The sequence below is a fragment of the Streptomyces purpurogeneiscleroticus genome, from assembly GCF_020024005.1.
GTDB classification, from domain to species: domain Bacteria; phylum Actinomycetota; class Actinomycetes; order Streptomycetales; family Streptomycetaceae; genus Streptomyces; species Streptomyces purpurogeneiscleroticus.
Window position 1 is genome coordinate 1 of record NZ_NHSG01000364.1, and the last position, 101643, is coordinate 101643.

79 protein-coding genes, 1 pseudogene and 1 riboswitch are annotated in these 101643 nt (G+C 71.3%); of the genes and pseudogenes, 53 read left to right on the forward strand and 27 right to left on the reverse strand.

Annotated elements, in window-relative coordinates:
- Positions 1 to 311, reverse strand: a 311-nt coding sequence (locus CCS38_RS25355; protein WP_223735627.1) for a YjbQ family protein, incomplete at its 3' end; no start/stop codon positions are given.
- 117 nt (positions 312 to 428) lie between these two features.
- Here CCS38_RS25355 and CCS38_RS35760 point away from each other — a divergent pair.
- The 5 genes from CCS38_RS35760 to CCS38_RS25375 all read left to right on the forward strand — a co-directional run bounded on the left by CCS38_RS35760 (position 429) and on the right by CCS38_RS25375 (position 4594).
- The gene (locus CCS38_RS35760) at positions 429 to 530 is read left to right on the forward strand and encodes a putative leader peptide (RefSeq protein WP_372457143.1); all 102 of its coding nucleotides are present in this window, start codon (positions 429 to 431) and stop codon (positions 528 to 530) included.
- Between the two features lie 126 nt (positions 531 to 656).
- Entirely contained in the window at positions 657 to 1538 is an 882-nt protein-coding gene (locus CCS38_RS25360) for an ABC transporter permease (protein WP_372457144.1), read from the forward strand.
- Positions 1511 to 2269, forward strand: a complete 759-nt coding sequence (locus CCS38_RS25365; RefSeq protein WP_223735628.1) for an ABC transporter ATP-binding protein — start codon at positions 1511 to 1513, stop codon at positions 2267 to 2269. Before CCS38_RS25360 ends, CCS38_RS25365 begins: the two co-directional genes overlap by 28 nt.
- 114 nt (positions 2270 to 2383) lie before the next feature.
- A complete protein-coding gene (locus CCS38_RS25370; RefSeq protein WP_223735629.1) occupies positions 2384 to 3445 on the forward strand; it encodes an ABC transporter substrate-binding protein in 1062 nt (353 codons plus the stop codon).
- Positions 3446 to 3499: 54 nt separating this feature from the next.
- Positions 3500 to 4594 carry an NAD(P)-binding domain-containing protein gene (locus CCS38_RS25375; RefSeq protein WP_223735630.1) on the forward strand — a complete coding sequence of 365 codons (1095 nt, stop codon included), beginning with the start codon at positions 3500 to 3502 and terminating at the stop codon, positions 4592 to 4594.
- 24 nt (positions 4595 to 4618) lie between these two features.
- Here CCS38_RS25375 and CCS38_RS25380 read toward each other — a convergent pair whose 3' ends face one another.
- Entirely contained in the window at positions 4619 to 5239 is a 621-nt protein-coding gene (locus tag CCS38_RS25380; RefSeq protein WP_223735631.1) for an L-threonylcarbamoyladenylate synthase, read from the reverse strand.
- Between the two features lie 168 nt (positions 5240 to 5407).
- Between CCS38_RS25380 and CCS38_RS25385 the strand changes: the two genes are divergently transcribed.
- Positions 5408 to 5650, forward strand: coding sequence for a DUF6411 family protein (locus CCS38_RS25385; RefSeq protein ID WP_223735632.1), 243 nt, complete (start codon positions 5408 to 5410; stop codon positions 5648 to 5650).
- Between the two features lie 92 nt (positions 5651 to 5742).
- Here CCS38_RS25385 and CCS38_RS25390 read toward each other — a convergent pair whose 3' ends face one another.
- The 4 genes from CCS38_RS25390 to CCS38_RS25405 are packed head-to-tail and all read right to left on the reverse strand — an operon-like array spanning position 5743 to position 10433.
- Complete coding sequence (locus CCS38_RS25390) at positions 5743 to 7374, reverse strand: beta-N-acetylhexosaminidase (RefSeq protein ID WP_223735633.1); 1632 nt, start codon at positions 7372 to 7374, stop codon at positions 5743 to 5745.
- 5 nt (positions 7375 to 7379) lie between these two features.
- Positions 7380 to 8228: a carbohydrate ABC transporter permease gene (locus tag CCS38_RS25395; protein ID WP_372457145.1), complete on the reverse strand. Its 849-nt coding sequence runs from the start codon at positions 8226 to 8228 to the stop codon at positions 7380 to 7382.
- Positions 8225 to 9118: a carbohydrate ABC transporter permease gene (locus tag CCS38_RS25400; RefSeq protein WP_223735634.1), complete on the reverse strand. Its 894-nt coding sequence runs from the start codon at positions 9116 to 9118 to the stop codon at positions 8225 to 8227. The genes CCS38_RS25395 and CCS38_RS25400 overlap by 4 nt, the downstream gene beginning before the upstream one ends.
- Positions 9119 to 9128: 10 nt before the next feature.
- Complete coding sequence (locus tag CCS38_RS25405) at positions 9129 to 10433, reverse strand: extracellular solute-binding protein (protein WP_223735635.1); 1305 nt, start codon at positions 10431 to 10433, stop codon at positions 9129 to 9131.
- A gap of 210 nt (positions 10434 to 10643) precedes the next feature.
- On the opposite strand from CCS38_RS25405, the gene CCS38_RS25410 reads away from it, so the two are divergent.
- Genes CCS38_RS25410 through CCS38_RS25420 form a run of 3 tightly spaced genes read left to right on the forward strand, consistent with a single transcriptional unit; the run spans position 10644 to position 12779 of the window.
- Positions 10644 to 11867, forward strand: a complete 1224-nt coding sequence (locus CCS38_RS25410) for a cytochrome P450 (RefSeq protein WP_223735636.1) — start codon at positions 10644 to 10646, stop codon at positions 11865 to 11867.
- 40 nt (positions 11868 to 11907) lie between these two features.
- Positions 11908 to 12102: a ferredoxin gene (locus tag CCS38_RS25415; protein WP_031054638.1), complete on the forward strand. Its 195-nt coding sequence runs from the start codon at positions 11908 to 11910 to the stop codon at positions 12100 to 12102.
- Positions 12099 to 12779 carry a TetR/AcrR family transcriptional regulator gene (locus CCS38_RS25420; protein WP_223735637.1) on the forward strand — a complete coding sequence of 227 codons (681 nt, stop codon included), beginning with the start codon at positions 12099 to 12101 and terminating at the stop codon, positions 12777 to 12779. The genes CCS38_RS25415 and CCS38_RS25420 overlap by 4 nt, the downstream gene beginning before the upstream one ends.
- A 31-nt stretch (positions 12780 to 12810) precedes the next feature.
- On the opposite strand, the gene CCS38_RS25425 is transcribed toward CCS38_RS25420, so the two are convergent.
- The 3 genes from CCS38_RS25425 to CCS38_RS25435 all read right to left on the reverse strand — a co-directional run bounded on the left by CCS38_RS25425 (position 12811) and on the right by CCS38_RS25435 (position 23262).
- Positions 12811 to 13305, reverse strand: a complete 495-nt coding sequence (locus CCS38_RS25425; RefSeq protein ID WP_223735638.1) for a DUF4188 domain-containing protein — start codon at positions 13303 to 13305, stop codon at positions 12811 to 12813.
- The gene (locus CCS38_RS25430) at positions 13302 to 22601 is read right to left on the reverse strand and encodes a non-ribosomal peptide synthetase/type I polyketide synthase (protein ID WP_223735639.1); all 9300 of its coding nucleotides are present in this window, start codon (positions 22599 to 22601) and stop codon (positions 13302 to 13304) included. The genes CCS38_RS25425 and CCS38_RS25430 overlap by 4 nt, the downstream gene beginning before the upstream one ends.
- A 118-nt stretch (positions 22602 to 22719) precedes the next feature.
- Positions 22720 to 23262 carry an enterochelin esterase domain-containing protein gene (locus tag CCS38_RS25435; RefSeq protein ID WP_223735640.1) on the reverse strand — a complete coding sequence of 181 codons (543 nt, stop codon included), beginning with the start codon at positions 23260 to 23262 and terminating at the stop codon, positions 22720 to 22722.
- A 120-nt stretch (positions 23263 to 23382) separates the two neighbouring features.
- Positions 23383 to 23599, forward strand: a riboswitch (cobalamin riboswitch).
- A gap of 155 nt (positions 23600 to 23754) precedes the next feature.
- On the opposite strand from CCS38_RS25435, the gene metE reads away from it, so the two are divergent.
- Together metE and CCS38_RS25445 are read left to right on the forward strand one after the other, a co-directional pair.
- Positions 23755 to 26085 carry a 5-methyltetrahydropteroyltriglutamate--homocysteine S-methyltransferase gene (metE, locus tag CCS38_RS25440; protein WP_223735641.1) on the forward strand — a complete coding sequence of 777 codons (2331 nt, stop codon included), beginning with the start codon at positions 23755 to 23757 and terminating at the stop codon, positions 26083 to 26085.
- Positions 26086 to 26291: 206 nt separating this feature from the next.
- A complete protein-coding gene (locus CCS38_RS25445; protein ID WP_223735697.1) occupies positions 26292 to 28481 on the forward strand; it encodes an FUSC family protein in 2190 nt (729 codons plus the stop codon).
- A 26-nt stretch (positions 28482 to 28507) separates the two neighbouring features.
- On the opposite strand, the gene CCS38_RS25450 is transcribed toward CCS38_RS25445, so the two are convergent.
- Positions 28508 to 29632, reverse strand: a complete 1125-nt coding sequence (locus CCS38_RS25450; protein WP_223735642.1) for an acyltransferase family protein — start codon at positions 29630 to 29632, stop codon at positions 28508 to 28510.
- A gap of 178 nt (positions 29633 to 29810) precedes the next feature.
- Between CCS38_RS25450 and CCS38_RS25455 the strand changes: the two genes are divergently transcribed.
- From CCS38_RS25455 to CCS38_RS25465, 3 genes are all read left to right on the forward strand, one after another.
- On the forward strand, positions 29811 to 30896 hold the full coding sequence (locus CCS38_RS25455) for a class I mannose-6-phosphate isomerase (RefSeq protein WP_223735643.1): 1086 nt from the start codon (positions 29811 to 29813) through the stop codon (positions 30894 to 30896).
- A gap of 532 nt (positions 30897 to 31428) precedes the next feature.
- The gene (locus tag CCS38_RS25460; protein ID WP_223735644.1) at positions 31429 to 32316 is read left to right on the forward strand and encodes a GAF and ANTAR domain-containing protein; all 888 of its coding nucleotides are present in this window, start codon (positions 31429 to 31431) and stop codon (positions 32314 to 32316) included.
- A 77-nt stretch (positions 32317 to 32393) separates the two neighbouring features.
- On the forward strand, positions 32394 to 32978 hold the full coding sequence (locus CCS38_RS25465; RefSeq protein WP_223735645.1) for an O-methyltransferase: 585 nt from the start codon (positions 32394 to 32396) through the stop codon (positions 32976 to 32978).
- Between the two features lie 39 nt (positions 32979 to 33017).
- On the opposite strand, the gene kdpB (CCS38_RS25470) is transcribed toward CCS38_RS25465, so the two are convergent.
- Positions 33018 to 35198: a potassium-transporting ATPase subunit KdpB gene (gene kdpB / locus CCS38_RS25470; protein WP_223735646.1), complete on the reverse strand. Its 2181-nt coding sequence runs from the start codon at positions 35196 to 35198 to the stop codon at positions 33018 to 33020.
- Positions 35199 to 35758: 560 nt separating this feature from the next.
- Between kdpB (CCS38_RS25470) and CCS38_RS25475 the strand changes: the two genes are divergently transcribed.
- From CCS38_RS25475 to CCS38_RS25515, 10 genes and pseudogenes are all read left to right on the forward strand, one after another.
- On the forward strand, positions 35759 to 36112 hold the full coding sequence (locus CCS38_RS25475) for an SAV_915 family protein (protein WP_223735647.1): 354 nt from the start codon (positions 35759 to 35761) through the stop codon (positions 36110 to 36112).
- A 4-nt stretch (positions 36113 to 36116) separates the two neighbouring features.
- Positions 36117 to 37451, forward strand: a complete 1335-nt coding sequence (gene lysA / locus CCS38_RS25480; RefSeq protein WP_223735648.1) for a diaminopimelate decarboxylase — start codon at positions 36117 to 36119, stop codon at positions 37449 to 37451.
- Between the two features lie 130 nt (positions 37452 to 37581).
- Entirely contained in the window at positions 37582 to 39438 is a 1857-nt protein-coding gene (locus CCS38_RS25485; protein WP_223735649.1) for an APC family permease, read from the forward strand.
- A gap of 198 nt (positions 39439 to 39636) precedes the next feature.
- Positions 39637 to 39768: a hypothetical protein gene (locus CCS38_RS35385; RefSeq protein ID WP_263302561.1), complete on the forward strand. Its 132-nt coding sequence runs from the start codon at positions 39637 to 39639 to the stop codon at positions 39766 to 39768.
- Complete coding sequence (gene kdpF, locus CCS38_RS25490) at positions 39765 to 39854, forward strand: K(+)-transporting ATPase subunit F (protein ID WP_065000124.1); 90 nt, start codon at positions 39765 to 39767, stop codon at positions 39852 to 39854. The genes CCS38_RS35385 and kdpF overlap by 4 nt, the downstream gene beginning before the upstream one ends.
- A gap of 7 nt (positions 39855 to 39861) precedes the next feature.
- Positions 39862 to 41526, forward strand: a complete 1665-nt coding sequence (gene kdpA, locus CCS38_RS25495; protein ID WP_223735650.1) for a potassium-transporting ATPase subunit KdpA — start codon at positions 39862 to 39864, stop codon at positions 41524 to 41526.
- Complete coding sequence (kdpB, locus tag CCS38_RS25500; RefSeq protein WP_223735651.1) at positions 41523 to 43670, forward strand: potassium-transporting ATPase subunit KdpB; 2148 nt, start codon at positions 41523 to 41525, stop codon at positions 43668 to 43670. The genes kdpA and kdpB (CCS38_RS25500) overlap by 4 nt, the downstream gene beginning before the upstream one ends.
- Before the next feature lie 14 nt (positions 43671 to 43684).
- A complete protein-coding gene (locus CCS38_RS25505; RefSeq protein ID WP_223735652.1) occupies positions 43685 to 44356 on the forward strand; it encodes a potassium-transporting ATPase subunit C in 672 nt (223 codons plus the stop codon).
- 91 nt (positions 44357 to 44447) lie between these two features.
- Entirely contained in the window at positions 44448 to 45131 is a 684-nt protein-coding gene (locus CCS38_RS25510; protein WP_223735653.1) for a response regulator, read from the forward strand.
- Positions 45132 to 45199: 68 nt separating this feature from the next.
- Positions 45200 to 45346, forward strand: a pseudogene (locus CCS38_RS25515) (sensor histidine kinase KdpD); the annotation flags it as partial.
- 78 nt (positions 45347 to 45424) lie between these two features.
- Here CCS38_RS25515 and CCS38_RS25520 read toward each other — a convergent pair.
- The 3 genes from CCS38_RS25520 to CCS38_RS25530 all read right to left on the reverse strand — a co-directional run bounded on the left by CCS38_RS25520 (position 45425) and on the right by CCS38_RS25530 (position 47923).
- Entirely contained in the window at positions 45425 to 45832 is a 408-nt protein-coding gene (locus CCS38_RS25520; RefSeq protein ID WP_223735654.1) for a hypothetical protein, read from the reverse strand.
- A gap of 37 nt (positions 45833 to 45869) precedes the next feature.
- A complete protein-coding gene (locus tag CCS38_RS25525) occupies positions 45870 to 46460 on the reverse strand; it encodes a hypothetical protein (RefSeq protein WP_223735655.1) in 591 nt (196 codons plus the stop codon).
- Between the two features lie 179 nt (positions 46461 to 46639).
- Positions 46640 to 47923: an MFS transporter gene (locus tag CCS38_RS25530; protein WP_223735698.1), complete on the reverse strand. Its 1284-nt coding sequence runs from the start codon at positions 47921 to 47923 to the stop codon at positions 46640 to 46642.
- 144 nt (positions 47924 to 48067) lie between these two features.
- On the opposite strand from CCS38_RS25530, the gene CCS38_RS25535 reads away from it, so the two are divergent.
- From CCS38_RS25535 to CCS38_RS25545, 3 genes are read left to right on the forward strand one after another with little or no spacing between them, the layout of a single operon-like run.
- Positions 48068 to 48820 carry a (Fe-S)-binding protein gene (locus tag CCS38_RS25535; protein WP_223735656.1) on the forward strand — a complete coding sequence of 251 codons (753 nt, stop codon included), beginning with the start codon at positions 48068 to 48070 and terminating at the stop codon, positions 48818 to 48820.
- Positions 48821 to 48872: 52 nt separating this feature from the next.
- A complete protein-coding gene (locus tag CCS38_RS25540; protein WP_223735657.1) occupies positions 48873 to 50390 on the forward strand; it encodes a lactate utilization protein B in 1518 nt (505 codons plus the stop codon).
- On the forward strand, positions 50387 to 51031 hold the full coding sequence (locus CCS38_RS25545; RefSeq protein WP_223735658.1) for a LutC/YkgG family protein: 645 nt from the start codon (positions 50387 to 50389) through the stop codon (positions 51029 to 51031). The genes CCS38_RS25540 and CCS38_RS25545 overlap by 4 nt, the downstream gene beginning before the upstream one ends.
- A gap of 29 nt (positions 51032 to 51060) precedes the next feature.
- On the opposite strand, the gene CCS38_RS25550 is transcribed toward CCS38_RS25545, so the two are convergent.
- A complete protein-coding gene (locus CCS38_RS25550; protein ID WP_223735659.1) occupies positions 51061 to 51693 on the reverse strand; it encodes an AAA family ATPase in 633 nt (210 codons plus the stop codon).
- Positions 51694 to 51703: 10 nt separating this feature from the next.
- Positions 51704 to 53551 (reverse strand): ABC transporter ATP-binding protein, encoded by a 1848-nt coding sequence (locus CCS38_RS25555; protein WP_223735660.1) that lies wholly within the window; start codon positions 53549 to 53551, stop codon positions 51704 to 51706.
- Between the two features lie 157 nt (positions 53552 to 53708).
- Between CCS38_RS25555 and CCS38_RS25560 the strand changes: the two genes are divergently transcribed.
- Both CCS38_RS25560 and CCS38_RS25565 read left to right on the forward strand, forming a co-directional pair.
- Positions 53709 to 54155, forward strand: a complete 447-nt coding sequence (locus CCS38_RS25560; protein ID WP_223735661.1) for a MarR family winged helix-turn-helix transcriptional regulator — start codon at positions 53709 to 53711, stop codon at positions 54153 to 54155.
- A gap of 52 nt (positions 54156 to 54207) precedes the next feature.
- On the forward strand, positions 54208 to 57150 hold the full coding sequence (locus CCS38_RS25565) for an FAD-binding and (Fe-S)-binding domain-containing protein (RefSeq protein WP_223735662.1): 2943 nt from the start codon (positions 54208 to 54210) through the stop codon (positions 57148 to 57150).
- 37 nt (positions 57151 to 57187) lie between these two features.
- On the opposite strand, the gene CCS38_RS25570 is transcribed toward CCS38_RS25565, so the two are convergent.
- Positions 57188 to 58567, reverse strand: a complete 1380-nt coding sequence (locus tag CCS38_RS25570) for an alpha-amylase (RefSeq protein WP_223735663.1) — start codon at positions 58565 to 58567, stop codon at positions 57188 to 57190.
- 274 nt (positions 58568 to 58841) lie between these two features.
- Here CCS38_RS25570 and CCS38_RS25575 point away from each other — a divergent pair, with 274 nt between their 5' ends.
- Entirely contained in the window at positions 58842 to 60443 is a 1602-nt protein-coding gene (locus CCS38_RS25575) for a Gfo/Idh/MocA family protein (RefSeq protein WP_223735664.1), read from the forward strand.
- Between the two features lie 59 nt (positions 60444 to 60502).
- Here CCS38_RS25575 and CCS38_RS25580 read toward each other — a convergent pair whose 3' ends face one another.
- Both CCS38_RS25580 and CCS38_RS25585 read right to left on the reverse strand, forming a co-directional pair.
- Positions 60503 to 61966, reverse strand: a complete 1464-nt coding sequence (locus CCS38_RS25580; RefSeq protein WP_372457146.1) for a cation:dicarboxylate symporter family transporter — start codon at positions 61964 to 61966, stop codon at positions 60503 to 60505.
- Positions 61967 to 62169: 203 nt separating this feature from the next.
- On the reverse strand, positions 62170 to 62949 hold the full coding sequence (locus tag CCS38_RS25585; protein ID WP_223735666.1) for a L,D-transpeptidase family protein: 780 nt from the start codon (positions 62947 to 62949) through the stop codon (positions 62170 to 62172).
- Between the two features lie 308 nt (positions 62950 to 63257).
- Here CCS38_RS25585 and CCS38_RS25590 point away from each other — a divergent pair, with 308 nt between their 5' ends.
- Together CCS38_RS25590 and CCS38_RS25595 are read left to right on the forward strand one after the other, a co-directional pair.
- Positions 63258 to 65411: an ABC transporter transmembrane domain-containing protein gene (locus CCS38_RS25590; protein ID WP_223735667.1), complete on the forward strand. Its 2154-nt coding sequence runs from the start codon at positions 63258 to 63260 to the stop codon at positions 65409 to 65411.
- Positions 65408 to 67189, forward strand: a complete 1782-nt coding sequence (locus CCS38_RS25595; protein WP_223735668.1) for an ABC transporter ATP-binding protein — start codon at positions 65408 to 65410, stop codon at positions 67187 to 67189. The genes CCS38_RS25590 and CCS38_RS25595 overlap by 4 nt, the downstream gene beginning before the upstream one ends.
- A 176-nt stretch (positions 67190 to 67365) precedes the next feature.
- Here the strand turns inward: CCS38_RS25595 and CCS38_RS25600 are convergent, their stop codons facing one another.
- Positions 67366 to 68157, reverse strand: a complete 792-nt coding sequence (locus tag CCS38_RS25600) for a metal-dependent hydrolase (protein ID WP_223735669.1) — start codon at positions 68155 to 68157, stop codon at positions 67366 to 67368.
- Between the two features lie 154 nt (positions 68158 to 68311).
- Here CCS38_RS25600 and CCS38_RS25605 point away from each other — a divergent pair, with 154 nt between their 5' ends.
- Together CCS38_RS25605 and CCS38_RS25610 are read left to right on the forward strand one after the other, a co-directional pair.
- Positions 68312 to 70825 (forward strand): DEAD/DEAH box helicase, encoded by a 2514-nt coding sequence (locus CCS38_RS25605; protein WP_223735670.1) that lies wholly within the window; start codon positions 68312 to 68314, stop codon positions 70823 to 70825.
- A 142-nt stretch (positions 70826 to 70967) separates the two neighbouring features.
- The gene (locus CCS38_RS25610; protein ID WP_223735671.1) at positions 70968 to 71837 is read left to right on the forward strand and encodes an acyl-CoA thioesterase; all 870 of its coding nucleotides are present in this window, start codon (positions 70968 to 70970) and stop codon (positions 71835 to 71837) included.
- Here CCS38_RS25610 and CCS38_RS25615 read toward each other — a convergent pair.
- From CCS38_RS25615 to CCS38_RS25635, 5 genes are all read right to left on the reverse strand, one after another.
- Positions 71768 to 73150: a DUF6397 family protein gene (locus CCS38_RS25615; protein WP_223735672.1), complete on the reverse strand. Its 1383-nt coding sequence runs from the start codon at positions 73148 to 73150 to the stop codon at positions 71768 to 71770. The genes CCS38_RS25610 and CCS38_RS25615 overlap by 70 nt on opposite strands.
- A gap of 79 nt (positions 73151 to 73229) precedes the next feature.
- Positions 73230 to 73637, reverse strand: a complete 408-nt coding sequence (locus CCS38_RS25620; protein ID WP_031054099.1) for a roadblock/LC7 domain-containing protein — start codon at positions 73635 to 73637, stop codon at positions 73230 to 73232.
- A 174-nt stretch (positions 73638 to 73811) separates the two neighbouring features.
- A complete protein-coding gene (locus tag CCS38_RS25625) occupies positions 73812 to 74429 on the reverse strand; it encodes a GTP-binding protein (protein ID WP_223735673.1) in 618 nt (205 codons plus the stop codon).
- A 269-nt stretch (positions 74430 to 74698) separates the two neighbouring features.
- On the reverse strand, positions 74699 to 75121 hold the full coding sequence (locus tag CCS38_RS25630; protein ID WP_223735674.1) for a roadblock/LC7 domain-containing protein: 423 nt from the start codon (positions 75119 to 75121) through the stop codon (positions 74699 to 74701).
- Positions 75121 to 77316 carry a sensor histidine kinase gene (locus CCS38_RS25635; RefSeq protein WP_223735675.1) on the reverse strand — a complete coding sequence of 732 codons (2196 nt, stop codon included), beginning with the start codon at positions 77314 to 77316 and terminating at the stop codon, positions 75121 to 75123. The genes CCS38_RS25630 and CCS38_RS25635 overlap by 1 nt, the downstream gene beginning before the upstream one ends.
- A gap of 292 nt (positions 77317 to 77608) precedes the next feature.
- On the opposite strand from CCS38_RS25635, the gene CCS38_RS25640 reads away from it, so the two are divergent.
- Entirely contained in the window at positions 77609 to 78262 is a 654-nt protein-coding gene (locus CCS38_RS25640; protein WP_223735676.1) for a class I SAM-dependent methyltransferase, read from the forward strand.
- Between the two features lie 7 nt (positions 78263 to 78269).
- Here the strand turns inward: CCS38_RS25640 and CCS38_RS25645 are convergent, their stop codons facing one another.
- Positions 78270 to 79172 (reverse strand): oxygenase MpaB family protein, encoded by a 903-nt coding sequence (locus CCS38_RS25645; RefSeq protein ID WP_223735677.1) that lies wholly within the window; start codon positions 79170 to 79172, stop codon positions 78270 to 78272.
- Between the two features lie 96 nt (positions 79173 to 79268).
- Here CCS38_RS25645 and CCS38_RS25650 point away from each other — a divergent pair, with 96 nt between their 5' ends.
- On the forward strand, positions 79269 to 79580 hold the full coding sequence (locus CCS38_RS25650) for a hypothetical protein (RefSeq protein WP_223735678.1): 312 nt from the start codon (positions 79269 to 79271) through the stop codon (positions 79578 to 79580).
- Positions 79581 to 79707: 127 nt separating this feature from the next.
- Positions 79708 to 80514: a hypothetical protein gene (locus CCS38_RS25655; RefSeq protein ID WP_223735679.1), complete on the forward strand. Its 807-nt coding sequence runs from the start codon at positions 79708 to 79710 to the stop codon at positions 80512 to 80514.
- A 104-nt stretch (positions 80515 to 80618) separates the two neighbouring features.
- Here the strand turns inward: CCS38_RS25655 and CCS38_RS25660 are convergent, their stop codons facing one another.
- On the reverse strand, positions 80619 to 80801 hold the full coding sequence (locus CCS38_RS25660; RefSeq protein WP_030612121.1) for a tail-anchor membrane protein: 183 nt from the start codon (positions 80799 to 80801) through the stop codon (positions 80619 to 80621).
- A 147-nt stretch (positions 80802 to 80948) separates the two neighbouring features.
- Here CCS38_RS25660 and CCS38_RS25665 point away from each other — a divergent pair, with 147 nt between their 5' ends.
- The 16 genes from CCS38_RS25665 to CCS38_RS25735 all read left to right on the forward strand — a co-directional run.
- Positions 80949 to 83915 (forward strand): SCO1167/SCO6262 family helicase, encoded by a 2967-nt coding sequence (locus tag CCS38_RS25665; RefSeq protein ID WP_223735680.1) that lies wholly within the window; start codon positions 80949 to 80951, stop codon positions 83913 to 83915.
- Positions 83912 to 85288, forward strand: coding sequence for an SWIM zinc finger family protein (locus tag CCS38_RS25670; protein WP_223735681.1), 1377 nt, complete (start codon positions 83912 to 83914; stop codon positions 85286 to 85288). The genes CCS38_RS25665 and CCS38_RS25670 overlap by 4 nt, the downstream gene beginning before the upstream one ends.
- Before the next feature lie 126 nt (positions 85289 to 85414).
- Entirely contained in the window at positions 85415 to 86383 is a 969-nt protein-coding gene (locus CCS38_RS25675) for an aminoglycoside phosphotransferase family protein (RefSeq protein ID WP_223735682.1), read from the forward strand.
- Positions 86384 to 86738: 355 nt separating this feature from the next.
- Positions 86739 to 86846, forward strand: coding sequence for a putative leader peptide (locus tag CCS38_RS35765; RefSeq protein WP_372457147.1), 108 nt, complete (start codon positions 86739 to 86741; stop codon positions 86844 to 86846).
- Positions 86847 to 87081: 235 nt separating this feature from the next.
- Entirely contained in the window at positions 87082 to 88221 is a 1140-nt protein-coding gene (gene sfnG / locus CCS38_RS25680) for a dimethylsulfone monooxygenase SfnG (RefSeq protein ID WP_223735683.1), read from the forward strand.
- Positions 88218 to 89456, forward strand: coding sequence for an acyl-CoA dehydrogenase family protein (locus CCS38_RS25685; RefSeq protein WP_223735684.1), 1239 nt, complete (start codon positions 88218 to 88220; stop codon positions 89454 to 89456). Before sfnG ends, CCS38_RS25685 begins: the two co-directional genes overlap by 4 nt.
- Before the next feature lie 110 nt (positions 89457 to 89566).
- Positions 89567 to 90118: an NADPH-dependent FMN reductase gene (gene ssuE / locus CCS38_RS25690; RefSeq protein WP_223735685.1), complete on the forward strand. Its 552-nt coding sequence runs from the start codon at positions 89567 to 89569 to the stop codon at positions 90116 to 90118.
- Positions 90115 to 91308 (forward strand): SfnB family sulfur acquisition oxidoreductase, encoded by a 1194-nt coding sequence (locus tag CCS38_RS25695; RefSeq protein ID WP_223735686.1) that lies wholly within the window; start codon positions 90115 to 90117, stop codon positions 91306 to 91308. The genes ssuE and CCS38_RS25695 overlap by 4 nt, the downstream gene beginning before the upstream one ends.
- Before the next feature lie 71 nt (positions 91309 to 91379).
- The gene (locus CCS38_RS25700) at positions 91380 to 94322 is read left to right on the forward strand and encodes a glycoside hydrolase family 2 TIM barrel-domain containing protein (protein ID WP_223735687.1); all 2943 of its coding nucleotides are present in this window, start codon (positions 91380 to 91382) and stop codon (positions 94320 to 94322) included.
- A gap of 13 nt (positions 94323 to 94335) precedes the next feature.
- Positions 94336 to 95256: a homocysteine S-methyltransferase gene (gene mmuM / locus CCS38_RS25705; RefSeq protein ID WP_223735688.1), complete on the forward strand. Its 921-nt coding sequence runs from the start codon at positions 94336 to 94338 to the stop codon at positions 95254 to 95256.
- Positions 95257 to 95441: 185 nt separating this feature from the next.
- The gene (locus tag CCS38_RS25710; protein WP_223735689.1) at positions 95442 to 96239 is read left to right on the forward strand and encodes a transporter substrate-binding domain-containing protein; all 798 of its coding nucleotides are present in this window, start codon (positions 95442 to 95444) and stop codon (positions 96237 to 96239) included.
- 34 nt (positions 96240 to 96273) lie between these two features.
- Entirely contained in the window at positions 96274 to 97059 is a 786-nt protein-coding gene (locus CCS38_RS25715; RefSeq protein ID WP_223735690.1) for an amino acid ABC transporter permease, read from the forward strand.
- A gap of 5 nt (positions 97060 to 97064) precedes the next feature.
- Positions 97065 to 97889, forward strand: a complete 825-nt coding sequence (locus CCS38_RS25720; RefSeq protein WP_223735691.1) for an amino acid ABC transporter ATP-binding protein — start codon at positions 97065 to 97067, stop codon at positions 97887 to 97889.
- Positions 97890 to 97978: 89 nt separating this feature from the next.
- Complete coding sequence (locus CCS38_RS25725; protein WP_223735692.1) at positions 97979 to 98944, forward strand: acetylxylan esterase; 966 nt, start codon at positions 97979 to 97981, stop codon at positions 98942 to 98944.
- 61 nt (positions 98945 to 99005) lie between these two features.
- Entirely contained in the window at positions 99006 to 100436 is a 1431-nt protein-coding gene (gene xylB / locus CCS38_RS25730) for a xylulokinase (protein WP_223735693.1), read from the forward strand.
- Between the two features lie 211 nt (positions 100437 to 100647).
- On the forward strand, positions 100648 to 101643 hold a 996-nt coding region (locus tag CCS38_RS25735), incomplete at its 3' end, for a family 2B encapsulin nanocompartment shell protein (protein ID WP_263302565.1).

A 101643-nucleotide genomic window follows, 5' to 3' on the forward strand; every position in this document is an offset into this window, starting at 1 on the left:
GTGGCGTGTGGGGGGATGAAGGCGGGGAGGACGTGGTCGCGGCCGTGGCCGGGGGTGCCGTGGCGGTGGCGCCAGCGGTCGTCGGCCGGGAGGAGGTCGCGGAGGGCGGTCAGGAGGTCGTCGTCGCTGCCGGCGCCGGTTTCGATCAGGGCGATGCCGGCGGTGGCGTGCGGGACGAAGATGTTCAGGAGGCCGTCGCGGCCGGCTGCCGCCTCGGCGAGGAAGGCTGTGCAGTCCCCGGTGAGGTCGTAGACGGTCTCGCTGGAGCCGGTGGTGACGTTCAGTACGCGTGTCGTGAATGCGTTTCCCATACCTCCATGATCGGGGATTCGCCGAGGGGCGCTGAACGTGACACACGGCCGCAACAATGGACCACTGGCCGAGACGGCGATTGACCCGGTTCCGGCCACACGGCTACGTTCAGCGGCATGTCTTCGTCAGCCCTGCTCACCACGCGCGGTCACATCGACCTGCTGCGGGTGGCTTCTGCCGCCTGTCGCCGCGGCTGCTACTGCTGCCACTGCTGCTGACGAGTTTCATTTCTGGCTTTCAGGCCAGGCTGCACCGTTTTGCTTTTTCTGTCGCGCCTTTTGCTGTGGCGCGTGATGTGCCGTGCTTGCGTGCGGTCCGGCCTTCTTCCCGTTTGCGGAGTCTTCATGACGCCTGATCAGGCTGTAATTGATCGATATTCGGAATCCCCTTCGCCACCGGATTCAGCCGATGCCTCTCGGGGGCCCGAGCTTGTCACTCTTGTGCCGGTCTCCGCTCGTCGGCGGTCCGTGCCGCGGTGGTTGCGGCGTACGACCGGGCCGGTGGGGCTGGTCGTGCTGTGGCAGGTGTTGAGTGCGTCGGGGGTGCTCCATCCCGACGTGCTTGCCTCGCCCGGCACCATCGCACGTACCGCCGCTGGGCTCGTCTCGGACGGGACGCTGCCGTCCGCGATGCTGGTGTCCGTCCAGCGTGTGCTTGTCGGGCTGGTACTGGGCGGCGTCGCCGGCATTGCGCTGGCGCTCGCCTCCGGGCTGTCGCGGCTGGGTGAGGATCTGGTGGACGCGACCGTGCAGATGCTGCGGTCCATTCCGTGGGTGGGCGTCATCCCGCTGTTCATCATCTGGCTGGGGATCGGTGAGGCACCGAAAATCGCGTTGATTGCGCTCGGGGTCGCTTTTCACCTGTACCTGAATGTGTACGCCGGAATCCGGGGTGTGGACGCCCAGTTGGTCGAGGCGGGGACCTCGCTCGGGCTCGGCCGGTGGGGGCTGATCCGGCACGTCGTACTGCCCGGTGCGCTGCCGGGTGCAATGACCGGGCTGCGTTACTCGCTGGCCACCGCGTGGCTGGCGCTGGTATTCGGTGAGTCGGTCAATGCCGATGACGGCATCGGATTCCTCATGAACCAGGCGCGGGAATTCTTCCGTACCGATGTGATCGTGGTCTGCCTCATCGTGTACGCACTGCTCGGTCTGCTCGCCGATTTCCTCGTCCGTACTCTCGAAAGGCTGTTGCTGCAATGGCGACCGACGTTCACGGGGCAGTGAGCCCCACGACTGACGGCAGTGCTTCCGCCGCCGTACGTGTGGCCGGGCTGACCCGCTCCTTTGGTGGGCGGGCCGTGATTGATGGTCTTGAACTGGCCGTGCAGCCCGGCGAGTTCGTGGCACTGCTCGGGCGCAGTGGGTGCGGGAAGTCGACGTTGCTGCGCGTGCTCGCCGGGCTCGACCGGGAGATCGAGGGTGAGGTGTCGGTACCGCGCCGCTCGGCCGTTGCCTTTCAGGCGCCGCGGCTGATGCCTTGGAAGAAGGTTTGGCGGAACGTTCTCCTCGGACTGCCCGGGCGGCCCGAACGGGCTGTTGCGGAACGGGCGTTGGGAGAGGTCGGGCTCTCGCACCGTACCGATGCCTGGCCCAAGACGCTCTCCGGTGGCGAGGCCCAGCGCGCCTCGTTGGCCCGGGCCCTGGTCCGCGAGCCGGATTTGCTGCTGCTCGACGAGCCGTTCGGCGCGCTGGACGCGCTGACCCGTATCAAGGCGCAGCGACTGGTCGCCGAGCTGTGGCGGCGGCGCGGCTGCGCAGTGCTGCTGGTGACCCACGATGTCGAGGAGGCGCTGCTGCTCGCGGACCGGGCGCTGGTCATGGATGAGGGCGTGATCGCGTACGAGACCACCATCGACCTGCCGCGCCCCAGGGACATCGCGTCCCCCCGCTTCGCGGCGCTGCGCGCCCAACTGCTGGACCGGCTGGGTGTGGATGCCCCCGCCGAGGCCACCTGATCGAGTTGACGCGTCGCCTCCCCCTCCTCCCCCTCCTCGCTTTACAAGCTTACGGATCAACGAACCAACGAACCCGATGAACCCAACGCGATGAATTCAACGAACGGAACTGTGATGAGATCACGCCGACCGGTCCGCGCCCTCGTACCGGGTGCCGCCCTGCTGCTCCCGCTCGCGCTGCTGCTGACGGCGTGCGGCGGTGCGTCCCGGGCGGACGGTTCCGCCGGCGGTACGGGCAGTGGCACCGACGGCAAGGGCTCCGTGACGCTGAACGTCGGTGACCAGAAGGGCGGCTCCGAGGCGCTGCTGCGGGCCGCCGGTGAGCTGGACGACCTGCCGTACCGCATCAAGTGGTCCACCTTCACCTCCGGGCCGCCGCTGCTGGAGGCACTCAACGCGGGCGCGGTCGACATCGGCGCGGTCGGCAACACACCGCCCGTCTTCGCCGCGGCCGCCCAGCAGAAGCTCAAGGTCATCGCCGCCTCGCACAGCTCCTCGGAGGGCGAGACGATCCTGGTGAAGAAGGACTCGCCACTGAAGCGGCCCGGCCAGCTCAAGGGCAAGACGATCGCGGTGGCGCAGGGCAGCTCGGCCAATTACCAGCTCGTCGCCTCGCTGAAGAAGGCCGGCCTGACGACGAAGGACGTCAAGCTCAGCTATCTGCAGCCGGCGGACGCGCTGGCCGCGTTCACCCGCGGTCGGGTGGACGCCTGGGCGGTGTGGGACCCGTACACCTCGCAGGCCCTGGACCAGGCCGACGCGCGCGTGCTGACCACCGGGCAGGGCGTCGTCAACGGCCTGAGCTTCCAGGTGGCCGCGCCCGCAGCACTGAAGGACAAGAAGAAGGCCGGGGTGCTCAAGGATTACAACGACCGGCTGCGGCGTGCCCAGGACTGGGTGTTCAAGCATCCGCAGAAGTGGGCCGAGGTGTGGGCGAAGGAGACCGGGCTGCCGGAGAAGGTGGCGCTGGACGCGGTCGAGCGGACGCGCGGTACGGCCGTGCCGGTCGCGGTCGACAAGGCCGCCATCGCCTCCGAGCAGCAGATCGTGAACACCTTCGCGGACATCGGGCTGATCCCCCGGAAGTACTCCTTCGCCGACTTCGTCGACACCCGGTTCAACGGTGACCTGCCGCCGTCGAGCACGCGACCGCGTACGTACGGAAAGACCGGCTGAGGGGGCAGCCACGACGCCGGGAAGACAGCGGCGCCCCGCATGGTTAGTAGAAACATGAACTACACCAGCGGGGCGCGTGACGTCGAGGTCGTGGTGATCGGTGCAGGTCAGGCCGGTCTTGCCGCCGCCTTCCACCTGCGGCGGCTGGGTTACACACCGGATCAGGACTTCGTCGTACTCGACCACGCGCCGCGCCCGGGCGGCGCGTGGCAGTTCCGCTGGCCGACGCTCACGTACGGCAGGGTCCACGGCATGCACGCGCTCCCCGGCATGGAGCTGACGGGCGCCGATCCGGGCCGTCCCTCCGCCGAGGTGATCGGGGACTATTTCACGACGTACGAGGAGACCTTCGGGCTGCGTGTGCATCGGCCGGTGCAGGTCACCGCGGTGCGTCCAGCCAGTCGCGAGCCTCGCGGCCGGCTGCTCGTCGAGTCCTCGGAGGGGACGTACGCGGCGCGGGCGCTGGTGAACGCGACCGGGACGTGGGACCGTCCGTTCTGGCCGCACTTCCCTGGTCAGGAGCGGTTTCGCGGGCGTCTGCTGCACACTGCCGGTTACCGCGGGCCGCAGGAGTTCGCCGGGCAGCGGGTCGTCGTGGTCGGCGGTGGCACCTCCGCCGTGCAGCATCTGATGGAGATCGCCGAGGTCGCCGCGGACACGGCGTGGGTGACCCGGCGGCCGCCGGCCTTCCGGGAGGGTCCCTTCGACGAGGAGCGCGGCCGCGCCGCCGTGGCCCTGGTCGAGGACCGCGTACGCCAGGGGCTGCCGCCCCGCAGTGTGGTCTCGGTCACCGGCCTGCCGATGACGGAGGAGATGCGGCGAGCCCGGGAGCGGGGCGTGCTCGTCCGGCGGCCGATGTTCGAGCGCATTACGGAGGACGGCGTCCGCTGGGCCGACGGGAGCACCTTCCCGGCCGACGCCATCCTGCTCGCCACCGGGTTCCGCCCGGTCATCGACCACCTCGCCCCGCTCCGCCTCCGCGATCCGGGCGGCGGAATCCGCATGGACGGCACGCGTGCCGTCCGGGACCCCCGCGTCCACCTCGTCGGCTACGGCCCCTCGGCCAGCACCATCGGCGCGAACCGGGCGGGACGCGCCGCCGCACGCGACATCCGGGAGCTGCTGGAACGCGAGCCGGTGGCCGCCTGAAAGCGCTTCACCGGAGAGCTGCGCTCACTCGAACCGCGTCCAGTCGCCCGCTCCCCGGCGGACGATCTCGGTCTCGCCGCCGGAGAAGTCGATGACCGTGGTCGGCTCGGTGCCGCAGTCGCCCGAGTCGACCACCGCGTCCACCACGTGATCGAGCCGTTCCTTGATCTCCCAGCCCTGCGTCAGCGGTTCGTCCTCGTCGGGCAGGAGCAGGGTGCTGGAGAGCAGCGGCTCGCCCAGTTCGGCGAGCAGCGCCTGCGCGACGACGTGGTCGGGGATGCGGACCCCGACCGTCTTCTTCTTCGCGTGCAGCAGCTTGCGCGGCACTTCCTTCGTCGCCGGGAGGATGAAGGTGTAGCTGCCGGGCGTCGCGGCCTTGATGGCCCGGAACACATCGTTGTCGATCTGCACGAACTGGCCGAGCTGCGCGAAGTTCTGGCACACCAGGGTGAAGTGGTGGCGGTCGTCGAGGTTCCGGATGGACTTGATCCGGTCGATGCCGTCCCGGCTGCCGAGCTGGCAGCCGAGGGCGAAACAGGAGTCCGTCGGGTAGGCGACGAGCGCGCCCGAGCGGATGCTGTCGGCCACACTGCGGATGGTGCGCGGCTGCGGGTTTTCGGGGTGCACGTCGAAGTACTTCGCCATCCGTCGAGCGTAGGCGATGTTCGACCGGATCATCGAAAGACGGAGCCGGTGGATCCGGTAGAGGCGGCCGGTGAGGGAAATCGGCCGCCGGTGCAGTAGTGGCCGTGAGGTCCGTTCTCGGGGGTAGTCGGAAGGGGTGGGGCAGCCCACAGCGGAGAGGAGAGCGTGATGGTGGTAGCGGTCATCGCTGTCGTGTGTGTGCTCATGCTGGTTCTGGGGTTCGTCGTGCCGAGGTTGTCCCGGGGCCCGCAGCGGGGCACGCAGAAGTCGCTCGGTGCGGGCGCGCGTGGGGCAGGCAAGGCTCCCGGCTTGGTGGGGCGACTGCTGAGCGCGCCGTTCCGCAGCAGCAACCGGGCGGTTCGGAAGAGCGGCCGCGCCGGCCGTAAGGGCCGCTCCCGTATGCCCTTCTGATGTGACGGTACGTCAGGCCGTACGGCAGTGTGCCGGTACGTCAGGTCATACCGCAGTGTGCTGATACGTCGGGTCGTAAGCGGTGCAGGGTGTCACACCTCCGGCGGCGCGCCCTCGATCGGCCGTCCGAGCACGCCCGGCCGGCGCTGCCGGGGCAGCGGGCCGCCGGGCGGGCGGTAGTCGACGCCCAGGGCATCGAGGCGGGCGTAGTGGGCGGTCATGCGCGCCTCGAAGGCCGGGTAGTCCCGTTCCGCCGGTGCCGGCAGCGGGGACCAGGCGACCTCGGCGAACGCGGCGAGCCGGGGAAAGACCTGGTAGTCGACGCGGGAGCGGTTCTGCATGACCTCGGTCCAGACGTTGGCCTGGGTACCGAGGATGTGCCGGGCGGCTTCCGGGGAAAGGCCGGCGGGGACGGGTTCGAACCGGTAGACGTCCTCCAGCGTGCGTACATAGCCGATGGGCATCGGCTCGTCGGGGCCGCCGTGCTGGCGGTGGTCCAAATACACCTGCTGCTCCGGGCACATCACGACGTCGTGTCCGGCCTCGGCGGCGGCGATGCCGCCCGCGTAGCCGCGCCAGGAAGAGACCGCGGCGCCTTCGGCGAGGCCGCCCTCCAGGATCTCGTCCCAGCCGATGAGGCGGCGGCCGCGCGCGGTCAGCCAGCGGTCGAAGTGGCGGATGAACCAGGACTGGAGGCCGTCCTCGTCGGCCAGCCCGAGTTCGGCGATCCGGGTCTGCGCGGCCGGGGACCGATGCCACTGGTCCTTGGGGCACTCGTCGCCGCCGATGTGCACGAACGGCGAGACGTGCGGCGGGAAGAGCTCCAGTACCTCGGTCAGGACGTCCTCGTAGAAGCGGAGGGTGGCGTCCGTGGGCGCGAGGATGTTCGGGCTGACGCCCCAGTTGTCCCACACTTCCAGCGCGGCGGTGTCGACGACGTCGGTGTTGCCGAGCCAGGGATAGGCGGCGATGGCGGCCTGGGAGTGGCCGGGGATGTCGATCTCCGGGACGACGCGGATGTGCCGCTCGGCGGCGTACGCGACGATCTCCCGGATGTCGTCCTGGGTGTAGTACCCGCCGTACGGCGTCTCGTCCCACAGCTCCGACGCGCGGTGGCCGTACTTGGTGCGGGCGCGCCAGGAGCCGACTTCGGTGAGGCGCGGGTGGCGCTTGATCTCGATGCGCCAGCCCTGGTCGTCGGTGAGGTGGAAGTGGAAGACGTTCAGCTTGTGTGCGGCGAGCAGGTCGAGGTAGCGCAGCACGTCGTCCTTGGGGAGGAAGTGCCGGGCCACGTCGAGCATCATGCCGCGCCAGGAGAAGCGGGGGCCGTCCTCGATGCGTACGGCGGGCAGGCTCCAGACCGTCTCGGGGTTGATCGGTGCGCGGCGGAAGGCGTCGGGGCCGAGGAGCTGGCGCAGGGTCTGGGCGGCCCAGAAGACGCCGGGCGGGCCGCCGCCGGTGATCCGTACGGCGCCTCCGGTGGTGTCGAGCCGGTAGTCCTCGGGCGGCATTTCGGGGGCGGTGGTGAGGGTGATGGTGCCGGGCGCGCCGGCCGGGCCCGGAGGGAGCGCCAGTCCCAGTGCGGCACCCAGTGTGCCGCGCAGCCACCGCTCGGTGGTCCCGGTGCCGGGACCGGCCGCGAGCGTGGTGGACGCGTTCAGGACGCACTGGACATTGTCACCGACACTCAAGTGCCGTGGCGTCGGGACCAGTTGGGCGTTCATTGGCATCAGTCCTTGACCGCGCCGCCGAGTCCGGAGACCAGGCGGCGCTGTACGAGTACGAAGAAGACCAGGACGGGGACGGTCATCACGGTGGAAGCGGCCATGATCCCTCCCCAGTCGTTCTCATCAGGCTTGAAGAAGACCAGCAGTGCCATGGGCAGAGTGGACTGCGAGGTGTCGCTGATGAGGAAGGACTTGGCGAACAGGAAGTCGTTCCAGGTGGAGATGAAGGAGAAGACGCTGGTCGCGGCCAGACCGGGGAAGACCAGCGGGAAGAGGATCTGCCACAGGAAGCGGGTGCGGCTCGCGCCGTCGATCGCGGCCTGCTCCTCCAGCGCCTCCGGTACCGCCCTGACGAAGCCGCGCAGCATCCAGATGGCGAACGGCAGCGAGAAGGCGAGGTGCGGCAGGATCAGCGAGCCGAGCGTGTTGAGCTGCCCGAAGTCCCGCATGAGGAAGAACAGCGGGATGGTGAGCGCCTCGACCGGCACCATCTGCGCGACCAGGAACATGATCAGCAGAGTAGTGCGGAACCGGAAGCGGAAGCGGGTGACCGCGGTGGCGGCCAGGAAGGCGATCAGCGCGGAGGCGAGGACGACGGTGCCCGCCACGATCAGGCTGTTGAGGAAGTACCGGCCGAAGTCCTGCTGCTCGAAGACGCGGCGGAAGGCGTCGAGGGAGGGGGCGAGGGTCCAGGGGCGAGGCTCGGTGGACTGGATCTCGGCCGTGGGTTTGAGGGCGGAGAGGACCATCCAGTACAGGGGGAAGGCGACGAGGGCGGCGATGACGAGGGCGCCGGTCTCCGCGGCCAGCCGGCCGGGCCGCCGGACCCCGATCGTACGGAGCAGGCTCACAGTTCCTCCCCCTGGCGCCGCACGATGCGCAGGTATACCAGCGTCACGGCCAGCAGGATCAGCAGCATGACGACGCCGATGGCCGAGCCGAGGCTGTACTGCGAGGAGGCGAACGCCTTCTGGTACGCGTACACATTGAGTACGAGGTTCTGTCCGGCGATGCCGCCGCCGCCCGTCATCACATAGATCTGGGTGAAGACCTTGAAGTCCCAGATGACCGACTGGATGGTGACGACGACGAGGATCGGCCGGAGGATCGGCGCGAGGACCGAGCGCCAGGTGCGCCACTGCGAGGCGCCGTCGAGCGCGGCCGCCTCCAGCACTTCGGCGGGGACCGCGCGGATGCCCGCGTACACGGTCACCATCACGAACGGGAACGAGCACCACACGACTTCGAGGAGGACCAGGGCGAACGCGCTGTACTGGCCGTAGGTCCAGGAGAAGTCGCCGAGTCCGAGCACCTTGTTGACGGGCCCGAAGTCGGGGTCGAAGAGGAAGACCCAGACGGTGGAGCCGGTGATGGCGGGGGTGGCCCAGGCGCCGAGCGCGGCCAGCATCAGCACGAGCCGGGGCAGCGCGCGGACGCGGGTCAGCAGGACGGCGAGCGCGCAGCCGACCAGGAGGGTGGCGAGCACGCAGGCGGCGGCGAAGAGGACCGTGGCGAGGAGGACCCGCCAGAACTCACCGTCGCCGAAGAGCGCCGCGTAGTTGCCGAACCCCTGGAAGGAGGTCGGCCGGCCGCCGCTGACCTGGGCCTGGGTGTACTCCAGGAAGGAGATCAGGCCGAGCTGGTAGATCGGATAGACGAGCAGTCCGGCGAGCAGGACGAGCGCGGGCAGCAGGTAGAGCCAGGGCGTCCAGCGGGGGCGGCGCAGGGCGGTCGAGGTCAAGGGGCGGCCCTCACCGGGCGGCGGAGAACGCGGCGTCCATCTTCTTCGCCGCGTCGTCGGACGCCCGGTCCACGCTCTTACGGCCGCTGACGATCTCCTGGTACATGGTCGGGAGGATCAGCGAGGCGTCGATCTGACCCCAGGCCGGTGAGGCGGGGACGAACTTGGCGCCGGAGTGCAGGGTCCTGACGAACGGCGCGACGTACGGCTGCTTCTTCGCGGCCTCGTCCAGCACGTCGGTGTAGGTCGGCAGGAAGCCCATCGCGTCGAAGAGTCTGCGTTGGGATTCCTTGCCGGTCAGCGACTTCATGAGGTCCACCGCGAGGGTGCGGTGCGAGGTGCTCTTCAGGACGCCGATGTTGTTGCCGCCCGCGAAGGCGGGGGCGATCGATCCCTTTTTCACGCCGGGCAGCGGGACGACCGCGTACTTGTCCTTGGCCTTGCTCGCCTCGACGGCGGCGTGGCTGAAGTCGCCGCCGATGGCCATGGCCGCCTTGCCGGAGGTGAAGGCGGTGACGGTGGCGTTGCCGCCCATGGAGGCGCACTTGTCCGCCGGGCAGTTGGCGTCGCCGAAGAGGGAGGCGTACGTCTCGATGCCCTTGCGGGCCTTCGGGGTGTTGACGGTGGCCTTGTAGGTGTCGCCGCGCTTTTCGGCGAGTTCGCCGCCGTGGGCCCAGAGGAAGGGCAGGGCGCCGTAGGTGTACGCGCCGCCGACCGCGAGGCCGTAGAGGCCCGGCCGGGCCTTGTGGATCTTCTTCGACGCGGCGATCAGCTCGGCTTGGGACCGGGGCGGGGCGATGCCCAGGTCCTTGAGGACGTCGGTGCGGTAGTACAGCGCGCGGACGCCGACGAAGAGCGGTGCGCCGTAGACCTTGCCGCCGACGGTCACGGACTGCTTGGCGGTGGGGTCGGTGTCCTTCGCCTCGTCCCAGGCGGTGTACTCCGCGGTGACGTCGGCGAGGCCGCCGTCCTTGACGTAGCCGGCGGTGTCGGTGTTGCCGTACTCGATGAGGTCCGGCGCGCTCGCGGGGTCGTTGAAGGCGGCCTTGATGCGCTGGGCGCGGGTGTCGACCGGGATGTACTCGACCTGCACGTCGGTGCCCTTGTGCCGCTTCTCGAACGCGGCGACGGCCGCGTCGACGACCTTCTCCTTGGGCTTGTTGCCGACCTCCCGGAACAGCCACACGCGCAGCGTCCCGCTCTTCTCGTCCTTGGTCCCGCCGCTCGCCGAGGTCTGCGGAGCGCAGCCGGTGACGGCGAGGCCGGCGAGGACAAGTCCCGCCAGTGGAGCGGCTATTCGGGCATACGCGGTCATCGGCACCCCTACAGATCGAGCGTTGCAACATACGCAATGAACGTTCCGCTCTGCACAACTGGCGGGATCATATGGGCGGCGAAGAACGCCGACAAGTGGTCTGTACCACTCAACTGGCGTTCAGTATCGGCCAATCGAATTTAAGACGATTGCCTTAGTAAGACGCGCGTCTTACGGTGATCGGGACGCCGAAGCCCGGAGGAGCCCCCCATGACCGACGAGGCCACACCGATCCCCGACTACCCGTTCACCCAGCCCCACGTGCTGGAGCCGCCGCAGGAGTGGGCCGAGAACCGCGCGAAGTGCCCGGTGGCGCACGTGCGGATGCCCAGCGGCGACGTCGTCGGACTGCTGACCGGATACGACGAGGTCCGCACCCTGCTGGCCGACCCGCGGTTCAGCCGCAACCTCGCGCGGGAAGGCGGGGCGCGCCTGTCGAACACCGAGGACGGCGGCATGTTCAGCCGGCGCAACCCCGGCGCCACGGACATCCAGGAGGGCCCCGGTCACCAGCGCTGGCGCCGGCTGCTCAGCCGCGCCTTCACGGTGAAGAAGATGGAGGCGTGGCGGCCGCGCATCCAGGGCATGGCCGACGAGCTGGTGGACGCCATGATGGCCGGGGGCTCCCCCGCCGACCTCCGGACGGCCGTCGCACTGCCGCTGCCGGTGCAGGTCATCTGTGCCCTGCTGGGCGCGCCGAGCGAGGACCAGGAGAAGTTCGCGTACTGGTCGGAGGTGGCGCTGACGCTGACCAAGTACACGCAGGAGGAGGTCGACGCGGCGCAGCAGGCGTTCCTGGACTACGCCTCGGACCTGGTCGAGCAGAAGCGCGCGCACCCGGGTGACGATCTGCTCAGCGAGCTGACCCTGATCTCGGACAGCGAGGACGGCCGGCTGAGCCACGACGAGCTGGTCTCCACGGCGCGGGGTCTGCTGCTGGCCGGGCACGAGACCACCTCGAACATGATCATGAAGATGACCGCGCTGCTGCTGGCCGAGCGGGAGCGCTACGAGGCGGTGGTCGCCGACCCGGAGCTGATCAGGGGCACGGTGGAGGAGTCCCTGCGGATGGACCCCCTCGCGGGCGTGGGCATTCCCCGGTTCATCACGGAGGACACCGAGGTCGGCGGGGTACCGGTCGGCGCGGGCAGCAACCTGCTGGTCAACATGGCGGCGGCCAACCGGGACGCGCGCAAGTTCCCCGAGCCCGACCGGTTCGACCCGCGCCGCGAGAACAACAGCCAGCACGTCACCTTCGGCGCGGGCCCGCACTTCTGCGTCGGCCAGACGCTGGCCCGGGTGGAGCTGCAGGTCGTACTGGGCACGTTCGCCAGGCGGCTGCCCGGCCTGCGGCTGCGGGACAAGCCCGAGGAGCTGCGCCCCCGGGACGGCGTCGCGGCCGGCGGCCTGGAGGAACTGTGGGTCATCTGGTGAGGTTTCGGAGCACCGGGGCGGCGGGGAACGAGGAGGTAGCATGAAGATCACCGTGGACCAGGAAGCGTGCTGCGGCAGCGGATTGTGTGTGCTCAGAGCCGATCAGGTCTTTGACCAGCGGGAGGAGGACGGTGTCGTGATGCTGCTGGAGGAGGCGCCGTCGCCGGAGGACTTCGAAGAGGTGCGCGCCGCGGCTGCGGGGTGCCCGACCGGAGCCATCCGACTCGCGGAATGATGACCCCAGCGCCGGCCGCCCCGCCGTCCCCCCGCTCCGTGGTCGCGCGGACCAAGCTCATGCGCACCGCGGAGCGGCTCTATGCCGAAAAGGGCTTCGCGAACGTCTCGGTCCGGCAGATCAGCGAGGCGGCCGGCCAGCGCAACAACTCCGCGGTGCAGTACCACTTCAACGGCCGCGACGAGCTCATCAAGGCGATCCTGTCGAGCTACACGGACGTCATCGAGGGGCGCCGCATCGCCATGGTGGAGACGCTGCTCGGCACGGACCGGGCGGTGACGCGGGAGGAGCACTTCGCGTGCCTCATCCTGCCGGGCGTCGAGTACCACATCGAAGCGGCCGCGCCGACCTGGGGCGCGCGCTTCTTCGCCCAGGCGATCGTCGAGCCGGCGCTGCGGGAGTACGTGATCCAGGAGCAGCTGAACACGCCGTCGCTCCGGATGCTCAACACCCACGGCGCGGTGCGGCGGAAGGACTTCCCGCGCGGGCTGTTCCAGCGGTACAGCGCGATGGTGCGGCAGCTCAGCGTGCACGCCTTCGCGGAGCTGGAGTACGACCTGGCGAACGGCCGGATCGAGCAGCGGGAGGCGGAGGCGCGCTGGCGGCTGCTGGGGCAGGACCTCATCACGTCGCTGTGCGGGCTCTCCACCGCGCTGCTCGGCGAGGCCGGGCGATAGGGGCCCGCGTTCAAGGCTTACCGTGCAGGGCTCACCGCAGGCCCAGCCGGGCGGCCGCCGTGTCGCCGCGCTCGCCGACCGGGCGGACGCCGGTGGCGGCAGCCAGCCCGTACAGCGGCATGTCGACATAGATCGTCTCGTACCCGCCCGCCGACACGGTGTAGTTCTCGTGGAAGATGCCCACGGCGCCGCGGCTCTCCCGGACCCGCCGGTTGAACTCCGCCCACGCGGGCCGGTGCTGCCGCCGCGTGTCCGAGGCGTACGCGAGCAGCTTCTCCTGCGACTCCCAGTACTGGATCACCTCGATCACCCGGGGCGGGCCCAGCCGGGTCCGGGAACCCAGCAGGCCACTCCCCCGGGCGGTCATCAGCTCTCTGATCACCGGCCCCGTCGCCCGGCCCACCGGCACCCAGCCCCGCGGCGAGCGAAACCTGTTGATGCGCATGCCGACGACGAAGACGACCAGGTCACCGGTGGCTGCCGCGGTGTTACGGCCGAGCTCCGGCGGCGGTGTGCGGGGCGTCATGCCGGTACCCCGCACTCCGCGCCCGCCAGGGCCTCGCGCGCGAGCCGGGCGTTGTGGCCGAGGTGCGCGGGGTCGAGCAGCTCGTCGTGCGTGCCGGAGCCGTCGAGCCGGACCGCTCCGGTACGGGAACTCTCCTGCCAGCCGGCCCGTTTCCCGAATACGTACGACAGTCCGCTCCGCTCGGCGGCGATCACCGTGATCGGTGCGGCGACCGTGCCGAGGTTCGGCGTGCGGCAGCAGTAGGCCAGGTAGTCCCGGGCCTGGCCGATGGTCTCCTCGGCGAGCGGGCCGGTGCCGGCCCGCTCCCCCAGCCGGTCGCGCAGCCCTTCCTCGAAGCGGGCCAGCTGCTCGGCGCCCAGCGGCCCGGCCTCGGTGAAGCGATAGGAGTCCAGCAGGACCAGCCGGGACACCTCCCTCCCCCGGCGTTCGAGCTCCTTGGCCACTTCGAAGGCGAGGTTGCCGCCGAGCGAATAGCCGAGGAGGGCGCACGGCCCGTCCGGCCGGAGCGAGGTGATCAGGTCGGCATAGCGGGCGGCCTTGTCCTCATCGGGGAGGGAGGGGAGGTAGTCGAACGCGATGACGTGGAAGTCCGGAAGGTGGCCGGCAAGTTCGCGGTAGGCGGCGCCGTGGCCGCCCGCCGGCGGGAAGCAGAAGACCGTCCGGTCCGGTGCCGGGTCTTCGGGGCCGAAGCGGATGCAGGGCGGGGCCTCGCCGGCGTCGCCTGCCACCACCTGCTCGACGGTGCGGGCCATGCCGCGCAGCGTGGTGTCCTTGAACAGCGGGCCGACGGGGATCTCGGTTCCGTACTCGGTGCGCAGGTGGTGGATCAGCTCGATGAGGGTGAGCGAGCTGCCGCCCGCCTCGAAGAACTCATGCCCCGGGCCGAGGAGTTCGCCGCCGAGCAGGGCCTGCCAGTGCGCGGCCATCCGTGCCTCGTAGGGCGTGGCCGGCGCTTCGGGGGTCCGGTCCTCCGGCTCGTACGCGGGAGCGGGGAGCGCGGCGGTGTCGACCTTGCCGTTCGCCGTCAGCGGCAGTGCGGGCAGCGCCACGAAGTGGGAGGGGATCATGTACGCGGGGAGGTGGTCGGCGAGCCGCCGGCGCAGCTCGCCCCGGTCCACCCGGGTCCCTTCGTCCGGTACGTAGTAGGCGCACAGGGCGTTGTCGCCGCCGTCGGTCCGGCGGGTCGTCACATGGACCTGGCGCAGCGCGGCACAGCGAGACAGCTGGGTCTCGACCTCGCCGGTCTCCACGCGGTGGCCGCGCACCTTGACCTGGCGGTCCGCGCGCCCCAGCAGCTGGACCGTGCCGTCCGCCGACCAGCGGGCCAGGTCGCCGGTGCGGCAGAGCCGGCGCGGTGCTCCGTCCAGCGTGCGGGTGGGGAAACGGCGCGCGTTCTCCTCCGGGTCGCCGAGGTAGCCGGTCGCGACGGCGGCGCCGCCGATGAAGAGCTCGCCGGTCACACCGGGCGGCACCGGCTCGCCGTACCGGTCGAGGATGTACAGCTCGCTGTTGGGCAGCGGGCGGCCGATCGGGACGGTCGCGCCCGGTGCGAGGCCGTCCACCGGGCCTTCGAAGTACGCGCTGTCGATGGTGGCCTCGGTCAGCCCGTACGAGTTGACCAGGCGGGTCCGCGGTCCGCACAGGGCGTGCAGCCGCCGGTGTTCGCCCGCCCGCCAGGTGTCCGAGCCGACGATGAGCAGGCGCAGGAAGTCCAGCCGCAGCCCGGCCGTTTCGCAGTGGCTGATCAGGCCGCGGGCGACCGCCGGGACGAATTCGGCGCAGTCGACCCGCTCCTCGGCCATGGTCCGGTAGAGCCGGTGGGTGTCGAAGAGCAGGTCGCGGTCGGCGAGGAGCAGGGTGCCCCCGGAGCACAGCGCGCGCACCAGATCGCCGGTGAAGACGTCGAAGGACGGGGCGGCCATCTGGAGGTGAACGCCGGCCTCGTCGTCGAGACCGTACTCGGCGCGCCAGGCGGCGTGCACGGCGGCGAGGTTGCGGTGGCTGACCCGGACGGCCTTGGGGCGACCGGTCGAGCCGGAGGTGTGGAGGATGTAGGCGGGCGCGTCCAGGGCGATGGGCGGCTCGGTGTCTTCCGAGGTACCGCTGTCCTCCGGCTCCGGCGCGTCCAGGTCGTCCGGGGTGACCACCTCGCAACCGTCCCGGCGGGGCTCGGCCCGGTCCGCCACGAGCAGGACGGCGCCCGCGTCCGCGACCAGGCGGGCCGTCCGGTCGGCCGGATGGCCCGGATCCAGCGGCAGGTAGCAGCCGCCCGCCCGCAGCACCGCGAGGAGCGTGACGATCAGCTCCGGGGACTTGGCCATGCGGACGGCCACCACGGCGCCGTCGCGCACGCCCAGCGCGCGCAGCCGGCGGGCCGCCCTGCGGGACCGTTCGTCCAGCTCGGCGTAGGTGAGCCGGTGGGTTTCGCCGGCTGCCGCGGGGGCCACGACGGCGACGGCTCCGGGCCGTTCGGCGGCGCGCCGCCGGATGAGGTCGGGTACCGGCACATCGTGGTCGGCGGTCCGGCCGGTCCCGCTCCACCGGACGAGGATGCGGTCGCGCTCCTCGGGGCCGAGCAGGGGCAGCCGGGCGGCCGGTGCCTCGGCGGGGGCGCGGGTCAGCGCGTCCAGCAGGTTCAGGTAGTGCCCGGCCATCCGGCGGGCCGTCGCCGCGTGGAACAGGTCGGTGTTGTACTTCAACGCGCAGGTGAAGCGCCCGTCCGCGGGCTCCTCGCACGCCACCAGCGTCAGGTCGAACTGCCCTTCCTGTTCCGGCAGTTGGATGTTCTCCGCCCGGTATCCCGACAGCTCCTCGCCGAGCTGGTGGGTGAGCAGGGCGAACATCGACTGGAACACGGCCGAGCGGCTGGCGTCGTGCGGCAGCCCCAGCTGCTCGACCAGGAGGACGAACGGGTACTCCTGGTTGTCCAGGCCGCCCAGCACCGTGTCGCGGGTACGGGCCAGCAGATCGGCCACCGAAGGGTCCCCGGCCAGGCTGACGTGGAGCGGCAGCGGGTTGACGAAGTAGCCGTACACCGGGGCGAATTCCGGGCGGGTACGTCCGCTGACGGGGCTGCCGATGATGAGGTCGTCCTGGCCCGAGTAGCGGTGCAGTAGCAGGTAGTACGCGCTCAGCAGCACCATGAAGGGCGTGACGCCGTGGTGGAGCGACAGCGCGTGCACCCGGGCGCCGAGTGCGGCGTCGATCTCGAAGAACTCGGAGGCGCCGCGGTGGGTGGCCACCACGGGGCGGGGCTTGTCCGTGGGCAGCTCCAGGTAGGGGATGCGCGCCGGCAGGTGCGCCCGCCAGTAGTCGAGCATGCGCTGTGCCTCGGGGCCGGCGAGCAGGCTGTTCTGCTGGTTGAGGAAGTCGAGGTACCGGGCGGGCAGCGGCGGGAGTTCGGTCGGCCTGCCGTGCCGCAGCGCGTCGTAGAGCGCGAACACCTCCTCGACGAAGGTGAAGACGGAGTGGGCGTCGGAGATGATGTGGTGGACGCCGTTGAGGGTCACCCAGCGGCCCGGGGCGAGCTTGTAGAGGCGGAGCCGGACCAGCGGGCCGCGCGTCAGGTCGTACGGCCTGCGGTACTCCTGGATCATCCGTTCGCGTACGGCGTCCCAGTCCTCGCCCTGCACATCGAACACGGCCACGTCGACCCGCGCCTCCGGGGAGACGCGCTGCACGGGCCGTCCCTCCTCCGCGACGAAGGTGGTCCGCAGGCACGGGTGACGTTCCACCAGGAGGCGGAAGGCGGTGACGAACAGGTCCGGGTCGAGTTCGCTGTGCACCAGCGTCGCGCCGCCGATGTTGTAGGCGTGCGCGTCCGGGTCGAGTTCCCGGAGGAACCACAGCGCCTTCTGGTTGTACGTGAGGGGGTATCGCTCCTCGTCGATGTGCTGCTCCGCCGCGGGCGTGGCCTCGGGCCCGCCGGCCGCCAGCAGCCCCTCGTACAGCCGGGTGGTCAGCGCGTCGACCGGCTCGCCGCTGAGCAGCGCCACCACCGGGAGCGTGACGCCCAGCTCCGTACCGACCCTGGCGCGCAGCTCCATCGCCAGCAGGGAGTCCAGGCCCAGCGCGAGCAGCCCGGCCGCCGGATCGACGCTTTCGCACGGTACGCCCAGCACGGCGGCGACCAGCTCACCGAAGCGTTCCATGGTCAGGTGGCGGCGGGCCTCCTCGCCCTCCGTCGCGTGGAAGGTCTCCAGGAAGGTGCCGCGCGCCTCGGTCGCCGGGGTGTCGGCGGCGGCCGCTGCCAGGTCGGCGACGAGCGGGGGCGGCGCGGTGTACCAGGCAGTGGCGGTCCGCCAGTCGGTCACGGGGGCGACGGCGAGCTGCGCCCACTCCTGGCCGATGGTGCGCTGCAGTACGGCCATGCCGGCGGCGGGCGAGAGCGGGCTCATGCCGCGCGCCGTGCGGTAGTGCTCAGCGAGGCCGCGCTCCTCGATCATTCCGGCGTCCCAGGGACCCCAGCCCAGGCTGAGCGCGGGCAGGCCACGGGCCCTGCGGTGGTGGGCGAGCGCGTCCAGGAAGGCGTTGCCGGCCGCGTAGTTGGTCTGCCCGGCGGTGGTCATCAGGGCCGCGATGGAGCCGAAGAGGACGAAGTGGTCGAGCGGTTCGTCGCGCAGGTGGTGGTGGAGCAGCCAGCCGCCGGCCACCTTGGGCGCGTACGCGGCGTCGAACGCCGCGCGGTCCATCTCCGGCACCAGGGCGTCCCTGACCTCACCGGCGAGGTGGAACACCCCGCGGATGGGCGGGAGTTGGCGGCTTCTGCGGTCCGCCAGCCAGTCGGTCAGCGCCGCCTCGTCGGTGATGTCCAGCGGGGCCGGGACCGGTTGGGCGCCGAGCGCCTCCAGCTCCTTGAGGAAGGCGATCCGCTGCCCGGTGGGGGTGCCGGGGTCGGTGCGGTGCCACTCCGTGCGGTCGGGCACCGGGGTGCGGCCCACCAGGATCAGCCGGCGGGCGCCGCGCTCGACGAGGGTGCGGCAGAGCACCTGGCCGAGCGCGCCGAACGCGCCGGTCACGAGGTAGTCACCGTCGCGCCGGAGCCGCAGCGGCAGCGGGCGGGTGAGGCCGGTCGGCGGGCGGAGCCGGCTGGTGCGGCGCTCGCCGCCGCGCAATGCGATCTCCTCGTCGCCGGTGGTGGCGAGCTCGCGCCAGAGCGCCTCGGCCTCCCCCTCGGCGGGTTCGGCCGGGAGGTCGATCAACTTGCCGCGCTGCGCGGTGAGTTCCTGCTGCCACAGGACCCGGCCGAGGCCCCAGGCGGCGGCGCCCAGCGGTTCGACGGGGTCGTCGGCGTCCACGGGCTGGGTGCCGCGGGTGACGATGTGCAGCCGGGCGCCGGGCTGCGCGTCCGGCAGCAGCTGCGCGAGGCGGACCAGCGAGTACGCGCCGAGCCCGGTGCACCGGGTCAGTTCCGTACGGGTGACCTCGTCCAGCGCCGGCAGGTCCAGGTTCCACAGGTGGACGACGGCGTCGAAGGGGGCGTCGAGGTCGGCGAAGAGGCGGGTCAGGTCCTCGGCCGAGTCGGGCCGGACCGTGGATACCTCCGGGCCGTGCGTGTACCGCGTGCCGGGGCGCACCAGGTGGCAGCGTCCGCCGCTGTCCCGCGCGAGCCCGGCCAGTTGCTCGGCAAGCGGTCCCGCGTCGGCGAGGATCAGCAGGTCACCGGGGCGGTCCGCGTCCTCGGGCAGGGCGTCGGCGTCGGCATCGGTCCAGACGACCTCGGCCAGCCAGTTGTCGATCGTGCTGAGGCCGACCGAGGCCGCGGCGCGTTCGACGTCCGCCGCGCGGAAGCCGGTGATCCGGCCCAGTGGGGTGCCGTCCTCGGCGTACAGCGCGAGGTCGCCGGTGATCTCGTCGGCATCCTGGCGGGTGAGGGTGGCGTGCACCCAGAACGGCCGGTCGCCGACCGGGTCGAGGCGTACCTCGCCGATCGCGAGCGGCAGGCGGATGCCGCCGGAGGCCCGGCCGTCCTCCGCCAGCAGGGTTGTCAGCAGGGTCTGGAAGGCGGCGTCGAGCAGGGCCGGGTGGCAGTGGCTGTCCGCCGCGCCGGTGAGCCCGGCCGGCGGCCGGATACGGGCCAGTGCCTCGCCGGGCCCGGTCCAGACCTCCTCGATGCCCTGGAAGGCCGGGCCGTACTCGTACCCCTGCCCGGCCAGCGCCGCGTACGTCTCGGGGCCGGAGAGCCGGTGGCCGGCACGGGAGCGGACCGCGTCCGGGTCGAGCGCGGGGCCGGGCGCGCGGCGCTGACCTGCGCGGACGACGCCGGTGGCGTGCACGGCGGGTTCGGCCGCGCCCGTCGCGACGGTGAAGTCCGCGCCGTCCGGGTCGAAGGAGAACTGGACCGCCGTCGGCTGCGCGTCGTCGAGGAAGAGCGCCTTGGTCAGCCGGATGTCGGCCAGCGCCGCCGGGCCGCCGCCGGTCAGCGCCCGTACCGCCTGTGCCACCATCTCCAGGTAGCCCGCGGCGGGGAAGACCACGTTGCCCTGGATGCGGTGGTCCGCCAGGTACGGCAGCTGTTCGGTGTCGAGCCGGGCCTCCCAGGTGGGCCGGGTGTGTGCGGTGCGGCGTCCCAGCAGCGGGTGGTCGAGGCGGCCGAGCCGGACCTGTGCGATGCCCTCGGGCTCGGACCAGTACCGTTCCTGGCGCCAGGGATAGCGGGGCAGCGGGACCACCCGGCCGCCCGGCTGGAGGCCGTCCCAGTCCAACTCGACGCCCAGAGTGTGCAGTTCGGCGAGCGTGCGGTGGAACCGTTCGGCCTCGTCCTCCCGGCGGTGCATCGAGGCCAGCGTCCGGCCTTCGGTGCCCGTGGCCTCCAGGCACTCGGCGATCGAGTGGCCGAGCACGGGGTGCGGCCCGAGCTCCAGGAAGAGGCGGTGGCCGTCCTCGGCCAGCCGGTCGACGGCCGCCCGGAAGCGGACCGGCTCGCGGACGTTCTCCCACCAGTAGGCGGCGTCCGGCGCGTCGCCGGGTGTCGGGTCCTGGCGGGCCGTCAAGTACAGCGGTACCTCGGGCGGGCGCGGCTTCAGATCCGCCAGCGCCGCCAGCAGCTCGTCCCTGATCGGGTCCATGCGCACGCTGTGGTACGGGATGTCGACCGCCAGGAAGCGGGCGAAGATCCCCTCCTCTTCGAGGTCGGAGGCGAGGGCGCGGAGCGCGTCGGCGTCCCCGGACAGGGTGACGCCGTGGGGGCTGTTGACCGCCGCGACCGACACCCGGTCGCGCAGCGCGCGGACGCGGCGCCCCGCCTCGGCCTCGGTCAGCCCGACGGCCAGCATCGTGCCGGTACCGGCCAGCCGATGCTGGAGACGGCTGCGGTGCAGGATCACCGTGACGGCCTCGGGGAGGGTGTGGACCCCGGCTTCGTAGCACGCGGCGACCTCACCGGTGCTGTGGCCGACGACGGCGTCGGGGCGGAGCCCGTGGCTGCGCCAAAGGGCGGCGAGGCCGGTCTGGAGCGCGAAGTTGGCGGGCTGCGCGAGCCAGGTCTCGCCCATCCTCGACTCGGCCTCGTCCTTGGCGAGCTCGTCCAGCAGGGACCAGCCGGCCTGGGCCCGGATCTCGCGGTCGCACGCCTCGACGGCCGCGCGGTACACCGGTTCGGTCGCCAGCAGCCCGCGGCCCATCCCCCACCACTGCGGCCCCATACCGGTGAACACCCAGGTAGCTCCCGGGTGTTGGCGCTCGCGGCTGTGGCCGGTGACGACGCGGGGGTGCTGCTCGCCCCGCTCGTACGCGGCCAGCGCCTCGTCCAGCGAGTCGGGTGCCGCCGGGGAGTAGACCACCGCGAGCCGGTGCGCGTGGTGTTCGCGGCGGTGGGCGAGGGTGTGGCCGAGGTCGGCGAGGGCGGGCGGCGTGCCGTGCGCGCCGGAGAGCTCGGCGCGGAGGCCGGTGGCGAGTGCGCGCAGCCCCTCCGGGTGGCGGGCGCTCAGCGGCAGGATCGTCCGGCTGCGCTGCGGCGGTCCGGGCCGGGAAGCGGCCGCGGGCGCCGGTGCCTCTTCCAGCAGTACGTGGGCGTTGGTGCCGCCGAAGCCGAAGGAGTTGACGCCGGCCCGGGCGGGCCCGTCGTGCGCGGGCCAGTCGACCAGCCGGTCCGGGATCTCGAAGGGCAGCGCGGCCGATTCGAGGGCCGGGTTGAGCCGCTCCAGGTTGAGGTGCGGCGGGATCTTCCGGTGCTTCAGGGCGAGCACCGTCTTGAGGAGTCCCGCGATGCCGGCGGCGGCCTCGGTGTGCCCGATGTTGGTCTTGACCGAGCCCACGTAGCAGGGGGCACCGGGCGGGCGCCCGTCGGACAGGACACGGCCGAGCGCCCGGGCCTCGATCGGGTCGCCGACCGGGGTGGAGGTGCCGTGCGCCTCGATGTACTGCAGGCTGCCGGGCACGACGCCCGCCTCGGCGCACACCTTCCGTACGAGATCCACCTGGGCGTCCTCGCGCGGCACGGTGATGCCGTTGGTCCGCCCGTCCTGGTTCACCCCGCTGCCGAGCACCACGGCGTGCACCGGGTCGCCGTCGCGCACGGCGTCGGCCAGTCGTTTCAGTGCCACGACGGCGACGCCCTCGGCGCGTACGTAGCCGTCGGCCGCCGCGTCGAAGGCGCGCGACCGGCCGTCGACGGAGAGGAAGCCGCCCTTGCTCTCGGCGATGGTGAAGTGCGGCGCGCAGTGCAGCAGCGTGCCGCCGGCCAGCGCGAGGTCGGTCTCGCCGCGCAGCAGGCTCTGCCGGGCAAGGTGCAGAGCGACGAGGGAGGAGCTGCAGGCGGTGTCGAGGGAGACGCTGGGCCCGCGGAAGTCGAAGGCGTGCGAGATGCGGTTCGACACCATCGTCATCATGGTGCCGGTCGCGGTGTGTGCCGTAAGGAAGTCCAGGTCGGCGTAGTGCAGGATGTTGTAGTCCATCGTGAAAGCTCCGATGAACACGCCGATGTCGCGGCCCGCCAGGCCGGCCGGGCGCTGCCCGCCGTCCTCCAGGGCTTCCCAGGAGACCTCCAGGAGCTTGCGCTGCTGCGGGTCGAGGTGCGTGGCCTCGCGCGGGCTGATGCCGAAGAACGCCGGGTCGAATGCGTCGAAGCTGTCGATGTACCCGCCGCGGCCGCCGACCAGCCGCCCGGGCTTGGCCCGGTCCCGGGTGCCCAGGGTGGTGACGTCGTACCGGTCGGCCGGGGTCGGGACGATACAGTCCCGGCCCTCGGCCAGGTTCCGCCAGAACGCCCGGTGGTCGTTGGCATGGCCGGGCAGGCGGCAGCCGATACCGATGATGGCAATCCGGTCATTAAGGGCGGAATCAGGCACTCGACTCATACGAGCAAGATAGAGGGCACATACGGCACATTCCGGCACTCTGCCTGACGACACGTCAGGTCAGCTTGTCGGACAGTCGGACGGTCGGCCCGACGGGTCCGGTCGGTGTTCCGCGGGATTACCCGGCGGCAGTCGGCACCGCGTACACGGAGCCGTCCGAGTCACCCCAAACCCCTTCTGCAGAACGGGTGTTGAGCGGGTCTGCCGCGGCGTACGCACACAGTGCACGCAGTCGCTGCCGCCGGCGGCCGGGGTCGGCAGGCGCGCCGCCGGGCGAGATGTCCGCGGCGAGCCGGTACGCGCCGCCACTGCCGGCAGGCAGCAGATACGTCAGGTGCCAGACATCGGTACCCGGCAGCCGGTCCAGCAGGGCGGGGGTGAGGTCGCCGGGGTCGGTGACGCCGTCGGCCAGCAGCAGCACCTGGCAGGTGGCGCGGTGACCGCGCCGGAGGAAGGTGACCGCGTACCACCCGGGATCGTCGGCGGCCTTTTCGACGAGGGGGGTGCCGCGCCGCTCGACCTCCGCCCAGAAGTCCGCGAGCAGGGCCGGTCGTTCGGCTTCGGCGGCGGTGGCGAGCCGGGCGGCGAGGCGTTCGACACACGGGCCTGCCGTGCGCGATGGCCGCGAGTCCCGTACGCCGGGACCGTCAAGGACGTACATCTCTCCCGCTTTCCTGGGCAGCACGGAGCCGCTGGAGCCCGCGCCACGAACAGTCTCACTTAGGCAAGGCTAACCTAATATCGATCTAGGGGGGATGGCACGCGGGAGGTGGCAGGGCATAGCCTGATGCGTGCAGCTGGTTCGCCCTGTCCGCCAGGCAGGCGCGTCGCAAGAGGGAACCCGGTGGGAATCCGGGACTGCCCCGCAGCGGTGAGCGAGAACGACCGCCGTCATACGCACTGGACCGACCGGGTCCGGGAAGCGACGGCCAGTAGGTGTTCGCCTTCGGGCGGACGTGCTCGTGAGTCCGAAGACCTGCCCGTTGCCCGCACGCGACCCGTCGTGTGCGGTCTCCCGGTGACCTCGAGGGCGGGTCGGCGTACAGCAGGGACGCGGCACACGAGTGCGCGGCGGCCCGTCCGCTGTGCACTCCCTTCGCGCTCTCGTGCCCGTCGCCGGGCACTCGGAGACACGCTCGCGAAGGAGAGCCACGTGACCAGCAAAAACACCGCCACGGCCGTACGGGCCACCGTGTACGGCTATCCCCGGCAGGGACCGAACCGGGAACTGAAGAAGGCGGTCGAGGGGTACTGGAAGGGCCGCGTCACCGCCGACGCGCTCCAGAAGACCGCCGCGGACCTGCGCCGTTCCGTCTGGCGGCAGCTGACGGAGGCGGGCCTGCACGAGGTGCCGACCGGCGACTTCTCGTACTACGACCACGTACTGGACACCAGCGTCATGGTCGGCGCGATCCCCGCCCGGCACCGCGCCGCCGTCGAAACGGACGCCCTGGGCGGGTACTTCGCCATGGCCCGCGGCACGCAGGACGCGGCGCCGCTGGAGATGACCAAGTGGTTCGACACCAACTACCACTACCTGGTGCCGGAACTGGGCCCCGACACCGTCTTCGCCGCCGACTCGCGCAAGCAGGCCGGCGAGCTGAGCGAGGCCCGCGCGCTCGGCCACACGGCGCGGCCCGTCCTGGTCGGCCCCGTGACCTACCTGCTGCTCGCCAAGCCCGCCCCCGGTGTCGACCCCGGCTTCGAGCCGCTGACCCTGCTCGACCGGCTGCTGCCCGTGTACGCGGAGGTCCTCGCCGATCTGCGGGCAGCCGGCGCCGAGTGGGTACAACTGGACGAGCCGGCGCTCGTGCAGGACCGCACCCCGGCCGAACTCAACGCGGCGGCCCGCGCCTACCGCGACCTCGGCGCCCTCACCGACCGCCCGCAGCTCCTGGTCGCGACCTACTTCGGCCGGCTCGGCGAGGCCCTGCCGGTACTGGCCAAGGCCCCCGTCGAGGGACTGGCGTTGGACTTCACCGAGACGGCGGCCGGCAATCTGGACGACCTCGCGGCGGCCGGCGGCCTGCCCGGCAAGCGGCTGGTCGCGGGCGTCGTCAACGGCCGCAACGTCTGGATCGACGACCACGAGAAGTCCCTCGCCACCCTCGGCACCCTGCTGGGCCTCGCCGACCGGGTGGACGTGGCGGCCTCCTGCTCGCTGCTGCACGTCCCGCTGGACGCGGCCGCCGAGCGCGACATCGACCCGCAGATCGCCCGCTGGCTCGCCTTCGCCCGGCAGAAGACCGCCGAGCTCGTCACACTGGCCCGCGGACTGACGCACGGCACCGGCGTCATCGCCGCCGAACTCGCCGCCAACCGCGCCGACCTCGCCTCCCGCACCGGCGCGGCGCTCACCCACGACCCGGCCGTCCGGGCCCGCGCCGCGGCCGTCACCGCCGCCGACTGCCGGCGCTCCCAGCCGTACCCCGAGCGGTCCGCCGCCCAGCGCGCCCACCTCGGGCTGCCGCCGCTGCCCACGACCACCATCGGCTCCTTCCCGCAGACGGCCGCGCTGCGCACCGCCCGCGCCTATCTGCGCGCCGGGCGGATCGACGAGGCCGCGTACGAGGAGCGCATCGCGGCGGAGATTCGCGAGGTCGTCGCCTACCAGGAGAAGGCCGGGCTCGACGTCCTGGTGCACGGCGAGCCGGAACGCAACGACATGGTGCAGCACTTCGCCGAGCGGCTGACCGGCTACCTCGCCACGCGGCACGGCTGGGTCCAGTCCTACGGCACCCGCTACGTCCGCCCGCCGGTGCTGGCCGGTGACGTCTCGCGCCCGGAGCCGATGACGGTGCGCTGGACCCGGTACGCGCAGTCGCTCACCGGGCGGCCGGTCAAGGGCATGCTCACCGGCCCGGTCACCATGCTGGCCTGGTCCTTCGTCCGTGACGACCAGCCGCTCGCCGACACCGCGCGCCAGGTCGCGCTGGCGCTGCGGGACGAGGTGGCCGACCTGGAGGCGGCGGGCACCTCGGTGATCCAGGTGGACGAGCCGGCGCTGCGCGAGACGCTCCCGCTGCGCGGCGCGGACCACGTGGCCTATCTGGCCTGGGCCACCGAGGCGTTCCGGCTCGCCACCGGCGGCGTGCGTCCGGACACCCAGATCCATACGCACATGTGTTACGCGGAGTTCGGCGACATCCTGCCGGCCATCGACGACCTCGACGCCGATGTGATCAGCCTGGAGGCGGCCCGTTCCCATATGCAGGTGGCCGGCGAGCTGGCCGCCGCCGGGTATCCGCGCGAGGTCGGCCCGGGCGTCTACGACATCCACTCGCCGCGCGTCCCGGACACCGACGAGATCGAGGCCCTGATCCGCGCGGCACTGACGGCCGTTCCCGCCGAGCGGCTGTGGGTCAACCCCGACTGCGGCCTGAAGACCAGGGGCTGGCCGGAGACCCGTACGTCGTTGGAGCACCTGGTCGCGGCGGCCCGCCGCGTCCGCCGGACGGTTCTGACGCGGAGGGACACTCCCTGACTCTCCGATGACTCCTGATGCTCGCGGCCGTCGACGGTCACCGGAACGCCGACCTCGGTACCGGGGCATGACTCATGCGATGCTGGGGCCTCCATGGATCATGGCGAGCATCGGGAGAGTACGGCAGCGTGATAGCAGCGACACGGCGGGCCGGCGTCCGCACCTGGGACCGCTTCGCGGCGTCCGACCCGGGACTGCTGCGGCTGATGGCAGGGCTGCGGACGGTCGGCGCGATCGTACTGGCCCTCGCCGTCCTCGCGCTGCTCGGCACGGACGTCAACCACATGGTGGCGGGCGCCATGACGGCCATGGTCGCCACCTTCGCGATCAAGGAGAAGGAGGTGCGCGGCCAGGCCGTCACGCTCGCGTGCGGCCTGCCCGTCGCCCTCGCCGCGATGTCGCTGGGAGCGCTCCTGCACACCCGGATCATCGCCGGTGACATCTTCTTCGTGCTGCTGATCTTCGGCGCGGTGTACGGACGGCGGTTCGGCGACCGCGGCACGGCCCTCGGCCTGATCGGCTTCCAGGTCTACTTCGTGTCGCTGTTCGTCCAGGCCACCGTCGGCGCGCTGCCGGAGCTGTCTCTGACGCTGGCCGTCGCGTTCGCGTGCAGCGCGGTCGTCCGTTTCGCCGTCGTACCGGAGACGCCCCAGCGCACCCTGGGGCGGCTCCGCGAGGCGTTCAGGGCGCGGCTCGCGCAGCTGGTGGCGGCGCAGATAGAGCTGCTCGACGCCACTCCGGACGACCTGGACAAGGTCCTGGACAGTCTGCGGCGGCGCACCGCCCGGCTGCACGAGGCGGCCCTGATGATCCAGGGCCGGCTGGAGGAGGGGACCCGGGACGAGGCGACGGCGGCGCGGCTCCAGCGCCGTATCGCGGACGCCGAGATCGCCGCCGAGCGGCTGGGCGTCATCCTGCTCAACGCGCGCAGCGCCGAGCGCGCCGACACCATCACGATGCATCTGCCGCACGCGCCCTTGCAGGTCGCCGCCGAACGGCTGCCGCGCGAGGACGCCGCGACCCGCACCCTGCGCCGGGACCTGAGCGCGCTGCACCTGCTGATCGCGCGCCGCGGTGCCGACGAGCGCGGCATGGCCCTGGCCCACGTACGGAACCGGCTGCTCGGCTACCGCGACGAGGACAAGCTGCCGGCGGCCTCGCCCGCCGTCCAGGACGTCTTCCGCGGCATCGGTGAGGCCGCGCGCGCCGTGCTGGGTCTACGGCTCGCGCTGGACGGACCGCAGGACGCGTCCGACGACACCCCCGCGACGGCCCGCTCCCGTGAGGAGTTCGACGCCGAGGACGTCGCGATGGCCGGTCTGGACGAGGCGGGCGAGGAGGCCGACGACGAGCGCACCGGGCTGCAGCGGCCCACCACCCGGGCCGCGTTCCAGGTCGCGGTGGGCTCGACGCTGGCCATCATCGGCGGCGAGTTCCTCTCCAGCCAGCGCTGGTACTGGGCGGTGCTGACCTGCTGGGTGGTCTTCCTCAACACCGCCTCGACGGGCGAGATCCTGGTCAAGGGCTACCGCCGGCTGGTGGGCACGGTCCTCGGCGTGGTCGCCGGTGTCGCGCTCGCGGGGCTCGTCGGGAACAACACCTGGCTCGCGTTCGCCCTCGTACTGCTCTTCATCTTCGGGATGTTCTTCACGGCGCCGCTGTCGTACGCGCTGATGTCCTTCTGCGTCACCGCGATGCTGGGCCTGCTCTACACGCTGCTGAACACCTACAGCCTGGCCGTGCTGGTGCTGCGCATCGAGGAGACGGCGCTGGGCGCGGCCTGCGGGATCATCGCCGCCGTGCTGGTGCTGCCGGTGCACACCGACCGCCGCACGGACGAGCTGCTGGGCACGGTGCTGGAGCGGCTGCGCGACGTGGTGACGGCCGCGGTGGCGCAGCTCAGTGGCGGCCCCGCAGCCGACCTGCTGGACAAGGCGCGCGACCTGGACTCGGCGCTGGACGATCTCCGTGCCTCCACGCAGCCGCTGACGCACCCGATCACGCCGCTGCGGGGCCGCCGGCAGACCGCCCGCTATCTGGTAGCGCTGCTGGAGACCTGCGCGTACCACGCCCGTTCGCTGGCGGCGACGGCCGAGCTCGTGCCGTACAGCAAGAACGTCGCGGCGGACCCGCGGCTGGAGCGGGCCGGCAAGCGCATCGCCCGGAACATCGACATCATCGTCGCGCGCGTCGTGGAGGAGAGCGCCCGCGGCGAGGTCTCCTCGGGCGCGAGCATCGCCTCGGTACTGGAGGCGAACGGCACCGCCGGGCCCGCCTCGGGCACGGTCACCTTCCGCGTCCTGCGCCACCTCCAGCGCCTCGACGAGGGCGTGATCGGCCTCGCCCGCCCGCTGGAGGTCCCGGTGTCGGGCCGCAATGTGGGGACGACCGGCTGAGAGCCCTCTTTTTCGGCGTACCGGCCTCAGCCGGACGTCGTGCGGCTCCCCGTGCTCGCGGCCGGTACGCGGGTCTCGTCGGCCGAGTGGTCCGGCGTCGGGCGCGGCCGGGAGCGGCCTGACATGGCCGGGGGCAGGCGGAACGCCCAGTCCAGCCGCGGTTCCATGACCGGCCGGAAGAAGCGGCGGACCGGGGGCGAGGTGAGCGCCAGCGCGAGGGCGACGCCGAAGGCGGTGACGGTCAGTTCGCCGGCCGGGGTGTGCCAGAAGGGCGCGTCGAACCAGCCCTCCCAGGCGGCGGTGCGCACGAAGAAGCCGTGCAGCAGGTAGGCACAGAGGGTGCCGGCGCCGAGCTGTGTGAACCAGGTGCGGCGGCGCGGGACCCAGGCCAGGAACGCCACCGCGAGGACCAGCGAGCAGGCGGTGGTGGCCAGCGTCATCGCCATCCCGACCGGCCAGGAGACGTGCAGGTCCTCCCAGCTGTGGTTGTGCATGGCCCACTGGGCGGTCATCCGGCCCTTGACCCAGTAGGCCATGACCGCGCCGCCCGCCAGCACCGGTACCGAGGCGATCCGTACCCACCGTGCCCGCAGCAGCTGCCAGTGCTCGGGGCGCAGCACGAGGCCGATCACGAAGAACGGCAGGAACTGCAGGACGCGGGCGAGGTTGAGGACGCCGCTCAACGGGGTGGCCGCGCCGATCAGCGCGACGGCGAGGGCGAGGCCGACCGCGACGTACCAGCGCATGGCCCGCCATACGGGGGCGGTGAGCCGCCATACGAAGAGCGCCGCGAGGAACCAGGTGAGGTACCACGGGGAGAGCAGGCTGAGGTCGTTGTGGCGGCCGTTGACGGCGTTGCCGTAGAGGGTGTACGCGGCCTCGAAGAGGAGGTAGGGCACGGCGATGCCGGTGATCAGCCGTTTGCCCTGCTCGGGCTTGAAGGCGAAGCTCCGCGAGAAGTAGCCGGAGATCACGATGAACAGCGGCATATGGAACATGTAAAGGAACAGATAGCCGGACCACACGGCATGGCTGTCCTTGAGCGGCTGCCAGGCGTGCCCGGCCACCACCAGCACCATGGCCAGCAGCTTCGCGTTGTCGAAGAACGGATCGCGTCCCGTGCCCTGCGTGTCCGGCGAGCGCTGTCCCACGTGACCTCCTCGGCGATGACCGCGGTGTTCCCTCCTACACGTTGTAGGGGACGACCCTAGGGGGCCATGGGGCGTGGCGTCGAATGCCGCGGGCGGGTGTCGGCCGGGGGCCGTGTGGTCTCCCCTGCCGAGGGCACCCGGCCGTGCGGGGCCGCGGCCGCGGCGTGAGACTGGCCGCATGGACTGGTACCCCCTGCGGCTGACCACGCCCGTGAAGCAGCACGTCTTCGGCGGCCGGGCCATCCCGGACCGGCTCGGGCGCGGCGGGCTGCCCGAAGGGCCGGTCGCCGAGACCTGGGAGGTCAGCGACGTGGACGGGGAGGGCGCACGGATCGGGAACGGCGCCCTGGCCGGGTGGACCCTGCGCCGCCTGACCCTGGAGCATCCGGCGGAGCTGGTCGGGCGCGGCTGGCACGGCCCGCGCTTCCCGCTGCTGACCAAGTACATCGACGGCCACCGTCCGCTCCCGGTCCACCTCCACCCCGACGACGCCGCGGCCCGCGGCAAGGAGGGCGAGCCGAACGGCAAGACCGAGGCGTGGCACATCCTCGACGCCCCGCCCGGTGCCACCGCGTACGCGGGCGTGCACCCAGGGGTGGACCGCGCGCGGCTGCGCCAGGCGCTGCTCGGCCAGGACTTCGCCTCCGTACTGCGGCGGCTGCCGGTCCGCGCGGGCGACACCCTGTACGTACCGGCCGGAACGCTGCACAGCTTCGGGCCCGACACGCTGGTGTACGAGATCGAGCAGACCTCGGACCTGCAGCAGCATGCGATGCGGCACCGGATGGAGGACGGCTCTCCGCTGGACGAGGCGGAGTGGCGGGCGAACATCGAGGCGCTGCTCGACGAGTGGCGGCCGGAGCCGCGGCCGGAGTTCCACCCTGGGCTGCGGCTGCCGTCGCCCGGCGGGACCGAGGGGCGGATGCTCTGCGCCGGGCCGTACTTCGCCCTGGAGCGGTGGCGGACGCGGGCCGCGGGGGCCTCCGCGCCGCTGGTCCGCTCGTTGGACACCGCCGTCGTGCTGAGCAACGCCGGGCCCGCGGTGACCGTGGCGTACGGGGCGGGGAGCGAGCCGCTCGGGCGGGCCGAGACGCTGCTGCTGCCCGCGGCGCTCGGCCGGGTGGAGATCCACGGCCCGGCCGACGTCCTCCTCGGCTACCTGCCCGCCCTGGACCGGGATGTCCGCGCCCCGCTCCGTGCCGCGGGCCACGACGCGGCCGCGATCGCCGCGCTGGGCGAAGGGCTGGGCCGGCCCGGCGCCTGACGCCCGTCCGGCCCCGAACACGCGAACACGGGAGCGGTTGTTCCCCAGAACGCGTGATCAGCCCCCAAAGCGCTTTTCTTGGTTGCCTGAGGCAGGCGATTCTTACGGGGCGCAAGCGACGGGCTGCAGACCGTTACGGCGCCGCTTCCGGCCGAAGTCCCTTTCCGGAGCGGGAGCGTGTCCCAGAAACACACCATGTGCAAGGAGAACAACCCGATGGACTTCCTCACCAACGTGCTGGCCGGCGTCATCCACTTCGTGGGCTGGCTCGTCTGACGGAACCGCATCACCGGGCGCCGCTCCTCCCCGTCCCAGGGAGGGGCGGCGCCCGCCGTTTCGCCAGAGACGGCAACTCACGGTCTCCCGTGCTCGGTTCACGATCCCCGGCCGCCGGACGCTGCCGCCCATAGGAGTACATGTGCTCCTTGCCGGACACCGGGTCCACCGGCTCACCATCGCTGGGTTAGGTTCGCTGCATACCTGCCCGCGTCCTGTGGCGCGGGCACGGTCCAGCCGGAACCGGAGGAGAGCCATGCACGAGCCAGCAGAACTGGCACCGAAGGAGGACAGTCCGCCCGACGTGCGGCAAGAGGAGCACGACCGGCTCCGCCGTGAGGTACGGAACCTGCGTGGCAAGGTCCGCACCCACCCGCTGATTGCGCAGGCGCAGGGCATCGTGCAGGAGCGCTACCGGCTGCCGGACGCACAGAGCGCCTTCGACCTGATGAAGCGCTGTTCACAGAAGCACAACGTCAAGCTGCGGGACCTGGCGTCCGCGGTGGTCTCCGTGCCCCGGCCCGACGATGAGCAGGGCCTGTGGTTTCCGGGCCGGTCCAACCGTACGCCGCCGGTGCTGCGGTTTCTGCCCGGCCACCGTCCCGACAAGGTGAACCGCAGCACCGTCCTGAAGCAGGTACTGCACCAGGCGCTGACGTTCACCGAGGCAACGATGGGCGATCTGCAGGTGATGGACCCCCTGGTCGGACTGCGGATGGAGCAGCACAGCGGGCTGAGCGAGGAATTCCTGGAATTCTTCGACGTGGTCGACGAAGGGACCCCCTGCTCCCGCGCCGCCCAGCGCCGGTCCCGCGTCATCTCCGACATCGCCACCGACCCGGCGGTCAGCGAACCGGCCCGCGACATGATCCTGGCGGCCGGCAGCCGTACCGCACACAGCGTGCCGATGCTCTCCGCCGACGGCCACACCGTCGGCGTGTTCTCCCTCCACCTCCCCCGGGAGAACCAAGACCTCACCCAGGCGCAGGCCACCGCCATGGACGCCATGGCAAGACAGGCCGGCCAGTGGCTCGACTGGCACCAGCGCACCATCATGCTCAACGCCCTGGAAGCCCTCCATCACCACGGCACCGCCCTGCGCGGCGCACCGGCCCGACGACTGATCGACGGCGGCGCCGGATAACGGTCGGAATGTACGTCGCGATACAGCGCCGGGCCTGGCTGCCTGATGGGGCATCATGATGCGCGGGAGGAGCCAACATGGAGAAGGATCTCGCTGAACTGCTGCGTGAGCTGGAGGAGTTCGGGAGGGCCAACGACGAGGCGACGGACGAGCGAAGCCGGAAAATGCTGAACGTCACGCACGACACCGGCGTCTTCCTCGCGTTGCTCATCAAGGCGTGCAAGGCCAGGAACGTGCTGGAGATCGGGACGTCGAACGGCTACTCGACGTTGTGGCTCGCCGACGCCGTGGGCGAGGGCGGATCGGTCACCACCATCGAGAAGGCGCCGCACAAGCGCGCGATGGCTGAGCAGAACTTCCGGCGTGCCGGGCTCCGCCCCCGCATCCAGCAGATCGCGGACGAGGCCGGCCCCTTCCTCGCCTCGCGCGAAGCCGACGAGTACGACTTCATCTTCCTGGACAGTGATCGCGGACAGTACGCCGACTGGTGGCCCTCCCTGCAGCGGATCCTCGCGGACGGCTGCCTGCTCGTGGTCGACAACGCGATCTCCCACGCCCACCAGTTGGAGGACTTCAACCGGCTGGTCGCGGCCTCGGACGGCTACCTCAGCTCCCTCTCCCCGATCGGCAAGGGCGAGCTGGTGATCATGAAGGACGCGTAACGGGCCCCGGCACGAGCCGTCGCCGCCCGTCACGGTGCCTCAGCCCAAGCCGGGTACGGCGGAGAGCAGCAGGTCGATCAGTTTGATGCCGATGAAGGGCAGGACGAGTCCGCCCAGGCCGTAGCGCAGGAGGTTGCGGCGCAGGAGGTCGTGGGCGGAGGCCGGGGTGTAGCGCACACCGCGGAGGGCCAGTGGGATCAGCGCGACGATGATCAGGGCGTTGAAGATGATGGCGGAGGCGATGGCCGAGGTGGGGCTGTGCAGGCCCATCACGTTCAGCGCGGACAGACTCGGATAGGCACCGGTGAACATCGCGGGGATGATCGCGAAGTATTTGGCGACGTCGTTGGTGATGGAGAAGGTCGTCAACGCGCCGCGCGTGATGAGGAGTTGCTTCCCGATCTCGACGATCTCGATGAGTTTGGTGGGGTTGGAGTCGAGGTCGACCATGTTCCCGGCCTCCTTGGCAGCGGAGGTGCCGGTGTTCATGGCCACGCCGACGTCGGCCTGGGCCAGGGCCGGGGCGTCATTGGTGCCGTCACCGGTCATCGCGACCAGCTTGCCGCCCGCCTGCTCCCGCTTGATCAGCGCCATCTTGTCCTCGGGAGTGGCCTCGGCGAGGAAGTCGTCGACGCCGGCCTCCTCCGCGATGGCGCGCGCGGTGAGCGGGTTGTCGCCGGTGACCATGACCGTCTTGATGCCCATCCGGCGCAGCTCGGTGAAGCGTTCGCGGATGCCGTCCTTGACCACGTCCTTGAGGTGAATCACGCCGAGCGCTCGCGGGCCGTCCCAGTCGTGCACAGCGACGAGCAGCGGTGTCCCGCCGGCAGCGGCGATGGCGTCGGCGAACCAGCGGGCCTCGTTCGGTACCTGTCCGCCGTACCGCTCCACCCAGTCGATCACCTGCGGCACCGCGCCCTTGCGGACGTGGCAGAGGGCGCCGTTGGGCCAGCGCAGGTCGATGCCGCTCATGCGGGTGCGGGCGCTGAACGCCACAAAACGCGTGCGCTCCAACTCGCCCACCGGGGGTTCGTGCACGCCGTACTTCTCCTTCGCCAGGACGACGACGGAACGGCCTTCTGGAGTCGCGTCGGCCAGCGAGGAGAGCTGCGCCGCGTCCGCCAGCCGCAGTTCGGGAATGCCGGGCAGCGGTACGAGCGCGGTCGCCACGCGGTTTCCGTGGGTGATGGTGCCGGTCTTGTCCAGCAGCAGGGTGCCCACGTCTCCGGCCGCCTCGACGGCGCGTCCGCTCATGGCGATGACGTTGCGCTGCACGAGGCGGTCCATGCCGGCGATGCCGATCGCGGAGAGCAGCGCGCCGATGGTGGTCGGGATGAGTGTGACCAGAAGGGCGACCAGGACCGTGGTGGACTGGGCGGAGTCCGCGTAGTCGGCCATCGGCTGGAGCGTGATGGTCACCAGGACGAAGACGATGGTGAGCGCGGCGAGGAGGATGTTCAGCGCTATCTCGTTGGGGGTCTTCTGCCGGGACGCGCCCTCGACGAGCGCGATCATGCGGTCCAGGAAGGTGCGGCCGGGGCGCGAGGTGACCCGTACGACGATCCGGTCGGACAGTACCGTCGTACCGCCCGTGACCCCGGAGCGGTCGCCGCCCGCTTCGCGGATGACCGGCGCGGACTCGCCGGTGACCGTGGACTCGTCGACGGCTGCCGTGCCGTCGACCACCTCGCCGTCGGCGGGGATCGGTTCGCCCGCCTCGACCAGGACGAAGTCGAAGGGCTGAAGGTCCGTGGCGCGTACCGCCTCCGTCTCGGCCCGGTCCAGGTTGATGCCGACCCGCCAATTGTCGCGCAGCCGAAGCGCCATGGTGTCCGTACGGGCCTTGCGCAGCGACTCCGCCTGCGACTTGCCGCGCCCCTCGGCGACGGCCTCGGCGAGGTTGGCGAAGATGACCGTGAGCCAGAGCCAGCAGCTGATCACCCAGGTGAAGACGGTGGGGTGCAGCAGGGCCGACAGCGTCGTCAGCGCGGCGCCCACCGCGACGACGAACAGCACCGGCTTTCCGGCCAATGCCCGGGGACGCAGCTTGTGCAGGGCCTCGGGCAGGGACGACAGCAGCTGCTTGGGGTCGAAGAGCCCGGCGGGCGCGGCCCGTCGCCGTCTGCCGCGCCCGGGCCGCGGAAGCGGGATCCGGTCCTGGACAGCCGACCGTGCCCGGCTGGTCGTCGGATCGGCGGGCGCCTGCTGTGGGGGAAGCATAGGAGGTGACCTTCTGGGCGTGTCGGGCCGGCTGTCCGGTGTTTCGGCCGGTGGGTCGACAGGGGACGGTGGCGCCGGGCTCTGCCGGGGCCGGGGCGCCGGCCCCGGCAGAGCTGCGCGCGACAGCGGCGGTGTTGAGGGAGGCGCCGCGTGCGCGCCGCCCGGAGGTGCGCTTCCTGTCGGTACCGGGCGTGTTGCGTCCGGCCGTTTCCGGCGGGGAACGGCCGGGACCGGTGTCCCGATGACGAGCGCCGACCTCCGGTGGCCGAGCAGGAACGTATCCCGGACGCGAGGCCGGGAACCACGGCAACGCCGCGTTTTGTCGCCTCCCTGACGGGCCGTCCGGCCACGGCGCCAAGCGACGACCGCACCGGCACACGGCCGCCCGTCAGCAACTCGTCAACACACGCCGCCGCGCCGTCAGCAAGGCGTCAGAAGGCGTCCGTACACGCCCGTTTCAGCGGTTCCGTGGGCATGAGCATCCCTCCATGACGGGTTCCGGCCTCGCGGCTCTCCGCCCGCGCCGGAGCCCTCATTCCCACTCCTCAAGGAGGAACGTCATGGCAGACATCCTGCCGGTCGAAGACCCGGAACCCCTCGATGCCGTCCCGGCCGGGCCGCTGTACGTACCCGTCCGGCCGGGGCCCACGGGGTGCGCGGCCCGGCTGTTCCGTACGCCCTTCGGCGAGCGCACCGTGGTCGCCTTCACCACTCGTCGCCGGCTGGGAGCGACGCTCGGCCGCGCCCAGGCATGGGTCAGGTTGTGTGAGCCGGCGCTGCGAGCCCTCGCCGCTCCCATAGGAGTCACCCGCGTGACCGTCGACCCCGCGGTGGTCACCCCCGCCTCGGCTCCGTCTGCGCCCCGGCCCACCCGCACCGCCGGCCGACCGGCCGTCACCCTCTGCCGGAGCTGACGCCATGACCACCGTCGACGCCCCCCTGACTGCCGCGGCTGCGGACGAGCTGTCCGTGTGGCCCGCCTCCACCGCTCCGCTGCCCTGCGGTGACCTCGAAGTGGGCGGGGTACCGCTCGCCGAGGTCGCCGACCGCTTCGGCACACCCGTGTATCTGCTGGACGAGGCCGAGGTGCGGGAGCGCTGCCGTCTCTACGCGCACGCCTTCCCGCACGCGGACATCCGGTACGCGGCCAAGGCGTTCCTCTGCCGCACCGTGGCCCGCTGGGTGGCCGAGGAAGGGCTCGGCCTGGACGTCTGCTCGGCCGGCGAGCTGGAGCTCGCGGTCGCCGCAGGCGTACCGCCGGACCGCATCATCCTGCACGGCAACGCCAAGAGCCCCGACGACCTGTCCGCCGCTCTGCGGCTCGGCGTGGGCCGTATCACCATCGACAGCATGTCAGAGATCACGCGGTTGGCGGCGGCCGTCGGCCCTCACGACGAACGCGTCAAGGTGCTGGTCCGCGTCGTGCCCGGCATCAGCGCCGGGGCCCACGAGAAGATCCAAACCGGTACGGGGGCCCAGAAGTTCGGCCTGTCGATGACCGACGGCAGCGCCCAGCACGCCATCGCCCGCATCCTCGCCCAGCCGGAGCTGGAACTGACCGGCCTGCACTGCCATCTGGGATCGCAGATCACCAGCGTCAAGCCCTACCTCACCGCCGTGCGCCGCATGACCGGGCTCATGGCCCGCCTCCACCGGTCCTACGGCTTCACCACGCGCGAACTGGACCTGGGCGGCGGGCACGGCATCGCCTACCGGCCGGAGGAGTCGGCGCTGGACATCACAGCGCTCGCCCGCACCGTCCGCGCCGAGATCTTCCAGGGCTGCGCGGCCGCCGGACTGCCCGTACCCCGGCTGATCATCGAGCCGGGCCGGGCGATCGCCGGACCCGCCGGCGTCGCTGTCTACCGGGTGCTCGCCGTCAAGCACACCGAGTCGCGCACGTTCGTCGCCGTGGACGGCGGCATGAGCGACAATCCGCGCCCGGCTCTCTACGGGGTGCGCTACGCGCCGCGCCTCGTCGGCCGCCTCTCACCCGCCGGGCCCGCGCGGGTGACCGTGGTGGGCCGGCATTGCGAGGCGGGTGACATCCTCGCCTCGGACGTGCCCCTGCCCGGTGACATCCGCCCAGGTGACCTGCTCGCCGTTCCGGCCGCCGGCGCCTACCACCTGTCCATGGCGTCCGCGTACAACCTCGTCGGCCGTCCGCCGGTGGTCGCCGTGGCGGACGGGCACTCCCGACTGGTGGTACGGCGGGAGTCCCTGGACGACCTCAGCAGCCGCGACGTCGGGTAACGGGCCCCTGCTCACCCACGCGCTGCCTCGTGCGGCGGCGTAACACCGTGGGCTCCTCCGAGCGGTGACGTCTTCCCCTCCCCCGCCTGGAGGTGCCCACGGTTTCGTCCTATGTCCAAGGAGTACCCCCATGACTGTCCTGACCAGCGAATCCGGCAGTGCCCCCGCGCACGAGGACCCGTCGGACCCGCCCGACCGCGACCCCGGCGAACGGCACCGGCTCACGGCCGTCACCGGGCTCGCCGCCCTCTCGCTGGACGCCATGGCGTCAGTGGCGTACGGGCCGGAGGCGATCGTGCTGGTGCTGGCCACGGCGGGCGGGTACGGGCTCGGGTTCACCCTGCCGGTGACACTGGCCATCGCCGGGCTGCTGGCAGTGCTGGTGGCCTCCTACCGTCAGGTGATCGCCGCCTTCCCGGACGGTGGCGGCTCGTACGCCGTCGCCAAGGCACATCTGGGCCGGCACGCGAGCCTGGTGGCCGCCGGCTCGCTCGTCCTGGACTACGTACTGAACGTCGCGGTGGCCGTCACCGCCGGCATCGCCGCCCTCACCTCCGCCTTCCCCGCGCTGTACCCGGACCGCCTGTGGCTGTGCCTCGCCGTCCTGACACTGATCACAGCACTGAACCTGCGGGGCATCGTCGACTCCGCACGAGCATTCCTCCTGCCGACCGCGGTCTTCATCGTTTCGATCCTCGCGCTGATCGGAGTGGGACTGTTCCGGTCGGCGCCGGTGAGCACCGCGGCCGCCGCGGGACACGCCTCCGTACTGGCGGACAACGCCACCGCGGTCGGCGCCCTGTTGCTGCTGAAGGCGTTCGCCTCCGGCTGCTCCGCGCTCACCGGTGTCGAGGCCATCGCCAACGCCGTGCCGTCCTTCCGCGCTCCTCGGCCCCGTCGCGCGCAGCACGCCGAAGTCGCCCTCGGCGCGATCCTCGGCGTCATGCTGATCGGCCTCGCGGTGCTCATCTCGCGCTTCCACCTGCAGCCCGTCGAGGGCGTCACGGTCCTCGCCCAGCTCGCCGACGCCTCGCTCGGCCACAACTGGGCTTTCTACATCGTGCAGTTCGCGACCATGGTGCTGCTCGCGCTGTCCGCCAACACCTCCTTCGGCGGGCTGCCGGTACTGCTGAAACTGCTGGCCCGCGACCACTGCCTGCCGCACGTCTTCGCGCTCAAGGCCGACCGCCAGGTGCACCGGCACGGCGTACTTGCGCTGGCCGCGGTCTCGGCCGCGCTGCTGATCTTCTCCGGCGGCGACACCAACACTCTCGTCCCGCTCTTCGCGATCGGTGTCTTCATCGGCTTCACCCTCGCCCAGACCGGCATGGTCCGGCACTGGCGCCGGACGCGCGGACCCCAGTGGCGTACCAAGGCGGCGCTCAACGGCGCGGGCGCACTGCTCACCGGTGTCTCCGCCGTGGTGGTCACCGCCACGAAGTTCGCGGACGGGGCATGGCTCGTCGTCGTCACCCTGCCATTGCTGGTGGCCGCCTTCACCTCCGTGCGCCGCGCGTACGCGGCGATCGGCGAACGGCTCGGCATCGGCCGCATACCGCAGTGCCCGCACCGCGACCGCTCCCTCGTCATCGTTCCGGTCTCCGGACTGTCCCGGCTGACCAGCGAAGCGCTGACCGCGGCCGCCTCCCTGGGCGACGAGGTCCGCGCGGTGACCGTGTGCCACTCCGACCCCGAGGACCGCGCGCAGGCCGACGCCCTGGCGCGGGACTGGGCGCTGTGGGACCCGGGCATCCCCCTGGTACGTCTGGACCACCCGCGCCGTGCACTGGGCCGGCCCATCGCCTCGTACGTCCACGGCATCGCGGCCGCGGAGCCCGGCACGCAGGTCACCGTCCTGATCCCCGAGGTCGAGCCGGCCCGCCTGTGGCAGCGGCTGCTGCAGAACCAACGCGGCGCGGTCGTCGCCCACGCGGTACGCCGGGACACCGACGCCGTCATCTGCCGGCTGCGCTTCCGGCCGGCCTGAAACCCACCGGCGGCGCGGCCCGGGCGCCTTCCGGCGCGTCCCACCGCGCGCTGCACCTCGACGGCCCGGACGGCTCCTGTCCGGGCCGTCGACGTCATTTGCGCAGCTCAGACGGGTCCGCGTATGCGTTGCGTCAAGGGCCCGCACCCGCGCGTCAGAGAACCGTCAACGGCGACCACAGCGGCGCGAAACGGCGGTTTGCTCTCACCGTCAGTCGAATCCTCCCCTCTTTCTCAGGAGCTCTCGATGGCCGATGTGGCCTTCGTCGTCACCACACTCGCGGTCTTCGCGCTGGTGGCACTCGTCGCCAAGGGGGTGACGAAGCTGTGACCACCGAAAACATCGTCGGCCTGGTCGTGGCCGTCGCCCTGCTGGGCTATCTCGTCCTCGCCCTGATCTACCCGGAGAGGTTCTGAGACAGCAATGAGCCCCGTACTTGCCGGTGTGCTCCAGCTGCTGGCACTCATCGCCGCGCTGGCCCTGGCATACCGACCCCTCGGCGACTACATGGCCCGGGTCTACTCCTCCCCGCGTCACCTGCGGGTGGAGAAGTGGATCTACAAAGCCATCGGCGCGCATCCGGACACCGAGATGCGCTGGCCCGCCTACCTGCGCGGAGTGCTGGCCTTCTCCGCCGCCGGGGTCCTCTTCCTCTACCTGTTGCAGCGGCTGCAGGGTGTGCTGCCCGGCTCGCTCGGCTTCGCGTCCATCGACCCCGACCAGGCGTTCAACACCGCCGCCTCGTTCGTCTCCAACACCAACTGGCAGTCGTACGCGGGTGAACAGGCCATGAGCCACGTCGTGCAGACCGGCGGCCTGGCGGTGCAGAACTTCGTCTCGGCAGCGGTCGGCATGGCCGTCGCCGTGGCCCTGGTCCGCGGCTTCGCCAGGTCCCGCACCGGCGAACTGGGCAACTTCTGGGCCGACCTGGTCCGCGGCACCCTCCGCATCCTCCTCCCGATCTCCGTCATCGGCGCGCTGGTCCTGGTCGCCTGCGGCGCGATCCAGAACTTCGCCGGCATCCACGAGGTCGGCCAGTTCCTGGGCGGCCACCAGCAGTGGCAGGGCGGTGCCTACGCCTCGCAGGAGGTCATCAAGGAGCTGGGCACCAACGGCGGCGGCCTCGCCAACGCCAACAGCGCCCACCCCTTCGAGAACCCCAACGGCTTCACCAACCTCTTCGAGATCTTCCTGATCCTGCTCATCCCCTTCGCGATCACCCGCACCTTCGGGCGGCTGGTCGGTTCCCTCAAGCAGGGCTACGCGATTCTCGCCACGATGGTCACCATCTGGCTGGGCTTCACCGCGCTGATGATGTGGACCGAGTTCCACCACGGCGGACCCGCGCTGGAGCTGGCCGGCGGGGCGATGGAGGGCAAGGAGACCCGCTTCGGCATCGGCGGCTCCTCGATCTTCGCGGTGGCCACCACGCTGACCTCCACCGGCGCGGTCGACGCCTTCCACTCCTCCCTCACCGGCTTCGGCGGCGGCCTCACCCTGCTGGGCATGCAGCTTGGCGAGATCGCGCCCGGCGGCGTGGGCTCCGGGCTGTACGGGATGCTGATCATGGCGGTCATCGCGGTGTTCCTCGCCGGGCTGATGGTCGGCCGCACGCCCGAGTACCTGGGCAAGAAGATCGGCACGCGGCAGATCAAGCTGGCCGCCTGCTACATCCTCATCACCCCGGCCCTGGTGCTCTGCTTCACCGCCGCCGCGATGGCCCTGCCCACCCCGCCGCACTCGATGACCAACACCGGCGCGCACGGCTTCTCGGAGATCCTGTACGCCTACACCTCCGGCGCCAACAACAACGGTTCGGCCTTCGCCGGGCTCAACGCCGACACCCCGTGGTTCAACACCACCATCGGACTCGCCATGCTCCTCGGCCGGTTCCTGCCGATGGTCTTCGTTCTCGCGCTGGCCGGCTCACTCGCCGAGCAGCAGCCCGTACCGGAGACCGCGGGCACCCTGCGCACGGAGAAGCCCCTGTTCAGCGGCCTGCTGGTCGGCTCCATCATGATCATCGCCGGACTCACCTACTTCCCGGCCCTCGCCCTGGGCCCGCTCGCCGAAGGACTGGCGACATGACCACCGACACGCAGAAGACCGCGAAGAAGCACGAGGACGCAATGTCCACAGCCACCCCCACCCGGGCTCCGCACAGCGACGTCCCGACCGGGCACAAGGAAGAAGGCCGCGTCGGCGCGGGCCTCTTCGACCCCAAGCAGCTCGTGACGTCGCTGCCGGACGCGATCCGCAAGCTGGACCCGCGGGTCATGGTCAAGTCGCCCGTGATGTTCGTCGTGCTCGTCGGCTCGGTGCTGACGACCGTGTTCTCCTTCAAGGACCCGGGCGACTGGTTCGGCTGGACGATCACCGCATGGCTGTGGCTCACCGTCCTCTTCGCCAACCTCGCCGAGGCCGTGGCCGAGGGCCGCGGCAAGGCGCAGGCCGACACCCTGCGCAAGGCCAAGACCGACACCGTCGCCCGCCGCCTCGCGGCCGACGGCACCGGCGAGGAGCAGATACCGGGCACCGAACTGCGCGTCGGCGACCGGGTGGTGTGCGAGGCGGGCGACATCATCCCCGGCGACGGCGACGTCGTCGAGGGCGTGGCGTCCGTCGACGAGTCCGCGATCACGGGCGAATCGGCCCCCGTCATCCGGGAATCGGGCGGTGACAGGTCGGCCGTCACCGGCGGTACGAAGGTGCTCTCCGACCGCATCGTCATCAAGATCACGGCCAAACCCGGCGAGACCTTCATCGACCGCATGATCAATCTGGTCGAGGGCGCGGCCCGGCAGAAGACGCCCAACGAGATCGCGCTGAACATCCTGCTCGCCTCGCTGACCATCGTCTTCCTGCTCGCGGTCACCACTCTGCCGCCGTTCGCGTCGTACGCGGGCAAGCATCTGACCATGGTCGTCCTGGTGGCCCTGCTGGTCTGCCTGATCCCCACCACGATCGGCGCGCTGCTCTCCGCGATCGGCATCGCGGGCATGGACCGCCTGGTCCAGCGCAACGTCCTGGCGATGTCCGGCCGCGCGGTCGAGGCCGCCGGTGACGTCTCCACGCTGCTGCTGGACAAGACCGGCACCATCACCCTCGGCAACCGGCAGGCCGCCGAGTTCGTACCCGTACGCGGCACCACCGCCGCCGAGGTCGCCGATGCCGCCCAGCTCTCCTCGCTGGCCGACGAGACCCCCGAAGGACGGTCGGTCGTCGTACTCGCCAAGGAGAAGTACGGGCTGCGCGAACGCACTCAGGGCGAGCTGACCGGCGCCGAGTGGATCGGCTTCACCGCCCAGACCCGCATGTCCGGCGTGGACGTGGACGGCCGGAAGATCCGCAAGGGCGCGTCCGGCTCGGTCATCACCTGGGTACGCGAGCAGGGCGGGCAGGTGGCCGAGGACGCCGACACCCTGGCCAACGCCATCTCCGAGGCGGGCGGTACACCCCTGCTCGTCGCCGTGGCGGATGCCGACGGCGCCCGCGTCCTGGGCGTCATCCACCTCAAGGACGTGGTCAAGGAGGGCATGCGGGAACGCTTCACCGAGCTGCGCCGGATGGGCATCAAGACCGTCATGATCACTGGCGACAACCCGCTGACCGCCAAGGCCATCGCGGAGGAGGCCGGCGTCGACGACTTCCTCGCCGAGGCCACCCCCGAGGACAAAATGGCGCTGATCAAGCGGGAGCAGGCCGGCGGCAAGCTGGTCGCGATGACCGGCGACGGCACCAACGACGCCCCCGCCCTGGCCCAGGCCGACGTCGGTGTCGCGATGAACACCGGCACCTCCGCCGCCAAGGAAGCCGGGAACATGGTCGACCTCGACTCCAACCCCACCAAACTCATCGAGATCGTCGAGATCGGCAAGCAACTCCTCATCACCCGGGGTGCGTTGACGACCTTCTCCATCGCCAACGACGTCGCCAAATACTTCGCGATCATCCCGGCGCTGTTCGCCGCGGACTACCCGGGCCTGGACAAGCTCAACATCATGCAGCTGTCCTCCCCCGACTCCGCGATCCTCTCCGCGGTCATCTTCAACGCACTGATCATCGTCGCCCTCGTACCGCTCGCTCTCAAGGGCGTCCGCTACCGGCCGACCAGCGCGGACAAGATGCTCCGCCGCAACCTCGGCATCTACGGGCTCGGCGGCCTGATCGCACCCTTCATCGGCATCAAACTCATCGACCTGCTCCTCTCCCTCATCCCTGGCATCGGGTGACCCATATGACCGCCATGAACAAACCCCTTGGACGCAACGTGCGGCTGCTGGCTGCCGGTCTGCGCGCTCTGCTGATCCTGACACTGGTGACCGGGGTGATCTATCCGCTGGTCGTCACCGGCGTCGCCCAGGCCGCCTTCAGCCACCGGGCCAACGGCTCCGAGATCAGGACGGCGGACGGGAAGGTCGTCGGCTCGGAACTCATCGGCCAGCGTTACGACCTGCCGCTGAAGAAGGGCCAGGAGACCCCGCAGCCCGATCTGAAGTGGTTCCAGCCGCGGCCCTCCAACGGACTCGGTACCAACACCGTCAACACCCAGTACAAGCTCCTGCTCTCCGGCGCGACCAACCTCGCCGCCGACAACCCCGAGCTCGTCAAGTCGGTGAAGGAGGCGCAGGCCGCAGTCGTGAAGGACAACAGCGTGGCCGGTTACCGGGTGAAGCCGTCGCAGGTACCGCCCGACGCGGTCACCTCCTCCGGCTCGGGCCTGGACCCCGACATCTCCCCCGCCTACGCACAGCTCCAGGCCCACCGGGTCGCGGCGCGCAACCACCTCCCCGTGCCACGCGTACAGCGGCTGGTCGGTGAGCACACCGAGGGCCGCGTCGCCGGCTTCATGGGCGAGCCGCGGGTCAACGTCCTCCAGCTCAACATCGCACTCAAGGAACTGACCGGGAAGAACTGATGGGCTTACCCGAGCGGAGGGGAACCGGTTGCCGTCGGGTCCGCAGCAGGACCCGCGGCGGCCGCCCCCACAGCAGGAAGGGCGCGGACCGGTGACCCGGGTACTGGTGGTGGAGGACGACCCCCAGCTGGTCCGCGCGCTCCTGATCGGCCTTCAGGCACGCCAATACGGCATCGACGTCGCACCGGACGGCACCACGGCGCTGCGGCTCACCGCAGCCCGCCAACCGGACGTCATCCTGCTCGGCCTGGGGCTGCCCGACATGGACGGGCTGGACGTCATCAAGAACTTGCGCGACCGGTCCAGGGCCCCCGTCCTGGTCCTCTCCGCGCGCCGGGCGTCGGAGGAGAAGGTCGCGGCGCTCGACGCGGGCGCCGACGACTACATCACCAAGCCGTTCAGCATGGACGAGCTGCTGGCCAGGCTGCGCGCCGCGGTCCGCCGCACGAAGACCGCTCCGTTCACCTCCGGAACGGCAGCCGTGACGACGCAGGACTTCACCGTCGACCTGGTGGCCAAGAAGGTCACCCGCGAAGGCCGGGACGTGCGCCTGACTCCGACGGAGTGGCAGCTGCTGGAGATCCTCGTCTGCCATCCCGGCCGCCTCATCACGCAACGGCACCTGCTCCGGCAGGTGTGGGACAGCTCCCGCAGCGACAGGACGCACTACCTCCGGGTGTACATGGCCCAGCTGCGGCGCAAACTCGAACCGGACCCGTCGCACCCGCGTTACCTCATCACCGAACCCGGCATGGGTTACCGCTTCGAATCCTGATTTCCCTCCGCCGCCTTCCTGACGGAACGAACCGGCCCTCGGCGCGGCGCCCGGCGTCGGCAAGACGTATGGAGTACCGCGGCGGTGTCTTCACCGAGATGGACCTGGACGCCGTGCTGGCCCGCCGCCCGGCCGTCGCACTCGTCGACGAGATGGCCCACACCAACATCCCCGGTTCACGGCACACCAAGCGCTGGCAGGACATCGAAGACCTCCCGTCCACAGCCACGTCCTGACCGCAGGAAACACCGAAGCCGGCAGCCTGCCTGCCGGCTTCGGTGTTCCTGACCGCGTCACAACGGCATGTCGATCCGATGGGTGCTTTCGTGCTCTCCGCAGGTGAGCGAGAGAGTAAGGGTCAGGGACCCGACGCCCGCTGCGGGCCCGGGCTGAAGTGAGACCGAGCCTTCGGTGAACCGGCCTTCTGGCTCGGTACCGAACGCACCGCCTCCGTCCAGGTACTCCCCGCCGAGGTCGTCCACCGCCTCCAACGACAGGTAGACCGGCGGCCCGACCTCCGTCATCGAGCCATCGGGCTCGTCCCGCCACCTCTCCGGGAGCGGGGGCGTGATCCGGTAGAAGAGATCGATCCGATCAGGCCCCGGCTTGAGGCGCCGCACTTCCAGCTCGTGGCGGCCTCCCAGAACGGCAATCGTCCGCCCCGCACCGGCTGTCCCACTCCTGCGTTTGCCCTTGCCCATGCCCTCTCCGTACGTGCGTGGTGTCGGCGCCTACGGCTCACCCTGAACCCTTGGGCGGTACCTGGCACGTGATGTACCGCGTGGCGCCCGCCCGCGGATTGCTGTGGCTCTTGATGAGCCAGTAGAAAGTGATCTTGTCCTTGGTGCGGATGGTGTGCTTCGCGCTGCTCCCCTTGCGGTTGTACTTCTTCATGCTGCCGTGGAAGTTGTAGGTGCTGGCCCTGGGATGAGGACCGTACGGCGCATTGATGGCGTGGTTGTTCACCCACGCGTTGGGCATCGACACCGTCACCGCCGGACCGAGCTTCGCGCGAGACCTCGCCGTCAGCTTGAAGTTCCAGCGGACCGTGCCCGCGGGGGTGCGGTCCCAGTCGACATTGGCGACGCTGTGCTTCCACACTCCGGTGCACTTCTTGTCCGCCGCGGTGCGGGCATGTATCTCTTCGGCACGCTGCACGACGCGTGCGTACGTGGTCGCCGGCGCCTCCCCCGCCGGAATGGTGATCAGCTCACCCACATCGGCGTCGTTGTGCTGCTCGGCCGCCTGCGCGGGCAGAGCCCCTCCGATCAGGAGGGAGGCGCTGAGCGCGGAGCAGACCAGCAACAAGCGATGGCTCTTCTGGGCCATTCCTGAATCCCCGTTCGGTTAGTGCTCACCGGAGCAGTCCGGTGAGTCCCTGTGGTCACCCAGGAAGACGAGACCCCTCGCGCACCACGTTCCTCAGCCGCCATCAAGAGATCGTTAAGCTCACGCCCGGCCCCAGGGCCACCCGGATACCGGTCAACGCCGACCGGCACCCCGCGTCCTCACCGCTCCAGCGGGCGGTGAGCGGTCTCGGGCAGCCGGAGGTAGACGGCGGAGGAGACCAGGCACAGCACGGCCACGTATACGGGGAAGAGACCGGCCTGTCCCAGGTCCTTGAACAGGGTGCCGATGTAGGGCGCCGTGCCGCCGAAGAGGGCGACGGTGAGGGAGTAGGGGAAGCCGATGCCCGCGGCGCGCACCCGGGCCGGGAAGGTCTCCGCGTTCACGGCCGCCGAGATGGCCGTGAAACCGCTCAGCAGGACCATGCCCGCGCACTGCACGAGCAGCAGCGTGACAAAGGAGTCGTCGAGCGTGCGCAGCAGCGGCACGCTCAGCGCGGCGAAGCCGATCCCGAACATCAGCAGCAGCGGCTTGCGCCCGAAGCGGTCGGACGCGATGCCCGCGACGGGCTGGAGAACGGCGAAGAACAACAGCGAGAGGGTGCCCGCCAGCAGCGCGTCCGCCTTCTCCACCCCGGCGTTGAGTTCGGCGTACGTCGGCAGGTACGACGTCCACGTGTAGTACGCGAGCGTGCCGCCTGCGGTGATGCCGCAGATCAGCAGCGACTCGCGCGGATGGCGGCGCAGCGCCTCGAAGAGGCCGGGGCGGGGCGCCTTGGCCTGCTCCTCACTTCGCGTCTCCTCCGCGCCGCGTCGGATCCAGAAGCCCACGAGGCTGAGGAGCGCGCCCAGTACGAACGGGACCCGCCAGCCCCAGCTGTCCATGGTGGTGGGCGCGAGATTCGCGACGAGCAGCGCCGCGACGCCGGATGCGACGAGCTGCCCGATGGTCGTCGAGACGTACTGGAAGCTGGAGAAGAGTCCGCGTCGGCCGGGCCCGGCGGACTCCACGAGGAAGGTGGTCGAGGCGGCGAACTCACCGCCCACCGAGAGCCCTTGGAGCAGACGGGCCAGAACGAGGACGACCGGGCCGAGGATCCCGGCGGCGGCGTACGTCGGCGTCAGCCCCATCAGGAGGCTGCTGCCGCCCATCAGCAGAATGGTCACCGTCAGCGCCGCACGGCGCCCGCGCCGGTCGGCGACCGCGCCCATCAGCAGCCCGCCGACGGGCCGCATGAAGAATCCCACCGCGAAGACCGCGAACGTCGAGAGCAGCGGCACCAGCGAATTGTCGGCGCTCTTGGGGAAGATCTGCGCGGCGATGTACGTGGCAAGGAAGGTATAAGTGTACCAGTCGTACCATTCGACCGCGTTACCCACCGAGGCGGCGGTGAGCTGCCGCACCGCGGACACCGGGCGCCGCTCCCCCGCCTGCCGGTCCGCCATCTTGTTCTCCGCGCTCGACATGCGCCTCCGCTCCCGGGTCCTTCACGTGGCCCTGCCGCTCGGGCAGGATGAGCCGTCAGGTGATCATGCCCCCGCGAGGCCGGTGGCCGCCAGCGGATACGGCGGCCGAAAGGAGATGGCAACGTGCGTGTAGCGCTCTTCGTCACCTGTATCAACGACACGCTGTACCCACGGACCGGCCGGGCGGTGGTCACCCTCCTGGAACGGCTGGGCGTGGAGGTCGGCTTCCCGGCCGAGCAGAGCTGCTGCGGGCAGCCGCAGTTCAACACCGGTTACCGGCACGCCACCGAGCCACTGGCGCTGCGGTACGCGCGAGCGTTCCGCGACTACGAGTACGTCGTGGCGCCCTCCGGGTCGTGCGCGGCGATGGTGCGCGACAACTATCCGCGGCTGGGCGAGAAGGCGGCGGCCGAGGGGCGCGGCCGTGCGCTCACCGAGGCGGCGGCGGAAGCCGTGCCCAAGACGTACGAGCTGACGGAGTTCCTGGTCGATGTGTTGAAGGTGACGGACGTGGGCGCGTACTACCCGCACACCGTCACCTACCACCCGACCTGCCACGGCCTGCGGATGCTGGGGCTCGGCGACCGGCCGCGCACCCTGCTCCAGCATGTGAAGGGCCTCGAACTGCGCGAGCTGGAGGGCGCCGAGGAGTGCTGCGGCTTCGGCGGCACCTTCGCCGTCAAGAACCCGGCCGTCTCCGCCGCGATGGGCGCCGACAAGACCCGGCACATCCAGGAGACCGGCGCCGAGGCGGTCTGCACGGTCGACAACTCCTGTCTGATGCACATCGGCGGCACACTCTCGCGGCAGGGCTCGACGGTCCGGCCCGTCCATATCGCGGAAATCCTCGCCAGTACGGAAGGGAACGTGCTGTGAGCGAATGCCCGGCAAGCGCGGGGACTTGCCCTGTGAGCGAAGGGAACATGCTGTGAGCGTCACCGACCTGGGCATGCCGGCCTTCCCGGCGGCCGCCGACCGCTCCACCCGCGACACCCGGCTGCGCGCCAATCTCCGGTACGCCACGCACACCATCCGGGACAAGCGCGCCAGGGCGGTCGGCGAGCTGAGTGACTGGGCGCAGTTGCGCGCGGCGGGGCGCGCGATCAAGGACCGTACGCTGCGCCACCTGGACCACTATCTGGAGCGGCTGGAGGAGGCGGTGACCGCGGCGGGCGGCCAGGTGCACTGGGCGGCCGACGCGACGGAGGCCAACCGCATCGTGACGCGTCTCGTGCGGGCCACCGGCGAGCGCGAGGTCGTCAAGGTCAAGTCGATGGCGACGCAGGAGATCGGGCTGAACGAGGCGCTGGCCGAGGCCGGGATCAGCGCGTACGAGACGGATCTCGCGGAGCTGATCGTGCAGCTCGGCAAGGACCGCCCGTCGCACATCCTGGTCCCGGCGATCCACCGCAACCGCTCCGAGATCCGCGACATCTTCCGGACTCAGATGGGCAGTTGGGGACGGCCCGCGCCGGACGGGCTCAGCGACCGGCCGACGGAGCTGGCCGAGGCGGCCCGGCTGCACCTACGGGAGAAATTCCTGCGCGCGAAGGTCGGCATCTCCGGCGCCAACTTCATGGTCGCGGACACCGGGACGCTGGTCGTCGTGGAGTCCGAGGGCAACGGCCGGATGTGCCTGACGCTCCCGGAGACCCTGATCTCGGTCGTCGGCATCGAGAAGGTGGTCCCCACCTGGCAGGACCTGGAGGTCTTCCTCCAACTCCTGCCGCGCTCCTCCACAGCCGAGCGGATGAACCCGTACACCTCGATGTGGACGGGCACGACCGACGGGGACGGACCGCGGACGTTTCATCTCGTCCTGCTGGACAACGGGCGGACGGACACGCTCGCGGACACGGTCGGCCGGCAGGCGCTGCGCTGCATCCGGTGCTCGGCCTGTCTGAACGTCTGCCCGGTGTACGAGCGGGCCGGCGGGCACGCGTACGGCTCGGCCTACCCGGGGCCGATCGGCGCGATCCTCACGCCGCAGCTGCGCGGTACGGCGAGCGCGCTGGACGCCTCCCTGCCGTACGCGTCATCGCTGTGCGGGGCCTGTTACGAGGTGTGTCCGGTGGCGATCGACATTCCGGAGGTGCTGGTGCACCTGCGGGAGCGCGTGGTGGAGGGCGGCAAGGTCGTCCGGGGCGGGATGCGGACGGTCATCCAGCCGGCGAAGGGGCACGCGGCGGAGCGCGCTGCGATGCGTGCAGCGGGCTTCGTGTTCGACCGGCCCGGTGTGCTGCGCGCGGGCCAGCGGCTGGCGGCCCGCACCCGGAAGCTGCACCCGCGGCGGCTGCCGGGTCCGGCACGCGCCTGGTCCGACACCCGCGACCTGCCGCCGGTACCGGCGGAGTCGTTCCGCGACTGGTGGCAGCGCACCCGGGGCGCGGAGCGCGGCGACGAACGTGTGGGGCGCGGCGACGGGCGTAAGGAGAGTGGGAAGTGAGCAGCCGGGACGTGGTGTTGGCGCGGGTGCGCCGGGCGCTGGCGGACGTACCGCGGACCTCGGGCCCCGAGGAGACCGCGGTACCGAGGGACTATCTACGGGCGCACGGCGAGCTCCCCACGGAGGACACCGTGCAGCTGCTGGCGGAGAACCTCGTGGACTACCGCGCGATCGTCCACGGCATCGACGCCGCCGGGCTGCCGGGACTGCTCGCACACCTGCTGGGCGAGCGGGGCTCACGGTCGGTGGTGGCGCCCGCGGGGCTGCCGCCCGAGTGGCTGGCGGACTGTGACCTGGAAGTGGTGCCGGACGTGCCGGAGACGACGCCCGGCGAACTGGACGCGGTGGACAGCGTGGTGACGGGCTGCGCGGTCGCCATCGCCGAGACCGGCACGATCGTCCTGGACGCGGGCCCGGACCAGGGCCGCCGCCGCATCACACTCGTACCCGACCACCACATCTGCGTCGTACGGATGCCGGAGCAGGTCGTGGCGTCCGTGCCCCAGGCGCTGGAGCGGCTGGACCCACGGCACCCGCTCACCTGGATCTCCGGCCCGTCCGCGACGAGCGACATCGAACTGGACCGGGTGGAGGGCGTGCACGGCCCGCGCACGCTGGAGGTGGTCCTGATGACGCCGTGAGGCGTACTGCACAGCAGCGTGCGGGCCGGTCAGTCGAAGCGGATGTGACGGAGGCCGACCCCGGCCCGGCGGAGCCTGCCTCGGAGCGGGCCGTCGGTGTTCGAGGTCAGCCGGAGGCCGGCAGAGGCAGCGATGCGGTCGGCCACCTCGGGGACCGTGAGGCGGTCGGTCCACAGGTGCTCGGCGAACTCCGGTTTTGCCAACTGCTCCAGGCACCGGTCCAGCCGCCGCACGGCGAAGGTCTCGTGGCGTGGGGGCGCGTGCTGACCCGCGAGCAGGTGGAGGGCGCGGCCGACGGCGCGCTCACGCAGCCGCCGCAGCACCGTCCGGCGGTCCGCCAGCAGGGCGAAATGCCGCACGTCGTGGCCGCTGTCGCGCAGCCGGCCGATGGTCTCGCGGAAGTAGGCCGGTTCCACGACCGTCATCGGGACGATCACCGTGCCGTCGTGCCCGTCCAGGGCCCGGTCCAGTACTTCGTACACGCCCTGCCGCCAGGCGGGCAGGTCCTGGAAGTCGCCGCGCAGCCCGGGCGGCAGCGTCCGGTGCAGGCCGAAGCCGATGTGCTCGGGGTCGCAGACCACGCTGCCCGGGAGGCGCCGCCGGAGCTCGTGCGCGGTCTGCGTCTTGCCGCCGCCGAAGGGTCCGTTGATCCAGAGGAGCATGGGCCCGAGCTTAGGAGAGGGCGGCTCGTGACGGGGAGAGCGGTTCCGGGCCGTCGGGGGACGGGGGTGCGGGTTCCTGGGCGTCGCGCCGTACCAGAGCCGCGTACCGGCCGTCGGCGGCCAGCAGTTCCTCGTGCGTGCCGCGTTCGGCGATCCGGCCCGCGTCCAGGACGACGATCTGGTCGGCGTCGCGGACGGTGGAGAGGCGGTGCGCGATGGTGATCGTCGTGCGGCCCGCCGAGAGCTCGTCGATGGCCCGCTGGACGGCGTGCTCGGTACGGGTGTCCAGTGCGCTGGTGGCCTCGTCCAGTACCAGCACCGGCGGGTCGCGCAGGATGGTGCGGGCGATGGCCAGGCGCTGCTTCTCGCCGCCGGAGAAGCGGTAGCCGCGCTCGCCGACGAGGGTGTCGTAGCCGTCGGGCAGGCCGGCGATGTGGTCGTGGATCTGGGCGGCCCGCGCGGCGCGGAGGATCTCCTCGTCGGTCGCGTCGGGCTTGGCGAAGCGCAGGTTGTCGGCGACCGAGGCGTGGAAGAGGTACGTCTCCTGGGAGACCACGCCCACCGAACGGGCGAGCGTGTCGAAGTCCAGCTCGCGGACGTCCACCCCGTCCAGCGTGACGCGGCCGCCGGTCACGTCGTACAGCCGCGGCACCAGATAGCTGAGCGTGGACTTGCCGCTGCCGGTCGGGCCGACCACGGCGAGGCTGCCGCCGGCCGGGACGGTCAGGTCGATGCCGGACAGGGTGGGCGCCGCGGCCGGGTCGTACGCGAAGGTCACGTCCTCGAAGCGGATCTCCCCGCGGGGTGCCGCCAGCCGCACCGGCTTCTCGGGCTCGGTGATGGCCACCGGCAGGTCGAGGTATTCGAAGATGCGCTGGAAGAGCGCGAGCGAGGTCTGCATCTGCACGCCGGTGGTGAGCAGCGAGACGGTCGGGCGCAGCAGCCCCTGCTGGAGGGAGACGAAGGCGACGAGCGTGCCGATGGAGAAGACCGGGCCGCCGAGCTGGAGGACCAGGCCCGCCGCCCAGTAGATCAGCGCGGGCATGGCGGCCATGACGATGCCGATGGTGGCCATCCGCCAGCGGCCCGCCATGTTCGCGCGGATCTCCAGGCCGACCAGCCGTTCGGATTCCTTGGTGAAGTTCTCGGTGAGCGAGTCGGCGCGGCCCATCGTGCGGCCGAGCAGGATGCCGGAGACGGAGAGCGATTCGGTGACCATCGCGGACATCGTGGCCATCTGCTTCTGCCGCTGGGTGGTGATCCGCTTGCGCTCGTTGCCGACCCGCCGGCTGACCCAGACGAACAGCGGGAGCAGCAGGAGGGAGACGAGGGTGAGCCGCCAGTCCAGGGCGAGCATGGCCACGACGGTGGCGATGACGCTGGTGAGGTTGGAGACCAGAGAGGTCGCGGTGGAGGTGACGGTGGCCTGCATGCCTCCGATGTCGTTGGCGATACGGGACTGCACCTCGCCGGTGCGCGTACGGGTGAAGAACGCCAGCGGCATTCGCTGCAGCTTGGCGTAGACACCGGTCCGCAGGTCGTGCATGACGCGCTGGCCGACGGTGGTGGAGATCAGCGTCTGCAGCACCCCGAAGACGCTGTTCATCACGGCGGTGACGATCATGCCGAGGGCGAGCAGGCTCAGCAGTCCGGTGCGCCGCTCCGGGATCGCCACGTCGAGGACCGCACGCAGCAGGAACGGCGAGGCGACGGAGACCAGCGAGGCGGCGGCCACCAGCAGGCCCACCAGGGCCAGCCGGCCGCGGTAGGGCCGGAACAGGCGGAGGATCCGCCGTACCTGGACGGGCTGCTGCTCATCCTTGGGCGGCGGGGTCCAGTCAATGGTGTCGGGACGCAATGAGCTCCTTCGGGTGATCGGGGCCGACGGGCGGCTGCCGGGAATCGGCGGGCGGCTTCCGGGGTTGCGGCGGGCCGCGTCGGGACCCGGACGCCTGCCGAGGGTAGCCCATTGTTACCTATACTCACAATGAACTTAGTCCTGATAACCTCCCGGCATGTCCTCCCCCCAGACCGGACCCGACACCGACCTCGCCGAACAGCTGGTACGGCTGACCCGCCGGATGCACCGCGCGCAGAAGCGCCATCTCGAACCACTCGCCCTCACCCCGGCGCAGTCCCGGCTGCTGCGCATCGTGGCGCACTGCGACACCCCGCCCCGGATGGCCGACCTGGCGGCCCGCCTGGACGTCGTACCGCGCGCGGTGACCACCCTCGTGGACGCGCTGGAGGCGGCGGACGCCGTACGCCGGGTGCCGGACCCGGCCAACCGACGCGTCGTGCGGATCGAGATGACCGAGACCGGCCGGACGACACTCGGGGCGCTGCGAAGCGCGCGCCGGGCCGCCGCGGAGGACATCCTGGCTCCATTGACCGCCGACCAGCGCGAGCTGCTCGGCGGGCTGCTGTCCACCCTGGTCGACGAGCCGGGGCGGCGCTGCTGAACGACGCCGGACCGATGGGCCGCTACCGACGGGCCGCCTACGAGGAGAAGCCATGCCGTTGCTGGAGCCGGAGCCGACCGTACTGCGCCCCGCCACGACCGAGGGCCCGGCCGTCGACCGGGTGGCCGACGAGCAGGCGTCCGGGACGCCCGAGCCGTTGCGCGGCGACCTGACCGCCCTGCTCGGGCCGGAGAAGATCCTGCACAGCCTCTCCGACCTCGTGAAGTACGCCTCGGACGCGAGCCCCTACCGGTTCGTCCCGCAGGTCGTCGTGCTCGCCGAGGACATCGACGACATCTCGGCGGTCTTCTCCTACGCGCACGGCCACGGCCGCAAGGTCGTCCTGCGCGCCGCCGGCACCTCGCTCAACGGTCAGGCACAGGGCGAGGACATCCTCGTCGACGTGCGCCGCCACTGGGCCGGCATCGAGGTACTGGGCGACGGCGAGCAGGCCCGCATCGGCCCGGGGACGACCGTCGTCCGGGCCAACACCACGCTGGCCCGCCACGGCCGGCTGCTCGGCCCCGACCCCGCCAGCGCCATCGCCTGCACCGTGGGCGGCGTCGTCGCCAACAACGCCTCGGGCATGACGGCCGGCACCACCCGGAACTCCTACCGCACGCTCGCCTCCGCCACGGTCGTGCTGCCTTCAGGCACGGTCGTGGACACCGCCGACCCGGCCGCCGACGAGGAGCTGGCCCACGCCGAACCGGCCCTGTGCGGCGGGCTGCTGGCCCTGAAGGCGGAGATCGAGGCGGACCCCGAGCTGGTCGCTCGCATCCGCGCCAAGTACGAGCTCAAGAACACCAACGGCTACCGGCTCGACGCCTTCCTCGACGGCGCCACCCCCGTCGAGATCCTGCGCGGCCTGATCGTCGGGTCCCAGGGCACGCTCGGCTTCATCGCCGAGACGGTATTCGACACCCTGCCCCTGGACCGCTGCACCTCCACCGCACTGCTCTTCTTCCCCGATCTGCGGGCCGCTGCCGCCGCCGTCCCGCGCTTCAACGAAGCGGGCGCGCTCGCCGTGGAGCTGATGGACGGCAACACGCTGCGCGCCTCGGTCCGCGTCGCCGGAGTACCCGCCGACTGGGCGGCACTCCCCACGGAAACGACCGCGCTGCTCGTGGAGTTCCGCGCCCCGGACGAAGAACGTCAGGCGGCGTTCGAAGAGGCCGCCCAGCAAGTTCTGAACGACCTGGAACTGGTCGCGCCGGTCGAGTCCGTCACCAACGAGTTCACCCGCGACCCGGGCACGATCGCGGGGTACTGGAAGGCCCGCAAGGCGTTCGTCACCGCGGTCGGCGGCTCCCGGCCCTCCGGTACGACGCTGCTCGTCGAGGACTTCGCCGTACCGCCCGCACAGCTCGCGGACGCCTGCACGGCGCTGCTGGAGCTGCAGGCCCGGCACGGCTTCGACGCCGCCGTCGCCGGCCACGCCGCCCACGGCAACCTGCACTTCCTCCTCGCGTTCAACGCGGCGAAGCCCGAGGACGTGGCGCGCTACGCGGCCTTCATGGACGACTTCTGCCGGATGACCGTGGAGCGCTTCGACGGCTCGCTCAAGGCCGAGCACGCCACCGGACGCAACATCGCGCCCTTCCTGGAGCTGGAGTGGGGACCGCGCGCGACGGACCTGATGTGGCGGATCAAGGACCTGTTCGACCCGCACGGCATCCTCGCCCCGCGCGTCGTCCTGGACCGCGACCCCAAGGCCCACCTCCGCGGCCTGAAGACCATCCCCGAGGTCGAGGCGGTCGCCGACCCCTGCATCGAGTGCGGCTTCTGCGAGCCGGTCTGCCCCAGCCGCGACCTCACCACCACGCCCCGCCAGCGCATCGTGCTGCGCCGCGAAATGATGCGCCAGCACCCGGACTCACCGGTCACCGGTGCGCTTGTGGACGCCTACGGATACGACGCGATCGACACCTGCGCGGGCGACTCGACCTGCAAGCTGGCCTGCCCGGTCGGCATCGACACCGGCGCGATGATGAAGGACTTCCGGCACCGGCGGCACTCCCCGCGCGAGGAGAAGGCCGCCGCGCTCGCCGCGAAGCGCTTCAAGACGGTAGAGGCGTCGGCCCGGCTCGCGGTCGCCGCGGCGGACCGGATCAGCGAGCGGCTCGGCGACCGGCTGCTGGAGACCATGACGGACGCCGCCCGCAAGGCCGTACGCCCCGACCTCGTACCGCGCTGGCTGCCCGAGCTCCCGGGCGCGGCGGCCCGCCGGCTGCCGCCCACCCGTAAGCAGGACGCGGTCGCGGTCTACTACCCGGCGTGCATCAACCGGATCTTCGGGGAGCCGGACGGGTACGAGGGTCCCTCCCTCCCCGAGGCCGTCGTCGCGGTGTCCCGGCGGGCCGGCAAGCCGGTCTGGATCCCCGGGGACGTCGCGGGCACCTGCTGCGCCACGATCTGGCACTCCAAGGGGTACGACGAGGGCAACGCCGTGATGGCGAACCGCATCGTGGAAGCGGCCTGGGGCTGGACCGCGGGCGGCCGGCTCCCCCTGGTCGTCGATGCGTCCTCGTGCACGCTCGGCATCGCCCACGAGGTCGTCCCGTACCTCACCGAGGACAACAAGCAGCTGCACGCCGAACTGACCGTCGTGGACTCCGTCGTCTGGGCGGCCGACGAGCTGCTGCCGCACCTGGAGGTGGTGCGGACCGTGGACTCCGTAGTGCTGCACCCCACTTGTTCGATGCGCCACCTGGGCGACGAGGCGCAGCTCCGTACGGTCGCCGAGGCGTGCGCCCAGGAGGTCGTGGTACCGGACGACGCGGGCTGCTGCGCCTTCGCGGGCGACCGCGGAATGCTGCACAAGGAGCTGACCGAGGCGGCGACGGCCCGGGAGGCGGTGGAGGTGACGTCCCGGCACTTCGATGCGCACCTGTCGGCGAACCGGATGTGCGAGGTGGGCATGGACCACGCGACGGAGGGCCGCGGCTACTACTCGGTGCTGCTGGAACTGGAACGGGCGACGCGGCCCGCCTGAAAGACGGGCCGCGTCGTACGTGTGCGCGTGCGTGTGTTCAGCTCTTGGCGCCCGCGTGCAGGGCCACCGCGCCCTTCGCGGGCACGGTCAGCTGCGCCTTGCCGTCGTCGCCGACCGTGACGGTGTTGCCGTCGCAGGAGTCCGGCGCGGCCTTTGCGACGTTGCAGTACGTACCGGCGGGCAGCGGCGTCGCGAAGGTCTCGGACAGCTCGCCGTCGCCTGCGTTGAGGGCGACGAAGCCCTTGTCGCCGCGGCCGAAGGCGATCGCGCCGGCCCCGTTGTCCCACCAGTCGGTCAACTCGGCGTCGCCGACCGCGTTACGGAACCCGACCAGCCCGGTGATCTCCTGCTTCGCGTGCATGTCCGTCCAGCCGTCGGCGCCGCTGGGCGGACCCGCGTCCTTGTCGGACCACTCGTAGCCGGAGAAGACGTTGGGCGAGCCGTAGGGCGAGGCCAGCATGAAGACATTCGCGAGCGTGTACGTCGCGCCGTCCTTGTACGTGAGCGTCGAACCACTGCGCTCGGTGTCCCAGTTGTCGACAAAGGTACGCGCCGACCCGCTGCTGAGCTTGCCGTCGGCGACGGACTTCAGCTGGGCAATGCTGCCCCCTTGGAAGGCGCTCTTGAGGTGGCCCCCGTAACGGAACTCGTCGACGTCGCCGATCTCCGTGTACTCCTCCGGCTGGACCGCCTCGCCGCCCCCGTAGATGACCTCGGAGACCCAGAAACCCGGGTCGCTCATCTTTCCCTTGATCGCGGCCATGTCGTCGGCCGCCATGTGCTTCGCGCCATCGATGCGGAAGCCGTCGACGCCGAGCGAGCGCAGGTCGTCGAGGTACTTGGCGATGGTGGTGCGGACGGCGTCGCTGCCGGTGTCCAGGTCTGCCAGGCCCACCAGTTCGCAGTTCTGCACGTTGTCACGGTTGCCGTAGTCGGAGATGTCCTTACGGCAGGAGTGGAAATCCTGGTCCTGGTAGTACCCGGGATAGCCGTACTTCGTGTACTGCGTGCCGCCGGTGCCCGTGCCGGACCCGGACGACATGTGGTTGATGACGGCGTCGGCGATGACTTTGACACCGGCTTTGTGGCAGGCGGAGACCATGGCGGCGAAGGCGTCGCGGTCGCCGAGCCGGCCCGCGATCTTGTAACTCACCGGCTGGTACGACGTCCACCACTGGTCACCCTTGATGTGCTCCGAGGCGGGCGAGACCTCGACGTAGCCGTAGCCGGCCGGGCCGAGCTGGTCGGTACAGGCCCTGCCGACGTCCGCGTACGGCCGCTCGAACAGCGTGGCGGTGACGGTCTTTTCACCGGGCGGGGTGGCCTGTGACTGCCAGGGCGCGAGGGTCGCGAGGCCGGCGGCCACGAGCACACCGGCCAGCGTGCCGCCGAGTATCCGGGAACGTTGGTGCAACATGCGGCTCCTTCTGCGTACGGACGCGGTGGGGGACGCGTCACGAAGGCAGCCACGCGCCTGGCCGCCGTGGGGGGATTCAGCGAGGAGCCTGCCTTTACGAAGTGAACACGTCAAGGCGTTCCGCAAGAATTTCCAGGAGCTTGCGCAAGAAAAGAGTCCAAGAACTCGCCTCAGGAGTCCAATGAGCCCCCTTGTGCCCAGTGGTCTCAACCACCAAGGTCCTCTTCGAGCTTGGACGTATTCGCCGCGCACCATCCGCACCCCGGGAGGGCCCATGCACGACGCACGACCTGAGCCTCACGACCAGCACGACGAGCACAGCGAGCACGGCGAGCACGGCGAGCACGGCGGCGCCGGGACGGCTGATGGCGGCGCTGGTACGGCAGGCGGCGGCACTGGTACGGCCGGCGGCGGGGCCGGTACGGCAGGCGGCAGCGGTGCGGTCGACGGGGCCGGTCCGAGCCGCCGTTCGGTGCTGTGGACGGCGGGCGCCGCGGGCGCCGGGCTCGGACTCGCCGGAATGGCCGCGGGCACGGCATCAGCGGCCGGGGCAGCGGCGGCACCGGCCGCTGCCGCGTCTCCGGTCTCCGCCGGATCCGCCCCTGACACCGCGGCGGCACCGAAGCGGCGCGGCAAGACGATGATCGGCGTGCCCTTCGAAGGGCGCAGCACCGTACGCGTCGGCATCGTCGGCCTCGGCAATCGCGGCGGCTCCATGATCGACCTCTTCCTCGCCGTACCGAACACCCGCGTCGTGGCGATCTGCGACCCGGTCAAGGAGAAGACCGCCGAGGCCGCGAAGAAGGTCACCGACGCCGGTCAGCCCGCCCCCGCCGTCTACGCCAACGGCGACCAGGACTTCGAGAACCTCTGCAAGCGCGGCGACATCGACTTCGTCTACGTCGCCACGCCCTGGGACTCGCACTTCGAGATGGCGAAGACGGCCATGCTCAACGGCAAGCACGTGGGCGTCGAGTGCCCGATAGCCCTCCGGCTGGAGGAGCTGTGGGAACTGGTCGACCTCTCCGAACAGACCCGTAAGCACTGCCTTCAGCTGGAGAACTGCTGCTACGGGCGGAACGAGATGCGGGTGCTGCGGATGGCGCACGCCGGCCTCTTCGGCGACCTGCTGCACGGCGCCGGGGCCTACAACCACGACCTGCGCGGCCTGATGTTCGACCCGGACTACTACGAAGGCCCGTGGCGCCGGCTGTGGCACACCCGGCTGCGCGGCGACCTGTACCCCAACCACGGGTTCGGGCCGGTCGCCAACTACATGGACGTCAACCGCGGCGACCGGGCGGTACGGATCTCCAGCTTCGGCACGCCCTCGCTGGGCCTGGCCGCGTACCGCAAGGAGCACATGCCGGCCGGCGACCCGAGCTGGAAGGAGACGTACATCGAGAGCGACCGGACGCTCTCCCTCGTCCAGACGGCCAAGGGCCGCGTGATCCGCCTGGAGCACGACGTCTCCACGCCGCACCCGTACAGCCGCATCAACAGCCTCGGCGGCACGAAGGGCGTCTTCGAGGACTATCCGTCGCGGATCTATCTCGAACCCGGCCACAGCGATGATCAGTGGCACGACTTCGGTGAGTTCGCGGAGTGGGACCACTGGCTCTGGAAGGAGCACGCCAACCCGCCGGGCGGACACGGCGGCATGGACTACATGCTGGTCTTCCGGCTCACCCAGTGCCTGCACCTGGGCCTGGTGCCGGACTTCGACGTGTACGACGCGGCGATCTGGACCGCGCCCGTACCGCTGAGCGACCTGTCGATCAAGGCGCACGGCATGCCGCTGGAGATACCGGACTTCACGCGCGGCGACTGGAAGAAGGCCCGGCCGGGGATGGACTCGGAGAAGCCGACGAGGTGACGGGCTCTGGGGCTCGGCCGACACCTGTCGGCCGAGCCCCAGGAGTCACTCCGCGGCGGTCACTTCTCGGCGGATGTGCCTTGGGCATGGGGTGTGTCTTGGGCATTGGGTGTCTCGGAGGCGGCGGACACCTTGGGGGCGGCGGACACCTTGGGGGCGTCGCCGTCCGAGGCGGCCGGCGCCTCCTGCACGGCGGGCACCTTCGGAACACCAGGCGCCACCGGAGCGGCGATCACCTCGCCGTTGAGGACCTTCTTCGCCGTCACGCGGTCCAGGGCACCCTCCCAGCGGGAGACCGCGAAGACCGCGACACAGTTGCCGAGCAGGTTGGTCGCCACCCGCATCGAGTCCATGATCCGGTCGACGCCGAGCAGCAGCGCCACCGCCGCCGCGGGGATGACACCGAGCGCGGAGGCGGTGGCCGACAGCGCCAGGAACGCCGAACCGGGCACGCCCGCCATCCCCTTGCTGGTCAGCATCAGCACCAGCACAACGGTGATTTGCTGACCCATCGACAGATCGACACCGACCGCCTGCGCAATGAAGAGCGTGCCGATGGAGAGATAAATCGATGCACCGTCGAGGTTGAAGGAGTAACCGGTCGGCAGGACCAGCCCGACGGCATCGTCCCGGCAGCCCGCGGCACGAAGCTTCTGCATCATGCGCGGCATCACCGTCTCGCTGGAGCCCGTGCCCAGCGCCAGCAGCAGCTCCTCGCGGGTGTAGCGGACGAACTTCCACAGGCTGAGCCCCGTGACGACCTTGAGCGCGAGCCCCAGCAGCACGAGGAAGGCCAGCGCGACGCCGTAACAGACCGCGATGAGCTTCGCGTACGTCGTCATCGCGCCGAGGCCGTACTCCCCCACGAGGTGCGCGGTCGCCCCGAAGACGGCGATCGGCGCGAGGCGCATGATGTAGCCGACGATCGTGAAGACGACCTCCTGCGCCTGCTCGATGAACGGCAGGATCTGCGGCACCTTCGTCTGCCCGAGGTGCAGCAGCGCCGCACCCACCAGGCAGGACAGGACGAGGACCTGGAGCAGCGAGTTCTCGGCGAACGCCCCGACCGCGCTGTCCGGCAGCGACTCGAGGATGAACTGCGAGGTGGACGGCAGATGCCCACCGCCGGTCTTCTCGTCCACTGCATTCTGGTCGAGCGACGCCGGGTCGACGTTCATGCCGATGCCGGGCCCGAAGACATTGCCCGCGAGCAGGCCGACGACGAGCGCGATGGTGGTCGCCACCTCGAACCAGATCAGCGCCTTGAGGCCGATCCGCCCGAACGCCTTGAGGTCACCGGCCTTGGTGATGCCGGCGACGACGACGCAGAAGACGAGCGGGGCGATCATCGCCTTGATGAGGCGGACGAAGCCGTCGCCGAGCGGTTGGACGGCTGAGCCGAATTCCGGCCACAGCCGTCCGACGAGGACTCCGATGAACAGGGCGACGAGGACCTGCGTGAACAGACTGGTGCGCAGCATGCGGCCTGCTCGGCGAGCGAGCGATCCGGTGGCGTGCGGCACGGGCACTCCCTAGGACGGATTCTGGGATGCGAAAACGGATTTCCGTTCTCCGTGGTCCGTCACTATGACTGAGCCCCATGCCTCACAGAAGAGGCACGTGTTACATCCAAGAAAATCTTGGAGCTTGCTCCAAGTAACCTCCGGTACAACAACCTGTGACGGGCCGGCCCGGCACCGGACCTGTCACCGTCCGGGGTACGCGCTCATGCCTCCAGGTGGGCCTTGTCGCCCATGACCACGACCGGGTGCTGCCCGGGATCGAGCGTGCGCAGCAGGTACCGCATGCCGGACTTGGGCAGGCTCACACAGCCGGACGTACCACTCCCGTGGTCCATGTGCAGCCAGATGCCACCCCCCTTGGACTCCCCCTCCGGCCGGGTCGGATCGAGCGGCGAGACGCCCTTCGCGCGGTTGTAGTCGATGGCGATGACGTAGTCGAAGTCGTGCCTGGTCCGCTTCGCCCAGTACCCGGGCGGAGTGAAGGCCGCGGACGCGGTGTACGGCAGCTTCGCACCCGGGTCGGGCAACACCCCGCCCGCGTCCGAGAGCGTGTACACGCCGACCGGACTGCGCTTGTCCCCCACGTGGTGGTGCAGTGTCCAGCCGCGCTTACCGTTGTGCGCCTGCCAACTACGCTCCCGGCTCCAGGTGTTTCCGGCGTCCTTCGTGTCACCGCCCTTCGCGCCGCCGCCCTTTGTGCCACTGCCCTCGGTGTCACTGCCCTTCGTGTACAGCACGACCGTCGAGGTGGTGGCGTTCTCGCCGTCGCCGTACACCGCGACCACCTGCCGCGAATCGGCGGGGATGCGGGACTGCAGCTTCTCCCCCACTCCGGGTATGCGCGTCAGCCCCGTCGACGGCGTGGCGCTGGGCTTCCCCGCACGACCGGCGGCTTCCTTGCCGTCGTTCCGGGCACCGCCACAACCCGACACCAGGACCAGCCCCGCGGCGACCAGCACGGCCGCCTTACTTGTACTCCGCATGGTTCACATGGTCGCACTGCCCGATCCCGACCCATCCGGCGAGGCGGACCGCGGCCCCCGAACCGCACATCGTGGCCCGATCCATGCGTTCCGCCAGAAAAACGATTGAAAATCCCGGCCATTCCACGCCAACCTTCCATGGCTCTGCCCTGCTCCTGTCGCAGGCGCAAGCGGCACAGCCCTGCCCTGTTCCGCCGCGTCTGCCACGCCCGGCGGGCTCCCGACCCGCTCTCCGGCCGGGACTCCGTGCCCGACTCCTGTCCGGGCACCGTGTCCGGGTTCCGTAACCGACGAAACGCTTGGACGTCATGCAGATTCGCGATCTACCGCATCCCGACCCGGGTGTCCCCGACGTCCGTTCCGGCGGCCGCTTCCTGGTCTGGCTCTGCCGCCGGCAACTGGGCGGCCAGTTCAAGGCCATGGCCTGGGGGCTGGTGCACACCGGCGCCGTGGCCTCCTTCCCTGTGCCGGTGGGCATCGCCGTGCAGGCCGTCGCCGACCGCTCCGGCGCCGGACTGGCCCTCGCGGGCGGCCTGATGGCCGTCCTGGGCGTACTGGTCTCGGTCGGCGACACGATGCTGCACCGCGCCGCCGTCACCAACTGGATCACCGCCGTCGCCCGCATCCAGCAACTGCTCGCCCGCAAGACTGCGGAGTTGGGCTCCGCCCTGACCCGGCGGGTCGCGGCCGGCGAGGTGGTCGCGGTCAGCACCGGCGACCTGGAGAAGATCGGGTGGTTCGTCGAGGCCATCTCCCGTTTCTCGGCCGCCGCGCTGACCACGGTCGGCGTGTGCGTGGCCCTGGTGATCTACCAGCCCACGCTGGGCACCGTGGTCGCGATCGGCGTACCCGTACTGGCACTCGCCGTGCTGCCACTGCTGCCGCGCGCGACGCAGCGCGCCGACGAACAGCGGGAAAAGGCCGGCCGCGCCACGGAACTGGCCTCCGACACCGTCGCGGGCCTTCGCGTGCTGCGCGGCATCGGCGGCGAGGAGCTGTTCCTCGGCCGCTACCGCACGGCCTCCCAGGACGTCCGCAGGGCCGCCGTCCGCAGTGCCCGGATGTGGGCGCTGATCTCGGCCGTCCAGGTCGCGCTGCCCGGACTGCTGCTGATCGTGGTCGTCTGGTACGGCGCCCGGCTGGCCCTGGACGGCCGTATCGAGGTCGGCGCGCTGGTCACCATGTACAGCGCGGTCACCTTCCTGCTCCACCCTCTTCGCCACTTCGAGGAGATCGCCCAGGCGTATTCCTTCTCCCGGCCGTCCGCGAAGCGGGCGGCCCGCGTCCTCGCGCTCAGCCGTCCGGCCGACGGCCGCATCACGGACCACGCCCCGCTTCGGGGCGACCTCTATGACCCGGCCACCGGCCTGCTCGCCCCGGCTGGCCGTCTCACGGCGGTGGTCTGCGGCGACCCGGACGCGGCGGGCCGACTGGCGGAACGTCTGGGCGGACATCCGGCGGGCGAGCCGGACGAACGGGATGAGCGGGGCGAACGCTCCGCCGACGGTCCGGGCGAGCCGAACTCTGCGGGCGACGCGGGCGATACGGCTGATGCGAGCCGCGACAGCCTGGACGGCGTGAGTAACGCCACGGGTGAAGGCGTGGGTAACGCCACGGGTGAAGGCAGCGAGAAGGGTCGCGGGGAGGCCGCGGCGGACGCGGCCGTTCCCGCGCGCGTCACTCTCCCCTCCGTGGAGCTCGGCGGCGTCCCCCTGGACGACGTACCACGGGACTCCGCCCGCCGGGCCGTCCTGGTCCAGGACAAAGACCCGGTACTGCTGTCCGGAACGCTGCAGGAGCTGTTCGACGTGCCGTCCTCCGGCGCCGTCACCGCTGAAAAGGCCCTGGCCGCCGCCCAGTGCGACGACGTACTGGCCGCACTCGCCCAGTCCGGCACCGACGGCTCGGGCGACCCGATGCACAGCCGCATCACCGAACGCGGCCGCTCCCTCTCCGGCGGCCAGCGCCAACGGCTGGCGCTGGCCCGGTCGCTGGTCACCGACCCGGAGGTGCTGGTACTCGACGAGCCGACCAGCGCGGTCGACTCCCACACCGAGGCCCGGATCGCCGACGGTCTGCACGCCCTGCGCGACGGCCGCACCACGGTCGTCCTCACCTCCAGCCCGCTGGTACTGGACCGCGCCGACCAGGTGGTCTTCCTGCCCGAAGGTAAGGTCACCGCGGTCGGCCCGCACCGCGACCTGCTCCGTACCTCCCCCGCCTACCACTCGGTCGTCACCCGGGAAACCGACGAGGAACGTGCGCGAAAGCAGGCCGCCGACGCCTCCCTCCCGCGGAAAGATCCGCGGGAAGACACGGGTGAGGGCCCGGGCGCAGGCCCGCGCGAAGGAGCGCAGGGCACCTCGCACGGAGCCCCCGCGGACGTCCCGCGGGACACGGAGCCCGCCACCCCACCGCACGCCCGCGTGGGCGCGCTCGACTCCATCGAGGAGACGGCATGATCGGCCTGGCGCCGCCGGAGCACGATCCGGAAGCCGCACGTACCACGACCATTCTCCCTGTCGGCTCTCCCGCGACCGTACGCAGCTACGTCGCGGGGCTGATCCGTCGCCACCGAAAAGCATTTGTCCTCCTCGTTACCGTCAATGCCGTCGCCGTCGTTGCCTCGATGGTCGGCCCGTATCTCCTCGGCGACCTCGTGGAGGACCTCGCCGACGGCGCGCGCGACCTGCATCTGGAGCGCACCATCGGCCTGTTCGTGCTCGCGCTGGTCATCCAGACGGTGTTCGTGCGGCTGGTCCGGCTGCGCGGTGCGATGCTCGGCGAGCGGATGCTCGCGGACCTGCGCGAGGACTTCCTCGTACGGTCCGTCGGACTGCCGCCCGGCGTACTCGAACGGGCCGGCACCGGCGACCTGCTGTCCCGGATCACCACGGACATCGACCGGCTGGCCAACGCGATGCGCGAGGCTGTTCCTCAGCTGTCCATCGGCGTGGTCTGGATCGGGCTGCTGGTCGGGGCGCTCGGTGTGACCGCCCCGCCGCTCGCCCTGTCCGTACTCGTCCCGCTGCCCCTGCTGATCGTGGGCTGCCGCTGGTACTTCAAGCGCGCGCCGAGCGCCTACCGTTCCGAGGCCGCCGGCTACGCGGCGGTGTCCGCCGCGCTCACCGAGACGGTCGACGCGGGGCGCACCATCGAGGCGCACCGGCTCGGCGACCGCCGCATCCGGCTGTCGGAGCAGCGCGTCCGTGAGTGGACCCAGTGGGAGCGGTACACGCTCTACCTCCGCTCGGTCCTCTTCCCGGTGATCAACGCGACCCACACCATCAACCTCGGTGCCGTCCTGATGCTCGGCGGTGTCTTCGTCCTGCAGGGCTGGATGACGCTCGGCCAGCTGACCACGGGAGCGCTGCTCTCCCAGATGATGATCGAGCCGATCAGCATGGTCCTGCGCTGGTACGACGAACTGCAGGTCGCCCAGGTGTCGATCGCTCGGCTCGTCGGCGTGCGGGAGATCGAGCCCGAGGCGGCCGACGAACGGATCACCCCGGACGGCCGGCACGTCCACGCCGACGAGGTGCGGTTCGGCTACCGCGCCGGCGTCGACGTCCTGCACGACGTCTCGCTGCAGGTGCGGCCCGGCAGCCGCGTGGCGCTCGTCGGTCCGTCGGGCGCGGGCAAGTCGACACTCGGCCGGCTCCTCGCGGGCATCTACGCACCGCGCAAGGGTGAGATCACCCTGGGCGGCGCCGAGCTGTCCCGGATGCCGGCGGAGCGGGTACGCGCCCACGTGGCGCTGGTCAACCAGGAACACCACGTCTTCGTGGGCTCCCTGCGCGACAACCTGCTGCTGGCCCGCACGGGCGCCGACGACGCGGAGCTGTGGGCCGCGCTGGGCGCGGTGGACGCGGACGGCTGGGCACGCGGGCTGGCGGAAGGGCTGGACACGGAGGTCGGCTCCGGCGGCCACGCCCTGACTCCGGCGCAGGCCCAGCAGATCGCGCTGGCGCGGCTCGTCCTGGCGGACCCGCACACGCTGGTCCTCGACGAGGCCACCTCGCTGCTGGACCCCCGGGCCGCCCGTCATCTGGAGCGCTCGCTGGGCAAGGTGCTCGACGGCCGTACGGTCGTCGCCATCGCCCACCGGCTGCACACCGCCCACGACGCGGACGTCATCGCCGTGGTCGAGGACGGCCGCATCACCGAGCTCGGCAGCCACGACGCGCTGGTGTCCGCCGACGGCCCCTACGCCGCCCTCTGGCGCTCCTGGCACGCCTGATCCACTCGCCCTGCCCATGCTCTCCGGGGGCCGACGGCCGCCGGAGAGCACGGCCGGGGAAATCCGGTGGGAGCTCGGTGCGCTCCTGGAGCTCGGAATGCCCGGAGGTCTCGGCATGCCCGGGAATCTCGGGGCACTGCGGTCGCCCGGTTTACCGCAGCCGCCGGGCCCAACGGCTACAAGAAGCCGAGAGCCGTCAGGCCGCCTATGCCGCCGAGGAGGGTGAAGACCGGCATCAGGACCTTCAGCTCCACCCAGCTGCCGGCGCGGAAGCGCATGCCCTTCGGCGGACCGACCGGATACCAGCGCTTGCGGCCTATCGGGATGGGCCACAAGATCGGACAGCCCGAGACGGTCAGGGCATCGCCGATGTCGTGCACCAGCGCGCCCAGCACGATCGGCAGCCCCAGCCAGAGGTACCCCTGGCCCGGGTCCGTGAAGAGCCAGTGCGAGCCATTCCCCGGCTGGTCCAGGACTCCAGCGAGAATCCACGCCGAAGCCGCGCCGAGCAGCCACACCAGTACATCGCTGGAGACCCGCGCCGCTCGCCACAGCAGTCCTTCGATGGCGAGGACCATGTGTACGAAGAGGATGGCGAGCACCGCCCAGCGGCCGCCCTGCACGGCCAGGACCGACATGCCCGCGCCGACGAGCACCGCCCACAGCCAGGTGTGGGTCAAGGTGCGGTGACCACCGGAACGGCGTGCGTCGCCCTTCATCCGAGTGGCTTTGTAGACGGCGGCGGAGATGTTGTCGACGACCTCGCACAGGGCCCGGGACAGCGGGCCGAAGGCACGCGAGATCGTGGCCGCCTTGTGGTCCAGGTCGGGGGCGAGGGCCGCACCGGCACAGATCAGCGCGCCGACGACAACCACCGGCCAGGGCATCGGGTGCCCCGCGGCGCCGGCCGCCGCGCCCACCCCCAGCCAGGCCGCGGCCCCGGACAGCGAGTGCGCCGGTCCCATCATGGTTGTTCCCCACCCCTTGTCGTCTTTGTTCTCGCCCCGGTGACATGCGTTCGCGCGCCGGTGACGTGTGGTCGGCGACACAGCGTAGCGCCCGATGATCACCGCAGAACCCGCCGGTTCCCGCTTCCGGGGTGAAGGAAGGCAGTATGGGGGCGTGACCCTCATCGATCATCTGCCGAACGACGCCGACCCCGATGCCCTCTTCGAAGCCTTTTCGACCTGGGCCGAGCAGCAGGGCATCTCGCTCTACCCTGCCCAGGAAGAGGCAATGATCGAGGTGGTCTCGGGGGCGAACGTCATCCTGTCCACCCCCACCGGCTCCGGTAAGAGCCTGGTCGCGGCGGGCGCGCACTTCACCGCCCTGGCCAAGGACCAGGTCACCTTCTACACCGCCCCCATCAAGGCGCTGGTCTCCGAGAAGTTCTTCGACCTGTGCAAGCTCTTCGGCACCGAGAACGTCGGCATGCTCACCGGCGATGCCTCCGTCAACGCCGACGCACCCGTCATCTGCTGCACCGCCGAGGTGCTGGCCTCGATCGCGCTGCGGGACGGCAGGGACGCCGACGTCGGCCAGGTCGTGATGGACGAGTTCCATTTCTACGCCGAGCCGGACCGCGGCTGGGCCTGGCAGATTCCGCTGCTGGAGCTGCCGCAGGCCCAGTTCATCCTGATGTCGGCGACGCTCGGCGACGTCTCGATGTTCGAGAAGGACCTGACCCGGCGTACGGGCAACCCGACCTCGGTCGTCCGCTCCGCGACGCGCCCCGTGCCGCTGTCTTACGAGTACCGCACGACACCGATGACGGAGACGCTGACCGAGCTGCTGGAGACGCACCAGGCGCCGGTCTACATCGTGCACTTCACGCAGGCCGCGGCCGTGGAACGGGCGCAGGCGCTGATGAGCATCAACATGTGCACGCGGGCCGAGAAGGACGAGATCGCCAAGCTGATCGGCAATTTCCGCTTCACCACCAAGTTCGGGCAGAACCTTTCGCGGTACGTGCGGCACGGGATCGGCGTGCACCACGCCGGCATGCTGCCCAAGTACCGGCGTCTGGTGGAGAAGCTGGCCCAGGCGGGTCTGCTGAAGGTGATCTGCGGGACGGACACGCTCGGCGTCGGCGTGAATGTCCCGATCCGTACAGTCTTGTTCACCGCGCTGACCAAGTACGACGGGAGCCGGGTGCGTACTCTGCGGGCCCGGGAGTTCCACCAGATCGCCGGGCGGGCCGGACGGGCCGGCTTCGACACCGCGGGCTTCGTCGTCGCGCAGGCGCCTGAGCACGTCATCGAGAACGAGAAGGCGCTCGCGAAGGCGGGCGACGACCCGAAGAAGCGCCGGAAGGTCGTCCGGAAGAAGGCGCCCGAGGGCTTCGTCAACTGGGGTCAGAACACCTTCGAAAAGCTGATCGCCTCCGAGCCGGAGCCGCTGACCTCCCGTTTCCGCGTCACCCACGCGATGCTGCTCTCCGTGATCGCCCGGCCCGGCAACGCCTTCGAGGCCATGCGCCGCCTGCTGGAGGACAATCACGAGTCGCGCAAGAACCAGCTGCGGCACATCCGGCGGGCCATCGCCATCTACCGCTCGCTGCTGGACGGCGGGATCGTGGAGCGCCTGGACGAGCCGGACGCCGAGGGCCGGATCGTCCGGCTCACCGTGGACCTGCAGCAGGACTTCGCGCTCAACCAGCCGCTGTCCACGTTCGCACTGGCCGCCTTCGACCTGCTCGACCCCGAGTCGCCCTCCTACGCGCTCGACATGGTCTCGGTCGTGGAGTCCACCCTGGACGACCCGCGGCAGATCCTGGCCGCGCAGCTGAACAAGGCCAAGGGCGAGGCGGTCGCCCAGATGAAGGCCGACGGCGTCGAATACGAGGACCGCATGGAGCGCCTCATGGACGTCGAGTACCCCAAGCCGCTGGACGAGCTGCTCTCCCACGCCTACGACCTCTACCGGCGCAGTCATCCCTGGGTCGGCGACCACCCGCTGTCGCCCAAGTCGGTCATCCGCGACATGTACGAGCGGGCCATGACCTTCACGGAGTTCGTCTCGTTCTACGAGCTTGCCCGGACCGAGGGCATCGTGCTGCGCTACCTCGCGAGCGCGTACAAGGCCCTGGACCACACCGTGCCCGACGACCTGAAGTCCGAGGACTTCGAGGACATCATCGCGTGGCTCGGCGAGATGGTCCGCCAGGTCGACTCCAGCCTCCTGGACGAGTGGGAACAGCTCGCCAACCCCGAGGCGGAGACGGCCGAGGAGGCCATGGAGCACGCGGACGAGGTCAAGCCGGTCACGACCAACGTCCGCGCCTTCCGGGTGCTCGTCCGCAACGCGATGTTCCGCCGGGTCGAGCTCGCGGCGCTGGACAAGGTCGAGGAGCTGGGCGAGCTGGACGCCGACTCCGGGTGGGACGAGGACGCCTGGGCGGACGCGATGGACGCCTACTGGGACGAGTACGAAGACCTGGGCACCGGCCCCGACGCGCGCGGCCCCAAGCTCCTGCAGATCGAGGAGGACCCCGCGCACGGACTGTGGCGGGTCCGGCAGACGTTCGCCGACCCGAAGGGCGACCACGACTGGGGCATCTCCGCCGAGGTGGATCTCGCCGCCTCGGACGAGGAGGGGCGTGCGGTCGTGCGCGTCACCTCGGTGGGCCAGCTCTGAGCATGGAAGCCTGCTCGGTACCGACTGTGGGCGCCCGTCCGGTTCCGGCCGTGGGCGCCTGCTCAGGTCCCACCGTGGGTCTCGTGCCGGCCGAGCGCCTCTGCCCCGACTCATCTCCGACACTGATGAAGGACGCCCGTAGATGACCAATCCGGCGGAAAAGCTGGTCGACCTGCTCGATCTGGAACAGATCGAGGTGAACATCTTCCGCGGCCGCAGCCCCCAGGAATCTCTGCAGCGGGTCTTCGGCGGCCAGGTCGCCGGGCAGGCGCTGGTGGCCGCCGGACGGACCACGGAAGGCGACCGGCCGGTCCACTCGCTGCACGCGTACTTCCTGCGGCCGGGGCGGCCCGGGGTGCCGATCGTGTACCAGGTCGAGCGGGTGCGTGACGGGCGTTCCTTCACCACGCGCCGGGTCGTGGCCGTCCAGCAGGGGCGCACGATCTTCAACTTGACCGCCTCCTTTCACAAGCCCGAACCGGGCTTCGAGCATCAACTTCCGATCAACCGGGCCGTACCGGCTCCCGAGGACCTGCCGACGGTCGCCGAGGAGGTCCGCGAGCACCTCGGCGGACTGCCCGAGGCGCTGGAACGGATGGCCCGGCGCCAGCCCTTCGACATCCGCTATGTCGACCGCCTGCGGTGGAAGCCGGAGGAGATCGAGGGGGCGGAGCCGCGCAGTGCCGTGTGGATGCGGGCGGTCGGGCCGCTGGGGGACGACCCTCTCGTCCATACCTGCGCGCTGACGTACGCCAGCGACATGACGCTGCTGGATGCCGTGCGCATCCCGGTCGAGCCCCTGTGGGGTCCGCGCGGGTTCGACATGGCGTCTCTGGATCATGCGATGTGGTTCCACCGGCCGTTCCGCGCGGACGAGTGGTTCCTCTACGACCAGGAGTCGCCGATCGCCACCGGCGGCCGGGGCCTGGCCCGTGGCCGTATCTACGACCGCGAGGGCAGGCTGCTCGTCTCGGTCGTCCAGGAAGGGCTCTTCCGCAAGCTCGGCGACTGAGGGCGAGAGCGGCCGGCGAAACCGCGGCCGCGACCGGGCGGGGGCGCGCCGGGCCGATCGGTCGACGGCCGGGCCGGGGACGGTCCGGCCGCCTCACCGGTCCTTGCAGCCCGTCGCCGGGCGAACAACGAGCCCGGCCTGTCGGTGCCGGACCGAGGCGGAACGCCGCCGGTAGCCGCTGTCCTCGGCCGAGTGCGGGAGGGGGTCGGGGTGCCTGTCCGTGCGCGGATGAGGCGAGCGCGGCGTGCGGCTGCCTCGGGGGCGAGTGCGCCACCGGGGCCGTGGGGCACTGTCATCTCCCTGCTTGGTACCCCGTTGGGGCTGTCGGGCGCGGTTTCCTCGTGGGGCGGCGCTACATCGGGGCCGCGGGGCGTGGCTTTCTCGTCGCTCGGTACTCCACCGGAACCGTTGGCACCGGCGAGCTTGTGGACCGGCGCTTCGGCGGGGCCGGCGGGAGATGACGCGTTGCCGCGATCGGTCGCTCCCGCGCGGCTCGCAGTCCCAGGGCTCGCCGTGGAAGGGGCGGCGCCGGGGTGGGACAGGGGCGGTGCCGGGTGTTCCTGGCGGGCCGCGTCCAGTTGCCGGGAGAGGCTGATGCGGTACCACATCACCTCATCGAACTCCTCGGCCGTCTCGGCGCGTTCGACCGCCTCACGGGTACGGGTCGTGTTCGCCCCGGCCGACGACAGGCGTGGCCTCAGCTTGCGCAGCCAGGCTCGCTCCGCCGGGTCCCTGACCAGCGATGCCAGCTCTTCCGGCGGCAGTACGGCGGCGATTACCGCCGAGACCGCCCAGGAGCCGTCCGCCTCCTCCACGAGCTGTGCCACCCGCCGACTCCGCCACAGCCTGCCCCGCCAGTCCTGTCCGCGGGTCAGCAGCTCGCGCATCGGCGGCGGTGTGGGCCCGTGGATGAGGCTGCATTCTCTGCCCGCGAAAGCCTCGAGCTCTGTTGCGAGGTACTGCCACACGATCGCGCCGTAGCGGTTCACATAAAAGCGGACAGGGCCGAAGCAGCCCGCCCGGGCCAGACGCAGGAACCTGCCGGGAGCGATGCCCAGCAGCTCGGCACCCTCCGCCGCGCCGACGACGCGGATCCGCTCACGCAACGTGTCCGGGAATCCCTCTTCCTCCCGCAGCCGCTCGACCTCCGCCGCCGGCACCCGCCGTCGGCCGGGCGCGGCGCCCGGCCCCGGCAGGACCGTCATCACTTCCTCGAGCTGCGTGGCGAGCTCGAACTCGCCTGTTTTCAGTCCTAGTTCACGAGCCGCCCGCCCCATCGCGAGCGTCTCGGAACCGTCGTACATCGCGGTCATGTCGCACTCCCCCGCTACAGTTCAATCACTGACAGTCACGACTGTAGCCGCGGAGTGTGACAGCGGGTCAACCGCCGCCTCAGACCTGTGGATAACTTTCCGGCTGACGCACCGCGACGCCGAGATGTTCCCCGACCCGGTTCACCAACAACGTCATTTCGTACGCGATCTGCCCCAGATCGGAGTCGGCCTCGGCCAGCACACACAGACAACTGCCGTCGCCCGCCGCCGTCACGAACAGCACCCCGTCATCGAACTCGACCATGGTCTGCCGCACCCGGCCCGCCCGGAACTGCTGCCCGGATCCCTTGGCCAGACTGTGCAGTCCGGAGGCGACCGCGGCCAGGTGCTCGGCGTCCTCCCGTACCAGCCCCTCGCTCGCCCCGGTGACCAGACCGTCGTTGGAGAGCACGAGGGCGTGCCGTACCTGATCGACGCGCCGTGTCAGGTCGTCCAGCAGCCAGTCCAGTCCGCTGCTCAGTGCCATTCCCGCTTCCTCCCCGTAACACCGTGCTACCTACCGGTCGGCAGTGCCATGTGTCGCGCACCGCTGTGCCAGCCTCGCTCACCTCGGCGTTCTCGGCAAGCGCCCCGGCTCGACAGGCGCCGGCCATGGCGGGGACCGTGGACTGACTCCTGGCCCGGTCGCGGGCCTCGGAGCCTAAGGGCGGCTCACGGTGTCCAGGAGGCGGGCCGTGTGCATGCGCCCTGCGTGCTCGACCAGCCGGATCAGTACTTCCTTCCCGGAGTCCCGGTCGCGCGCATCGCACAGCAGCACCGGCGTACCGCCGTCCAGGTCCAGTGCCCGCGACACGTCGTCCGCGCCGTAGGAGCGCGTTCCGGGGAAGCAGTTGACGGCCACGAGGAACGGCACCCGGCGGTTCTCGAAGTAGTCCACCGCAGGGAAACAGTCCGCCAGTCTGCGGGTGTCCGCGAGGACGACGGCTCCCAGGGCGCCTTCGGAGAGGTCGTCCCACAGGAACCAGAAGCGCTCCTGCCCGGGGGTTCCGAAGAGGTACAGCGACAGGCCCGATCTTATGGTGATTCTGCCGAAGTCCATCGCCACCGTGGTGGTGCTCTTGCCGACCACACCGCGGATGTCGTCGACGCCCTCCCCCACCTCGGTGAGGTACTCCTCCGTGCGCAGCGGGCGGATTTCGCTCACCGAGCCGACCAGTGTCGTCTTGCCGACTCCGAAGCCACCCGCTATCAGGATCTTGAGGGCCATCTCGGGCTCGTCCTGCACCGTTCCGGGGTGCACGGAATCCGCGGAAACCATCGGTACTGTCCTCCAGAATGCGGTGTGCGCACTCGGGGCGAGCGCGCAAGTGAGGGACGGACGCGTTCAGGGGTGCCGGGGCCCGGTCACGCCGGTGCCGGACGGGGTGACCGGAGCGGTCCGGTGGGCCGATGTGCGGTGCCCGGCGGTTACGGTCAGGACCGTAATCCCTCTCGCGTCATCACGCGGGGCGATTCGGTGAACTGGATCACCGCTGCGGCGGACGGCTGCGGCCGCGGTGCACGCTGTCCCGTGGCATCACGCGTCGCTCATGTGGTGAAGCGCGGCGGTGTACGCAGGTGTTCGCCCACGCGCCGGACGAGCCGGGCCATCTCGTAGGCGATCATCCCGATGTCGGCCACCGCGGTACTGAGCACCGCCAGGCACGAACCGTCTCCGGCCGCGGCGACGAACAGGACGCCGTTGTCCATCTCCACCACCGTCTGACGCACCCTTCCCGAGGAGAAGTGGCGCCCTGTGCCCTTGGCCAGGCCGTGGAAGCCGGAGGCCACGGCCGCCAGGTGGTCGGCGTCCTCCCGAGGGAGCGAGCCCGAGGTCCCGGTCACCAGGCCGTCGCCGGAGAGCAGCACGGCATGCCGGACTTCCGGCACCCGGGCGGCCAGGTCGTCCAGCAGCCAGTCGAGGCCGCTCCGGGGACGCGGTGGTGTGCCGCTCGCTCGTTCCTCGTGCATCAGGGTTCTCCCATCGTGGAGCCGCGGATCCAGCCGTGGCGGTAGGCAGTCATACGGGTGCGTGCCTGTTCCGGGACGAGCGGGGGCTCCGCCTCGGGTGGCGTGTCCGCCCCGGTAGGGGGCGGCTGGCGCAGCTGAACGGCGAGGCTGCGCTGCCGTATGCGGCGCGGAAGCCCGTCCGTGCCGTCGGACGGGGCCGCGCCATCGGACACGGCCGTCATGGCTGCGTCTGCCGGTGGCTCCACTGCGCGTCCGGTCCGGCGTTCGAGGTGCGCGCGTACCCGCTCCAGGGGCGCGTCCTGGGGCGGGCCGGTCGGGGCGCTCCGTACAGGGGGCGTGGCCTCGTGTACCAGGGTGTTCGGCAGGAGTACCACCGCCGTCGTGCCTCCGTACGGCGAGGCGCGCAGGACGACGCGTACGCCGTGTCGGGCAGCCAGCCGGCTGACCACGATGAGCCCCAGCCGGTCGCCGTCGAACGGGTCGAGCGAGGCGGCCTCCTCGATGCGCCGGTTCGCCTCGTCCCGTGCCGCCTCGTCCATGCCCAGGCCACGGTCCTCGATCTCCAGCACGTGCCCGGTGCCGACCTGTTCGCCCTGCACCCGCACCTTGGTGTGCGGCGGTGAGAACTGTGCGGCGTTCTCGATGAGCTCGGCCAGTAGGTGGGTCAGCTCCGCGACCGCACCACCCGGGATCGCGCCCGTGGGGAGGCGCCGCACCTCGATGCGCGCATAGTCCTCGATCTCCGACACCGCCGCGCGCACCACGTCCGTGAGCGGCACCGGCGACCGCCAGGCGCGTCCGGGAGCGGCGCCCGAGAGGATGAGCAGGCTCTCGGCATGACGCCGCATACGGGTGGTGAGGTGGTCGAGCCGGAAGAGGTCGCCGAGTTCGGCCGGGTCCTGGGAGCGGCGTTCCATGCTGTCCAGGAGGGCGAGCTGGCGGTGGAGGAGGACCTGGCTGCGGCGGGCGAGGTTCACACAGACACCACTGATGCCGTCGGCCGGTCCGGCCCGTTCCACAGTCGCGTCCAGCGCTGCCCGGTGCACGCCGTCCAGAGCAGCGCGGACCTGTGTGATCTCGTCAGCGGCGAGCGGCGTCCCGGGAGCGGTGGGGGTATTGGCCTGTCGGCCGGCACGCGCCGCACGCAGCGCTTCGGGGAGTTCGCGCCGGGCGATGCCGAGCGCATCGTCACGCAGAGCGGTGAGTTCCCTGGCCAGTCCGCGGCCGATCCGTACGGCGACGACCGAGGAGAGCACGAGGGCGACGAACCCGATGCCGACAGCCGCCGCAGTGGACGGCGAGACCCCGTACACGACCGGGCCGGGGCGGCGTACGGCGTCGGCGGCAATCTCCTTCTCGATGCCGTGCAGTTCGCGCCGCAGATCCTCGTACGAGGTGCGCCAGCGGGCACCGGGCGCCGCCTGCGCCGCGTCGCGGCCGGGGGCGGCGGCGCTCACCGCGTTCTCCATGGCGCGGACGTTCGCGTGCGCGCGACCGGTGGCCGGCGTGCGCCAGGTCGCGTCCACGGGTGCCGGCAGGTCCTCGGTGGCGATGCGCTCCATGAGGCGCCGCGCCGCGACGATACTGGAGAACGACCGCTGCCGGTCCTTGTCGAGCGTTCCGGTGAGGTCGGCGGCCGTGAGAACGGCGTCCTCCTGGGCGAGCAGTTCACGGGCGCGCCCCAGTTCCCCCACAAGCCGCGTTCCCTCCGTAGGGCCGCTCAGCGCTCCGCTGAAGGTGAAGGCCGAGGCGATCGCCGCCGTGTAGGGGCCATACGCCTGCTGCCAGGTGAGGGAGCGCTCCGTCGTCAGCCGGCGCTGCTCCGGGAGCGCGTCGAGTGCGGTGGTGAGGTCCGTCAGGCGGTCGGCCGTGCGGGCCGGAAGCTGCCCGGTCTCGGCCACTGTGCGCCGCCCGTCCTGCCGCAACCGGGTGGCGGCCTGCTCCGTCTCCCTGCTGCGCGCTTCGAGGGCCTCCTTGCGCGCCCGAGTGGGGTCCGCCAAGTACCCGACGGTGGCCCGGCGTTCCTCCTGGAGAGCCCGCACCACCTCGTACACGGGTGCACGGACCTCGTCCTCGATGCGCTGCGCCTGCCGCGCTGCCACAGCGTCCTGTACGGCGGTGACGGTCGCCGAGCCCCAGAGGACGAGCAGTGCCACGACGGGGACCGCGAGCAGGCAGGCGATGCGGGCGCACACCGTACGGGGGCGGAGGATGCGGCTACCCCGTTCGGCGTGCGCTCCACGGCCCCGTGGGCCCGACGAATCCGGGCTCTCGGGGCCGGGAGGATGGTCCAGGTGTCCCATGGCCACGGGACGCTAGCCGCGTCGGAGCCGCTCATCGGACGTTCAGTCCGGAAGTGCTGGCATTTGGCGGCGCGGTGCCGACGCCCGACCGGCCAGCGCCCGAACCTGCGCGCCCTGCGGATGTTCCGGTCGTTGCGGGATCAGAACCGTACGGGTCCCGGCCGATGGGGGATCATGCGTCACCATGAACGAATTCAGCGATAGCACCCCTGCCGACGGCGCCGGCCCCCGCGACCGGCTCGGCCACCAGCCGCACCACGTGCGCGAGTTCTTCGGGCAGCGGGCACGGCACTGGGACAGCCGCTTCCCCGACGACGGGCCGGCGTACGCGGCAGGGGTCGCGGAGCTGGGCCTGCGGGAGGGCGATCGCGTACTGGACGCCGGATGCGGCACCGGACGGGCGTTGCCCGCGCTGCGTGCCGCCGTGGGGCCTTCCGGGACGGTGTTCGGGGCCGACCTCACGCCGGAGATGCTGGAGGAGGCTGTACGGGCCGGGCGGGGCGCCGAGGCGGCCCTGCTGCTCGCGGACGTCTCCGCGCTGCCGGTGCGGGACGGCGCCCTGGACGCGGTCTTCGCGGCCGGGCTGATCTCCCACCTCGCCGATCCGCCGCACGACCTCGCCGAACTGGCCAGGGTCGTACGGCCCAGAGGGCGGCTGGCGCTCTTCCACCCGATCGGCCGGACCGCCCTCGCCGCCCGTAAGGGGCGACCGCTCACCCCGGACGACCTACGGGCGGAGCCGAATCTCCGGCCGATGCTGGCACGCAGCGGCTGGGACCTCGTCCAGTACGTGGACGAGGACGCGCGCTACCTGGCACTGGCCGTGCGCCGAGGGTGACCTCGCGTCAGCGGTGGCCCGGTTCCGCAGCGGCGTGCGGCACCGGGCAGCCGACGGTGCCCTGCCGGCCCTTGGGGAAGGTGCCGAGGTCGGCGATACGGTAACCGTTCGGGTAACCCTTGATCTCCGGGTTCTGCCGAGCGTAGTGCGGGGTACGACGCGGCGGCATCAGACGGACGGCCTTGGCACGCAGGCGCAGTGTGCCCCGTACGGCGGCCTGTACTGCCGGGCGTGGCCGGTCGTAGCGGAACGCGTCCAGCAGTGCGTCGTCCAGGAGGGCCGTGCTCGCGGCGCGCACTACGGGGGCCAGCGGCCCGTACCACCCGGCCATCAGGTCGAGCGAGGCATCCGAGACACGTCTGCCGCCCTCGTCCCAGCCGAAGTGCTCATGTTCGTAGTCGTCCATGTAGCGTTCGAATTCCTGGTAGGTCCGGGGCGGATCGGTGATGCCCATGTGCTTGCCGAGCGTTCTGTAGTACGCCGCCATCGCACTCTTCTCGTGCTCGCTCAGCCGCCGCCAGCCGTACTGGTCGATCCAGCGCTTCGGTACGACCACGAACGTGCACAGCACATAGCGCATGTCGTCGTTGCTGATGTCGTAGCTGCGGTGCATCTGATTCATGCGCCGGATGGCCGTGCGGCCGCCCTCGGTCTCGAAGCCGTGCTCGACGACCGAGTCCAGAAGGAGCGCGGTGTCGTCGTAGCGCTTTTGCGTACGCTCCGTAAGCTCCGCGGTCTCCGCGAGCAGACGGCCGATGCTGGGCACCGCATACGTGCGGTAAAGGGCGAGTTCAAGCGCTCTGGTGATGTCCCATGGGAACTCATGCGTCACCGTGATGCGGAAGATCCGCAGGAAGTCGCGCTCAGGATCCAGCCGCTGAATCTCCTTGAGGAAGTCGTAACGCCTCACGAGAACACCGTCCCTTTCGTCGCCGAAGGTCCAACACTACGGGGAGAGGGGAGACTTGAAAGACTCCACACGCTTCTCTACTGGCATGGGGGAATGATGACCGACCTCCTTCGCAGATTCCGGATCCGTCTCGCCCATGGCCTGTTCGGACCGAGGCCGCCGCGTCCGGAGCGGGAGCCGGCCAGGAAGGGCGCGCACAACCTCTTCGAGGCTGCGGCCACCCATGTGGCGGCGTGCGCCGAAGGGGACGAGGACCGCAGCGCCGAGGCCGCGGACTGGGTGTCCCCGGAAGCGCTCGCCTTCGGCATCAACGAACTGGCGTGCCGGGCACTGATCGCGCTGTCGCGGGAGCGCCGCCAGTCGCCGCAGGAAGTGGCCAGAGACCTGCTGAGCCTGCCGGCTGCCTGAGCCGCGCACGATTACCGCGAGCGGGCACACGAGTCGTGACAATCGCCTGTCCGGCCAATTAAGGTGCGCCGACGACGTGATCTGTGCGGTCGGCACCTGCCCGGGCCGCGAACGAGTGGGAGGCCCAGTGTCCGCGACGGAGGGCGCCGTCGGCGACGGCAGCGACATCGGCGATGACGACCAGCTGTTCGTACTGACCGCGGTGCTGCTGACGCCCGGACAGTTCCCGAGCGTGCTCGGTGACGACTATCCCGAAGTCTGCGCCAAGCTGCGCCTGGAGCCCTACGAGGAGGGCTACGGACTGGTGCTCGGCCAGGACGGTCGGGGCGCGCGCTGGACCGTCGCGACCGAGGACGTCTCGCTGGTCGCCTGTGCGATAGCGGCCTGGGACTGCGGTATGGAGTACGACCTCTCTCCCGACGAGAACAGCATCGTCGCGGCGCTGCCGGGCTGGCCACTCTCACTCGCGGTGGCGGCGCCCGGGGTACCGGCGCCGCACGACCCGGCGCCCGAGGAGGGCGATCCGGAGCCGCTGACGCCTCCGGACGCGCTGGAGTGGGGGCCGGCCCAACGGCGCCTCGGAGCGGACGAGATCGCCCTGCAGTGGGCGGCGTGGCGCGAGCAGGTCGAGGGCGAGGTCACGTTCGTCGATCCCGGCACCAAGCCGCACGCGGGGGTGCAGCGGGTGCTGGACGAGGCGCGTGAGTACGTGCGGCAGCCTCCTCCGCCGGGGCGGGTGCGTTCGTCCTTCGCCGCCGGTGAGGCGCGGACCCTGCGCGTGGACGGGCCGGGCTGGAGCATGGTCGCCCGGACCGACGACATCGCCTTCGTCCTGCTCGACGACGAGCCGGGCGAGGTCCTTCCCGTGGGCCGCGGCCCGGAGCTGCCCGGACTGCTGGAGTCGCTGGACGCGATGGCGGCCCGCCCGGCCTGAGGCAGCACACCGCACACGGCGGCACCACGGCCGTGCCGCGGCCGCAGTGGCACTGCGCACGGGTCACCCGGGCGCCGGCCGCACCGTCGGGGCGCCCGGAATGCTCAGCGGCCCAGCTCCTTGCGGGTGACGCGGCGCAGCCGCCGCCGTTGCGAGGGGTCCAGCGTCAGATACGCGATCGCGGGCACCCCGATCATGACCAGCAGCGCCGCCCAGAACGGCAGCAGCCACAGCAGGATCACGCCTGCCGCCACGCCGCCGACGGCGACCTTCGCACGTGTGGACATCCTTCACGCCCTTTCCGCGGCGGATGCCGCGTTCGCTGTCTTCCATTGAACGCCGGATCGGCCCCGGAGGTTCCACGCAGACGCGGATCGTGCTGTACCCTCGGCCGCTCCGAAGGCAAGTAGTCAAACTTGAGGAGTCGTCGGCACGTGCCAGCACTTCCTGCGCTCACCCTCGACCGGCTCTCCGGCCTCTCCCGGTGCGCCGCCGTGTACGTGCCAGGTGATCCGCCGCGCAAGGGACGGATCGCCTTCTGGCGGCCCGACGGCGAGCCGCTGCCCGGCGGTCAGCCACTGCCTGAGGGCGAGCCTCTGCCCAACGGCTTGGACGCGGGCGACGTGTCCGACGGGAGGCTGACCGTCGCCCTGCCCACCGATGAAGGCCAGGTGATCACCCAGGAGGTGCCCGCGCTCTTCTTGCCGGTTGCCGCCGCGCTCCCCGTACTGACCCGAGCACGCGCCTCCCGTGCCGCGCACCCCGCCGCGGCCTTCTGGGGCGCCGCTTCGGTGATCGCGCTGTACCTCGTGGCGCGGGGCAGGCTGCTGCCCGGGCTGAGCGCCGACGAGCACGACGCCTGGCGCTGCGGCCCGCTCGGACCGGAGGACAACGCCCGCATACGGGAGCTGGCAACCGCCATGCCTCCGTATGCGCACGCCACGCCGCTCCCGGGGACCGACCCGGTTCGGCTGCCCGCACAGGAGCGGCTGCTGCGCTCGTTCCTGAACGCCGTGGCCGACGGGCTGCCGCGCTCCCCCGCCGCCGTGACAGCCCTCGGCAGCCCCGCCTACGCGGCGGAGACGCCGCAGCACATCCCCGAGCAGCGGGCCTGGGCGGCCGACGTGGCGGCGGGACACGACGCCGGCGTGCGCCTGTCCCTCCGTATCGAGGTCACCGGGCTGGACGGCCACGAAGGCGCCTTCGGCTCCGACAGCGGACCCGCCCCAGCACGCTTCTCCGCCGTACTCCAGTTGCACAGCCTCACCGACCCGGCGCTGGTCGCCGATGTCTCCGACGTGTGGGCGGGCGACTCGCCGGCGGGGCGTGCCTTCGGGGCGCGCGCCCGCACGGACACGCTGCTGACGCTGCGGCGGGCGGCCGCCGCCTGGGCACCGCTGGAGCCGCTGCTCTCCGCCGCCGTGCCGGACGCTCTCGAGCTCGCCGAGGAGGAGATCGGCGACCTGCTGGGACCCGGCGCGCGGGCGCTCGCGGCCGCCGGTGTACAGGTCCACTGGCCCAAGCAGCTCGCCCGCAGCCTCACCACGCGTGCCGTCGTGGGCCCACCGGAGGCGGCTCCTTCAGAGGCGGCGCCGGACCGTACGGAGTCCGCTCTGCCGTCACTGCTGTCCGTCGATGCGCTGCTGTCGTTCAGCTGGCGGTTCGCCATCGGGGAGCAAGAGCTGAGCCGGGCGGAGCTGGACCGGCTGGCGGAGGCCGGGCGGCCACTGGTGCGGCTGCGCGACCAGTGGGTGCTCGTCGCCCCCGAAGCGCTGCGTACCGCACACGAGCGCCGGGACCGGAAGGTCACGCCCATGGATGCGCTCGGGGCAGCACTCACGGGGGCGGTCGAGAGCGACCGCGGCGAGCATGTGGAGGTACAGGCATCCGGCCCGCTGCGGCAGTTGCGCGACCGGCTCGCCGACCCGGAGCATCCGGTGGACGACGCGCCTGCCCAGCCGCCCGCTCTCGCCGCGACGTTGCGCGACTATCAGTTGCGGGGCCTCGGCTGGCTGCACCGTATGACGTCGCTCGGCCTCGGGTGCTGTCTGGCAGACGACATGGGGCTGGGCAAGACGATCACGTTGATCGCGCTCCATCTGCACCGCCAGTCCGCGCCGGAGACCGCGGGCCCGACTCTCGTGGTCTGCCCGACCTCGCTGATGGGCAACTGGCAGCGGGAGATCGAGAAGTTTGCGCCGGGCATCCCTGTGCGCCGGTTCCACGCGGAGCGGCGCAGCCTCGCGGATCTGTCCGCCGGCGAGGTCGTGCTGACGACCTACGGGACGATGCGGGTGGACGCCGAGAAGCTGGCCGGCGTCGGCTGGGGAATGGTCGTGGCCGACGAGGCCCAGCACGTGAAGAATCCGTTCTCCGCGACCGCCCGGCAGCTGCGGACGCTGCCGGCCGGTGCCCGGGTGGCGCTGACCGGCACCCCGGTCGAGAACAATCTCTCCGAGCTGTGGGCGATCCTCGACTGGACCACGCCGGGGCTCCTGGGCCCCCTCGGCCGCTTCCGCACGCGCTACGCGCAGGCCGTCGAGGGCGGCGCCGACCCCGCCGCAGCGGAGCGGCTGGCGCGGCTCGTGCGGCCGTTCCTGCTCCGCCGCCGCAAGTCGGACCCGGGCATCGCACCCGAACTGCCGCCCAAGACGGAGACCGACCGCGCGGTGGCCCTCACCGGGGAGCAGGCCGCACTGTACGAGGCGGTGGTGCGCGAGGGGCTCGCCGACATCGCCGGCACGGACGGCTTCGCCCGCCGCGGCCTCGTGGTCAAACTGCTGACCTCGCTCAAGCAGATCTGCAACCACCCTGCGCAGTACCTCAAGGAGGACGGTGTCGAGGAGGGGCGCGGGCGGCGCTTCGCGGAGCGGTCGGGGAAGGTGGAACTCCTGGACGAGCTGCTGGACACGTTGCTCTCCGAAGGGGCCGGCGTGCTCGTCTTCACCCAGTACGTGCGGATGGCGCGGCTACTGGAAGCGCACTTGGCGGCGCGCGGCGTGCCGAGCCAACTGCTGCACGGCGGTACACCCGTCGCGCGCCGGGAGGAACTGGTACGCCGCTTCCAGGACGGCCACGTGCCGGTCTTCCTGCTGTCTCTGAAGGCGGCGGGCACCGGGCTGAACCTCACCCGCGCCTCGCACGTCGTGCACTTCGACAGGTGGTGGAACCCGGCTGTCGAGGCGCAGGCCACCGACCGCGCGTACCGCATCGGGCAGACCCAGCCGGTGCAGGTGCACCGCATGATCACCGAGGGCACGGTGGAGGACCGGATCGCCGACATGCTCGCCCGCAAGCAGCGGCTGGCGGACGCCGTACTGGGCTCGGGCGAGGCCGCGCTCACCGAGCTGACCGACGCGGAGCTGGCGGACCTGGTGGAGCTTCGAGGGGGCGAACGATGAGTGTTTTCCACGGCGCCGAGGGCGCGTACGACGACGAGACCGACGGCACGTACGGCGACAAGCACACAGGGCGGTCCGAGCGGACCTTCGCCGCGCTGCCGCCCGCCCGTGGGGGCGGCTTCGCGCGCGCATGGTGGGGGCAGGCGTGGCTGAAAGCGCTGGAGGACACGGCGCTGGACAACGCGCAGCTGAAGCTGGGGCGCCGGCACGCCCGTGCGGGGGCGGTGGGCGCGGTGTCCGTGAGGCCGGGACGAATCACCGCCGTCGTCCAGGACCGCGACCGCACCGCGCACCGTTCGGACGTGCTGCTCCAGGAGCTGGACGCGGCGGACTGGGACCGGTTCCTGGACATGGTCGCCGACCGGGCGGGGCACATCGCCGCGCTGTTGGACCGTGACATGCCGCCTCAGCTCGTCGAGGACGCGGCGGCGGCCGGCGTCGAACTGCTCCCCGGAATCGGCGATCTGGAGCCGTCCTGCGGCTGCGAGGCATGGGACCACTGTGCCCATACGGCCGCGCTCTGCTATCAGATGGCGCGGCTGCTGGACCAGGATCCGTTCGTGCTGCTCCTGTTGCGCGGACGCGGTGAGGAGGAGCTACTGGGCGAGCTCCAGGCGCGCAGTGCGGCGCGTGCACAGGCGTACGCGCCGGATGAGGACAACGAGGGCACTGCTACGCCAGGTGGTGCGCCGGACGCCGATACCGGTGTGCCGGCGGCCGAGGCATTCGCGGCCCAGGAGGACTTGCCGCCGCTGCCGCCGCCTCCGCCCCCGGTGAGCGAGGCGGGTACCGCGCCCGCGCTGGGCGGCGGCACCCCGCCTGCGCCCGGAGTCGACTTACCGGCCCTGGAGTTCCTCATCGGGGACACCGCGGAGCGGGCCAGGAGGCTGCTCACCGAGGCGCTGTCCACCTGGCACGCGGACACCCCGCCGGCGCGCGGGCCGACGCTCGCTGAAGACCACGTACGGCTCGCGGCCGCCGGCCCGCCCGCGCCGGTCGCCGAACGGCTCGCGGCGGCCTCAGGGCGGGACGCCAGGGGCCTGGCGGCGGCCGTACGGGCGTGGCGGCAGGGCGGCCCGGCCGGACTCGCGGTACTGGAGGAGGAGTGGACCCCGGACGCCGAGGCTCTGGCCCATGCCACCACGGGGTTGGCCGCCGCCTGGGCGGACGAGGCGGACCGGCCCCGGTTCCGGGTCACCCGCAACCGGTGGACGGTCGTCGGCGGCGACGCGCAGCTGCGGCTGGGGCGGGACGGCCGCTGGTGGCCGTACCGGAAGGAGCAGGGCCGCTGGCTGCCTTCGGGGCCGCCGGACGAGGACCCGGCGGCGGTGCTCGCATCCCTCGTGGCGGAGGAAGGGACGTACACGGGGTAGGCAATACGCGGGCCCGGAGGGGGAGCCTCTCGGTGCACACAGGCTCCGAGGGGCGCGACTCCTCAAGGCCCGCCCCCTGCCCGAAAATGCGTCGACATCGCCCACATCGGTCGTCATGATCGGACCATGGCGAATCCGAGCCCGGGCTCCTCCGGCAGTCCCCTAAGCGAACGGGCCGAGCGCGCCGTCCCCATTGCGGTCAGAGCGGCGCGACGGCTGGGCCTGCGGGCGGACGAACCACGGGTCCTGCACGACGCCTTCAACATCCTGGTGCATCTCGCGCCGGACCCGGTGGTCGTCCGCGTACCGTCGCTCACCCTGATGTCCGCCGAGGAGCAGGCGGTCAAGCAGCGGCGCGAGCTGGACGTGGTGGGCTGGCTGGCCGACGCGGGAGCGCCGGTCGTACGGCCCAGCCCACTGGTACCGCGGGAGCCCGTCGTGTGCGACGGGCGGTCGCTGGTCTTCTGGGAGTTCGTCGACGAGAAGGATCCGTTGCGCGAGGCCGTCACGGCCGGTCCGGAGGCGCTGGAGGACCGCTTCGTCGAGCAGACGGGCTGGACGGCGCAGCTGCACGACTTCCTGGCGCGGTATCCGGGCGAGCTGCCCGCACTGTCCCCCGTGGTGCCCACCGTCGAGCCGCTGCTGGCCGCGCTGCGGAAGGAGCCGCAGGGGCTGACGACCGCCGAGCTGGACCGGGCGGAGCAGGAGTACACGGTCCTCGAAGCGCTCGCGGCCGACCTCCCCGGTCACTTTCCCGGGGCCCACATACAGACGCTGCACGGGGACGGACCTTCCTACAACCTCCTGCGGACCGCGGACGGGTATCTCTTCAGCGACTTCGAGGACGTCACCCGTGGCCCCGTGGAGTGGGACCTGGCCATGGTGGCGCCGCGGGCGACAGCGGAGTACGAGCGCGCGAGCGGCCGCCTCGTGGACCGCTCGCTGCTGGACGTCATGGAGCAAGCGCGGCTCCTGCAGGTGGTGGGGGCGCTGGCGGTCGTGCCCTCGATGCCGGAACTGGGTCCGATGCTGGCCCCCATGGTCGATCAGTGGCGTGAACGCCCTCCGCTCGGCCCTGACCTCCTCACCCGGTAACGGGAAAAACTGCCCCTTCCGGTGTTCCGCCGCCCGCCGCACCAGCATGTCGTGCAGGTCGCGGGCGGCCCTCGGGACGGCACCGACGCTGTTCCGTCGGTATGGCTGCTTCCATTCGCCCGGTGGGCCGGGAGCGATTCCCGTATACCTGAACACCGATACCGATCTGCCGTTGCATATTGACGGAGTGGTACTTCAAAGGGGAACCTGGCACCACCTCAAGGACACCGAATCGACCGATGCGGCGTCTTGACGGTAAACTCACCGGCAGTGCCGCTGGGAATACCTGGAGGGCCCGACCGGAGGCCGTTCACGGCCTGTTCCGGAAGAAATGTTGCAGGGAGGTGACGTGTTGATGAAGCCGCGACCGAGTCTGCCCCAGCGCTTGACGGAGCGCCTGACGGAGCGGCGCCACGTCGACCTCGTCCGGGTCTCCAGCGCCCTGTGTCGCCCCTCGGCCTGAGCGCCGCCTTCTCGATCCACGGACATTCACCGGTCCGGTAATTCCGCGTATGCGCGCCGCGCTTCCCCTCAAGTTTCACGCCTGTTCGCGCACCCCGCGGAACCTTTTTCCACGGCTTTCCGTGGATTATTGGCACATTCCTCTGCCGGTGATTCCTCCTGCCCTGAAGGGCCTTTTCTCCGCACCCCGAAACCTCGACTCCCCCTGCCCTTTTTCAGCGATCCGGAGTTCTTCCATGTCCGCATCCGCTCATGTTCCACCTCCCGCCGGCGGCCCGGCGCGGTTCGCCTACTGGGTGCCCAATGTCAGCGGTGGCCTGGTCACCAGCACGATTGAGCAGCGCACCGACTGGGGCTACGAGTACAACCGCAAGCTCGCCCGGCTAGCCGAGGACAACGGCTTCGAGTACGCGCTGAGCCAGGTCCGCTACATGGCCAGTTACGGCGCCGAGAACCAGCACGAGTCGACCTCGTTCAGCCTGGCGCTGCTGCTCGCCACCGAGCGCCTGAAGGTCATCGCCGCCGTCCACCCGGGGCTGTGGCACCCGGGCGTGCTCGCCAAGTTCGGAGCCACCGCCGACCACCTCTCCGGCGGCCGGTTCGCCGTCAACGTGGTCAGCGGCTGGTTCAAGCAGGAGTTCACCGCGCTCGGCGAACCGTGGCTGGAGCACGACGAACGCTACCGGCGTGCCGAGGAGTTCATCCGCGCCCTGCGGGCGGTGTGGACCGAGGACCACGCCGAACTGGCCGGCGACTTCTACCGGATCCGGGACTTCTCGCTGAAGCCGAAGCCGCTGAACACCGAGGAGCGCCCGCACCCGGAGATCTTCCAGGGCGGCAACTCCACCGCGGCCCGCGCGATGGCCGGCCGGGTCTCCGACTGGTACTTCAGCAACGGCAAGGACTTCGACGGGGTCACCGAGCAGCTCACCGACGTCCGGGCGGCCGCCGAGGCCGCCGGCCGTACGGCGCCGAAATTCGGCCTCAACGGCTTCCTGATCGCCCGGGACACCGAGAAGGAGGCCCGGGAGGTGCTGCGCGAGATCGTCGCTCAGGCGGACGCTCAGGCGGTTCGCGGGTTCGGTCAGGCGGTCCAGCAGGCGGGCAACTCCACCGCTGACGGCAAGGGCATGTGGCAGGACTCCTCGTTCGAGGACCTGGTGCAGTACAACGACGGGTTCCGTACCGGGCTGATTGGGACACCGGAACAGATCGCCGAGCGCATCGTCGCCTACAAGCGGCTCGGCGTCGACCTCTTCCTGCTCGGCTTCCTGCACTACCTGGAAGAGGTCGAGTACTTCGGCGAGCGGGTGCTGCCGCTCGTACGCGAACTGGAAGCCCAGGACGAGAACCTCTCCGAAGGAGTACTGGTATGAGCACCGCCGCGCACACCGACTGGCAACACCGCCCCGCACCCGCCACCTCCGACGCCTGGGTCGACCGCGCCGCCGAGGTCGCCGCCGTCCTCGCGACCGACGCCGCCGCCCGGGACCGGGCCGGCGCCACCCCGTACGACGAGGTCCAGCTGCTCAAGGACTCCGGACTGGTCACCCTGCTGGGCCCGGTCGAGCACGGCGGGGGCGGCCAGGACTGGCCGACCGCGTACCGGGTGGTGCGCGAGGTCTCCAAGGCCGACGGGTCGATCGGCCAGCTGCTCGGCTACCACTACCTGTGGAACTGGGCGGCCCGGCTGGTCGGCACCCGGGAGCAGTGGGAGCACGTGGAGGCCGAGGCCGCCCGCAACCGCTGGTTCTTCGGGGGCGCCGTCAACCCGCGCGACAACGACGTCGCCGTACGGGACGAGGGCGACACCTTGACGTTCACCGGGCGGAAGTCCTTCTCCACCGGGAGCAGGGTCTCCGACGTCACCGTGCTGGAGGGCGTCCTGGAGGGCAGCGTGGGACCCGACAACCCTGAGGGCGACCATGTCTTCGCCATCGTGCCGTCCGACAGCGCGGGCCTCACCTTCCACGACGACTGGGACAACATCGGGCAGCGACTCACGGAGAGCGGCAGTGTGACGATCGACGGGGTGCGCGTCCCGTGGAGCGCGGCGGCGGGCTACGTCGACAAGTCGTTCCAGCGGCGGGTCTACAACACGCTCAACGTGCCCACCATCCAGCTGGTGTTCGCGCACTTCTACCTGGGGATCGCGGCCGGCGCGCTGGAGACGGCGGGGACCTACACCCGTACGAAGGCCCGCTCGTGGCTGCACGGCGGCCACGAGCGGGCCGTCGACGAGCCGTACGTGATCGACACGTACGGGGACCTGACGGCGAAGCTGTGGGCCGCCGAGGCGCTGGCCGACCAGGTGGCCGAGGAGGGCTGGGCGCTGCACTCCGACCCCGACGCGGTGACCGAGCGGGACCGCGGTGAGCACGAAGTGCGGGTGGCGGCAGTGAAGGCGCGGGCCACGGACGTGGCCCTGGAAGTGGCGAACCGGATCTTCGAGGTGACCGGCGCACGTTCCACGGCGACCGCCGAGGGCCTGGACCGCTTCTGGCGCAACATCCGCACGCACACCCTGCACGACCCCGTCGCCTACAAGCGCCGCGAGGTCGGCCGCTTCGTGCTCACGGGCGAGCTGCCGCAGCCCACCTGGTACTCGTAAGCCGCCCGTCTCCCGGTACTCGTAGGCGCATCGCGGCGGGCCCGAACCGGGCGGGCCCGCCGCTCCTCTCATACGTGTCCGCACCACCACACACTCCGAGGTGAACCTCCATGGCCACCGTGCTGTCCCTCTCCGGAAGCCCCTCCCCCACCTCCCGTACGGCGCGACTGCTGCGCCATCTGGACGCCAAGCTCACCGCACAGGGACACGAAGTGATCCCGCTGGACGTCCGGACGCTGCCTGCCGAGGCCCTGCTGGGCGCCGACTTCGGGCACCCGGCGATCGTCCGGGCCACCCGGCTCGTCGAACAGGCCGACGGCATCGTCGTCGGCACGCCCGTCTACAAGGCGGCCTACTCCGGCCTGCTGAAGTCCCTGCTCGACCTGTTGCCGCAGTACGCGCTGGCCGGGAAGACCGTGCTGCCGCTGGCCACCGGCGGCTCCACGGCGCACGTCCTCGCGATCGACTACGCGCTGCGGCCCGTGCTGTCCTCGATGGGGGCCTCGCACATCGTGCAGGGCTGGTTCGTCCTGGACCGGGACATCACCGTCCAGGAGGGCGGCGGCGTCCGCGTGGCACCGGGGACGCGCGAAGCGCTGGACGGTGTGCTCGGTCAGTTCGCGGCGGCGCTGGACCGCGCGCCCCTGCGGGTCGCGGCGTGACCGGCCCCGTCGCCCATGTGATCGCCGACGACGCGGAGGCGCTGGCGGTCGCGGCCGAGCTGGCGGCGGAGTTCCGTACCGGCGCGGCGCACCGGGACGCCGAGCGGCGGCTGCCGCGCCTCGAGCTGGACCGGCTCTCCGACAGCGGCCTGCTCGGCATCACGGTGCCGCGCGCACACGGTGGCGCGGACGTGACGGCCGAAACGCTCGCCGGCGTGTTCCGCCTGCTGGCGAGCGCCGACGCGAGCCTGGCGCAGATTCCGCAGAGCCACTTCGTGTACGTGGCGGTGCTGCGCCGCCAGGGGACGACGGAGCAGCAGAAGTTCTTCTTCGAGGAGGTGCTGGCCGGGCGGCGGCTGGGCAACGCCCAGTCGGAGGCGGGCACCAGGCACGTCCAGGACATCCGCACCCGGCTCGTACCGCAGCCGGACGGCTCGTACGTCCTGGAGGGCACCAAGCACTACTCCACAGGTGCCCTGTTCGCCGACTGGATCCCGGTGCTGGCCCGTGGCGCCGACGAGGAGCTGCACGTCGCCTATGTGCCGCGGCACGCGCCCGGTGTGACGGTCGTGGACGACTGGGACGGCATGGGTCAGCGCACCACCGCCAGCGGCACGGTGCGGCTGGAGTCCGTGCTGGTCCCGCGCGACCGTGTGGTGCCGCACCACCTCACTTTCCGGGGCCCACAGCTGCACGGCGCGCTCGCCCAGTTGCTGCACGCGGCCATCGACACTGGGATCGCCGAGGGCGCGCTCTCCGAAGCGGCGGAGTTCGTCCGGGCCAAGAGCCGACCGTGGTTCGAGAGCGGGCTGGAGACCGCTGCCGAGGACCCGCTGCTGATCCAGCAGTTCGGCGAGCTGGCCCTGGGGGTGCGGGCCGCCGGCGCCTTGCTGGCCGAGGCGGCACGTACGGTCGACGCCGCTGCCGGTCGCCTCACCGACGACAGCGCGGCCGAGGCGTCCATCGCGGTGGCGGCCGCCAAGGTGCAGGCCGCGCGTGCCGCCGTGGAGACCGGCAGTGCGCTCTTCGAAATGGCCGGTACCCGGGCGGCCCTCAACGGCCTGAATCTGCACCGGCACTGGCGCGACGCGCGTACCCATACGCTGCACGACCCCGTGCGCTGGAAGGTGCAGCACCTCGGGCGGTACGTCCTGAACGGCACCCGGCCGCCGCGTCACGGCCTCCTCTGAACGGCGGGGGCACATCCGGTGAACAGCCGGATGTGGTCGCAATCGGGAGGCGTGCGTGCTTCGCTGGCGGCATGGTGTCGTACGAGGAAGACGTGCCGCATTCCGAAGAAGACGTGCCGTACTACGAAGACGTGACGCCGGGCAGCGGCTGTCTGCCGCCCGGCGCCTGGCTGCCCCGGTCGGACGCCGCCCGGCTGCCGCTCGGCGGGACCTGGCGGTTCCGGCTGTCGCCGGCCGCGACCACCGAGGACGAGACATTTGCCCGCCCCGAGTACGACGACTCGGCATGGGAGGAGCTGCGGGTGCCGGGCCACTGGGTCCTCCAGGGACACGGCGCCCCGGGGTACACCAACACCGGGTATCCGTTCCCCGTGGACCCGCCCCGGGTGCCGGACGAGAATCCCACCGGCGATCACCGGTACGCGTTCGACCTCCCGGCCGACTGGCCGGCGGGCTCCACCGTGCTCCACTTCGGGGGCGTCGAATCCTGCGCCCGGGTGTGGCTGAACGGCAGCGAGCTGGGTCACTTCAAGGGCAGCAGGCTGCCGCACGAGTTCGAGGCGGGCCCCTTGCTGCGGCCCGGGCGCAATGTGCTGGCCGTCCGCGTCCACCAGTGGTCCTCCGGCAGCTACCTGGAGGATCAGGACCAGTGGTGGCTGCCGGGCGTCTTCCGTGAGGTGGAGCTTCGGCACCGCCCCGAGGGCGCCGTGCGGGACGCCTTCGTGCACGCCGAGTACGACCACCGCACCGGGCAGGGCACGCTGCGCGTGGACAGCGATCCCGCGGGGCGGGTGACCGTACCGGAGCTGGGCCTGGAGCTGGCGACCGGGGAGAGCGCGACGGTACCGGTCGAGCCGTGGACGGCGGAGACACCCCGGCTGTACGACGCGGAGCTGGCCACCTCCGGGGAGCGAGTGCCACTGCGCATCGGGTTCCGCACCGTCGTCGTCGAGGACGGGCTGCTGAAGGTCAACGGGCGGCCGATTCTGCTGCGCGGTGTCAACCGGCACGAATTCGACCCGGCGCACGGGCGCGCGGTGGGGGCGGACCTCATGCGGCGCGATCTGCTGCTGATGAAGCAGCACAACATCAACGCCGTGCGCACCAGTCACTATCCGCCCGACCCGGCCTTCCTGGCGCTCTGCGACGAGCTGGGGCTGTGGGTGGTCGACGAGTGCGATCTGGAGACGCACGGCTTCGCACAGCAGGGCTGGCGGGGCAATCCCGTCGACGACGAGCGCTGGACGCCGGCGCTGCTTGACCGGGCCCGCCGGATGGTCGAACGCGACAAGAACCATCCGTCCGTCATCATGTGGTCCCTCGGCAACGAGTGCGGCACCGGGCGCGGGCTGTCCGCGATGGCCGCGTGGATGCGGGAGCGCGACCCCTCCCGGCCGCTGCACTACGAGGGCGACCCCAGCTGCGCCGACACCGACGTCTACTCCCGGATGTATGCGGACCACGCCGAGGTCGAACGGATCGGGCGGCGTACGGAGGAGCCGCTCCCGGACGCCACTCTGGATGCGCGGCGCCGCGGCCTGCCCTTCGTGCTGTGCGAGTACGCGCACGCCATGGGGAACGGCCCGGGCGGGCTGAGCGAGTACCAGCGGCTGTTCGAGAGGTACGAGCGCTGCCAGGGCGGCTTCGTGTGGGAGTGGGTCGACCACGGGCTGCGCCAGTACACCGCGGGCGGCGTCCGGTACCACGCGTACGGCGGGGACTTCGGCGAGGAGGTGCACGACGGCAACTTCGTGTGCGACGGGCTGGTCTTCCCGGAGCGCGTGCCGTCCCCCGGGCTGATCGAGTACAAGAAGGTCATCGAGCCGGTCCGCTTCGAGGCGGCCGGTCCGGACGGCGCTCCATGGGCGGTGCGCGTCACCAATCTGCAGGACTTCGCCGACCTGTCCGCGCTCGCCTTCCCCTGGAGTTACGAGATCGAGGGCCGGCCGGCCGCGGAGGGGACGCTCACGGTGCCGCCGCTGCTGCCCGGCGAGAGCGCCGAGGTGAAGCTCCCCGCGCCGCCCGAGGACGCCCCTCAGGACGGCGAGGCGCTGTGGACCGTACGGGCGGTGCTGGCCGAGGACGCCGTCTGGGCGGAGGCCGGGCACGAGGTCGCGTGGGGACAGCTGCCGGCCGCGCCGCTTCCGGTCCCGCGGCCGTGGACACCGAGCGCAACTCCGCGGCGGGGCGGGGACCGGACCCTCGCTCTCGGCCCGGGTGTCTTCGACGCCACGACCGGAATCCTGAGCCGGCTCGGCGACTCCCCCGTGACCGGCCCGCGGCTGGACGTCTGGCGGGCGCCCACTGACAACGACGAGGGCGCGCCCTGGCAGCCGGGGCAGCGCTGCGGTCCCGAGTGGCGGCGGATCGGCCTGCACCGGATGCGGCACCGCACGGACGCGGTGACGGCGGAGGGGGACGCGCTGGTCGTCCGTACCAGGGTGGCGCCGGCCGCCACGAGTCTGGGCTTCTCCGTGGTGCACCGCTGGTCGTCGGACGGGGCGGCGCTGCGGCTGGAGGTGGCGGTGACGCCCGAGGGCGACTGGCCGGTGCCGCTGCCAAGGCTGGGGGTACGGATGGGCCTGGACGGCGATCTGAGCGCCGTTCGATGGTTCGGCGGCGGACCGGGTGAGGCATATCCGGACACGTCCGCAGCGGCCCACGTGGGCCGCTGGTCGCTGCCCGTCGATGCGCTCCAGACTCCGTACGTACGGCCGCAGGAGAACGGCGCGCGAATCGGTGTGCGGTGGGCGGAGCTGACGCGTCCGGACGGGTCCGGGCTGCGCATCGAAGGAGAGCCGCACTACTTCTTCACCGCGCGGCGCTGGACCTCCGAGGAGCTGGACGCCGCCCGGCACACGCCGGACCTGGTGGCCGGTGACCGGGTGTGGCTGAACCTGGATCACGCACAGCACGGGATCGGCAGCGGGTCGTGCGGCCCGGGCGTGCTCCCGCAGTACCGCCTCGAAGCCGCGCCCGCCGCGTTCGCTTTCACCTTCCGGCCGCTGGAATGACAGGCTTCATGGCATGAGCACTTCCTCCCCCTCGTTCGCGGAAGCCCTGGCCCGCGGCCCCGTCGTCCTCGATGGCGGGCTGTCCAACCAGCTGGAGTCGGCCGGCCACGACCTCAGCGACGAGCTGTGGTCGGCCCGGCTGCTCGCCGAGCAGCCGGACGCGATCACCGCCGCCCACCGGGCGTACTACGAAGCGGGCGCCCAGGTCGCCATCACCTCCAGCTATCAGGCCACCTTCGAGGGCTTCGCACACCGCGGCATCGGCCGGGAGGAGGCGGCCGCGCTGCTGCTGCGCAGCGTGGAGCTGGCCCGGGAGGCCGCCGGGCTCGCCATGAAGGGCGGCGTGCCGGGGCCGCTGTACGTCGCGGCCTCGGCCGGCCCGTACGGCGCGATGCTCGCGGACGGCTCCGAGTACCGCGGCCGGTACGGCCTGAGCGTCGCCGAGCTGGAGCGGTTCCACCGGCCGCGGCTGGAGGTACTGGCCGCGGCGGAACCCGATGTCTTCGCGCTGGAGACGGTGCCGGACGCCGACGAGGGGCAGGCCCTGGTGCGCGCGGTGCGCGGCCTCGGAGTACCGGCGTGGCTGTCGTACAGCATCGAGGGCGGCCGGACGCGGGCCGGGCAGCCGCTCGCGGAGGCGTTCGCGCTCGCCGCCGAGGCGGAGGAGATCGTGGCCGTCGGGGTCAACTGCTGCGTACCGGAGGACGCGGATGCGGCGGTGGAGCTGGCGGCGCGGGTGACCGGCAAGCCGGTCGTGGTCTATCCGAACAGTGGCGAGGAGTGGGACGCGCAGGCGCGTGCATGGCGCGGGCGGGCTACGTTCACTCCGGAGCGCGTGACGGCGTGGACGGCGCGCGGCGCACGCCTCATCGGTGGCTGCTGCCGCGTGGGTCCCGACTCCGTCTCCGACCTCGCCGGTCTCGTCGCGCCCTGACGCCCCTCTGAGGTGCCGCGGCCCCGCCCGTATGTGGCGGGGCCGTTTCGTGCGCATGACGGATCAAGGTCGTTATGCAGACGCAACCCCCACGGCGGAGACAGCGGACACGGCCGGTGGCAGGATTCAGCCCAACTCGCCGTCGGCAGGTCACTGTTGATCTTCGAATTTTCCCTGGAGGACCGGTGTCAGCTCGCTCGTCGCTGCCTGTCATTGCCGTCGTCGCGGCCGTCGCCCTGGCGGCCGGCTGCACCAGCACGAAGTCCGAGGGGAAGCAGGGGTCCGGATTGCAGCTGGTCTCCAAGGGGACGCTCAAGACCTGCACGCACCTGCCGTACCCGCCCTTCCAGGTGAAGAAGGGCGACAAAATTGTCGGATTCGACGTGGACCTCGTCGACCTGATCGCCAAGGACCTGAAGGTCCAGCAGGAGGTCGTCAACACGCCCTTCGAAGGCATCGAGACGGGCCAGGACTTCAATATTCGCAAGTGCGACCTGGCCGCGGCGGGCATGACCATCACGCCGGAGCGCAAGAAGGTGCTGGACTTCTCCGATCCGTACTTCAACGCCACCCAGGCGCTGATCACCAAGAAGGGCAAGTCCTACAAGAAGGTCGAGGACCTCAAGGGCCGCAAGCTCGGCTACCAGAAGGCCACCACCGGCGGCATCTACGCCAAGAAGCACGCCGGCAAGGACGTGGAGCTCGTGGAGTACGAGGACCTCGGTCTGCTGCTGACCGCCGTGAAGACCGGCAAGGTGGACGCCGGCATCAACGACAACGGTCCGCTGCTCGACTACGTCAAGTCCAACCCCGACACCGAGGTCACCGCGGAGTTCGACACGGGTGAGCAGTACGGCATCGGCATGGCGAAGGGCAACGACGCGCTGCGCAAGAAGGTCAACGCCTCGCTGAAGAAGGCGAAGGCCGACGGCAGCTACGACAGGATCTACAAGAAGTGGTTCGGCACCACGCCGCAGAGCTGACCCGTGCCGTCCACCCCTGAGGAGCTCTGCACGAATGTCGCTGTCCAAACGGCAACGGACCCGGGTGATCCGTGGGTCGCAGTACGCCCTGCTGGCCGCCATCGTGGCCGTCGTCGCGCTGGTCGCCGACTGGGGGCAGCTGCGGCGGGCATTCTTCGATGTCGGCATCGCACGCGAACTGTTCCCCGACATCCTCGCCACCGCGCTGGTCAACACGGTCCTGTACACGCTGCTCGGCTTCGGGTTCGGGCTGGTGCTCGGGCTGATCCTGGCGCTGATGCGGCTGTCGTCCGTGCCCCCGTACCGCTGGATCGCCGTCACGTACATCGAGTTCTTCCGCGGTGTGCCCGCCCTTCTGGTCTTCATCGCGCTCGGCTTCGGTGTGCCGCTCGCCTTCGAAGTGGCGCTGGACCAGTACGTCACCGTGATGCTCTCCCTGGGCCTCGTCGGTGCCGCCTACATGGCGGAGACCATCAGGGCGGGCATCCTGGCGGTGCCCAAGGGGCAGACGGAGGCGGCCCGTTCGCTCGGCATGTCGCACGGCCGGGCGATGGTCTCCATCGTCATCCCGCAGGCGTTCCGCATCGTCCTGCCGCCGCTGACCAACGAGCTGATCCTGCTGACCAAGGACTCCTCGCTGGTGTACCTGCTGGGGCTCTCGCTCGGCCAGTACGAGCTGGCCAACTTCGGCCGGGACGCGCTCAACGAGTACAAGAGCCTGACGCCGATCCTGGTCGCGGGCCTGCTCTATCTCGTGATCACCCTCCCGCTCGGGCACCTCGTCCGGCGGCTCGAGGCCCGAACGGCGAAGGCCAGGTGACCCGCATGGCAACGGACAAGGTGTCGGCCCCGTACTCCCGGGCCATCGAGGTCTCCGGCCTCCACAAATCCTTCGGAGCGCTCGAGGTGCTCAAGGGCATCGACTTCTCGGTCGGACGCGGCGAGGTGGTGTGCGTCATCGGGCCGTCCGGCTCGGGCAAGTCGACGTTGCTGCGCTGCGTGAACCTCCTGGAGGAGCCCACCGCGGGAAAGGTCACCGTGGCCGGCACGGAGGTCACTCACCCGGACGTGGACATCGACCGGGTGCGGCGCCGGATCGGGATGGTCTTCCAGTCCTTCAACCTCTTCCCGCACTTGACCGCGCTGGAGAACCTGACGATCGCCCAGCGGCGGGTGCTCCGCAGGGACAAGGCAGGGGCCGACAAGGTCGCCCGGGCGAACCTGGCTCGGGTGGGCCTGAGCGACAAGGCGGACTCGTACCCGGCGCAGCTCTCCGGAGGGCAGCAGCAGCGGGTGGCCATCGCACGCGCGCTCTCCATGGAGCCGGAGCTGATGCTCTTCGATGAGCCGACCTCCGCGCTCGACCCCGAACTGGTGGGCGATGTGCTCGCAGTGATGCGCTCGCTGGCGGACGAGGGCATGACGATGCTCGTCGTCACCCATGAGATGAGCTTCGCCCGGGAGGTCGCGGACCGGGTGGTCTTCATGGACGGTGGAGTGATCGTCGAGGAGGGCTCCCCGGAGCGGGTCGTGGGCGACCCGCAGCACGAGCGCACTCGGACCTTCCTGGCGCGGGTGCTGGATCCGGCGGCGGCGGAGGTGGGCGAGGTCCCCGACACGGGGCCGAGCGGCAAACGCGTCGACCGGTGAGAAGCGGTGCGGGCCGGGCGGTGACGTCGGGCCCGCAACGGGGCATGGTGAGCGGTGATCGGTTTTCCCCGAGCCTCAGGAGCCCGCCGGTGTTCGTCGACCTGCCCCTCGAAGACCTGCGCACCTACCGTCCCGAAAGGCCCGAGCCAGCCGGCTTTGACGCCTTCTGGCAGCGCACCCTAAAAGAGGCGCGCGCCTGCCCGCTCGACGCCCGCTTCACCCCGGTCGATGTGGGCCTGGACCTGCTGGACACCTACGACGTGGAGTTTTCCGGCTTCGGCGGGCACCGCATCCGCGGCTGGTTCCTGCTGCCGCGCGGCGCGGGGCGGCCGCTGCCGTGCGTCGTGCGATACCTCGGCTACGGGGGCGGGCGCAGTCTGCCGCACGACTGGCTGCTCTGGCCGGCCGCCGGGTACGCCACCCTCGTGATGGACCCGCGCGGCCAGACCGGGCCCAATCGACCCGGTGACACCCCCGACCCGGTCGGCTCCGCCAACCCGTCCGTCGGCGGGATGATGACGCGCGGCGTCCTGGACCCCGACGAGTTCTACTTCCGCCGGCTCTACACGGACGCCGTACGGGCCGTGGAGACCGCCCGTGAGCACGCCGGGGTGGACCCGGACCGCATCGTCGTGGAGGGCAACAGCCAGGGCGGCGCACAGGCCCTGGCGGTGGCAGGGCTGGTTCCGGGGCTCGCGGCGGCGCTGGTCCGGGTGCCGTTCATGGCGCACATCCGGCGCGCCGTCGAGGTGGCCGAGGCCGGCCCGTACACCGAACTCGCCGCGTACTTCGCCGGGGAGCGGCTGCATATCGATGCCGCGCTGGACACCCTGGACCACTTCGACGGGCTGAACTTCGCCGCCCGCGCCGAGGCCCCCGCCCTCTTCGGTACGGGCCTGGCGGACACCATCACGCCGACCTCCACCGGTTTCGCCGCGTACCACCACTACGCGGGACCGAAGGACCTACGGGTGTGGCGGTTCAACGGCCACGAGGGTGGCGGGGTGCACCATCAGGCGGACGAGGTCATGTTCGTACGGGAGCTGTTCGCGTGACGGAGTGCCGGCGGGCCGCCTATTTGAGGGCGGGGACCCGGCACATGAGTGAGGAGTGGTGATGGGCGCCTGGGGAGCGGGGCCACTCGTGGTCGGCGTGGACAGTTCCACGCAGTCCACGAAGGTGTTGGTCGTGGACGCGGCGACGGGAGAGGTGGCGGCACGCGGCCAGGCGCCGCACACCGTCTCCGCCGGGCCCGGCAAGGAGAGCGATCCCGAGGAGTGGTGGGAGGCGCTGGAGCGGGCGCTGGCGGCCTGTGGTGACGCCGCCCGGCAGGCGTCCGCGGTCTCCGTGGCGGGCCAGCAGCACGGACTGGTCGCCCTGGACGCGGCCGGACGCCCGGTGCGCCCCGCGCTGCTGTGGAACGACGTACGGCCGGCGCCACAGAGCCGCCGCCTCATCGAGGAGCTGGGCGGCCCCGAGGCGTGGGCCGCACGGGCGGGCAGCCTGCCCGGGCCGTCGTTCACGGTGGCCAAGTGGGCGTGGCTGCGGGAGCAGGAGCCGGCGGCGGCGCGGAACGCCGCAGCGGTGCGGCTGCCGCACGACTACGTGACCGAGCGGCTGACGGGCGAGGCCGTCACCGACCGGGGCGACGCCTCGGGGACGGGCTGGTGGTCCTCGGCCACCGAGTCCTACGACGCGGAGGTCCTCGGGCACGTGGGGCTGCGTCCTGAGATGCTGCCGCGGGTGGCGCGCCCAGGAGAGGCGGCCGGGACCGTGCGCCCCGAAGGGCTGCCGCTGCCCCATGGGGCGCTGGTCGCGGCCGGTACGGGGGACAACATGGCGGCGGCACTGGGGCTGGGCCTGCTCCCGGGGCACCCGGTCATCAGCCTCGGCACCTCGGGGACGGTGTACGCGGTGACCACCCGGCGCCCGGCCGACCCTACGGGTACGGTCGCGGGCTTCGCGGACGCGCGCGGCGACTGGCTTCCGCTGGCCTGCACCCTGAACTGCACGCTCGCGGTGGACCGGATGGCGGCGCTGCTCGGCCGGGACCGGGAGGCGGTCGAGCCGGGCGGCTCGGCAGTGGTGCTGCCGTTCCTGGACGGCGAGCGCACGCCGAACCTCCCCGATGCCGCGGGCCTGCTCCACGGGCTGCGGCACGACACCACGGGCGGGCAGGTGCTGCAGGCCGCCTATGACGGCGCGGTGTTCGCGCTGCTGCGGGCGCTGGACCTCGTGGCGGGGCCGGAGACCGCGGCGGACGAACCGCTGTTGCTGATCGGCGGCGGGGCGCGCGGGCGGGCCTGGCGGGACACCGTACGGCGGCTGTCCGGGCGGGCCGTCATCGTGCCGCGGGAAGGGGAACTGGTGGCGCTGGGCGCCGCGGCGCAGGCGGCGGGGCTGCTGCTCGGCGAGGACCCGGCGGCGGTGGCGCGGCGCTGGGGGACGGACCGGGGCGAGCGCTACGAGGCGGTGGAGCGGGACGCGGCGGCGTGGGAGCGGCTGACGGGGACGCTCACGGCGGCGGGCCCGCTCCTCGGGGCCTGAGGCTCCCCCGAAGGGCGCCGCACGCACTGTCGTGCGCCCCGCGCGGCATTCATCCGGAACGTGCGTTCCGGGCACTCGAGAGAGAGCTGTTCCGCTGAGCCTATCCACTCAATTCCCTTTCTATGCCACTCATTTGAGGGATTGTGCGGATAAAATCAATGCGACTACCTTCTCTGTTCGGCGGATAGGCCGATTTCAACTTCTTCCAGAGATGGGTGGGGCAGCTGTGACGGTTCCGGAAGAAACTCTCTCCGACGCCGGAGGCGAAAGCCAAAATACGAACCCGACCAGTCTGGCCACGACCGCGGCGCGCAATCTTGCGACGACCACCAAGACGCAGCCGCAGATGCAGAACATCACCTCCCGGTGGCTGCTGCGCCTGCTGCCGTGGGTGCAGGTGTCCGGCGGCACGTACCGGGTCAACCGCCGCCTGACGTACAGCGTCGGCGACGGCCACATCGACTTCGCCGCGGACGGCGGCGACTTGCGCATCATCCCCGACGAGCTGCGCGAACTGCCCGCGCTGCGGGACTTCACCGACACGGAGGTCCTCGCCGCGCTCGCCGAGCGCTTCGAGACCCAGGAGTACGCGGCGGGCGAGGTGATCGCCGAGGCGGGCACGCAGGCCGACCGCGTCGTGCTGATCGGGCACGGCAGGGTGGACCGGATCGGCGCGGGCAAGTACGACGACGAGACCACGCTCGGCGCGCTGGCCGGCGGCGACCACCTCGGCGACAAGGCGCTCACCACACCGGACGCGACCTGGGAGTTCACCTACCGCGCCGTGACGCGGGTCACCGTACTGACGCTCGCCGCGAGCGCGCTCGGCGAGATCACGGGCCGCTCGGAAGCGCTGCGGGCGCACCTGGAGGCGGCGCGGTCCGGTGCCCCGGCACCGCACAACGAGAGCGGCGAGGCGGCCATAGAGATCGCCTCCGGACACCACGGCGAGCCGGCCCTCGGCAGCACGTTCGTGGACTACGAGCTGACGCCGCGGGAGTACGAACTGAGCGTCGCGCAGACCGTGCTGCGCACCCACACCCGCGTCGGCGACCTGTACAACGACCCGATGAACCAGGTCGAGGAGCAGCTGCGGCTGACCATCGAGGCGCTGCGCGAGCGGCAAGAGCACGAGATGGTCAACAACCGCGAGTTCGGCCTGCTGCACAACGCCGACCCGCGCCAGCGCATCCCCACCCGCAGCGGC

What these genes read in the sequence shown, in the direction of transcription:
- CCS38_RS25520 (WP_223735654.1), bottom strand. Translation starts at nt 45,832, where the DNA reads ATGGGCAAGGGCAAACGCAGGAGTGGGACAGCCGGTGCGGGGCGGACG.
- CCS38_RS25380 (WP_223735631.1), bottom strand. Translation starts at nt 5,239, where the DNA reads ATGGCGAAGTACTTCGACGTGCACCCCGAAAACCCGCAGCCGCGCACC.
- CCS38_RS25360 (WP_372457144.1), top strand. Translation starts at nt 657, where the DNA reads ATGACGCCTGATCAGGCTGTAATTGATCGATATTCGGAATCCCCTTCG.
- kdpB (WP_223735646.1), bottom strand. Translation starts at nt 35,198, where the DNA reads ATGCTTCCCCCACAGCAGGCGCCCGCCGATCCGACGACCAGCCGGGCA.
- CCS38_RS25685 (WP_223735684.1), top strand. Translation starts at nt 88,218, where the DNA reads ATGAGCACCGCCGCGCACACCGACTGGCAACACCGCCCCGCACCCGCC.
- CCS38_RS25625 (WP_223735673.1), bottom strand. Translation starts at nt 74,429, where the DNA reads ATGGTTTCCGCGGATTCCGTGCACCCCGGAACGGTGCAGGACGAGCCC.
- CCS38_RS25700 (WP_223735687.1), top strand. Translation starts at nt 91,380, where the DNA reads ATGGTGTCGTACGAGGAAGACGTGCCGCATTCCGAAGAAGACGTGCCG.
- ssuE (WP_223735685.1), top strand. Translation starts at nt 89,567, where the DNA reads ATGGCCACCGTGCTGTCCCTCTCCGGAAGCCCCTCCCCCACCTCCCGT.
- CCS38_RS25385 (WP_223735632.1), top strand. Translation starts at nt 5,408, where the DNA reads ATGGTGGTAGCGGTCATCGCTGTCGTGTGTGTGCTCATGCTGGTTCTG.
- CCS38_RS25575 (WP_223735664.1), top strand. Translation starts at nt 58,842, where the DNA reads ATGCACGACGCACGACCTGAGCCTCACGACCAGCACGACGAGCACAGC.
- CCS38_RS25505 (WP_223735652.1), top strand. Translation starts at nt 43,685, where the DNA reads ATGAACAAACCCCTTGGACGCAACGTGCGGCTGCTGGCTGCCGGTCTG.
- CCS38_RS25365 (WP_223735628.1), top strand. Translation starts at nt 1,511, where the DNA reads ATGGCGACCGACGTTCACGGGGCAGTGAGCCCCACGACTGACGGCAGT.
- CCS38_RS25370 (WP_223735629.1), top strand. Translation starts at nt 2,384, where the DNA reads ATGAGATCACGCCGACCGGTCCGCGCCCTCGTACCGGGTGCCGCCCTG.
- CCS38_RS25460 (WP_223735644.1), top strand. Translation starts at nt 31,429, where the DNA reads ATGCACGAGCCAGCAGAACTGGCACCGAAGGAGGACAGTCCGCCCGAC.
- CCS38_RS25615 (WP_223735672.1), bottom strand. Translation starts at nt 73,150, where the DNA reads ATGACCGCGATGTACGACGGTTCCGAGACGCTCGCGATGGGGCGGGCG.
- CCS38_RS25415 (WP_031054638.1), top strand. Translation starts at nt 11,908, where the DNA reads ATGAAGATCACCGTGGACCAGGAAGCGTGCTGCGGCAGCGGATTGTGT.
- CCS38_RS25585 (WP_223735666.1), bottom strand. Translation starts at nt 62,949, where the DNA reads ATGCGGAGTACAAGTAAGGCGGCCGTGCTGGTCGCCGCGGGGCTGGTC.
- CCS38_RS25715 (WP_223735690.1), top strand. Translation starts at nt 96,274, where the DNA reads ATGTCGCTGTCCAAACGGCAACGGACCCGGGTGATCCGTGGGTCGCAG.
- CCS38_RS25485 (WP_223735649.1), top strand. Translation starts at nt 37,582, where the DNA reads ATGACTGTCCTGACCAGCGAATCCGGCAGTGCCCCCGCGCACGAGGAC.
- CCS38_RS25640 (WP_223735676.1), top strand. Translation starts at nt 77,609, where the DNA reads ATGAACGAATTCAGCGATAGCACCCCTGCCGACGGCGCCGGCCCCCGC.
- CCS38_RS25565 (WP_223735662.1), top strand. Translation starts at nt 54,208, where the DNA reads ATGCCGTTGCTGGAGCCGGAGCCGACCGTACTGCGCCCCGCCACGACC.
- CCS38_RS25425 (WP_223735638.1), bottom strand. Translation starts at nt 13,305, where the DNA reads ATGACGCCCCGCACACCGCCGCCGGAGCTCGGCCGTAACACCGCGGCA.
- CCS38_RS25670 (WP_223735681.1), top strand. Translation starts at nt 83,912, where the DNA reads ATGAGTGTTTTCCACGGCGCCGAGGGCGCGTACGACGACGAGACCGAC.
- CCS38_RS25660 (WP_030612121.1), bottom strand. Translation starts at nt 80,801, where the DNA reads ATGTCCACACGTGCGAAGGTCGCCGTCGGCGGCGTGGCGGCAGGCGTG.
- CCS38_RS25610 (WP_223735671.1), top strand. Translation starts at nt 70,968, where the DNA reads ATGACCAATCCGGCGGAAAAGCTGGTCGACCTGCTCGATCTGGAACAG.
- CCS38_RS25430 (WP_223735639.1), bottom strand. Translation starts at nt 22,601, where the DNA reads ATGAGTCGAGTGCCTGATTCCGCCCTTAATGACCGGATTGCCATCATC.
- CCS38_RS25630 (WP_223735674.1), bottom strand. Translation starts at nt 75,121, where the DNA reads ATGCACGAGGAACGAGCGAGCGGCACACCACCGCGTCCCCGGAGCGGC.
- CCS38_RS25600 (WP_223735669.1), bottom strand. Translation starts at nt 68,157, where the DNA reads ATGATGGGACCGGCGCACTCGCTGTCCGGGGCCGCGGCCTGGCTGGGG.
- CCS38_RS35760 (WP_372457143.1), top strand. Translation starts at nt 429, where the DNA reads ATGTCTTCGTCAGCCCTGCTCACCACGCGCGGTCACATCGACCTGCTG.
- CCS38_RS25650 (WP_223735678.1), top strand. Translation starts at nt 79,269, where the DNA reads ATGACCGACCTCCTTCGCAGATTCCGGATCCGTCTCGCCCATGGCCTG.
- lysA (WP_223735648.1), top strand. Translation starts at nt 36,117, where the DNA reads ATGACCACCGTCGACGCCCCCCTGACTGCCGCGGCTGCGGACGAGCTG.
- kdpA (WP_223735650.1), top strand. Translation starts at nt 39,862, where the DNA reads ATGAGCCCCGTACTTGCCGGTGTGCTCCAGCTGCTGGCACTCATCGCC.
- CCS38_RS25550 (WP_223735659.1), bottom strand. Translation starts at nt 51,693, where the DNA reads ATGCTCCTCTGGATCAACGGACCCTTCGGCGGCGGCAAGACGCAGACC.
- CCS38_RS25570 (WP_223735663.1), bottom strand. Translation starts at nt 58,567, where the DNA reads ATGTTGCACCAACGTTCCCGGATACTCGGCGGCACGCTGGCCGGTGTG.
- CCS38_RS25475 (WP_223735647.1), top strand. Translation starts at nt 35,759, where the DNA reads ATGGCAGACATCCTGCCGGTCGAAGACCCGGAACCCCTCGATGCCGTC.
- CCS38_RS25560 (WP_223735661.1), top strand. Translation starts at nt 53,709, where the DNA reads ATGTCCTCCCCCCAGACCGGACCCGACACCGACCTCGCCGAACAGCTG.
- CCS38_RS25435 (WP_223735640.1), bottom strand. Translation starts at nt 23,262, where the DNA reads ATGTACGTCCTTGACGGTCCCGGCGTACGGGACTCGCGGCCATCGCGC.
- CCS38_RS25720 (WP_223735691.1), top strand. Translation starts at nt 97,065, where the DNA reads ATGGCAACGGACAAGGTGTCGGCCCCGTACTCCCGGGCCATCGAGGTC.
- xylB (WP_223735693.1), top strand. Translation starts at nt 99,006, where the DNA reads ATGGGCGCCTGGGGAGCGGGGCCACTCGTGGTCGGCGTGGACAGTTCC.
- CCS38_RS25590 (WP_223735667.1), top strand. Translation starts at nt 63,258, where the DNA reads ATGCAGATTCGCGATCTACCGCATCCCGACCCGGGTGTCCCCGACGTC.
- CCS38_RS25390 (WP_223735633.1), bottom strand. Translation starts at nt 7,374, where the DNA reads ATGAACGCCCAACTGGTCCCGACGCCACGGCACTTGAGTGTCGGTGAC.
- mmuM (WP_223735688.1), top strand. Translation starts at nt 94,336, where the DNA reads ATGAGCACTTCCTCCCCCTCGTTCGCGGAAGCCCTGGCCCGCGGCCCC.
- CCS38_RS25420 (WP_223735637.1), top strand. Translation starts at nt 12,099, where the DNA reads ATGATGACCCCAGCGCCGGCCGCCCCGCCGTCCCCCCGCTCCGTGGTC.
- kdpB (WP_223735651.1), top strand. Translation starts at nt 41,523, where the DNA reads ATGACCACCGACACGCAGAAGACCGCGAAGAAGCACGAGGACGCAATG.
- CCS38_RS25465 (WP_223735645.1), top strand. Translation starts at nt 32,394, where the DNA reads ATGGAGAAGGATCTCGCTGAACTGCTGCGTGAGCTGGAGGAGTTCGGG.
- CCS38_RS25405 (WP_223735635.1), bottom strand. Translation starts at nt 10,433, where the DNA reads ATGACCGCGTATGCCCGAATAGCCGCTCCACTGGCGGGACTTGTCCTC.
- CCS38_RS25620 (WP_031054099.1), bottom strand. Translation starts at nt 73,637, where the DNA reads ATGGCACTGAGCAGCGGACTGGACTGGCTGCTGGACGACCTGACACGG.
- CCS38_RS35765 (WP_372457147.1), top strand. Translation starts at nt 86,739, where the DNA reads ATGAAGCCGCGACCGAGTCTGCCCCAGCGCTTGACGGAGCGCCTGACG.
- CCS38_RS25445 (WP_223735697.1), top strand. Translation starts at nt 26,292, where the DNA reads ATGGCAGGGCTGCGGACGGTCGGCGCGATCGTACTGGCCCTCGCCGTC.
- CCS38_RS25525 (WP_223735655.1), bottom strand. Translation starts at nt 46,460, where the DNA reads ATGGCCCAGAAGAGCCATCGCTTGTTGCTGGTCTGCTCCGCGCTCAGC.
- CCS38_RS25410 (WP_223735636.1), top strand. Translation starts at nt 10,644, where the DNA reads ATGACCGACGAGGCCACACCGATCCCCGACTACCCGTTCACCCAGCCC.
- sfnG (WP_223735683.1), top strand. Translation starts at nt 87,082, where the DNA reads ATGTCCGCATCCGCTCATGTTCCACCTCCCGCCGGCGGCCCGGCGCGG.
- CCS38_RS25530 (WP_223735698.1), bottom strand. Translation starts at nt 47,923, where the DNA reads ATGGCGGACCGGCAGGCGGGGGAGCGGCGCCCGGTGTCCGCGGTGCGG.
- CCS38_RS25675 (WP_223735682.1), top strand. Translation starts at nt 85,415, where the DNA reads ATGGCGAATCCGAGCCCGGGCTCCTCCGGCAGTCCCCTAAGCGAACGG.
- CCS38_RS25375 (WP_223735630.1), top strand. Translation starts at nt 3,500, where the DNA reads ATGAACTACACCAGCGGGGCGCGTGACGTCGAGGTCGTGGTGATCGGT.
- CCS38_RS25595 (WP_223735668.1), top strand. Translation starts at nt 65,408, where the DNA reads ATGATCGGCCTGGCGCCGCCGGAGCACGATCCGGAAGCCGCACGTACC.
- CCS38_RS25455 (WP_223735643.1), top strand. Translation starts at nt 29,811, where the DNA reads ATGGACTGGTACCCCCTGCGGCTGACCACGCCCGTGAAGCAGCACGTC.